Genomic DNA, 107288 nt, shown 5'->3' with positions numbered 1-107288 from the left:
GATTCCCATCTGTCCGCAAGAGAAATAGGGTTAACAAAACCTTAACGCACTTTGATGCAACAAATTGTTCGCGCCTTTTATTCAACGTTTCCAAAGTTTTAGCCTGGTATAAATTCCCGCCCAAAATCTCTTTCCCTCACAATCTGTTCTCAAATATCCAAGACGCCGACAGGCCGTCTCTCCAACTTGCGCCACCGTGTAGGAAACGACAGAGAATCGCGAGGTACAAATTTGTACGTGGACAGCTTGGTCCCGTCCCGCTTTTTTCTCCCGCAAATCAATCAGCGAGGAGAACGTCGCAATGCTTCAGTCGCATTCCCGCCTTGTGCGCAAGCTTCAAGAAGCACTAGGCGATCGCCTTTGTATCGCCCTCGACGACCCTGGTGTTGTGGAAATCATGCTCAACCCGGACGGCAAAGTGTTCATCGAGAGGCTGGGCCACGGAATCGCTCCGGCCGGTGAAATGGGGGCGGCAGCTGCCGAAACCATTATTGGCTCCGTCGCTCATGCCTTGCATTCAGAAGCCGACGATGAGCGTCCCATCATCTCCGGAGAACTGCCAATCGGGGGCCATCGATTTGAGGGGCTTTTACCTCCAGTTGTCGCGTCGCCAACCTTCACAATACGGCGACGAGCTTCTCGGCTTATTCCCCTCGACGACTATGTCGCTGAGAAGGTGATGACCGAAGCACAAGCAGCTGTGATCCGCAGCGCAATCGCGAACCGCCTCAACATCGTGATCGCCGGGGGAACGGGCTCAGGCAAAACGACCCTCGCCAATGCAGTGATCGCCGAAATCATAGCGTCAGCACCGGACGACCGCATGGTCATTCTTGAAGATACTGCGGAAATCCGGTGTGCGGCAGAAAATGCAGTGTGCCTACATACCAGTGACACGATCGATATGGCGCGGCTGCTGAAGAGCACCATGCGCCTCCGTCCTGACCGCATCATCGTTGGCGAAGTCCGCGATGGCGCCGCACTGACGCTGTTGAAGGCCTGGAATACCGGCCATCCCGGTGGCGTCACCACCGTCCACTCCAATACCGCCATGTCTGCCTTGCGTCGTCTCGAGCAGCTGACTGCCGAGGTCAGTCAGCAGCCGATGCAGGCTGTGATCGGGGAGGCCGTTGATCTTGTTATCTCGATCGAGCGCGCGGGGAGGGGGAGACGGGTACGAGAGGTCATCAACGTCGAAGGCTTCAGCGGTAGCCGGTACCAGACCGAACATTACGCTCAAATTGATGAGGACATTCATGCTGCATAATCGCTTTTTTCGCCTCGGGCTACTCGCTGCAATATTTTGCGCAGCGTTTGCAGCGCCCGCCCTTGCCAGTTCCGGTGGAAGTCTTCCCTGGGAGGGACCGCTTGAACAGATCCAGGAATCCATCACTGGGCCAGTCGCAGGAGCAATTGCCCTTGCCGCCATGGCGATCGCCGGCGGAATGCTGATCTTCGGCGGCGAGCTCAACGATTTCGCGCGACGCCTCGTCTACATCGTACTGGTCGCCGGTATCCTGCTGGGGGCGACGACGATTGTCGGACTGTTCGGTGCGACCGGCGCGTCGATCGGCATCACTGCCACAAGTTTGCCAGGGACCGTTTCCCATCCGATGTCCGTTGCAAGATGGGAGGGGGCCAATGGGTGAGCCGCATTCCGCTCTCCAACGCAATCGCATTCACCGCGCTCTTTCACGGCCGAACCTTTTGATGGGGGCAGACCGGGAGCTCCTGCTTGTCACAGGGCTGGTGGCAATCATCCTGATCTTCGTCGTGCTCACCCTGTATTCAGCGCTGTTTGGCATCGCCATCTGGTTCGTGATCGTCGGCGCGCTGCGCATGATGGCAAAATCCGATCCCCTCATGCGTCACGTCTACGTGCGGCATTTGCGCTACCGGCACCACTACCTGCCCACGTCTTCGCCGTGGCGGCGTTTCTAAAGGTTCAATGATGGTCGCTTTGCGTTCCCTTCGTCCGTCCGCACCGTCATTCGCCGATCTCGTGCCCTATGCCGGACTGGTCGATAACGGGATCATTCTTCTCAAGGACGGAAGTCTCATGGCGGGATGGTATTTTGCCGGCCCTGACTCCGAGAGCGCCACGGATTTCGAGCGCAACGAGCTGTCCCGTCAAATCAATACGATCCTTTCACGGCTAGGTTCCGGCTGGATGATCCAGGTCGAGGCCGTGCGCATCCCGACGACTGACTATCCTTCTGCGGAACGCAGTCATTTCCCCGATGCTGTCACTCGCATGATCGATGATGAGCGGCGCAAGCACTTCGAACAAGAGCGCGGGCATTTCGAGAGCCGGCATGCGCTCGTCCTGACACATCGCCCTCCTGAGCGCCGGCGCTCTGGCGTCACGCGGTACATCTACTCGGACACCGAGAGCCGGACGGCTACCTATGCCGATACAGTGCTCGACAGTTTCAGGCGCTCCACCCGAGAGATCGAGCAGTACCTCGGCAACGTCATCTCCATTGAGCGTATGCGGACGCGTGAGGTGCCGGAACGCGGTGGCACCCGCATTGCCCGTTATGATGAGCTGTTCCAGTTCATCAGATTCTGCATCACCGGTGAAAACCACCCAGTCCGTCTACCTGAAATTCCAATGTATTTGGATTGGCTGGCCACCGCGGAGCTAGAGCACGGCCTTACCCCGAAGATCGAAAACCGGTTCCTCAGCGTGATAGCGATCGACGGTTTGCCGGCCGAGAGCTGGCCAGGCATCCTCAACAGCCTCGATCTCCTGCCGCTCACTTATCGCTGGTCGTCGCGCTTCATCTTTCTGGACGCTGAGGAAGCCAAACAGCGGTTGGAGCGCACGCGCAAGAAATGGCAGCAAAAAGTGCGGCCGTTTTTCGACCAACTTTTCCAGACGCACAGCCGATCCGTTGACCAGGACGCAATGGCCATGGTCGCGGAGACTGAAGACGCGATCGCCGAGGCATCTTCGCAGCTGGTCGCCTATGGCTACTACACGCCGGTGATCATTCTATTCGACGAAAGCAGAGAGAATCTTGCCGATAAAGCCGAGTCCGTTCGAAGGTTGATCCAGGCTGAAGGATTTGGCGCGCGGATCGAGACGTTGAATGCGACGGACGCATTCCTCGGGAGCTTGCCAGGCAACTGGTACTGCAACATCCGGGAACCTCTGATAAACACCCGCAATCTCGCAGACCTGATCCCCCTCAATTCCGTCTGGTCGGGCAGTCTACTTGCGCCCTGCCCATTCTATCCACCCGACGCGCCGCCACTGACGCAGGTGGCTTCCGGATCGTCACCCTTCCGACTGAACCTTCACGTGGATGATGTCGGGCATACGCTGATTTTCGGACCAACCGGTTCCGGCAAGTCAACGCTTCTCGCGCTCATCGCAGCGCAATTTCGCCGGTATGAGGGTGCGCAGGTTTTCGCCTTCGACAAAGGCAACTCCATCCTTCCTCTGACGCTGGCCGTGGATGGCAATCACTACGAAATCGGCGGCGAGGCAGGGGAGGGGGCTAGGCTTGCCTTTTGCCCTCTCTCCGACCTCTCGACCGATACCGACCGCGCCTGGGCCTCCGAATGGATCGAAACACTCGTCTCCCTGCAGGGTGTCACGGTCACCCCGGACCACCGAAACGCCATATCTCGGCAGATCGGCTTGATGGCGGGGGCGCCAGGCCGGTCGCTGTCGGATTTTGTGAGCGGCGTGCAGATGCGGGAGATCAAGGACGCGTTGCACCACTATACTGTTGACGGTCCCATGGGCCAGCTTCTCGACGCTGAACGGGATTCGCTAACCCTCGGTCTGTTCCAGTGCTTCGAGATCGAGCAACTGATGAATATGGGCGAGCGAAATCTCGTACCCGTGCTAACCTATCTGTTTCGCCGGATCGAAAAACGGCTCACGGGGGCACCAAGTCTCATCATTCTCGATGAGGCGTGGCTGATGCTCGGCCATCCTGTCTTTCGCCACAAGATCCGCGAGTGGCTGAAGGTGCTGCGAAAGGCGAACTGCGCTGTCGTTCTCGCCACCCAGTCAATTTCGGACGCAGAGCGTTCGGGCATCATCGATGTCCTGAAGGAATCCTGCCCAACCAAGATATGCTTACCAAACGGGGCGGCTCGGGAATCCGGGACACGAGAATTTTATGAGCGTATCGGCTTCAATCCTCGCCAGATTGAAATCGTCGCAACCGCCATTCCAAAGCGTGAATATTACGTGACGTCGCCTGATGGACGACGGCTCTTTGATATGGGGCTCGGGCCACTCACGCTGTCCTTCGTCGGCGCTTCTGGCAAAGCCGACCTCGCCCGCATCCGGGAACTTCTCTCAACCTACGGCAAAGACTGGCCGACCCAATGGCTCATTGAAAGAGGGATCAATCGCTATGCTTGACCATATCCTATCGCTCAGAAGCAAATCCGCGACGGCTGTCGTGGCAGCTTTTGCAGTCTGCGCTTCGGCACCAGCATTTGCCGGCTCAGCGACGGGCGCTGCAACCGAGTGGACACAGCTTGCCAACAATGCACAGCTCGTCGACCTCCTTAAAAGCTCCGGCCTGCAAGTCGACAATCAGCTGACACAGATCAGCCAGTTGGCCGAGCAGATCCAAAACCAGCTGAACATCTACGAAAACATGCTGCAAAATACCGCGCAGCTGCCCGATCACATCTGGGGCCAAGTCGAAAACGACCTCAACCGGCTGCGGGATATCGTCGACCAAGGACAGAGCATCTCTTTCTCGATGGGGAGCGCAGATGATGTGCTGAAGCAGCGCTTTCAATCCTATGCTGATCTTCAGACTGCCGCCGCCAACGGGACGGACCTATCCTCGAACTATGCCCGTTGGTCAGACACCAACCGCGACACCATCGCCAGCACGCTCAAGGCTGCGAGCCTGACGGCTGACCAGTTCGACAGCGAGGAGGATACGATGGGCTCCCTCAGAAACATGTCGGAATCTGCCGATGGCCAAATGAAAGCTCTCCAGGTCGGCCACGAAATTGCGGCGCAGCAGGTTGCGCAAATGCAGAAGCTGCGTGGTCTCGTATCCCAGCAGATGACGATGATGGGGACGTGGCTGCAAAGCGAGCAAACCGACAAGGATCTGGCACAGGCCCGACGGGAAAAGTTCTTCAACGCCGACACCAGTGGCGTCCCCGAAGGTCAGAAGATGGAGCCACGCTGGTGAGCCGCGCGGTTATCATCGCTATCGCGCTTTTGGTAGCAGTTGCATCCGTATCCGCAGCAACGGTGTTCATCATGAAATCCGACGAGCGGTCAGCATCCAAAATGGGTGAGAAGTTTTTCGGTGTGAAAAAGGACCTACCCCCGATCGAAAAGGGCCAGGAAATGCGTCCAAGATGGTGAGGGCACGGATCGAGTTGATGCTTTTCGCAACAGGACTTGCATGCCTTATGCTGGCCGGCCCAGCGTTTGCACAGCAGGGCCAAGTCCTCACGGAACTTGAAAATCAGGTTTCTTCCGCTGCCAAGGGCTGGGAAACAACGATCATGGATGCGGCAAGGTCTCTGTTCTGGATCCTCGCCGGAATAGAGGTGGGGATTGCCGCGGTGTGGCTCGCCATTCAGTCGGCATCCCTCGACAGCTGGTTCGCAGAGCTTGTGCGGAGGATCATGTTCATCGGCTTTTTTGCCTTTGTTTTGACCCAGGGACCGACGTTTGCCGAAGCTGTTGTCGATAGTCTCTATCAGATTGGGGCCGGCAGTGGGTCAGCTTCGCCCGCGGAGGTTTTCGATGCGGGTATCCGTGTCGCTTCGCAGATGTCGGAACAGGCTAAGTTCGGTGTCTTCGAGGATAATGCCCTTGCGATCGCAGCCGTTCTCGCCATGGGTATTGTTGTGATCTGCTTTTCGCTGGTGGCGGCGATTTTCGTGGCTGTGATGGTCGAGATGTATGTCGGCCTACTCGCGGGAATGATTATGCTCGGCCTTGGTGGATCCTCGTTCACAAAGGACTTTGCTGTCCGATATCTCGTTTATGCTTTCGGCGTTGGCATGAAGCTCATGGCGTTGGTCATGATCGCAAAGATCGGCTCCAATGTCCTCTTGGGACTTGCTCAGGCCCCTACCGCCGAGACCGACCAGTTCATCACGACACTTGCGATCGCCGGCATCTCGGTCGTTGTGTTTATCATCGCGATGTATGTTCCAAACATTATGCAGGGCGTCGTTCAGGGGGCGTCTGTTTCCGGCGGGATGGAAGCCATTCAGCACGGTGGGCAGGCGGCGTCGTTCGCGACCGGCGGAGCCTTCCTGGCCGCAGGTGCGGCTGGAGCAGGATTTGCTGCAGGGCAAGCAGCGCGGGCTGCCGGATCATCCTTTGGAGGAGCGGCTATTCGCGGAGTGGGTGCAGGCCTTGGCTCGGCCGGGCAGGCCGCAGGATCCGCAGCCAAGGAGAAGGCGATCGGGTCGCCCGGTGCCTATGCCGGCTCCATCCTTGGCCTGGCGAACGCGAAGCTCGACCAGGCTCGTGGCAAGGGAGCCTCGCCCGGTCAACCGCCGGAACGACAAGACAAACCGTAATTTCAAGACAGGGATAACAATATGGCAGCGCAACGCGCCCCGGAGAACCCGTACCTTGCCGCGAGGCAGGAATGGTCGGAACGATACGGCTCTTACGTCAAGGCGGCTTCGGCATGGCGGACGGTCGGAATCTTAAGCCTGGGTATGGCGGTGATCGGTTTTGGCTATTCGCTGTATCTCAGCACGCAAGTCAAACTCGTGCCGTACATCGTCGAGGTCGACAAGCTCGGAAACACCGTCTCCGCCGGGTTTCCGCAGCAGATCGAATATGCCGATGCACGCGTCATCCGTGCCACGCTCGGAGGCTTTGTCACGAGCTTCCGCTCCATTACGCCCGACGCCGTCGTCCAGAAGCAATACATCGACCGGACATATGCGCTTCTCAGGACAAGCGATCCATCGACCCAGAAGATCAATGCCTGGTTCCGGGGCAACTCGCCGTTCGAGAGGGCCGTGAATGCGACCGTCGCCATCGAGGTGAACAACATCGTCGCGCTGTCGAACCAGACCTATCAGATCGACTGGACCGAATATGAGCGTGATCGCAAGGGCAAGGAAATCGCGACACGCCGATTTCGCGGCATAGCCACGGTGGCGATCACCCCACCCCAGGACGAGGCGACGATCCGTCTCAATCCCATCGGCCTCTATGTCAAGGACTTCGACTGGACCGCGCAACTGTAAGGGCAGGGGACTTCAATGAATACAAGGATAAACAGGACAGCGCTATGCTGCATGACGGCGCTTGCATTTTGGTCCATGGCGACGACATCGGGCTTTGCCCAGAGCCTGACGACGAATGAGGCGAAAGGAACCACCCTCTCCAACAAATGGCGTGGGCAGCGGGGACTGGTTACAACGGGCGCCGACGGAAAAGTCATCTTCCTGTTCGGTGAGACGCAGCCTTCTGTCGTCTGCTCACCTTTACAGGTCTGCGACATCGAGCTTCAGGGTGGGGAGATTGTCCGCGACGTTCTTGTCGGCGACACGGTACGCTGGAAGGTCGAGCCGGCCACATCCGGTGCTGCGGGCGGACAGGCAATTCACCTGATCGTCAAACCGTCTGAGGCCGGGCTGGTCACATCGATGGTCGTGACGACGTCGAGGCGCACGTATCACATTCAGCTCAAATCGCATCCAAGCCAGTACATGGCCCGCGTTGGTTTCGAGTATCCGGAAGAGGCCGCGACGAGATTGTCCGACATCAACGCTCGAATTCAGACGATGACCAATTCCGACGGCGGCGTACCGCCAGAGCAACTTGCCTTCGCCTATTCGCTGAGCGGCAGCGCGCCCTGGAAGCCGAAGCGCGTCTATTCGGATGGGCAGAAGACCTACATACAGTTTCCGCGAACGCTCTCCGGTCAGGATGCGCCGGTCCTCTTCGTGGTCTCTGGCGGGCAAAACCGGATCGTAAACTACCGGATGAAAAACGACATGATGATTGTCGATTACAACATCGACAAGGCTGTCCTTGTTTCGGGCGTCGGCTGGCGTCAGCAGAAAATCACCATCCGGCGGGGAGGCTGATCGATGCGCCTTTGCCTTCTTCTATTTGTTGCTGGCGTTCTTCTCTCTGGTTGCCAGACCGGAACAGACGCGATCACGACGAGCGCCGCGCCTTCGACTGTAACAGGCCCCGTGGCAAGCGCTATCGCCGGCGACATGGCTGGACGTTACGCCGAGCAGGCAGGGTCAACCGCCACGCCGATCAGGCTTCACAACGACACATCGGATTTCGCGACCGCGCTCGAGGCCGCGTTGAAGGGGTGGGGTTTCACTGTCGTGACGGATGACAAGGCGCGCTCATTGAAAGACACCGCCAAGCCGATCGAGCTGGCATATTCGTTGATCGACGTTGACGGACAGGTGCTGGCAAGACTTTCCAGCGAGACACTCGAGCTTGGGCGAGCCTATTCGGTGTCATCAGGTGGCGCCACGCCGGCAAGCCCGCTTTCATTGATGAAGCGAAACTGAGGAGAGACAGATATGGTCCAGTCGCTCCAGCTCGGCAATCCGAGCAGCGCCTCGCAGGAAAAGGGCATGAAACGGCTTAATCGCCTGCCGGTGTTCTTTGGCATCGGTATCGCAGTCGTCGTCGCCTGTGTCCTTGTCTACGGCATATCATCCCGGGGACTGGGGTTCGGCGACAGAATTCCGGATGAAGCAGGCTCGAACGTCCCGGCCTCGACCTTCGCTGATCAGATGAAGCGCGGGGTGAAAGACGGCATCATCGGGGATCGTGAAGAGCAGCCTGTATTCCAGCCCACACCCGCAACCCAAACAATTGTAGATGCCAAGCCGATTGAAGAGGAGCAGATAAAGCAGCAGGCACGGGAAGAGCGCCGACCGCAAATGGATTCGGAAGAAGAATGGTTGGCCCGACTTCGACGCGAGCAGCGCGAGCAAGTCCTTCGTGAACAGCAACGACAGCGGATGGCCAGCCTTCAGGCCCGTGCCACTGCGTTTGACTCGCCGCTGAAGGTCAAAATCTCGGAGCTGGGAAATATCTCCAACAACACCAGAACAACAGACCGGCAGCCGGCCACCAATAACGGTGCCTCCGATCTCTATGCCGCGGCCATGAAATCAGGTTTGGTGGGGCAGAATGTTGATCCAAATGGGCAGATTGCGAAAGAAGATTTCTTCAACGCCGACATCAAGGATCTCGGCTACCTGCCGAACCAGGTTGTACCTCAGCAGTCACGCTATGAACTGAAGCGCGGCTCCGTCATCCCCGCGACCATGATTACCGGCATCATGTCCGATTTGCCGGGCCGGATTACAGCGCAGGTGAGCCAGCACATCTACGACAGCGCCACAGGACATTTTCTTCTCATTCCGCAGGGTACCAAGTTACTCGGACGCTATGACAGCAAGGTCTCGTTTGGCCAAAGCCGCGTTCTGGTGGTCTGGACGGATGTCATCTTCCCGAACGGCTCGACACTGCAGATCGGCGGCATGGCTGGAACGGACTCGCAGGGCTATGGCGGCTTCTCGGACAAGGTCAACAATCACTATTTTCGAACCTTTGGGTCGGCGGCGCTTGTTGCACTTATAGGTACCGGCATCGATATGGCGGTTCCGGAGAGTTCGACCCTCGCCACACAGGATACGGCTTCAGACGCGGCGCGTAGAAACTTTGCCGAGACCTTCGGCCGCGTCGCGGAGCAGACGATTTCCAAGAACTTGAATGTTCAGCCCACCATCCAAATCCGGCCGGGCTACAAGTTCAACGTTCTCGTAGACCAAGATATTGTCTTTCCCGGCAATTATGGCGGTTGAGGCACACGTTGTCGCAACCGCCCTTTGGACAACTCCTGGATCAGGCCGATACGCGCACGGTCTCGCTGTCCGCAATTTTGCGCGGCCGATATCCTGCATAAAGGGGTGTCGCGACACCAAGCGCCTGCTGCATGCGCGTGCGAACTTCCTCTGAAACTTCGAAAACACCGCAGCAAACCGGAGAGCGACCATAGCCGTCTGCGCGGCCAACCTCTTCAACCGCGAGCCCCGCCCGACGATAGACGCGCGCCAGCTGCGGCTCGTAGTTCGAGACCAGCGTCTCGATACCGTGCGACAATCCGCATTCGCACAATGCCAGCAACAGCATGCCGAAAGCCTTGCCCGTTTCCAGGCTCGGAAAGTCCTCGGAGAGTGTTTCCTCATCGAGGCACATTCGTGTCCCCTCATAGATACCGGGTGCGATCAGGCTGGCACCCGCAAACGTGTCGCGAAAGACGTCGTAAAGAAGCGTCGGGCCGGTGGTGGGCATCAGCCGCAGCGTTCCATAAAGGCGATCCGCGCGATCATTGCACCACATCAGGTAAGCCGGCCGTAGAGCATCGTACTCGTCATGCTCGCAATCATCGTCGATTGTCACGGCCCAACCGAGTTGATCGTGAAAGACGCGTTTGCGAAGGCGAAATGCCTGATCCATGAGAGGCTTATAACGGGTGTACTGATGCGCCTGAACCAGAATGAACAAGGTTTATCTCCAGCTGTTGATCTTGGCTGGAAGATGCCGCCTCACGGGGAAGCCAGATATTCCCGCATATGCTCAAGCCCATATGCGGGTATTGCTCAGAGGTATCCGGGCGATCGGCTCATATCGCGATCACACGTAGCTTAAGGGCAAGAGTGGCCGCCGCCGAGATGGTGGCGCAACCAAGTTTCGTCCTGGCCGATTTGATGTAGCTGCGGGTCGTGTGATGGGAAAGGCCGAGAATAAGCGCGATATCCTTGTAATCCTTGCCGAGCGCGCTCCAGTAGAGGCACTCACGTTCCCGCGGACTCAAGACCGGGATCGGATCGCTCGCGCCATGTAGCTCGAACACTGCCATCTGGTGGACGAGATCCGCGAGATCGACCCATTCACTCCGATGAGCATCGACCAGATCCTCCCAGTCTTCGGCGGAGGCGTTCGAATTCAAAGAGAGGATGGCCCGTCGACCTGCTTTATCCGATATCGGGATGGAAAAACCAAAGCGGCCGATCCCATGGCGTATTGCGTCTTCCAGAAACATCAGCATCTCGGGCGCGACTTCGAGTTCTCGCCAATCGAATGGCACCTGGCGCAGAAAGCCCTCGCGCGCGACAGGATCGATGGTGACATAGCCCTTCAACAGATAGGTGGATACCCACGCATCCGGGTAGGTTGTCCGCACGAACGGGGCGTCAAAATCACCAACCACCGTCGAAGCGAGATGGTAGGTTATGAAGTCGACGCGGTAAGCGGATTGTATCAAATGGAGCGCTTCGGTCACCGAGCCCGTCTTTGCAAGGCGCTCCTTGACGTCGGAAAAATCGGCGAGAGATCCTGTCAATATAAGTTTCCAGCACTGCGGACTGACAATCCACCGCAGAGATCGAATGATCAGCCAAACGAGTTCGGCAGTGATGCGGAACTTCAACGGATTGTGCTGTAGCCTGATTGCTTTCATGGTTCAAACGCAACCTCTCGACGTGGAGAGGCGTAGCGACGCGGAGGTTGATATAGTTCGACTACTGAACGATCCCCGCGTTTCATTTTGGACACCAAAGCGACAACGACGCAGTCTCCTTCTTCAATCGCTGGCCGCGAGCCGACCTCGCACGTCAGCAAATCTGCGGTGGCACGGACTGGGTTAGGTCGCTATAAGCGCTGGTGAGGTAGTACGCGCTGCCTCCGGGCTTAGTAACCCGACGCATGCCGGTTTGGCGTCCGCCGTTAGGGCGCCGAATTCCTCGACCTATGGTCGGGGAGCCGTGGACGTATGTCCAGGTTCCTCGGAACTAAAGGTCCATGGGCCGACGCATGCTCGGTTACTAACTCCCCGATCGCCAGGGGTCAGGAACTATGCGGGGGCGCACCGCGCATTCCTGTTTTGGGAGTTGAACATGGACGCCGACGACCGATTGAATGGAGAGGCAGTCGATCTGAAGCCGCTGGTAGGCCTCTTGCATGGGCTTCCGTCACCGCTCGTCGAACGTCTCACGATCGATGCAATCCGCGAACATCGCGAACTGTTGGAGCGGGCAGAAAATCTGTTCAATGAACTGCCGGCTGACGTTAAAGCCGGTAAGGAGCTTGTTGGCGATACCCATATTGCCTATCTCGAGGCAACCATCAGGATGCACGCGCAAATGTCGGTGCTGACCACCCTGCTGCACATTCTAGGCTATACGCCCAAGGCCTGACAACGCCACATCAGCCTAAATCAGGCCGCGTCGGATAGCCAAAGCCACCAACTGCGCATGATTGGCCAGATTGTAGCGCGTTCTGACATCGTCAATCGCAGAGCGGACGCCAGCATACTTTGCCTGCTCCAGTTCAGCGATCACCTCGACGGTTTTGCCAAGCGACAGCCAGCGAATGTAGTTCACCTGCTTCGGCGTCAGGACGATCTTTTCCTCGATGGAGGGCGTGACCCGCAAGTGCTCAAGACGGGCATGAAGTTGAGCGACCGCTGATGCAGCCATAATGGCATCAATCTCCATATCACTGGCAAGAGAAGACTTCGCCGATGCAAATGTCAGCATGGACATCGCACCGTTGGCAGTGGCGACCGGGATGGAAACGCCCGAGCGAATGTTGAAATCAGCGGCTTTCGAAAAGAAGTTTTTCTGCTCTTTTGACAGCGAGCTCTTGTCGGCTTCGCCGGACCAGGCGAAAGCGCGCCTTATCAGCTGGGCCTGCCGCATGACCGGATCGATGAACCGGTAGTCCAGCGTGTCATAGATTCTCTGCCAGTCGATATCGTAGTTGGAGACCGCATAGGTCTGCCCCGGACGAATGTTGACGAAGGCATAGCCCACAAAATCGAACCGATCAGCAAGATTGGCCAGTGCACCCTTCACCATGGACTGATCGTTTCCGATCACAGTGATATCCAGCAGTTTCTCGACCCAGTTTGTCATCCATACTCTCCCTGTAAATCGCACCCGTTGCGCGGTGACGAAATGCGTCGGCAGTCAAAGGGACCGCGACGCGCGCGAACAGTGACCTGGTAAAGAATGAAGCATATTCAATCGCATAAGTTGACCATCACGGAATGGTTTTCTAAATCGTTTTCTCGGAATTGCAAACCACGGATTTTGCTTACTCGCGGAAAACGTGTCAGCTCACAATTGGCCAAGCGATCTAGGTTTCATGGCCTGAGCAGAAATCTGTCATTGTTTCGCGAAATGCTTTACATGGAAGGACCCATTTAGAGCGAACCCATGTTGCAGCTTACCCACGACACCGAACAGCTTGCCCGCGAAATTGCGGCCCGTGTCGGGCGCAGACCGGACGATATCATACGCGCTGCCCTCGAACGTGAAGCTCAGGCCCTCGGGGTTTTCGGCGACCTGCCTGTGAGACATCGCATGACCGTCGAACAGATGACAGCGATCGGAGAAAAGGTTTCTGCCCTACCGCTGCTTGATACATCGTCCCCGAAAGAAATCCTCGACGACCTGCATCAACCATGATTGCCGTCGATCACTCCGCAGTCGTCCACGTAGCCGCAATCAGGACACAGAGGATCAGGAGCACTACGGCTTTACCAACTTGACGAACTTAACCAACCTTGCCATATATAGCTCTCCGAACGGAGGGTGAGTGATGGCATCTCTGAAGTCCAAAACCAGCATACGTGACGGTGCAAGCGGGCGCGAAAAACCGGGCGCTGAATCCATGGCTTTTTTCCTGACCACAGGCGCCGCCCCGCTGGCGAAGGGGAGAGCCGCCTTCAAGATCAAGATCCCTGACAATGCATCAAAAGCCCTGACCGGCAATCCAAATCGCGTCAAGGCGCTCCTCCAGGAATACGGTCAGGCGATCGCAAAAAGCCGTTCTGCTGGCCACCCGGTCAGCTTCCGTGTCGATGTCGATTCCGAAGGTGAGATGGTTGTCACTCCCGTTGAGGCGGTGGAAATGACAACGGTGCCTGTCGTAGAGGAAAACGATGCGCTGGATCCGGAATTGGAGCAGGCGTTGGTGGCCGCACGGGCGCGGGGACGCATAAAGGCTGCTGAGGTGCTCAGCGGCACTGACATGCTGAATGCCGACGAATTCGCCAAGTTGCTTGGCACGACAAGGGTAACGGTGAATTCAAAGCGCCAGACCGGACTGGTATTGGGGCTGGATGGCGCGAAACGCGGCTTTCGCTTCCCGGATTGGCAGATCGATGCCGATGGCAAGCCGTTTGCAGCGCTTGCAACGCTCCACGAGCGACTGGGCGGAGCCTGGGCGGTTTACCGGTTCCTGGTCCAGCCCCACGGAGAGCTGGACGGACTGACAGGTCGCGAGGCATTGGAGCGGGGACGGACCGAGCAAGCGCTCGAGGTCGTCGAGAGCATTGGTCGAGATTTCCGCTGAATGGCACGTACTCTGCCGCCTCCCGGCTTTGCAAATGCAAGCCTTCACCTGCATACGGTCGCAGCCGGACTTCGGTTCGGTCGCATCTATCTGGGCACCTACCCTGATCCACTGGGCTTCGGTAAAACGCCGAGCCGTTTCAGCGATCCACGCCGGCGCAAATTCGCTAACCGGTTCGGGGTGCTCTATTTGGGCGATACGGTGAAGGTGTGCTTTCTCGAAGCCGTCTTGCGCGATCAACGCGATGGGGTCCTCGGCGACCTGCCGATAGCTGAATCCGAATTGTACGACCGCAATTTCGCAGAGATCGAGGTCATCAATCCGCTGATGATGGTCGATCTTCGAGACGACGGGCCGATCAAGATGGGTGTGCCGACGGATGTCGCGAAGGGCTCAAAGCAATCCCTCGCACGGAAGTGGGCGGTCGCCTTCAATGAACACGACAGCCAGGTGGACGGCATCATCTACCCGTCTCGGCTCAACGGCCACACCAACCTTGCAGTGTTCGATCGAGCTATTGGAAAACTGAAGGCGGTCCGCACGACGAAGCTGATCCGCGCGCCGGGTCTGGCTGATATACTCAACGACCTCAATGTCGCAATTGTCGAACCTGATCCCTGATATTTTACCTGTCGTCGAAGTCGGATACAGCACTACTTCTGCCCACCGATCCGGGACAAATCGACCCGAATTCCCGCAGTCCCAACCTCTCCTTCGTTTGAGGGCTCCACTTCGCTCTGGGAGGCGGTGGCATCAGCAGGTTTGTCTGCGGCATCCGGAGAAACTTCCTTCCGATCGACGATCGTTCCACCTGGATCCTCCGCCTGAAACACGCTTTGCCCCTCGAACTGGCCAGTGTTCCAAGCGTAAACGGCATCTTCGAAGATCTGTGGAAGCACCTCTTTGCTCGTTGGGTTGCCATACCATTTAGCAACGATGCGCATGATCTTGGAAAACATCCTCGTCCCCATGCGAAGATTTTCGCAAGGCTCAATCAGATCTGGTTTCAGCTCGGACGCGTCCTTCACGCCGACACCCGCCGGGAACTGTGTAAGGCCCACACGCACGACGGCTTGCCCGACATACTGGCGTATGATCTCCATAGCCTCGTCGGGCGTCTTCGGTTTTGGTACGAGGATGAGCCGTCCACCGGCTTTCACCGTGACGGCCAGCGGATCGCCAGGACCGACAGCGGCTACGAACTGCTCGACGATGGCGGGTTTCAGGGAGGGATCGGCGCATTCCGCGATAAAGGCAGCATCCATGACGAAGGCTCCAAAGTTCAGGTATTGAAGGAAATCTCAAGGGGGACGCCAAACAGGGCGGACCAGGCTTTGGCGCTCGCGCGCTGGATGGCGACGATGTTGCCACCCGTCGTCCACCAGCCATTGCCGATCAAAACGATCGCGTCGGGTCGGTGTAGCATCGACTGGAGAATGGGCCACAGTACGAGCTGCTCGTAGCAGATAAGAGGCGCGATCTTTCGGCCCGCGACCTCGACGACGGGATTGGCGAAGAGACTGGCGCGGGCGCCGCCAGTCTCTCCTATCCATCGCTCCCATGGACGCCACATCGAAACCGGCACAGGCATGCGCTCGCGATAGAGGACACGTCCGCCACCCCCATCAATAGCCACCATCACATTGTCGTAGCCATTCGCATTAATCACAGCCGCACCGGCAACTACCGTCACACTGACCCCTTGCAATCCTTCCCGCCAGAGACGTTCAAGGGTTGGCGTCCAGAAGCCCAGCGCGCTTTCAGGCAGAACCACCACGGCTGCGCCAGATCCCGCAACCTCCTGAACGAGTGCGATCAGGTTGCGTTGACGTTGTAGTGAGCTGTCGCGGCCAAGGCTCGCACCCATTTCAAGGTCGACACCACGCCACCCCACCGGTAGAATCTGATTTGTCCCCGATGCGGCGGACCAAAGCCATAGACCTGACAGAGCAATGGCGATAGCCGGCCCGATCCGGGTTACGAGACCGATCAGGACGGCTGTCAAAGCGAGCAGCCCCCACCATCCCCATCCCGGAAACAGAATTCCCGCCGCCGTCAACGGATGCGCCCAGCCTGTGATCCCGAGCGGAGGCAGACCGGTGAGAGCCAAGATGAGGAGATATCGCACCGCTTTTACCAAGCCCGACCGTGCTGTCCAGAATACCGCATGGACAGCAACGAAAGAGGATGCCGCCGCGACCCAGAAGCTGAGGCCGACCCAGAGATCCGCAGCAAAGAACTGTGCGACGCCCGACGGCAATCCTCGCGACGCCGCCAGGAAATAGCCGGCCGCGACGACGGCCGCTGCGATCCGCGTTGATGAAAGGGCCCACAGAAGCGGGAAGAGGGTTGCCGCAGGGAGCAGGGACACCTGCCCGCTCCAGCCAACCGCCCCGACCACCACGGCAAGCGAAACGAGAACGGCAATTATCATGACCTCACGGCGCATAGGTCAACACCTCTTGTGCTAGACCGAGTACGCCGGACTGAGGCACCGGCCCGAAATACCGGGAGTCCCATGAGCCGATAAAGCCGGAATGCAAATACACCTCTCCGGGCCGCACCATCCTGCTTTGATCGTGCCGAAGAGATCGCCCCTGTGCATCCTTCTCTGCGATGCGGGATCCGCGGATTGGCACGCCATCAACTGCGATGTGATCGCTGACGTCCACGCGCTGTCGCGCCACCGCGATGACAGTCTTTATCAACGGTCCGAAACCACCGGGGCAAAGTCCCCGCCGGAGATATCCGCGCTGTCGCGCCTCGCGCATAGCGGGATTGTCAGGCGGGCAGACGAAAACTGTTTCGCCGGGCAAGACGGAGCGGGTGAGCGGAACGATGCGCCACAGGCCGAGCGGCTCACTCGGCGTCGTGTTGATGCGCAGACCACCACTCCAACCGGCAGCAAAGAGGACGCCAAACATGCCGGCGGCCACAGATATCGTGACGCAGGCGCGGCGTCGTTGACGAGGCATCGTCCAACCTTCACGCATCATCATAATCATTTGAGGGAGAGCCCCTTGGTCTGGGTTTGCCGCGCTTTTTCAGCCTGCTTCAATGCCAGCGTGGTGCGCTCGTGCGCGGCGAGCTGCTGCACAGTGCGCATGCTGTTCCAGGCCGACTGAACTTCGCTTTTCTGCGAGGGGTTCATCCCGGCCGTCAGTTTGTGGAAGGTCTCGCCGTTTGCATCTTTCGCCGACAGCGGGAGCAGGCTGCGTTCTCCGAAGCGCTCAGACACAGCCTTGGCGAAGCCTTCGAGCTCGGCTTTCACGTTTCTGTCGGCCAGCGTATATTCGAGGCCGGCAGGAAGATCGTTGCGATCGATCGCATCGCGGATCCTCTCCAGCGTCTGCCTGGCCGATGGAGAGAGGGCAGGGATGTCGACGGAGACCTTGAGACGGATCGCCCGCTCTTGCGCTTCATGCTTGCGCTCTGCCTCGGCCCGCGCCGTCACATATCGCTCGAGGTTTCGCGCCAAGGCAGGCGCGTTGACAAGTGCGGTGTCGCGCGCCGCCTTCTCGTTCGCTCCGGCGAAGATGCCGGTCTTGCCCTTGAGCGCTCCAAACTTTTCCGGCTCAGCTGCGATCTTTGCAAGCGTTGTCTGCGCTCTTGCCGGATCTTTCAGCATGGCATCGACATTGACCGCCTTGAACGCGGTCTCCGGCTCGGCGAAGACCTGGGTAAAGCGTGTCGTGACCTCCTGCCATTGCTTCTTCAAACCGGGATCGGCAGTCAGACGATCCTCAACGGCCTGGTCGATCGATTTCGGGAACGTCGTGATGCCTAATACCATTGGCTTTGCCTCCATGAAGGGTTTCGGGGTCACATGGGGATTCGGGCGCTTGAGACCGAGCTGTGCGCCGATCGTCGCCAGGCGGGCGGTGAGATTGACGAGCTTCTGTTTCTGGCGAACGGTCCAGTCGAGGCGGTCGCGAACGAGGGTGCGCGCTACATTGACCAGATGCAGACCCCGCGCGTCGGCGAAGCGAAGGGCCGCGCGATAGAAGGCGCCCTTCTCGTAATCGAGCGTCGTTTCCTTGGAGTTCTTGCGCGATAGAAGCTCGGCAAGGCCACCCCCCTTGGCGAAGGACCGCGAGCCATAATAGACGCCGAGATCCTCGCGATGACGGGTCATCGCCACATAGGTCAGGTGCCGGTCGAGGGACAGCGAGGCCAGAACTTTGACCCTGTCGACGGTCGCGCCCTGGCTCTTATGGATCGTCGTCGCGTAACCATGATCGACGTTGTTGTAGAACCGCTGCTCTACGCTGATCGTCCGCCGGCGCTCGCCCTCGCCAATCTCGGCAACGATACGCCCCGGGGCGGCTTCCACGACCTTGGCCAGCATGCCGTTCTTGACGCCAAGCGAGCTTTCATTTTTGAGGAAGACGATCTGGTCGCCAGCGGCAAAATGACGGATACCGTCTTCCGTCTTGAAGGCGTAACCGTCATCGACAAGGCCGCGCTCGACCAGCTTGGCGCGCGCCAGGGTATTGAGCATCCGCACGTCGCGGCGAAGGTGTGCGAGGATCAGCGAGGAATGGGCCGGATCGTACTCGCGGTTCCAATCGGAAATAAGGTTTTCGACAGCTTGTGACTTCAAGGTCGATCCCATCATCCGACCGTTTGCGCTGTAGGACTCGACAGCCTTGGCGATGTTGCCGCGGGCGAGATCGAGCGACGCGTCGCGCATCCATTGCTCGCGCTGGCGATAGATGGTTTCGAGTTCGGCGTAGCCGATACGATCGGTGATTGCCCGAAACGCAGCACCGGCCTCAATCGGCTGCAACTGTTCGGGATCACCGACGAGAACGAGCTTTGCCCCGCGCACCGTTGCCTCTTCAACAAGCTGCGCCATTTGTTTGGAGGAGACCATGCCGGCTTCGTCGAGGACCATAACGGTCTTGTCATCGAGATGGTCGCGACCTTGGGCCCAGCGCAGTTCCCAGGACGACAATGTGCGGGAAAGAATACCCGCTTCCTTTTCCAATCCTTCGGCCGCCTTACCCGCCAGAGCGGCACCAACGACACGATAACCGGCCGCTTCCCAAGCCTCGCGCGCCGCCTTCATCATTGTTGTCTTGCCGGCGCCGGCGCGCCCGATCACGGCTGCAATGCGTGCCGGCCCCTCGACATGCTCGATCGCCGCTTTCTGCTCATCCGACAGCCGTGTGTGCCGGTCAAACGTCGACCTAAGCACTGGCTCGCGGACGCCATGGGAACTGCGCCCGGACAGCCATATGGACCGGTTTGCCATCTCAGCCTCAAGGCGGATCATCTCGCGTGTCGTGTAGCGGGCAGGCGTCCTGACACCGGAGGTAAAGTCTATCCGCTCGCGGTCGAGACGCAGCACTTCCAGATGCTGCATGATCCGCGCCATCAGGCTTTGGAAGAGAGCCGCATCGTCGACATAGCGATGGAGGACCTTCGCCACGTCCTGGTTGTCGAAGACGCTCTTCTCCCGAGTGATGAGATCGAGCACGATACCGGGATTGCGCTGGATGCGCCGGACATTCTCCGCGCGCCGCTCCTCCTGCAATTCGATCCGCTCGAGCTTCCGTAACCCGGCTGTCGCCAGCCCGTTTTCTGTTTGCGATTTTCGCTCGATGGCGGTGGCACCGACCCCGATATGAATGGTCGGTGTCAGGTCGATGCCCTGCTTTTCGAAGGATCGGCCATCGATGCGGATATCCAGCCCGGCAAGCACCAGATGCCGGTTCTGCACAGCAAACCATCCATCACGAAAGGAATTGAAGCCCTCGGTGCCACCCGCCCAGAGTTCATAGATGATTTTGCCAGTGTCATTGCGAATGGGCTGGCCGTCTGGTCCAAGAACAGCAACCTTCTTAGCACCGAACCCGTCCCCGCTCAGAGGCCGCAATGTCGTCATCAGGTGGACATGCGGGTTGCCGGGTGCATCGTGATAGACCCAGTCCGCGACCATACCCTTCGACGTGATATGCTCGGCAACGAAGTCTCGCATCATCGCGATGTTCTGCTCGGAGGATAGCTCGATCGGCAGCGCGATGGTGACGTCCTTGGCAAGCTGGGCGTCGACCCGCTTCTCGAACACCTCGACCTTGTTCCAGAACGCTTCTGAGGCTCCCGAGACCGATCGATCGGCGATCATGGCGCGCAGCCAGTTTGGCGCATCGGCAGGGATCACGAACTCCTCGTGCAGAAGACCCTGCTTCCTGGTGTAGTCGATTGTGCGTGCTTCCCGCTCATACTCCATCCTGGCGCAGTGCCGGTAGGCCGCAGACAGCACGGCGCTGCGCCCAGAGCCACGGGCGACGATGTTGACTGAGAAATGCGGGACGGCCACGGGCGGATCGCTCCTTCTTGCGAACGAAATCAACTGGTTGATCGCAAGAGGTTGCCCCGCCAGGGGGCAAAAGCAGAACGTCGCGTCAGCGACGTATAATTGCGCCCTTGGATCCGCTCTTGTCGAGCGGCGGGATCATTCGCCAAATGCTGACGCTTTGGCGAGGTACAAATTTGTACCTGTCCTGCCGGGGAAAAATCGGGGACTCTCTGCCATCATTCCACGGATATCACTGGAGATTGCATCCCGATGAAGAAGCCAACGTCGAAAATCCGCGAAGAACTTGCCCGCTTGCAGGAACAGCTGAAGCAGGCAGAAACGCGTGACGCCGAACGCATCGGCCGCATTGCGCTGAAGGCCGGACTTGGAGAGATCGAAGTCGACGACGCCGACCTTCAGGCAGCTTTCGAGGACGTTGCAAAGCGGTTTCGCGGAACGAAAGCCGGATCGAACGGAAAAGAAAAGGGTGCCGCTGGAGCGACCGGAACATCGTCGGCCACGTCGCTCAGCGCTGGCGCGGCTACGAGCCAGGCTGGCGAGGCTTGAGCGGATGCAGCGGCTGACCACAGCAGAGGCCAGAAAGAAGGACGCTCGCGAGAAGATCGAGTTGGGCGGCCTGATCGTCAAAGCCGGGTTGCGCTATGAGAAACGCGCGCTTCTGTTGGGTGTGCTGATCGAAGCGCAAAAGAAAATCAAGGGCGATGAGGCGGAGCGATCCCGTCTGACCGCAATCGGCGCGGAGGCATTCGGCAATGACAGCGAATAAGATCCTGCTCGCCGTTGTTCCGCCGCTGGCGATGATCGCCATCGCACTGATGTTGCCGGGGATCGAACAGTGGCTCGCGACGTTCGGAAAAACGGCGGAGGCGAAATTGACGCTCGGCCGAATCGGCCTAGCGTTGCCCTATGTGGCGAGTGCTGCGATCGGGCTGATCTTTCTCCTCAGTGCCCAGGGATCGGTCAACATCAAGACCGCAGGGTGTGGCGTAGCTGCCGGATCGGGCACCGTTATTGCCCTCGCCATCGTTCGGGAAGGAATACGGCTTTCGCAATTTGCCGGACAGGTGCCTGCGGCCAGGTCGATCCTGTCCTATATCGATCCGGCAACGATGACAGGAGCTGCGGCAGCTCTGTTCTCGGGCATGTTCGCGCTTCGCGTTGCGGTGATCGGCAACGCCGCGTTCTCGCGTTCCGAGCCGAAACGTATCCGGGGTAAACGCGCGCTGCATGGCGAGGCGGAATGGATGAAACTGCCGGAGGCAGGGAAGCTGTTCGCAGAGGACGGCGGCATCGTCATCGGCGAGCGATATCGTGTCGATCGCGACAGCACGGCGGCACTCTCGTTTCGGACCGATATGCCTGAGACATGGGGCGCCGGGGGAAAGTCACCGCTGCTCTGCTTCGACGGTTCGTTCGGATCGTCACATGGCATCGTGTTCGCCGGCTCCGGCGGTTTCAAGACAACGTCGGTCACGATTCCCACGGCGCTGAAATGGGGCGGCACGTTAATCGTACTTGATCCATCCAATGAGGTGGCGCCGATGGTCAAGGCGCACCGGAGCGAAGCCGGCCGTGATGTGATCGTGCTTGACCCGAAGGATCCGGATATCGGGTTCAATGCCCTCGACTGGATCGGTCAGCATGGCGGGACGAAAGAAGAGGATATCGCCGCGGTCGCCTCGTGGATCATGAGCGAGAGCGGCCGCGCCAGCGGCGTACGGGACGATTTCTTTCGGGCATCCGGCTTGCAGCTGCTGACGGCGATCATCGCCGATGTCTGCCTCTCGGGTCATACGGAAAAAAAGGATCAAACGCTGCGGACAGTGCGCATGAACCTCTCGGAACCGGAGCCGAAGCTGCGGGCGCGGCTGCAGGAAATCTACGACAACTCCGAGTCCGATTTCGTAAAGGAGAACGTGGCAGCGTTCGTGAACATGACGCCCGAAACCTTCTCCGGCGTCTATGCCAATGCGATCAAAGAAACCCATTGGCTGAGCTATCCGAACTATGCCGGTCTCGTGTCCGGTTCGACCTTTTCGACCGATGACATCGCATCGGGAAAGACCGACGTGTTCGTCGCCCTGGATCTTAAAACGCTGGAGACCCATGGTGGTCTGGCAAGGGTGATCATCGGCTCATTCCTGAACGCCCTCTATAATCGTGACGGGGCGATGCCGGGACGCGCTCTGTTCCTTCTCGACGAGGTCGCTCGCCTGGGTTTCATGAGGATCCTTGAGACGGCACGCGATGCCGGCCGCAAGTACGGGATCACGCTTCTGATGATCTATCAGTCGATCGGTCAGATGCGCGAAACCTATGGCGGACTCGACGCCACCAGCAAGTGGTTCGAAAGCGCGAGCTGGATCAGTTTCTCAGCGATCAACGATCCGGAGACCGCGGACTATATCTCCCGGCGTTGTGGAACAACGACAGTCGAGATCGATCAGGTCAGCCGGAGTTTTCAGGCGAGGGGTTCGTCACGAACCCGATCAAAGCAACTTGCCAGCCGACCATTGATCCAGCCGCACGAAGTCCTGCGCATGCGTGCCGATGAGCAGATTGTGTTCACCGGGGGAAATGCGCCGCTTCGATGCGGTCGCGCGATGTGGTTCCGGCGAGCCGACATGAAGTCCTGCGTTGGCGATAACCGCTTCCAGGGAAAACGTGGACCATTGGAAATCAGGGTCTGAGGGAGAACCCAGATCCGGAGATCGGGCGATGAGATATTGGGAAGCCTGCGAGGCACAGGTCACGGCAGAAGAGGCCATCGAAGAATGCCGCGTCCATCATATTGAGGCCATCGTTCGCGAAAGCGATAGCGCTTTGGTGGATGTCACGTCACGACCGGTGATGTCATCGCTCATCCAGACGAGCAAGCCGACTATCGTGGCGCCGAGATTCTCGGTTACCTGGGATACTGATCAATGGCGGTCTGCTATCGCGAGAGGATCGTTACCGGGATCGGCGAAGACCACAGTTGGGCTTCGTTCGCTTCAGCGAATAGAGCCGTACGCCAAAGGCGGACCGCCCGGTGCTCCTTCTGTCCATACTTCACAAAACTGAATCGCTCCGCGACCATCGATTCACAACTGTCGTTGGACGCATGGGCCCGATTGCGCGATCCTCTCACCATGATCGCCCAGCCCTATCACCTCTATATCGAACGCTCGGATGCTGAGAAGAATATGGCGCGCTTCTATGCCATGTCGATCGAACCGACCCTCTTCGGAGAGGCATGTCTTATGCGGCGCTGGGGACGCATCGGAACCAGAGGCCAGATGAAGGTTCATCACTTCGAGCGAGAAGAGGAGGCGGTGGAGCTCTTTCTGGAACTCATTTCTCAGAAGCGAGCAAGAGGATACAGTCCCGCAGTCCGTGAAGAACGCGGAAGCCGCTCCTACCTACACAAAAAATCTGCAACGTTGTGAAACGATATTCCGGCCAGAATTGGTGACGCTCGTGGCGTCGCCGGACGGCACTATCTGGATCGGCTGACCTCGGCAAAAGACTTGCGGCGTGAGATGAACTCCTTGAGGAGTGGCAGGAAGAATGCCTTGCTGAAGCGACCGATCGGCGGTTCAGGTTCGAGATAGAACGACCGTCCGACAATGTCGCTGTTGAACTCATCGAGGATGATCCAAAGGCGCAAATCGACATCAAGCCCGGCGCGGCGCTTTTCGATTGCTGGTATCTCCGCCGCGAACCGGCTTCGCTCCGGCTGCTTCGTCGTGATGGGAAAGAACAGCACGAGGTCACCACCCGCTCGAGGGATCCGGACGCCGACGGCTACCGGTCGATCTTTGCGTCCCTCTGTTTCGCCCTTTCCGGCTTCACGGCTCCAGAGATAGGGATAACGGATGACCGTCGCTGTCTGGATCTCGTCATATCCACTCATCGGTTTGTCTCATCGCTGTCGGCGTAAGCGTCGACAGCACTCTCAAACTCGGCGAGTAATGCGTCGGGCATGGTCTCAAGCGTGCCTGCAGCACGCATATCGGACTGGCGCATCAGCCGTTCATAATCCTCGATGTTCAGCAGCACCAGTCGCGGTTTGTTGCGCTGAGTGATGGTAACTGGATGGCGCAAGGCCTCGGCTATAATGTCGCCTGACTTCCGCGAGAGGTCACTCGTGGTGTAGGAACCGGTGCTGCTGGTCATTTGAGCGTCTCCTCGCAGTAAAATCACAGTGAATTGGATAGATAGTTCGGTTGGCGACAAAATACAGCAAATACAGCATTGATGTAAATGCTGAATATGGTGACCGCATCTGGCGGCGACAGTTTTTCGGATATCGGTGACCTCGCTCGGCAAGAACGCCATGGCGCGTCCAACTCCTTTCGACACCGCAAACCGCCAGCCTGGCTGTCGTTATATGCCGCCCTCAGAAGGGCGGCTCGGCGTCGACAAGGCCGTGCTGTTCGGCCATGGCAACGATCATCTCGGCCTCGGCCAGCTCGAGTTCGGCCGCAATCTCTCGGCGCTCATCAGCGTCAAAAGCGTTCTTGAGTTCGGCGCGTTATCCTCAATCTGGATTTCGAGTTCGTAAGTCATCTTCGTCTCCTTGACGTTTGTGAAAGATGACCGACGGGTCCGAGAGGGGATGGCGGGGTCAGGGATCGCGCCAGCGACCGGCAGGGCCGGGGAGTGGGGGAGCCGATTTGCGCAAGCTGCCCTTCGGGCGGGTGTAGCAAATTGGGGGAACCGCTCATCCTTGGGGCCGCGATGCCTGCTTGGTACGATCGCTTATTCTGAGCAGCTTCCCCCGCTATCCGTATGCCACCAAGAAAGCCGGACCTGGCTCGATGCCGGGTCCGGTTTTGACTTCTCGGCAGAGGAGAAGGCTCCGCCGGTGGCGGAGCCCCGTGATGTCAATCAGTCACGGTTCGGGCGGGACCAGATGAGCTGGAGGCCATCCTCGCCTTCGACCTCGGCGAGCGTTGCGTAGATCGGAGCCGGGAAGCTCGGATCGTCGAGCTTGACCGAGAGGTAGTCGCGGCCCTGCTCGGAGGTCTTCTGCCACGCGGCACCTAGCTCGACGTTTTGCGGTGCACCGCAAAACGTCGATTATGCTGAGACGGTGATTATGCGGAGTGCCGGTCGCTGAAGGCTGGATTCCCGGCGGTTGTAAGGGATTTTGCTCCGCATAATCCCGGTGGGATTGAAGGTAGCGCCCCGCTTTGAGCGGAGCGCCGTGGTTCTGGTCAGCGAGACCAGATGAGCTTGTGCTCGCCCTTGTCGCCCTGGACGAGGGAGGCGTAGACGGGCGCCGTGAAGGACGGATCGTCGAGCTTGAGCGAGAGGTATTCGGCGCCCGTTTCGCGGGCGGTCCGGCTCCAGCCTGCTCCGAACTCGACACCCGTTGCTGTGACCCGGAAGTCCGGGGCGCGATCGTTGTCGCGGTCGCAGGGCTTGATGGATGCCTTGACGTTGAGGGTGAGGGTCTTGATGGTCCCTGCATAGGTGCCGGTTTCGTCGCGGGTGAAGGTGCCGATCTGAGCCATTGTCGTATCTCCTGAGGTTGTTCGAAGCCGCCCGATGCGGCCTCGATGGCGGTCGAGAGGCGACGGATTGGACGGACTGCATCCGCAGGACCGCAGCATCAGCGAAGGACGGCGGCAGCCGAGCTTGTTGGCTCGCGAGGAATGACCGCTTGCGGTCAGGGGAAGAAGGTCGGCGGAGCCGTTGCAGGCCAGGGCCGGTCCGGTGCCAGACCAGCCCCAAAGAGAGGCCGTATGGGGGGCTTTCGCGCCGTCAGCAGAATGACGTGATTGATCGGCGCCGTCTCATCCGCATGATTAGCCGCCGCCTGGGCCATCATCCCTCCCGTCGACCCGGCCGCCATCTCCCTGGCGCACGAGACAAGCTGCGCCCGACATGGGATTACCGCCATGCCGAGCGCGATATCAGATGAAGCGGATCAGACCGTACCGGTGGGGGACTCCGCTCTGGGGCTCACCCGTTCTGACTACGTCGATATTTCCAAATCAGAAAGCAACGATGCGATCAGTGCATCCGGAGCCTTAAACCGGCCCCGCCTCAGTTCTGGCGGAACAACCGCCTCGACAGCTTCCAATTTTTCGGACGGGTCCATGCGGAGGTAAACCTCCGTCGTGCGGATATCTGCGTGGCCGAGCCAGAGGGCGACCTTGCGGATGTCGTGGGTCGCCTGCAGCATGACGACTGCGCAGCCGTGCCGAAGCTGATGAGGTGAGACGCGACGGTCGCGAAGCGATACGCAGCTCCCGGCTGCTTTGACGACATACTTGTCGAGGACATACTCGAAGCCGGCACGGGTCATCGGGTCGCCCTGAGCATTGACGAAGAGCTCCGGCACACGGACCTCGCCCCGGACACTTAACCAAGCGCGAATGTCGCGCGCAGTGTCTTTCCAGAGCGGCAGGCAGCGTTCCTTGCGGCCCTTTCCCAGAACTGTCACGCTCGCGCCGTGGCGAAGCGACAGATTTGCCGTCAAAACTCCGATCAATTCTGACACTCGCAAGCCTCCGGCGAAGCAGAGATGCATCATCGCCCGATCACGGATGCCAGATCTCGTCGTAAGGTCGGGTCCGTTAAGAATCGCTCGGACCTCTTCCATTGTCAGATGGCGAATGAGCTTCTGATCGTGGCGTTTGGTCGGGATCGCATGGACCCGCCCGATCTGCTCCAGTGCGGACGGCACCTTGTGCTCGAGGTAGCGCATGAACGCCTTGATGGCGGCGAGCCGCACATTGCGCGTCGATGCGCTGTTGCCGCGATCTTGTTCAATGTGCGCGAGGAAAGCCACGATCATCGGTGCATCGAGGTCTTCGATCCTGAGCAAAGACGGGCGAGTGCCGAGCCGTTTTGCTGCGAAGTTGAACAGCAGCTTGAAGCTGAACGCGTATGTCTCGCAGCTTTGTGGGCTGTAACCTCGCTGTCGAGGCATGTAGTCTCGCAGGAAGCCGGTGATAAGAGGGGCGAGCTTCGTCATGCGGCATTCTCCCCGACCAAAGCCTCTGCCGCCGCGGCGATGTCGGCCATCATTTCCGGCGTCGCCTGAAGATACCAGTATGTATTGTGGATACTGACATGACCCAGGTACGTCGACAGGGCGACGAAGTGCCTGGCAACTGCGCTGCGATCGGCGCCGCATTGTTCCAGCACCCGGGTTGCGAACGTATGACGAAGGTCATGGATGCGTGGCGGTTGACCTCGCTCCGGGGCAATACCCGCTCGTCGCAGCAGGGAGCGGAACGTACAATTGACGGTCGTCGGGTAGAGCTGTCGGTGCTGGACGGATGGGAAGAGCCAATCGCTCTCGCCAGCGCGTTGGCGCCGGATCTCAAGATAGCCTTGGAGCGCTTCGATGACGGTGGCGTGCAGCGGCACTAGGCGGCTCTTGCGGAACTTTGTTTCCCGAATGTGCAAAACGCCATCGGGCAAGATGTCATCGAGCCTGAGTGCAAGAGCTTCGGAGATGCGAAGTCCAGTGGCCGCGATCAGACCGAAGAGCGTGACATAGAGTTCGCGACGCAGCGGATTGGGCTTTTGGAGCCTGAGATTGCCGGCAGTATCGAGGATCCGGGCGATCTCGTCCTTTGTGTAGATGTAGGGCACCGGTCGATTGGTGGCCCGCTTGATATCCGCAGGCGGGATCTCGTGACGCGGATCTTCCGCATGAAGAAAGCGGGCAAACCCGATCAGGTTCGTCAGGCGATGCGCCATGGAGTTCGGCGTTTTAGCAGCCGTCGGCAACCATGTGAGAACCGTTGCAGCCCGAACGTGGCTCTCGCCCCGCTCGGATGCAAAGCGCGCGAACGCCAGAAGATGCCGTTCGGCCTTGATCAGCTTATAACCGAGCGCTCGACGTAGACTAAGATAGCGACTGACGTCAGCGCTCAGCATGGCAACCTCCCGCCCCAAGGCTGCGCGATTTCCGACAGCAGGCCGATGTCCACCTTAGCGTACAGCGCCGTCGTTGATGGAGAACGGTGGCGCAACACGGCCCCGACTCCGGCAAGGCTTGCGCCGTTACGCAGCATCGCCGTCGCTGCCGAGTGACGCAACACATGTGCACCGCGATGGATGCTTTCAATTCCTGCTCTGTCGAGCGCGCGACGCACGATGCACTTCACGGCAATGCGGCTCAGTGGTCTGATTGGCGCGATATCCGTCAGGAACACTCGCGTCGTCGCAATGCGCGGCCTTGCCCGTTCAATATAGGCCAATATAGCGTCGCCAACCTCCTGGGGCAGCGGCAGCCATTCCTCGCGCCGGACCTTACCGATAAGTGCTATTCGGCCATTCCTCCAGTCAATGTCATCGAAGCTGAGAGTGCTGACTTCGCTTGCCCTGAGGCCCAATCGAGCCAGCAAGAGCATGACAGCGCGATCGCGTAACCGGCTTTCGCCGTCACATGTGGCAAGGAGGCGGTCGATGTCACTTTGCGCAAGAAAGCGCGGCGTCGTCACCAATTGCCAACTTGCGAAGTTCGGAACCGCGTGCTCCCGACCAGCGGGACATTTTCCCATCGCGACGAGATATTTTAGGTAGGCGCGCGTGGCGACGGTAATACTCTGTGCCCAATGGCGTCCGTGCGGCTTGGCGGACTCGAGCACGAACATGCGGATTGCTGAAGCTGTATAAGCAGCTGGATCTGCACCCAAGGACATCATAAATTTCACGAGGACGGCTTGATAGGTATCAAGAGTGGAAGCCTTGACACCGCGTTGTTCTCGCATCCACCGACGGAAAGTAGCCAATTCAGGCCAGGTTTCGTCCAATGAGGGGCGTTGCTCCGGCGGCAGGATGTCCAGCTCGCGAAGGTATTCGACGAACAGCTTGGCAGCACCCTGTGGCGCACGGGCAGTTCTGTTGCCGTGGAACACTGATGCAGAAGCGCTCAAGCCCGCGGTAAGTGTGTCGACGTCGTGGCCGGCGGCACGTACCCAATCGCCCCACAATGCCAGAAGGCGCACCACCTCCGTTATCGTCGCGGCCGAGTAATTCCGCTGGACAAGCCAGTGCTTGAAGCCGTCGACATGTGGTTGCAGCCAATTGATGCGAACATTGACGCTGCGGCGATGTCTGTACTTTCGCTTTGTCACGCTATTTTCCTCGATTTGATCGTTGGTGCCGGTGAAGTCCGGCGTGTCGAACAAATCGGAGGTTTCAAATCCATTCCAGCGCTAGGCGAGCGACATTCCCGTTCCTTAAACTCCCCGAGAGCCAACAAGGCAAAGGTTGGCATGTTGTCTGCGCCAGGGAGATGGCGGCCGGGTCGACGGGAGGGATGATGGCCCAGGCGGCGGCTAATCATGCGGATGAGACGGCGCCGATCAATCACGTCATTCTGCTGACGGCGCGAAAGCCCCCCATACGGCCTCTCTTTGGGGCTGGTCTGGCACCGGACCGGCCCTGGCCTGCAACGGCTCCGCCGACCTTCTTCCCCTGACCGCAAGCGGTCATTCCTCGCGAGCCAACAAGCTCGGCTGCCGCCGTCCTTCGCTGATGCTGCGGTCCTGCGGATGCAGTCCGTCCAATCCGTCGCCTCTCGACCGCCATCGAGGCCGCATCGGGCGGCTTCGAACAACCTCAGGAGATACGACAATGGCTCAGATCGGCACCTTCACCCGCGACGAAACCGGCACCTATGCAGGGACCATCAAGACCCTCACCCTCAACGTCAAGGCATCCATCAAGCCCTGCGACCGCGACAACGATCGCGCCCCGGACTTCCGGGTCACAGCAACGGGTGTCGAGTTCGGAGCAGGCTGGAGCCGGACCGCCCGCGAAACGGGCGCCGAATACCTCTCGCTCAAGCTCGACGATCCGTCCTTCACGGCGCCCGTCTACGCCTCCCTCGTCCAGGGCGACAAGGGCGAGCACAAGCTCATCTGGTCTCGCTGACCAGAACCACGGCGCTCCGCTCAAAGCGGGGCGCCCTCATTCGATCACATAGCCCAGCGCGCGATAACCCAATCGTCGCTTTGCGGCCATCCGGGCCAGCACCGGAACGGTGCTGTCGACATAATCGACGACCAGGACGTCCCGCTTGCCATCATGCTGGCGATGCAGACGGCCGACATACTGCGCCAGAGTTCCCTTCCAGGCGATCGGCATGGTCAGGAACAACGTGTCGAGCCGGGCGTCATCGAAGCCTTCCCCGATATAGCGCCCTATCGCAAGTATCAGACGCTCATCATCGTCTGCGACATTCAACGCCGTGTTGGCTTGCTTGCGATCCTTCGCCGACATGCCACCGCGCAGCACCACCAGATTTTTCACGAACGGCGAGAACTTCTGCTGCAGATAATCGAGGTGATCCTTCCGCTCCGTAAGAAGGATGGGCGAACGTTTTGCCTCGAGGGATTTCAGCACGTCATCGAATATCAGGTCATTTCGGCCTTGGTCCTGCGCAAGGGCCGCATAGATCGCTGGCATTGACGGGCGCTCTGCCGAGACGAGCGACGCTGGCAACTCAAACTTCGTCGAACGGTCGCGGGCACGGTGGCGAATGCCACGCTCGGCAGCTTGAACTCTCGCATCGACCCGATGGCGAACGGGCCCGCATTGCATGAAGATAATCGGATGATGTCCGTCTTTTCGGGCGACCGTCGCTGACAGCCCGACGACATATCGCGCCTTCGATCTGCGAGCGACAAGTTCAAAACTTGCAGCGGACAGATGGTGGCACTCGTCGACAATCAGATGACCGTAATTGCCGACGATGTCATCGACCTCGCCATTCCTAACCAGGCTTTGGATCAGCGCTACATCAATGATCCCTGTCGGCTTCCTTTTCCCGCCACCGATAGTGCCGATCTGCTTTGGGTCGATGCTCAAGAAGGAACTCAGACGCTCAACCCACTGGGTGAGAAGCTCCCTGCGGTGAACAAGAACAAGCGTGTTGCGGCTTCGATGTGCAATGAGTGCAGCTGCGACAACTGTTTTGCCGAAGGCGGTCGTGGCGGCGAGCACGCCGTTATCGTCGACGACAAGAGCATCAAAGGCCCGCGATTGTGGCCGTCGCAGTTCCCCTAGGAACGAGACGCCGACGGGTAGCGCGTCTCCGTCCTCGCGGTGATCCTCCAGAATGGCCGTCGTGCCATGGCTCTTAATGAGCTCAATTGCTTCGTCGAAGCAGCCTCGTGGCAGCGCGACATGGCGTGGATGAAGCTCGGCACAGGAGATGATCCGCGGCTTGCCGAATGTCGGCAATCGCATTGCTTGCGCACGATAGAATTCCGGGTTCTGGAATGCTGCCAGGCGCACGAACTGCGCAATCAGCGCGGACGGAAGCTCGGTCCTATCAATGTAAACCTGATCAGCGATCACGACCTTGATGCTTTGCGGGATCGCAGCCTCAATTCGCCGCGGCTCGCTACGACGTGACGGCAACATCTTCCACGGCTCATCGGCATGTTCGTCATCGACTGGCATACGGACGCCCAAGACCCGCCCCGACAATTCGGCTTCGTCGGCAATCCTGAAGACTTCGTCCGCCGATAACCTGGGCAAAGACGACAGGTATGCCCACTGGTCATCGTAAGGTCGTAGGTCGCCATCGACAAAAACGCTGTTGCCATTTTCACGGGCTTTCCTTTGCAGAGGAAGCGCGATCAGATTGCCGAAGCCGCCAAGTGGCATCGTGTCCTGGTTGGGGAAGAAACGGTCGTAAGACGTGAAGCCGATCTCAGGACGGTTTTCCATCGTCTCCGTTATTAGCGCGGCACCAAGTTGTCGTGCGATCTTTGCGGGAACGGGTTCGGAGAAGAATATCCAGACATGGCCACCGTTTCCAGACCTCGACCGTTCGAGGGCAGCGGAAATTCCTTTTGCACGGCAAGTGGCCAGCAGAGCTCTGGTGTCGTCTACCCAGCTTTCCTTGTCGAAGTCAGCAGCAAGGAACCAGCATGTCTCGTCCTGCAGCAATGGATATACGCCGGCAACAAAGTCACTTGAACGGGCATCTCCGCCACGAAGGTGCTTTTCGATGATATCCTCGGAATATGGGATGAACGCCTGATGCGGGCAGTCCCCACATTTCACCTTCGGCTTGCCGCAGATTCCTTTCGCCCACTCATTAGAACAGGCCGGTGAATAGCCGGAGCGTCCGTCCTTCTTGTTGTTCCAGCCAACCGGAAAGACGTCGGGACGTCCGGCAAACAGCTGCCGGAACAACTGCACCTTTTCCACTGACGGTGAGCTGTTTGTCACAGGAGCATCTGCGAAGACCGGCTTATCTGCGTGGGCCTGGCTATCGGAAATCAGCTGCTGCTTAAATGCTTCCAGCTCACGCTCAAGCGCCATCTGCTCGTCACTCAGTTCGGCTAACCGCCGTCGAATGCGAGCAATGTTCTCCCAAGCATCATTCTTTTCCGCCAACTTTGCAGCTTTCGCCTAACTGATCGTGGGTATCAGCATAGGCCAAACGCGTCCCTATTTTAAGACGCACTATCCATCACCGCCTCCGGGATTATGCGGAGCAGGATCCGCCGAAATCATCGGCAAATACAGCCTTCAGCGACCGGCACTCCGCATAATCACCGTCTAAGCATAATCGACGCTGCCGGCGTAGACGCGGAACTGCGGGCCCTTGTCGGAGGGGTTTTCGACCCGGGCGATGCGGGCCTTGACGTTAAGGGCGAGCGTGCGGATGGAGCCGGTGAAGCCGTTTTCGGTGGAGGTGAATGTGCCGATGGTTGCCATTGTCGTATTCCTTTTCTCATGTTCGGGCCACGCCCATCGCGGCCTCGATGGCTGTCGCAAAGACCGGTGACGATCGGACCGCACCCAATAGGGCCGTAATGCAATGAAGGGCGGCAAGTCGCAAATTTGTTAGTCGGAGAGGAGGAGCCTAGCTGGGGTCCCCACTCGACTTGTCGAGTGGGGTAGGTTGGCTCCGGGGTAAGAAATTTGCGGAATGCCGTTGCGGGAAGACGATCGAGGCGCAGCCGGTCTCCGGTCAGACATGCCTCATCGAGCCCGCAGATGGGTTGCCGGAAACTCTAGCGTGAAGGGATATGGCAATGGTGTTCCGCCGCTCTCGCCTGGGCACGAATGGCATCTTGCGCCATCCCCCGCTTCGACCGTCGTTGCTGATTCAGTCGGGACACAAGTTCGTGCAAACATTGGCTCGCTTGCCCGATCTCCCAGTGAGATATCGTTGCATTCGCGAATCGCAGCCCGGAGGATCAATGCGCCAGCAGACCAAGCCGTTCATCGTCGAACGTAGACCGACCCGCAAACCCAAACCCGACGCTCAAAAACCGTCAATCTGGGGAAGGCTGGATGCTGACATCGCACAAGGTCTGAAGGACCAACGGAACATGGAACAGGGGGCCGCCACTGGTGGTGACGACCGCGCCTGAGCGTCAGGCGGCAGCCTTCACATCCGCTTCCGGCTGCAAGGAATGCAGGAAACTCACGGCGCGCTGCGCATGGGCTGCCGCCTGGAAGATCGCCCGCTTGTCGTTGGCCAGCACCGATAGCCACGACTGAAGATAGGACGCATGATCCGGCCGCGGCTCGAGCTCCGGCGCGATGCCGAGATCGGCGCAGAGAAAGCAGCTCCCGAGCTCGGCAATGAGTTCTTCGCGCGCGCGCTCCGTCCGGTCCTTCGCATAGCGCGATAGATCTCGTCCGACGCGATGTTCCGCCGCCGTCCAATGGGTCGCCTCATGGCTGAGGACAGCCGCGTGGCCGGCAGCATCGCGAAACGCTTCGAAGGGCGGCATCTGGATAAAGTCCATGACCGGTGAATAATAGGCCTGATTGCCACCGTGCCGGATCACGGCGCCGGTGTTGCGGAAGAAGAGATCGGCGCGCTCTATTCGCTCGACAGGATCCCGGATCTTGGCCGGCGGGGCATGATAGGTGTCGGGCAAACCGTCGATCTGCTCGATATTGAACACAGAATATGCCTTCAGGAACGGAATTTCCCGATCAACATCATTGCCGTTTCCGTCGGCTACCGACTTTGTGAAGCGGCTGGCAAAGACGACGGTCGAGCCCGTTTCGCCTTTCCGCACGGCCCCACCCAGCTCGAGCGCCTGTTTGAAGGTCATCCACATCGAGGAGGAGAAGCCCCGCGATACCTGCTCCGACCACAGGAGCAGCACGTTCATGCCGGAATAGGGCAGGCCGTTGTGGCGCATCGGTCGGCTGATGCGACTATGCGTGTTGGCGGCGCTCCATGGTTTCATCCAGGGGCGCACGCCCTGTTCGAGATCTTCAACGATCCGATCAGTGATCCGCGTGTAGATATCCGCACGGTCCGATTCCGATTTCTTTGTCATGAGTTCTTCTCCTTTTCCCAGGACCGCGCCTGTCGCGGTCCGTCACGGAGGTCCGAAGTCAGGGGCCGATGGCGCGGCCATGCACCGGAACGGCCGTAACAGCGTGGAGGACGGCAAAGCCGTTGCATGGGCGCCCGGCTCCTGCAGGACCGCCGAGCGGGACGGGCCGCAATAGGCGCGTCTTCAGCCTTTCTTCTCGAGATGGAAAAGGCCGGCGCCCACGAGCGCCAGCCTCGGAACATGAAGAAAGAGCGGGGTGCGACCCCGCCAATGTGTTATACGAAAGCGGCCAACTGAGCTTCGGCCGCTTTGCGGTCGAGCGATGCGCCCGGATTTTCGACCGGCCGGTCGAAAGGTTTCCAGGTCTCGCCGATGACCTGTTCGTAAGCCGCGACGGCGCCCTCGGCTGCCATGCGCAGCGCGTGCGATTGGACACCCATGTCGGCCGCGAACTCCCGCTTGCGCTGGGCAGCGCTGTCATAGCCGACCGGACCATCGAGATCCTCGTCGCGGGCATCGTTGGACGCCTTGGCCGTTGCGTCGCGCGCCTCTGTGACGGCGCGGGAGTAGAATTGCCCGGCGCCATGCGCGGATCCGACAAAGGCCCCGACGATGCGCTGGAGGTGGATCTGCATCGCCTTCTCGCCGAGGCCTTCGGACAGGCTTTCGGCGGTCTCGACGATCAGCCGCTCGTGAAGGCTGCGGATGCCATCGCTGTCGACGACTGCCGTGCCGAAGCTTGTCGCGATCTTGGACGCCTGGGTGGCGTCGGGGCAGGAGAGGCGGACCATTTCGAGGGTTGCGCCCTTACGGAGTTGCGACGACCTGGCGTTGGAGCGGTTGGGGGTAGAGGGCTTGGCCATGTCTGTTCCTTCCTTGGTTGCGAAGCGGTTCCGGCCCGTGCCGGTCTGCCCTTCGATGCGGACGACCAGGAACCGGCAAGGGACGGGCGGCTTCACAGGTTCGATCCGGCTGAGCCAGCAGGGCAGGGTTGCGGGCCAGCAGGTCTTGACCTGAGCAGACCTCGCGAGCCTGCCCTCGCGCAGAGAGGCTGGATCGGCCGCCCCGCGGCGCGACAGCGGCCTTGAAACGACCGGCCGCCGGTTCAGACCGCAGCGAACAAGAAGGGCAGTCCGGCACGGGTCCGATATCAATCCCAAGGCAAGCGATAGACATGGCCAAGCCCCCAATGACGATGACGTCGAAGCCGGGTAAGGACATCGCCTGGTCCTTTCGCCTCGGGTCTTCCTATATCGCCGGATGCCGCACAGGCTCGCAGTCGCGATGCTGGAACGCCCCGATGACTTGCTCCTGCATCGCCAGCGTGCAGACGAGCGTGTCGAGTTCGCCCCAGCGCTCGAAGGCAAAGCGGTCCGCAAGCTCATGGTAGTGGGGACGGGGACTGGACCGGCGCCGCACGCGGCTCCGGACCTTCACCGTGGTCGCCTGTCTTCCGGCGCGCGCCGCAATCTGACGGGTCAGACAATCGAGATGCCGCTGGGTCTCGCGCCGGGCGCCGATTGCTTTCGCCAGCGGCCTCAAGAGGCGGATGTCGATCATGACCCATCCCCCCGGTTTCGCCAGCCAATGAAGGAGGAGGGGCCATCATATTCAGGGTGGCGAGCGAGATCGATGACGAAGCCGAACCGCCCCCGCCCCGCATATTCGTCGCTTGCCACCAGAAAACGGCGTTCTTCACCACCGCGGATATGGCCTCCGCCGATCTTCGCCACGACCTCCGTCATGCCGGGGCGCTGATCGGACAAGATTGCCGACATAGCGATGTAGTCCGCCGCATGGCGTTGACCGAACGCCCGGCGATCCCTGGCCCAGCTCTCACCCTCGGCAAGCGGGCAACCGCGGATCGTCTCCCAGACGTCGGGCCAGGTATTGCGGAAGGTCTTTTCTGCCATCGACCGCTCGTAGGCGGTGAACAGGTCCGGGAAACTGATCGCGACGATCGCCCATTCGCAGTCTTCCTCGTACCAGGGCATATCCTTCCGCAGCAGCGGATGGACCTTGGCATTGCGCTCTGTCGACAGATGGAAGCCGCCATGCCCTGATGTCATGTGGGCGACGACGCCCACTGCGTACACGACCGCCATCTGCGATCCGCCCCATGGTGTGCTTACCGACATGCGGGTTTGCGCGCGGTGCAGCTTGGCCACATCGCGTTTGTGATCAGCAGTCTCGGCAACGCGCGCCCGGAACTCGGCCTCATCGGCAACCCGGCCGTCATGCCCGATGAATTCTGCCCGCGTCAGATCGGCGAGTGGCCGACGGATCGCACCGGCGCTTGCAACAAAAGCAAAGCCGCTGGGTGATGTGACCATGGCAAGGACCAGGTCACCGATGCGGGCCAGGGGCAGGCCGTCTGCGCTGGTGGCAAACTCCACCCCCGAAAGATCGGGGGTGGAGTTTGCAATGTTCGACTGGAGGGCGGCGGTCATGCTGCATCCCTCAGATCGACATCTTCATCATAATCATCATGACCGGGCAAATCCGCATCCTGCGGCTCGCCACCGACCGCATCGTCGGTATCGTGTTCTGGCTGATCTACTGATAGGTCATCGAGATCGCTGTCGCCGTGATTTTGGGACCCCGCGTCAATGACATCCGTGGCGGCGCCTGCCCGGATCCAGTCCAGCAGTTCGTCAGCCGGCGGCGCGAAGCGGGCCGACGCATGCACGAAGTGCTTAGTTGCGAAATGCTCGACGAGCGCTGTACGCGTCTCGCGGACCTTCGGGCGCGGCTGGACCGATGCCTCAGCGCAAGAGGCTTCCAGTGCCTGCCGCGACAGGCACATGAGGAATTCTTCAGAGCCCATGTTTGGCAGGAACGCGTCGGCGCCGATCGCCTCGCCGGCGATGCGCGCGACCATGCCGCTGTTCGACATTCCCCGCCTGCACGAGAGGACGTCGATCAGCACCGAGCGGGCGGCGACCCGAAGCGTGTCCTGATCGAAGGCGAGCTTGCCATGCTCGTCAAACAGTCCGACGGCATGACGCGAGAAGCGCTTGCCGCCGTAGAAGGTGCCATCTGCGCCGGAGTCGATGCGGACATTCTGGCCGGCGAACGCCAGGACCATCAGCGCCACCAGCATATCATCCTCGATCGGCGCGCGACCGAGCGCATCGTGCAGGGCATCAGTGCGGAAATCGCCGATCATGTCGTGGCCCTTCTGCGTGACGTCGGGCCGGGCTTTCGGCGTGGCGACTGCGTCGGTGTCATCGCCGCCAGTGACCGATCCGTCGCCAACAGCACCCTTCGGCTTCGCCGCCTCGGGCATGCGGTAGTGCACCGTCTGGACCTTGCCGTCACGATCGAGGTAGAGCGCCGTAAGGTCGGACTTGGACGGCTTGCCGTAAACTTGGGATCCCTTCTTCGGCAGTTCCGGCTGGCCCCAGCTGTTGACCTCGACGATCGCGCCGCGCTTCGGCAGGTTGCTCGTCATCCATTCGTGCTGGGCGCCAAGAAAACCTTCGACATTGGTGGTGTAGCGACCGTCCTCGTCGGCCGGTGCGAAGAGATCCTCCACCCATTCGATGCCGTAGGCCTGAGCCAGATCGTCACCGAAGCTCGCGTCCCTGGCATACATGCGCTTTTTCGTCAGCGCATTGGCGATCTGCCACCAGGCAGCGGTGTCACCCTTCTTGGGGCGGTTAGCCTTCCAGACCTCCTTCTGGTCGACCTGGCCCGCCGCCGCGATCACCCGCAACTGCTGCTCGGACGGCATGTCACCCAGCGCCATCTGCTCCAGCATAGCTGGCAGCACATTGGCAAGCAGGCGCAGCTTACGGATCTGGCGGACAGGAAGAGCGAGAGCGACGGCGATCGCTTCCTCGGTCCAGCCGAGAGCAACAAGGCGTTCAATACCTCGCCATTGGTCTACCGGATTGAGCGCTTCACGGACGCTGTTCTCGACCATGGAACGCATCGCGCCATTGTCGTTGGCTGCATCAACGACGAGTATTTCGATTTCTTCGAGACCGGCCGCGATGGCGAGACGCACCCGACGATGCCCGGCGTCAATGATATAACCATTTCCGCCATCCGTTTCCGGAGCGACCACCGGCGGCTGAACGATGCCGACGGCCTTGATCGTCGCCAGCATCAGCGCATCGGCCTGCGGCGACGACTTCGACTGGCGCATTCGGTCGGGGTTTTCCTTCAAAGCGCGCGGGTCAACCTTGATGATCTGCATGGGATTTGTCCTTGTCTAGAGGGTTCCGGACCGGCGCCATGCCAGCCCTTCCTGTCTTCATTTTTCTCGAAGACACCTCCCGGACCGCCGAACGGCCGGACTGACGCAACTGCGGCCGAGCATCCCTGCTGCGAAGGACGAGCGGGGCTGACAGCCCTGCGAAGAACGAGTAGCCGGGATGGCGCAGGCGGCGGTTGAGCGCACGCGTCGGCAGGAGGACCGATCTGCGACCGGTTCTTTCCCTCCTCCTTCTGTTCCATTTTTCCATTAGAAGAGCGGTCCACGTACGCCGAGGCGCGAACGACATGAAAAACCTCGACCGGAAACCGAAACGCAAAAGGGCGCTCGACCCGCGAGGGGAGCGCCCTTTTTCTGATCCCGGACGACATCAAAAGCCACAGCGATTGCGGCGGCAGGACATCATCTGAACGGGAAGTGATGCTCAGATATTGTTGATGGCAGGAAAATTCAAGTCGCGACCGTGAACACTCGCTGATAAATGTCGCCGTCGTCCAAGAGTGCCAGTCGAGGAAAGATGCATACAGATCCTGCAACCCGGAGGGCCATCGCACAACGCGCCATCGATCGCGCGAGGTCCCGTGGTACGCCGATCGACGAGGACCCAATCTTTATGGCTCTGCTGGATGCATGGATCAGTGGCGACATCGACATGTGTACGATGCGCGAGCGCTATCTCGACAGTTTTTCTCGCAAGGAAGAACAGCACCGTGGTCGTCAGCCTGGCCAGAATGAGATATCTCTGGATGATAATGTGCAAGAAAAAAGGGCCGACGGAGTAACCCGCGGCCCATAAAGTGTGGAGATCTTTGACCTCCAGAGGGGAACAGCTGCGGCGGCGGAACTGGGAGGAGACCGCCATATGCATCAGCTGTAGGCTTTATGCCTGATTTTTGACCAATCGGAAAACATTTATCGTGCAATGCAGCTATGCGGCCAGTGCGTTGGTCTCATTGCCGAGGTCAGCCGCCAGCTGCGTTTCGATGTCACGTAGTTCACGCCTTTTCCGTTTCAGGTCGTCAGCGAACGCAAACGCTCCTCCGTCTCGCGAACGGTATGAGGCCAGCCGGCACTCGGCCTCTTCCAACCGCCGGCGATACTGAAGCTGTTCCTGCTCGAAGCCGTCGAGTCCGTGCTCCAGCCGTGAGATGGCGCCGAGCGGAGTCACCGTGATCGCCAGGTCGATCTCGTAATCGGCTCCGGTGCGTTGGAGCAGCGTCTCGTAGCGATAGCTGCCACCCTTGCCGAACCTCTCACCCTCATAGACGAGATCGAAGCCGCCGATCGTGGCAAGATGCACATCGCCCTCATGCTGAAGCTGTAGAAGCGTGAGGATTTCCTTCATCAGCGCGCGACCGGCCTCCTTGCGCTCGGCATGTTCTTTACCGAGCACCGTCATAGTGAAGGCATCGCCTGTGGTCGACTGTAGCCGCGCGATGTCCTGGCCGATTTCCTCAATCCGCCGGGTCGAGAGCTCGATTTCGCGCTCTGCATCACGCATCTGCCGGCGAACGGCGTATTGATCGTCCTCGTGGGCGGCCCGCAGCCGTTCGAGCCGTGCGATATCGGCTTCCAGGCCTGCCTTCTGCATCAACCGTTCATCGCCGGATGCGATCGCCTTCGCCATGGCGAACTGGTTGGCCGCCCCTTCACCAACATCCTCCAGTCGCCTGATCGAGGTGTCGCCAGACAGGGCCGCGGCAATGAACCGGGCTTTGCGCTCATTGTTCTGCCACATGCTGGCATCCAACGAGCCTTCCGTCGCATAGGCGAAGATATCGACCTCGTCGTGCTGGTTGCCCTGGCGAACGATCCGGCCTTCCCGTTGCTCGATCTGCGACGGCAGCCAAGGCACATCCAGGTGATGGAGCGCCTTCAACCGAAGCTGGGCGTTGACGCCCGTGCCCATAGTTTCCGACGAGCCGATCAGGAAACGAACCTTGCCGGCCCTGACATCGCCGAACAGTCGCTGCTTGGCCTCGGTCTTCTTGAAGTCCTGCATGAAGGCGATTTGCGGGGCGGGCACGCCGAGCCGGACCAGCTCGTCGCGGATAAAACGATAGGCCGAGAAGCCGCGGGACTTCTCGACATTGATCGTGCCGAGATCGGAGAAGATCATCTGCGCAGCCCCTGGTAGATCGAAGTCTTTGCCGTCGGGGCGTCGATAGATCGCCTCGCCGGTATCCTTCCAGATCCCGTAGGCATTGCGGACGAGCAGATTGAGCTTGTTGTTCTCCTCGTTGTCGGTCGCCGGCATGACGAAGCGCAGGTCGATCGCCGCATGGCGCCCATCAGTGATGACGGACAACAGAATGTCGTCGCCCGACTTGGCGGGCCCCTCGCGCTGCTCGATCGCCTTGATCCTGCTGCCGAGGGTCTGCTGATAGGTCTTGAACAGCGCCGTCGGCTTGGCCGTCATGATCTGCCGCCGGCCGGTCGAGATGTTGGGCACCTTCACGTATTGCCGCAGGTCATTCGGCATCACCACATCGGCAAACGAGCGGAACATGGCGATCAGCTCGGGCACGTTGACGAAGGAAGCAAAGCGGCTGACCGGCTTGTATTTTCCCGATGGCTGGATTTCGAGTTCGGTGGTCGTGTCGCCGAAGCAGGAGGCCCAGGCGTCGAACTCGTGCAATCCGCGCTCAGAAAGTGCCGCATGACCGAGCAGGCGCTGGATGGAGAACATCTCGCCAAGCGTATTGGTGATCGGCGTGCCGGAGGCAAGCACGAGCGCGCGGCCTGGGTTCCGAGTCTCGATGTAGCGCGATTTGACATAGAGATCCCAAGCGCGCTGCGAGCCATTCGGATCGATGCCCTTCAGCGTCGACATATTGGTGGCGAAGGAGAGCTTGCGGAATTCCTGCGCCTCGTCGACGACGATCTGATCGACGCCGATCTCGGAGATGGTCAGAAGGTCGTCCTTGCGGGTCGCCAAGCCTTCGAGCCGCTCCTGAAGACCTTCCTTCAGCCGCTCGAGGCGCTTGCGCGAAACGCGGTCCTCGCTGTCGACCTTGGCCATCAGGTCTTCGTAGAGCTGCAACTCGTCCTGGATCATCTCCTGTTCGAAGGCAGAGGGTACCGCGATGAAGCGGAACGCCGAATGCGTGATGATGATCGCATCCCACGTTGCAGTCGCCGCACGCGACAGAAACCGGGCGCGCTTGTCCTTGGTGAAATTGGTCTCGTCAGCGACGAGAATGCGGGCATTCGGATAGAGGCTTAAGAACTCGCGCGCCGCCTGCGCCAGGCAATGGCCAGGCACGACCAGCATGGCCTTGGCGATCAGTCCAAGCCGGCGCTGCTCCATGATGGCCGCCGCCATCGTCATCGTCTTGCCGGCGCCGACGGCGTGAGCGAGATAGGTCGAGCCATCGGCAATGATCCGCCAGATGCCGCGTTTCTGGTGCCCATAAAGAACAAAGGCGCCAGAGGCGCCGGGAAGTTTCAGATGAGAGCCGTCGAATATGCGCGGCGCGATGTTGTTGAAACGGTCATTGTAGTCGCGGGCCAGCCGGTCGGTTCGATCCGGATCGGTCCAGACCCAGTCCTGGAATGCCTGCTTGATCCTTTGGAGCTTGTCGCGCGCGGCTTCGGTATCGACAACATTGAGCACCCGGCGTTCGCCATCGGCATCCTTGAAGACGTCGAAAATCTGCGGGACTCGACTGTTGAGCGCATCGGCAAGCAGCTCGCCGGCATGCCGGCGGCTGGTGCCCCATTCGGATGTGCCAGCGGCGCTATAGCCGAGCTGACGAGCCTCGACTGTCCATGAACCAAGCTCCGGCATATGATGGATGCGGATATCTGCGTCCATCTTTTGCCTGACGAAGGCGACGACATCGGCGGCCGGGATCCAAGGTGCGCCGAGACGGGCGGTAATGTCGGAGGGGCGCAAGTCTGCCGGCTGAACGACTGCCAAGGCGCGCACGTTGCGCTCATACGTCGGATCGAGCTCGGCTGCGGCCTGCGCGGCAGCGAGCTTTGTGCGGACGGCCCCTGAGAGATATCCGTCTGCCGTCTTCCACGATCCATCGGCCGGATCACGGAAGATGGCGTCACCCAGTTCGTCGACCACAGCCACAGGATCGCTGTGCAGCAGCTCAGCGACATGGTCGATATCGACGTGGCCTCGTTCATTCAGAACGACGGCGAGCGCATCTGCAGGAGACGTGATCGTCGGCGCCGCGGGCGGAGCAATCACGCGTTCGGAAAAAATCGCACCGGGCTTCGCGGTGTCGGTCTCCAGATCGTAATCTTCGATTGAGGCCACAAGCCAGCAATCCGGGTCGTCGCGGAAGGGAGCCAGGTTCGGCTGGCGGTGGGTCTCCTTGACCTCACCGGTCCCGGCATCTTCCTGGATCAAGACTGTTGTGTGGTTGATCGGCCCGAAATCGCGCACAAAGCTCGACCAGGCGATGCGCAATCGCACCTGGAGATCGCGCCATGGCCGATCGGTTTCCTGCGCCTTCAGGACCTCGCGCACTGCATCGCGGATCGGGATCAGCTTTGAGACGATCCGGACGTACTTTTCCGGGACCCCATCGCCTGAGCGCCCCTTACGGACGGTGACCGGCACGGTGGATCCGTCGAGCATCTGCATCAGACCCTTTGACCGGTCGAGGAAGAAGCTGCCCTCGCGAACAGTCCCGCACTTCGGCTGCAGATCGACGATTTCGCCGAGTTCTTCCTCCAGATCAATATCGATCGGTGTCGGTTCGCCGTCATAGAGATCGGCCGGCAGAAGCTCGATGGCAGTGGCAATGGCGGCTTCGAGATCCTCTCCATCGCGTGGGCGGCATGTGTAGGTCTCGCCGAACGGGCCGGAGGTCAGGGCGTGTGTGCCGAGCACGAGGTCCGGATGCCGACCAAACCAGCGATTGACCCTGATGGCGCCTTCGTCGTCGGTGGCCGGCGTGATCTCATCGACATCGAGCCACAGCTGATTTCCCTCCGGCTCTCCGGGCTTGCGCTTGCGGAAGAAGAGGATGTCGACGACGACGTCCGTGCCGGCGTCGCGACGGAAGCTGCCCTCGGGCAGGCGGATTGCTGCGATCAGGTCGGCGGATTTCGCAATATGCTCCCGTGCCGTGGTATCGGCCTTGTCCATGGTGCCATGCGATGTGACGAAGGCGGCGAGCGCGCCGGGCTTCAGCAGGTCAATCGACCGGGCGATGAAATAGTCGTGCAAACGAAGGCCAAGCGATCGGTAAACGCGGTCCGAGCGGACGGTGCGATCAGAGAAGGGCGGATTGCCGATGGCGAGATCGTAGATCGGAGCCAGATCCGTACGGGCAAAGTCGCCATTTATGATCCGCGCCTTCGGCTGAAGCAGGCGGGCGATGCGAGCGGTGACCGGATCGAGCTCGATCCCGGTAACATAGGCGGCGTCACGATAGGGCTCTGGCATCAGGGCAGGGAAGAGCCCCGTGCCGATGCCAGGTTCCAGCACCCGGCCGCCGCGCCAGCCCAGTTTTTGGACCCCAGCCCAAATTGCCCTGATGATGAATTCCGGCGTGAAATGCGCATACTGGGTGCAGCGGGCAAGCGACGCGTAGTCGCACTCGGAAACCGAGGTCTCCAGCAAAGAACCAATATCGTCCCAGCCCTGGCGGAAATCGACCTCGCCCGGCCGACGGAACATGCCATTGGCCAGTTCGCCGGCGCCGAAGCCGGTGAAACGGATCAACTGCGCCTGTTCTTTTGGCGTCGCCGGCCGGTCCTGCTTGGCAATGCCGTCGGCGATGAGGATCGCGGCGACATTGGCGCGGGCGCGATCTTTCCAGGAGGACGCCAGCTTGCGGTCGCCGTCCAGATAGAAGTTTGCCCGAAGCCTTGCGCGCCGGACGGGCGTGGTAGCGACGGGGACGGCAGGAGCAGGTGCTGGCGGCAGGGGATCCGGATCGTCATCATTGGCGGCATTAGACGAAAACCCGCCGAACGCTGTCACACCAAGTCCGAGGCCGGCGACAAGCACATTCGAGCCGAACATGTCGAGCGTGAAGGGATCGTTGCTCATGGGAAAGCTCCTTGAAATGAGGGCGAGCGCCATCGCTCGGCCACGGAGAAGGCCGCTTAGGGCGCGAAATTTGCGAATGATGATCTGGCTCAGGCGGCCAGGGCTGAGGGGAAGTGGCGTAGATGCACCGGCAGCTTGGCCGCGATCTCGTCGTCAGACAGGGTGTCGAGCAACTTCAGGAACGTGCCTTCACTGCCACCGTAGAGCATCACCGTGCGATGTCCTTGCATCTGCTTCGGCCAGCGGTCGCCGGCATAGCCACGATAGTCGTCGGTCGTCGTGCTCCAGATGTGCTCAAGCCGTTCTTCGCGGCTCATCGCCCGGACTGGTCGGGTTTCGCGGTCAACGATTGCGGTCCGCATCGCCTCCACAGAGTTCGGGTCCGAGAGGTCGCAGTAGGTGTGAAAGTAACGGACCGCTTCGTCGATCCGGATCGCGTAAAATACCGAGGTCACCGACCCGGTCATGAACTCACGCATCGCAAAGATCGGCCCGCGCATCCAGAGCGGCGGCAGGATATCGAGCATATAGGAGTAGGAGGTTTCATCGATCTCGAACCATTCGCCGGCATAGACGGCAGACTGGTCGCCATCAAAGCGGTCCGGGCGCATCGCGTGCCTGTCGAACATCCGGAACATGTCGGCGCGCTTGGCCGCTCCTTGAAAGATTTTGCGGGGAGGGGCTATAGAGGTCATCAGCTTGATCCTTTTCGGGGTTTTGGACCGAAGGCAGCACAAGTCGTTTCAACCTTGCCATTCTCTTCAGTCCTTCATGACCCCTTCCACGCTGCCGGCCTCGTGTCCGGCCGGGTCAAGGGCCGGCGCATGCCGGGCGAAGCCTCCCTTGATGCGGCCGGCGCGCATGCGGCAGGCCCCGTTATTCCCTGCGGTTTTCCTTTCCCGTTTTTCACTTTCCCTGTTTTGGAGAACCTCGTTCCAATCCTCCGCCGGCGGACGGAGCCGCTGCCAGTCGCAGCCGGACGCCTCGGCGAGCGCGCGCAGTCGCTCGGCGTACACATCACCCTGAGAATTGGCATCGGTCGCGGCCACCAGTGTCAGTCCCGGCCGCACAGCAAGTTCGGCAAGCGCCGCGTCTGTCGCCGGAGACCACCCGCCGCCAGTGCTGAGATAGAGAGTTTGCTCGCGCGAGCCCTCGAGCGCTGCGAGGCTCATCGCGTCGATCGCGGCCTCGGTAACGCAGAGACGAGAGGCATCGCTTGGTCCAAAACGGAAAAGAACCTTAGAGCCCCCGGTGGCGAAGCCACGCCAGTCGGTACCGCGCTCTTCCCAGCCGACGACGCGTCCCTCGCTATCGACATGGGCCGCCCACATACTGCCGAAGGGCCCTTCCCGAAGGACACCCGCTCGAATGGCCTGCCGGGCGATGGCCGTCGGGATCCAGCGCTCCCAGCACAGATAGCGCCAGGCACCGGATCCGGGCGAAGGCGAGCGCCGGCTGCGCCAACGGTCGCCAATGTCTTTTACTGGCACTGAAGACCGCGAGGACTTCCATTCCGACCGGGAGAGTTGATACCCGACAATTGACGCGACCGCTTCCGTTGCGGACGGGAATGAAATTCCTTCCAGGAACATGGCAAGTCCAAAGACATCGCCTTTCTCATCGCTGAGCGGATCGAACCAGCCGCGTCCGTCATGCGTGACAATGACGATGTTGCCGCCACGCCGGTATTTGACGGCGCGTCGCGTGCTTTCCTTAATATCGATGTCGTAACCGGCCTGCTCCAGTACGGCTTCGCAACTCACCTTGGCGCGCAGCGCCTCCAACTCTTCTCTCTTCATTGTTTTCCGATCACTTGTCGATCGCCCTTCTTTTCCAATCCGCATACCTGCGGCCATCCTCGTTTCCGCCGCGAAGAATGGAGGGGGCAAGGGCGCGGCAATCAAGGTGCAGATTTGCACCGGCCGCGGCGGAGCTTCCCTTGCGGCCGACAGGTCGCCAGCGGCAGGGACATGCGGGTCTCAATGAGACCCGCGGGGGAAATATTCGTGCTTATGCTCACCTCCGCATAAGCATGAATATGCGCCGTGGTGACTTATGGTCACCTCATGCTCAAACGCCCTGCCTGGCAGGGCATTTCCGCTTTTCAACTGCACATAATCGGCTCGCTGAGCCGCGCTCCTCAGCGTCGGGCAGAGAAACGGAGGCAACCTGGCAATTGCAACTCTGAACAGAACAGGAGAACGCAATTGCCGACCCCACTACACCTCCGTCTTCGAACCGAAGACCCCGGAAACATTTTGTCGCCGCTCGCCCGGATGGTCCAAGACCATTGTGAGCGCCGTGATTATGAGGCCGCGCGCCGGCGCCAGTACACCGCCGTCGTGCTCCACTTTGGCTATTGGCTGGCCGACCGTGATGTCGCCATGGACAGTTTTAGCACCGATCACATTGAGGCGTTCCTTGCTGAGCACCAGAACGGCTGCTCCTGCTTCTGGAAGATGCGCACGGGGGTGAAGGCGATGCGATACGCTTTGAACCTTGCGGTGAAAATGAGGGCGCTGCGCCTGATCCCACCCACGAACCTATCGGCGATTGATCGCGAAGTCCTGGCATTCGACGCCATGGTCGCCGAAGTTTGGGGTTTGTCCGAGGCTTCACGCCGCAAGCATAGCAATATCGTCCGGCGCCTTCTCGTTGGAAGTGTAAGAGACGGCCGTGTCGATATGGCCGACCTGACCCCCTTGCACATCCGACAGTTTGTGCTCGGCGGGAACAGATGGAAGCCTGCCACCATTCGTAGCTATGCGGGCTCGGTCAGATGCTATCTACGATATCGAACGCTGGTGGGCGATGACGTTCGTCGCTTGAAGAGAGCCATACCAGCGCCGGCGATGAGAAGCCCGACCAAACTTCAAACAGGCTTCAGCCCTGCGGAGCTGGAGCAATTGTTGGAGGTCTCGGCGGAAATCGGCCAAACCCGAAAAAGAGTTCATGCCATCGTAAGGTGTTTGGCCGACCTGGGAATGCGGTCAATCGAGATAACTCGCCTGACGCTCGATGACATCGACTGGGAGAAAGGGCTGATCCAGGTGCCCTCCACCAAGTCACGCCGGTCCGATCCTATGCCGCTCCCATTCGCGACCGGTGAAGCGATCGCCGACTATATCGTCCACGAGAGGCAAGCCACGCAACACAGGGAAGTCTTCGTCCGGCATGTAGCGCCTATCGGAGAGCCGATCACCCCGCGCGCGGTGCAGCGATCGGTGTATGCGGTTTACGAGCGGTTGGGCTGGGACTGTACCAGAATCCATATCTTCCGCCACACGATTGCGAGCCGCCTGGTCAACGGCGCCGTGCCGATGAAGCAGGTTGCGGACGTGATGCGGCACAGGAGCGTGGTGACAACGGCGGGCTATGCTCGCGTGGATCAAAACAGGCTGGCGGCCGTGGCCCTGCCGTGGCCGGGAGCGCGGGCATGACTGGATCAACAACGATGCTGTCTCGCGCCGAGACCTACCTTGCTTACCGCTGAAACCTTGGCTTCAAGCTGAAAACTGCGGGGAGGCAGATCATCTCCTTTGCCCGGTATGCCGACGACAGAGGACACGAAGGCACCCTCTCTCCCGATATCGCGCTCCGCTGGGCAAAGGCCAACGCGACTATTGCCGACCCCTTCACCTGGGCAAAACGCCTGGAGGTGTTGAGGCCATTCGCCACCTTTCTCGCGGCAGAGTACGGCGAAACCACTTTCCCAGCCACCAACCCCTTCGGTCGCACGAAACGTCGGCTTGCCCCGCATATCTTTACTATCGAAGAGATCACGGCCATCATCGCCGAGGCGCATCATATTCGCCGTGTTCAGGCCGCCGGGACGCTCATGATGCCCGCCCTGGTCGGGCTGCTGGCTGCGACCGGCCTGCGGATATCAGAAGCGCTCAGTCTCCAGCTCCGCGATCTGGATCTTGAAGCGGCGCAGATTTTAGTCCGGGAAGCGAAATATGGACGTCAGCGCCTTGTCGCCCTCCACCCGACCTCGGTTGCCGCGCTCGAAAATTTTCTTGATCGACGAAACGCGATATTCCCATCCAGCCCGACCGATCCGGTCTTCTTGAGCGAACTGTCCGGCAAGATGCTGACCTACATGAACGCCTGATATGCCTGGTTCCGGATTACCCAGAGATTGGGGATCCGGCCGCGCGGTGGCCATCCGTTAGTGCGCATCCATGACCTTCGCCACAGCTTCATATGTCGCCGGCTTATCCTCTGGCAGCAGAGTGGAGCCGAGATCGATGCCGCGATGATGATGTTGTCCACTTATGTCGGGCACGTCAATTTACGCGATACCTATTGGTATATCGAGAGTGTGCCCGAGCTCATGGCGATTGCCGGCAGTCGCTTCGAAGATGCGGCTATCGTCGGAGGCGACCTCGATGACTGACACCGCGCCTTCCTTTCCAACCCTGCTGCAGCGTTTCTTCGTGGATCATCTGCGCCAGCAACGAGCGGTGAGCCCCTGCACGGTCGCGGCCTATCGGGATACGTTCAAGCTACTGCTGGCCTTCGCGGAGAAGCGGATCGGGAAATCCCCGACCGACGTGACCTTGCCCGACCTCAACGCCGACCTAATCCTGGCCTTCTTGGACCACCTTGAGCGTGAACGGGCCAATAGCGTCAGGAGCAGAAACGCCCGCCTCTCCGCCATCCGCGTATTCCTCAAATATGCCGCACACGAGGATCTAACCGCCTTGGCGGTGATTGAGCGCAGCCTCGCCGTCCCGCAGAAGCGGCACGATAAGCCTGTGCTCGGCTATCTCACCCGGCCCGAAGTTCACGCGATCATCAATGCACCTCATCCAAAAACCTGGGCCGGCCGCCGGGACCGAGCGCTGTTCGCGTTCCTCTACAACACCGGCGCACGCGTGTCCGAGGCCATCAACCTTCAGGTCGGCAGTGTCATTCTGGAGACTGCACCGGTCGTTCACCTGCATGGGAAGGGACGGAAGCGCCGAAGCGTGCCGCTCTGGAATGAAACCGCAAGAACCCTAAAGCGATGGATACAGGATCTCCGTGATTGTCGGCCGGACGCGTATCTCTTTCCCAATAGTTCAGGCGGTCGGCTATCCCGCTCCAGCGTAAGGCAACGCCTCGACCTCGCCGTCGATACTGCCGGCCGGGACATTCCATCGGTCAAGGCGAAACCGATATCGCCACATACCTTCCGGCATACGACCGCAATGCACCTGCTGCAGTCCGGCGTCGACCTTACTGTGATCGCGCTTTGGCTCGGGCACGAGGACACAAGCACAACGCATATCTATATGGAGGCCGATCTTGCAATGAAGGAGGAGGCACTCAGCCGGCTTCAGCCGGTCACCGCAACTGGCGTACGCTATCGGCCGCCTGACAAGCTTATGCACTTCCTGCAATCGCTCTGATTATGTGCTGCTTGTCTGCCGGCAGCCGCCCGCTCATCCGGGCAGCTGCTCGTGGGCTGAGCATAATCTAGAACGGCGCATATTCATGCACGATCTCAAGATCGTCTTCGTCATCGAGTTCGTCGGACGGAAGGACGCCGAATTCGTCGCCGGATTTGAACAGGGTGACGGGAACCATGAGAATGCGGGAAAGCGAAAATGCGTGGCTTTGGGCGAGTGCAAGATCCTGTGCCATGTGAGAAACCTCCGTCCGGAGCGGGCCAATCCCGCTCGATGGCTCCTCAAAGGACCGGGGACGGTCGCGATCACCGCGAAGCCGAAGGCGCAAGCGGCGGCAGCTTGCTAGCCGACCCCGATAGTGGGTTGATCGACGGAGATCCGGACATGGTCCAGGACGCCATCCATAAAGAGCGGGATTGGTTTGCTTCGGCGGGAATTGAGGTATCCGGCACAGATCGTTCACGGAAGCCAGCTCAGCATTTGTTGCCGAGCACCTGTCTGACCAGCCCACCAGTCAGCGACGGCCGGCTTTCTCCTGATCGGACAAGGCCTTGAGAACAGCGAAGTCCATCTCAGCGCGTGGCTCTATCCGGGCTATCTCGCTGGCGACTTTCGACCAGTGCCAGAACTCGTCGAGATCACCACTGGACCGGCTATGCAACGCACGGCGCTGTGCTTCGTAGTAGGAGCCGGCTGGATCCGAACTTGCGAGAAGCCTGGCATCAGCCTGCCATCGCCGCCCTATTGCCCGGCGATGTGCGAGCCATCGTGTGAGGAAGTGGATCATCAATCTCTCGAGACCGGTGGCGATATAGGCAAGTTACCACAAACTCGATGGAGAGGCATTAATATATTGATATTCCAACATCTTAGAGAAAATCAGATAATCGTTATTATGGAACAAAGCCGCTATGCTCTTTTGCGGAAGGTGTGTATATTCGCAAGTTTTAGGATGCGGACTCATTAGCTGAGGCGATCCATGTCCTCGTTGCGGCAAGTTTGAGGGCGGCCATGTAATTGTCTGCACGCCGGTCGTATCGTGTCGCAACGCCGCGCATCTGCTTGATACGGTTGAAGAAGCGTTCCACGAGGTTGCGCTGACGGTAGACCCAGCGGCTGAAGCTGAATGTCTGCTTTCGGTTGGCCTTTGCAGGGATGTTCGCCCAGCATTTGCGTTGTTTGGCAAAGTTACGAATTGCGTCGGTGTCATATGCCTTTTCGGCGAGGATCGTCGCGCCGGGCCGTAGGTCGCTCAACAGCTTTTCAGCCATTGGTGCATCGGCGGCTTGGCCGGCGGTGAGTTCCAGCCGAACCGGTCTGCCATCTGCATCGACAAGAGCATGGATTTTTGTCGTCAGGCCGCCGCGCGAACGTCCCATGCAAGGATCGGCAGAGCCCCCTTTTTAGCGTTGGCACCATGCTGGTGAACACGAACACAGGAACTGTCTATCATCACTATGTCTCCATCGTAACGCTTTGAAACGGCGTCTAGAAGACGATCCCAGACGCCTGCCTTACGCCAGCGGGAGAACCGATTATAAAGCGTCGTGCGCGGGCCATAACGCTCCGGCACATCTCGCCAGGACGAACCAGTCCTGAAACGCCACAGGATGCCATTGATCACTCGGCCATCATCGACACGACGTTCAACTCCACGGCTATTGGTCGGCAGGAGTGGTGCGATGATGTCCCATTCTTCGTCGCTCAATTCGTGACGGCGCATGGCAATCTCCTTTTACGGAAATTGAATCACACACCGTCAATAAGATGAACCCAATTTATGGGGACACTGCCTAGTAGGAATATATAGTATGCAAGTGGTCTGCGGATGACAGCGGCGGTCGATGGAGTTGTTATCGGCCGCCGTCGTCCTTCACGGCTTGGCCGGCAATCTTTCGGTTGTCCAAGCGGCGATGTAGTCGAACAGGTTCTTCTGGGAGTTCGCATAGGCATTTTCAGGCCCGCACAGCTTGCAGGGCGCAAAGCCGTGGTTTGCTCCTTCGATGTAAATCAGATCCCGATCCTTGGCGACAGAATGCTCGTAGATCTCTTCGGAGTCGCGGATAAACAGATATCCCGTCATTCCGGCGACTAGGGTCGGGACCGTTATTTTCTCCACGGCGCAGATCGTGGAATTGTTGGAAGAACAATGATCGATACCGTCGAGCGAATTGGTCGAGCGAACCGCTTGCGTCGTCAGGAAGGACGTCAGCGTCAGTTGCTTTGTGCCCTTACCGAAGGAATTTGTCGTCTGCTTGGCGTCGAGTTCCGGCGGGCTGACGGACGTGACAATTTCCTTGACGATGGAAGCGTCGTTTTTGATCAGCTTCTGCGGTGCCCGCGTCTGTCTGAGGGCGATCGCGGTGTCCATGCTATGCAATTGCGATGCACCACCCGGGCCGGCTCCCGGATTTCCGCCATGAGGAATGAAGAAGGCTTCATCATCCGGGTAAGGTCCTTTGCCTTCCTGAATTTTTCGTCTCTCCGCCAATGCCTTGTCGATGAGCGCGTTCATGCGCAGCGACTGTGCCTGATAATACCGTGTCTGGAAATCCTTTGGATAGTGGGAGGATCCCGATGGATTATACCCGTTCTCAGTTGCATATGGATCGAGTTTTGCGTCGAATTTCCCGGGTGTTTCGTCCATGACGGAGCCATTGAGGCTTCGCAGCAGAATGACCGGTACGCCAGGATGGGCGTCGGCCAGAACGATCGCATCCGCCTTGGGAAGGCCGGCCAGATCGTCTCTGCAGGGCACAAGCTTCTTCGGATCCTGACAGAAGGACAGGCCTGCTTCGGCCACCGCCTGATAGAAGCTGAGCGTCGGCCCCCCTCCGCTATGGCCCAGCAGCACGACATAGCGAATACCCGGCTGCTTGCGCAGGAACTCCACCCCAGCCTTGACGTCCAGGGCGATCCGGTCCCAATCGACCACCATCTCGTTGTTGTTGAAGCGGGTATTCATGCAAAGCGCCGCGAACCCGCGCTTCGGCATTTCAGCGCATGTCGGATGGGTCAGATAGTTTGCAGTCCTGTGGATCGCCAAAAAGGCAACCGTCGCCTTGCCGTCTGCCGGCATGTGAAAAATACCGGACGCGGCGCCAAAGCTGACATATTCCGGCGGCGGCGCCGCGAGCGCCAGGTTTGCCGAAAGGCACGCCACGCCGGCGCAAATCAGCGCATAGATGGTTTTCTTCAAAGTCGAACTCCTCCCTCATATGATAGTGATGGTCAAATTTCGCCCCGTATTCCGGGCGATGTTATGCAACGATCCGCAAAAGCTCCCTCGCCATGCGGGCATCCTTATCCTCATTGGCACCGATGGATGTGCCGATCCCGAGATAGCGCTCTGCTATATCTGCAGATCCGGCGAGCGCGGCCGCCGCGCCCTCCATGACCATCTGCCCGTTTTCGATGACATAGCCGCGGTCGGCGATCGAAAGCGCCTGTCGGGCATTCTGCTCGGCCAGCAGAATGGTGATGCCTTCGCCGCGCAGACGCTGGATCAGCTGAAAAATCTCGTTGACCAAAAGCGGCGCCACTCCGAGCGACGGTTCATCGAGGATCAGCAGCCGCGGCCGCGACATCAGTCCACGTGCGATCGCCAGCATCTGCTGCTGGCCGCCGGAAAAATTCCCTGCCACATCGCCGAGGCGATCTTTCAGCACCGGAAAGAACATGCAGACGAATGCCAGCTGGCTCTCGATATCCATCGACAGTCGCGACGGCACACTGTAGGCGCCGAGCCGCAGATTTTCGAGGACCGTCATGCCGCCGAAAATCTGTCTGCCTTCGGGAACATGCGCAATACCGAGCCGGAGCCGGTCCGATGCTGAAAGGCCCTTGACCGACTTTCCATCGAAAATCACTTCGCCCTGCATGGGCGTCAGGATTCCCGACACGAGTTTGGCAATCGTGCTTTTACCGGCACCGTTGGATCCGACCAAGGTTGCGATCTCACCGGCATCCAGGGACAGAGTAATCTTGTTCAGCACACTCGCGCCGGTATAGCCCGCGGAAACGCCTTTCAACTCAAGCAGCGGCATTCTGCTCCCTCCCCAGATATGCTTCGATGACCTGCGGGTTTCTCTGAACCTCCGCGGCCGAACCAGCGGCGATGACCCTGCCGGCGTCGAGAACGACCACGTGATCGGCGACATTCATGACCAGTGACATATTGTGTTCCACCACCAGGATCGAGATTCCGGCAGCGCGGATCGCTCTCAGAAGGGCGGCCAGTTCCTCGGTTTCCGTGTCGTTGAGACCTGCGGCCGGCTCGTCGAGACAGAGAAGCCGGGGGCTGCCCATCACGGCGCGGACGACTTCCAGCAACTTCTGGGCACCCATAGGCAAGTCCACGGCATGCGCATCCTTGAAGCGCTCGAGGCCGACGATTTTCAGCATCGCCAATGCCTGGGACCGGATCCTCATCTCTTCGCGCCGGCTTTCCGGGCTCCACAGCATCTGGCCAAAATCACTGCTTTTAATCAGGCGATGGCGACCGACCATGACGTTTTCCAGAACAGTCAGACCCGGAAAGACACGTGCCGACTGGAATGTCCTGATCAGGCCGAGATTGGCGATGTCCATGGGGCTCCAACCGGCAATCTGCTTTCCAAAAAATGCAACGGTTCCTTCGTCGGGCGGGAAAATGTTGGTGATCAGATTGAAAACCGTCGTTTTCCCTGCACCGTTGGGTCCGATGAGCGCCGTGATGGAATTCTCCTGTACGGAGAAATTCACGCCGTCGGTCGCCTTCAGCCCGCCGAACTTTTTCGATAGACCGTCCACTCGCAGGATATCCGTGCCGTTCGGCTGTTTTAGATCCTGGCTCATTGAGCACCTCCTTCCGCCAGTCCCTGGCTGTTCGCGACGGTTTTCGGGGTCGACACGCGGCTCATCGCGTGCGCGATAACGCCGTACATGCCGCGCGGCAGATAGAGGAAACAGAGGATCAGCAGCGCCCCGCTGAAGAAGGTCTTGTACATCGCCAGCGGCTGGAAGATCGTCGGCAGCATTGTCAAAAGCACGCTTCCGAACACAGGGCCGACAAGCGTCCCTTCGCCGCCGATGACGAGCATCGAGACCAGTTCCAGCGAGCGTGCCGTCCCCACCATTTCAGGAGCGAGGAAGTTGAAGGAGTAAGCCAGAAGACTGCCGGAGATCGATGCGAGAGCGGCGCTGATCATGAAGACGGCCAGCTTGTAGCGGACAATGTTGATACCGAGCGCGCTGGCCGCCATCTGGTCAGACCGTATCGACTGCAGGGCGCGGCCGAAACTCGTGCGTAACGCACCGAAGAGGCAGAAAAGCACCACGACATCGACCGCGACAACCAGGAAGTACATGGACATCGGCGTATCGAAATACAGGGGACCGACCGAGAAGGACGGGATCCCGACCATCCCCGACGGTCCACCGGTGATGTCGATGAAACCGATGGCGCAGGAATCGATGAGCAGTCCGAATGCCAATGTCGCCAGTGCCAGATAGAGACCACGCAGCCGCAATGTCACGATCGACAGCACCAGGGCGGACAGAAGCGACAACATGACGCCCGCCGCAATACCGAAGACAGGCTCTATCCCGTAATTGATCGAGAGATACCCGGCCGTATAACCGCCGATCGCCATGAAACCGGCCTGGCCAAGGCTCACCTGTCCCGTATAACCCATCAGCAGATCCAGGCCGATCAAGGCAAGGAAAATGATCGCGGCAATGGTCAGGCTCGAGATATACGCAGCCGGAATGACCAGCGGGACGACAACGGCGATGACGATGCCGACTGCGGCGGCGATCCAGGCGGTTTGCGGCGCGAGCCTCGTGAGGTGACCCCAGACTCGCGGTTCCTCGCGAACGTCTTGCCGGCGGGTAATCTTGGACGGGATAAGACCGGTCGGCGCATAGATGAGGATAAACAGCAGCAGGATCAGTGCGATGGCGTTGCTGAACAGTGACGAAACGTAGGCCGTTGCAAACTGGGTGACCAGTCCGAGAAAGAGACCTCCGACGATCGCGCCGGGGAAGGACGAGATACCGCCGATGACCACCGCGATGAAGCCGGATATGGTGAAAAGCTGTCCGGTATTGAATTGCAGCGTAGTCGTCGGAGCGACGACCACGCCGGCCACCGCCGCAATCAGTGTCGCCAGCGTGAAGCTGAGCAGCGTCATGCGCTTGACGTTGATACCCATCAGCGCGGCGGCGGATGGGTTTTCCGAACAGGCGCGCAGGGCCTTGCCGACCTTCGTCCGGGAGATCACGAACCAGACCGCCAGGAAGATGACAATTGCCGTGCCAATGATCCAGAACGTTTGCGTCGTGATCCTCAATCCGCCGATTTCGAGCGGCTGCTCGCCAGAGAATGCGGGAACAGAATAGGGCTGGCTTCCCCAAACGATGAGCGAGAAGCCTTCGATCAGCGTCAGGATGCCGACCGTCAGCATCAAAACGTTTGCATTGGAAAGCTTCTTCAACGCGGGTACGAAGGTGAACCATCCGATCGCCAGTCCTACGACCGTCGTTCCTCCCACCGCGCACAGAAGCGCGATGGGAAGGGGAAGGCCTAGTCGCTGGCTGAATGTGTAACCGGCGAGCGCCGCGAGAACTGCAAACCCGCCCTGCGACAGGTTTACGACCCCCGTCACGCGGTAGATCAACGAAAATCCGAGGGCGATCAACGCATAGATTGCGCCCAGCAGAACGCCGCCTACGAAAATCTGTAGGACTTCAGCCATGGTGGACTCCGAGTTTCGACTGGTATTACTTGAGCGGAGTTCCGCCTACGTCACTGACGGGAACCCAGGTCCCACCGGCGGTGTCCCACCGGGTTATGACGACATTGGATTTGTCCAGGCCGCGCTGGGGATCCCGCTTGAAATCGTAGACGCCGTTGATGCCTCCGAAATCCTGAAGGTTGTTCAGGTAGTTGCGGAGAGCATCGGCATCCGCCTTCGCCGGCATTGCCTTCAAGGCGCTGACGACGAGAAGTGCCGGGTCCCAGGCAAACGTCGAAGGCCCGTCGGGTTTCACGTTCGCCGATTCGAATGCCTTGTAAAAGGCTGCCTTTGCCGCCGCGACCTTCGGAGAAGCGTCGCCCTTTTCAGACTTCAGCCAATGGGGAGCGGGGATATATAATTCCTTCGGCAGAAACGAGGAATATTGCTCCATCTGCGCGTAGGTCATGTTACCGTCGGTAGTTCCTACCGGAACGTCAAAACCCGCATCGCGGATCGCCTTGAAAATCGTCCCGATCGGTGCGCCTGTGGACCATGCGATCACTGCGTCGGGATTGGCGCCCTTGATCCTTTGAACCAGTGCGCTGGCGCTGACTTCTGTCGGGTTGAATTGCGCTTCGGCAACGATCTTGATGTCGGACAGATCGCCCTTGCCCACGGATGCGGTAATATTCTTGTAAGCGTCCTGCCCGGTTGCGTCCGTGGAGGTTATCAGCCCGATATTCTTCCAGCCCCGGTCGCGGAAATATTTGAGCAGTCCTTCCGCCAGGCCCTTGGTGGAGACACTCGAACTGAAGACGAACTCTCCCGGCTTGGGATTCATCGACGGGGAAAGACAGTACAGAACCGGGCCGCTTCGAACCAGCGGACCCATGGCGTTGCAGAGGCCAGACACGGCCGAGCCGATAATGACCGGCGGAGCCCCAGCCTTGATGCTATTGACCAGCTGCACCGCGATCTGAGGGCTGGATTGGTCGTCGTGGAAGACGAACTTGATCTGTTTGCCATGCACTGTTTCGGTGGCTGCAGCCTTTTCGTAAAGTTGCAGGGCCTGTTGTTCGGCCTTGCCGAGAAAGGCACCGCCTCCGGTAAGCGGCAGGACCACATTGATGTCGAGTGTCTCCGCCTGTGCGATGTGCGCACCCACAGATACGGACATGGCTAGCGTTGCAAAGATAGTCTTAACCAGACCCAAAACCAAAACCTCCCTTAAATCGCGATCAATTTTTTCACGGGCATTTCGCTCCTCTGCGAATGCGTGGGTAAATTCTTAGATATCTTAGGATTTGTCAAGGATCAATTTCTGCCGGCCATATCGACAGAGAAGTTCAAAATAGCCGCGATCTTTTCCTGCTACGGACCTAGTAAATGCCCCAATTTTTTAGGTTTCGGCACAACCTTGGCGTATCGTTTGATATCTAATTATCTATGGTTGATGCCTGTCTTCGCGTGATTGCTATCGACACATGCTCATGTGATAGTGAGGACAAATGGAGTTTCTTAGGTATGAAAGCTGATACGGCTCAAAACGCCGATCTCGTCGCCGGCTCGGAAGAGCAAGTCGCCCTGCCGTTCGCCGCAAGCTTAGGTTACCAGGTGCGCCTGACTCACAGGCTTATCCAGAAATATCTTCAGCAGCGGATCGAGCCATACGGCGTATCGCTGGGAATGTGGTATTTTCTTCGAGCCCTATGGAACGAAGATGGATTAACGCAAAAACAGTTGTCGCTGATCGTTGGAACCATGGAGCCGACAACTCTTTCCGCGATCAAGGCGATGGAGCAGAACGGATTGGTCAACCGCAGTCGCAACAGCGAGGACAAGCGCAAGATCAACATTTTTCTTACCGAGCGCGGCCATAAACTGAAGCATGAGCTGATGCCCATCGCAAAAGAGGTCGTTGGTGCGGCAGCTTCCGGGTTCACCGAAAGGGAGATCCAAATGTTGATGCAATTCCTTGGTGCCATCCAGGCCAATATGACGACGAAGATTCAGCCTGAAGTCGCCACCTAACGTTCTTCGTTTCCTAAGTGAAGACGAGTTGCCAAACGCCGAATCCTGCCGGATTTCATGGCTACGCGGCACTGCCGTTCTAAATTTTTGCAGAAAAAGCCCCACCTACCCCTGTTCTTATCCCCAGAACTAACTTAGCTTTCTAAACATTGACCTGAAGTGGCTAAAAGGGCCAGCGAAAGCGTCAGAACCTTCCCCTGTAGAGAACCAATCAATGTCAATTGCAGCCGCCTCCAGTTCCGCAAGAGTGAATGCCAGATGTAGCGGCTTTCTGATGGTCAGGGCATGACCGGAGAGATTCTGGCGTTCATCTCTGCGTTATGTTTTGCGTTGGGCAGTATTGCGATTGTCAACTCGTCGAGGAAAAACGACAACGGTCTCCTTCTGTCCGTTGTTCTGACCGGCGGTTTCGCGCTCATTGCCTGGGCGTTTCTTGGGCGGCCGTTTTTCTCGGCCGACATTCAGGAGCATTTCTGGCCGGCGATTGCCTGGTTCGCCGCAGCCGGCATATTTTCGACGGTATGGGGGCGCACCACGCTCTACAGGTCGGTCCAATTGGCCGGCGTGGTCCGGGCGACGACAATCCGGCGGCTGACGCCATTCTTCTCCGCTCTCTTTGCGTGGCTTGTCCTGGCGGAAAGCCTGTCAGTCCCCGCCATGCTCGGAATGGCTGCGCTGGGCGCGAGTTTCGTCATGCTCTATTTCGACAATCGTAAGCTGAGCGCCGATTCCATCTCGAAAGAAGATCTGTCCCGAGGCTGCATGCTGGCTCTTCTGTGCGCGATGACCTATGCGGTCAGCTATGTCGTTCGCCGGAGCGGCCTTTCTCTCATGCCGGACCCCTATCTCGGTGCATTTGCCGGGTCGTTAGCTGCATTAGTTTACTATCTCGTCGGGATGACGGGGCTCGTCGGGATGGTGGGGCGCGCGGGGGGAGAGCGCAGGCGCTTTTCGTTCCGTTCCCTCGACAGACCCCAGCTTGCCGCCGCCTCGCTGATTTCCCTGGGCCAGGTCATTCAGTTCGTGGCCCTGAGCCATACGACGGTCGCACGGGTCGCCGTGGTCAACTCGATAGAAATATTCCTGTCGACCTATCTCGCGGTGTTCATCTTCAAAACGGAAAAGTTTCCGTCGATGCTTGCCGTGTTGGCAACGGCACTGGCCACTGTTGGGCTGGTCGTCGTGGCCGCAGGATGAGGAGTTTCGGGACTGGATCCCGCGCCGACGCCCGCCTGTCTGCCGGGTGCGCTTGGAGCAGCTGGCGCGCCGGATCCAGCCTGAGGGATGAACGCGCAGCTTTCCGATCCCGGTCAATCTGGAGATATCATGGTTACGGCCCCCCAACGTCTTAATATCGGGCATTTGGCCTTCGCCATCCTGCCGCCGCTCTTCTGGGCGGGCAATTTCTTTCTTGCTCGCGCTTTCCGCGATGATATTCCGCCCTTCCAGATGTCGTTCTGGCGGTGGCTGATAGCCTTTTTTCTGCTCCTGCCTTTCGTGTTGCCGAAACTGCGCCAGAATCGCGATCGGCTCAGGCGAGAATGGCTTTGGCTTTCTGCCCTGGGCATCGTCGGCGTTACAGCGTTCAATTGCTTCATCTACGTTGCACTGCATCACACGACGGTGGTCAATGCCGCGCTGATAAACTCGCTCATGCCGGTCATGACGCTTGTTTTTGCTTATATTTTCCTGCGCGTGCGGATCGCTGGGCTGCAAGTCCTCGGCGTCGCGCTGGCACTGACCGGGGCCGTCGTCATTATAGCGCGTGGCAATGTCCACATACTTTCCGCCCTGGCGCCCCAGTATGGCGACATTCTCGTCTTTCTCGGCATGAGCGCATGGGCCCTCTATACCGTGCTGATCCGCTGGAAGCCGACTGCACTCGATCCGCTGGTCTTTCTGTTGACGACAATAGGTTTCGGGGTTCTAGGCCATATGCCCATTGCCGTCTGGGAGGCGGCCGTCGTCGGCACCATGACGGTGAGTGCCGGAAGCCTTCTTGCACTGGTCTATTTCGCCATCTTCCCCTCGCTGCTGGCCTACATATTCTGGAACCGGGCCGTCAGGAGTATCGGGCCGGCACGGGCGTCTCTGTTCATGTATCTGATGCCATTGTTTGCAGCCGGGCTCGCGATCATATTCCTCAACGAAAGCCTTCAAGCATACCATGTCTTCGGCATGGCGATCATCGTCGCCGGCTTGACGATGTCCATGCGCGCTTCAGCGCCGGCGCCGGCTAAAGGCCTGCCTGATCGACAACCGCAACGCGGCTGACACGACGGTTCGGGCCATACAATGCGAGCTGGAACTGCCGGGCCAGCCGACAGCGTCGGCCCTCAATCATGACATCGCACGAATCATGAAGCCCGCGCCGTCCTTCGACGACGCGGGCTTCAATTGGACAAGACGCGAAGCGCCGTTATGCGTCCCTACTCTGCCGCGAGCGGCTGATCGGGGTCTACCAGCGTGCGCCAATCCACGGATTTCGGATAGACGCCTTCACGCGAAGCGATCAGCGCCTGCGGAAGCCGGGGGGCATCCGTGCCGATCGCGCTGCCGCCGGCTGCAACTTGGCGGGCCGCGTCCACCATCAGTCGCCGGAATTCGACGATTGCGAGATCTGATGCGCCGAGGACGTCGTTCGTCCGATCGACGATCGGGCCCATGCCGACCCACATCGCAATATCCTGGTTGGGAATACCCTTGATGCCGGTGAAGTTACCGAGTTTCATGGCCTGCCGGTCCTGCAGAAAATTGTTTTCCCGGGTCCGATGGGTTTCCCACCTGTCATTGAGGTGGATGCCTTTCTGGGCATGGTTGAACTTCCGCCAGTCCTCGGTGCTCGGGCAGTCCGTGCCGCCCCAGGCTATGAAGTGAAACGCTGTCGTGACGTCGTCAATCGGCACGATGACGCTGGCGACGTTATACGAGCTGTTCGGCGGGATCAGGGAGTAATACGGCGCCACGAATTCAGTGATGCGCAAATAGTTGTGGGTATCAGCACCCTTGATGGGACGGCGGATGGCTGCATAGTGAAAGCCGTAGCTGGTCGTCTGGGTCTGCATTTTCGGCGACTTGTCGGTCGACGGCCGATACCATGACTTGTCGTCTGCCGCCGCGCCTTCGACACGGGCTGGCACCATGTCCGACGAGTGAAGGCTGGAAGAGTGGGCGCTGTCGATCTGGCCCTCGTGGATTTGAGCCCAGTTGCACGGGATCCTGATTTTCAGGATCGAAACCTGTGTACTTTCCGTCGGCGCGAATGCAGGGGGATCGAATTCCGGAACCTGCTCCTTGTCGCCGAACCAGGCCCAGACGAATCCGCCCCATTCCTTGACGGGGTAGGAGCGATGCTTGACCTTGTTCATCAACGGGCTGCCTTCCGGCTCGGAGGACATCGCGACCACGTTGCCGTCCACGTCCATCTTCCAGCCATGATAGAGGCAACGCAGGCCGCATTCCTCGTTGCGCCCGTACAGAAGCGAGGCGCGGCGGTGAGGACATAATTCGTCAAGCAGGCCAAGCCTGCCGTCGGTGTCGCGGAAGGCGACATATCGCTCGCCAAGGACTTCGACCAGCAACGGCGTACCATCGCGCTCGGCAACTTCCTCGATCAGACACACGGGGGTCCAGTGCTGACGCATCAGCTTTCCCATCGGCTTGTCCGCAGATACCTGCGTCAGAACATCGTTTTCTTCGGGAGTAAGCACGGCTACGGTCCTCCAAGTTAGCTTTCTAAGGAAATTATCACTGCATGAGCCATCTCGTCTAGACCTTGACAAAAAATAATTAGGCATCTAAGTAAACCTCCGTGGCCGCCGGGTCGGCGTGACAGGGATGCAAGAATGACTGAAGATGCAAACGCGCGTGCTATGAAAGTGATTGGCCGCCGCGATCTCACCCCTTACATTACCGAATTTTCGCTCGTTTCGACGGATGGGGCTCCGCTGGAGACCTATGGGCCGGGGGCTCACGTCACGGTCGAAACCCCCTCGGGCGCGATGCGTCGCTATTCGCTCGTCGGCGACGGCCTAAACCCGGAACGCTATCTGATTGCCGTGAAACGTGAACGTGAATCGCGTGGCGGCTCATCATCGATGCATGAGCAGGCGCAGGTCGGCACGACCATTATGGTTCGGCCGCCGGAGAACAACTTTACCCTGAAGTCCGCTGCGAAATATCTGTTGATCGCCGGAGGCATCGGCGTGACGCCGATTTATTCCATGGCGTCTCGCCTGGCGGCGGAGGGCAAGGATTTCGATATCATATACTGTTCGCGGAACGCACAGGAGGCTGCCTATCTCCCGGAGATGAAGGAGGCTTTCGGTCGTCGGCTTAAGATCCATCACGATGACGGCGATCCGGCCAAGGCCTACGATTTCTGGGACCACTTTGTCGATATAAAGAACATGCACGTATATTGCTGCGGGCCAAAGCCGCTGATGGACGAGATTGTGTCGATCTCCGGCCACTGGCCCGAAGGCCGTGTGAATTTCGAGGACTTCAAGCCCGTGGAGGTGGTTCGCGTCGACGACGTCGCCTTCGACGTTGAACTTGCAAAGTCGGGGAAAACGGTGTCCGTCCCAGCGGACAAATCCATCCTTGAAGCGGTTCGCGAGAGCGGTATCAAGACGACGAGTTCCTGTGAGAGCGGGACCTGCGGCTCGTGCAAGTGTCGCCTTCTTGCAGGAGACCCCGATCATCGGGACATGGTTCTGATGGACGACGAGAAAGACGATTTCATCATGATATGCGTCTCGCGCGCGAGGACCGGAGGCTTGGTCCTTGACCTTTGACGAGGCTGCTGCATCACCTGTGCGCATCGGCGTCGCAGGCTTGGGAAGGGCGTTCGTCCTGAGCCGGACAGCCTTTGTCGAAGACCCGCGGGTTCGACTTGTCGCAGCCGCCGAACCGCGGGAGGTATCGCGACAGGCTTTCCTCCGGGAATTCGGAGGCAGGGCTTACGAAACGATAGACGACCTCTGTGCCGATCCAGAGGTCGAGTTGGTCTATATTTCGACGCCGCACGAAATACATTTCGACCATGTTTGCAAGGCGGCTGCGGCCGGCAAGCACGTGCTGGTCGAAAAGCCGCTTGCCATCTCGCTGTCCGACGGCATTCGCATGACGGATGCCTGCGCCGCGGCCGGCGTACACCTTCTTGTCGGCCCCAGCCATAGTTTCGATACGCCGGTGCAAATGGCGCGCGCAATCATCCTCAGCGGAGAATTCGGCCGCGTTCGGCTCATCAACGCCTTGAATTACACGGATTTCCTCTATCGCCCACGCCGCCCGGAAGAGCTTGACACCGCCCGCGGCGGCGGTGTCGTCTTTTCACAAGGTGTGCATCAGGTCGATATCATCCGCCTGCTCGCTGGCGGCCTGGCTCGGCAAGTTTGCGCCTATACAGGAAACTGGGATTCGGAACGGCCGACGGAAGGCGCCTATGTTGCCCAGATTGCGTTCGATGGATGCATCGCGTCGATGACTTATTCCGGATACGGCTTCTTCGACAGCGACGAATGGATGGACGGCTTCGGCGAGCTGGGCGCCCGTAAGGACATGCAGGCTTACGGGAATGCCCGTCGCGCCCTCAAGGCACGCGGCGCTGCGAGCGAGATGGACCTCAAGGCGGCCCGTACCTACGGTTTGCCCGACAAGCCTTCAAGCCCTGAAACATACGAGCATTTCGGCCCGATCATCGTATCCCTGGAGAAAGCCGATCTGCGGCTGACCCCGGAGGGACTGCATGTATATGCAGAAGATCGGAGGGAATTCCGGCCGGCGCCACCCTTCCGGTTTTCCCGGTCCGAAATGACCGCTGCGATCCATTCCGCAGTCCGGTTGGGACGCCCGCCCGCACAGAGTGGCCGCTGGGGACTGGCAAGTCTGGAAGTATGCCATGCGATATTGAAATCGGCTGCGTACAACGCACCCGTAAGACTGGAACATCAAGTGGGAGCGAATGACCATGTCTGACCTGAATTTGTCCCTGGCTATGGGGAATTACGACCGCACCCGTCCGATCTATGACGGGCTCGTCAAGATCGACGGCGTCGATCCGACCTGCATGCTGCTGTCGCCGGAGGAGATGTTCTTCCGAGCCTTCCGGCATGCTGCGTTCGACATCAGCGAACTCTCGCTTTCGTCCTACTCGATCTCGGTGGCTCGCGGGGCCTCGCAATACATCGCCATCCCGGTCTTTCTGTCGAGAGCCTTCCGTCACACTTCGATGTATATCCGCAAGGACCGCGGCATCGACAGTCCGGCAGCGCTGCGCGGCCGCAGAATTGGCATTGCGGAATACCAGCTGTCGGCCAATGTCTGGTTCCGTGGTATCCTGCAGGATGAATACGGCGTGCATCCCTCGGAGATAGTCTGGGTGCGCGGCGGCATGGATACGCCCGGCCGCCCGGAGAAGATCAAGGTCGATCTGCCGTCTGATATCAGGGTTGTCGATGCGCCGGAAGGCGACACGCTGAATGCGATGCTGGAGAGAGGCGATATCGACGGCTTCGTCGGCCCTCGCTCGCCGCGCTGCTTCGATCAGGGCAATCCTGCGATCGGAAGGCTTTTCCCCGACACGATCGCTGAAGCGGAAACCTATTTCCGTAAGACCAGGATATTCCCGATCATGCATGTTCTCGGCCTGCGGCGGTCGCTGGCCGAGACGCATCCCTGGCTTCCCGGCGCCCTGCTCAAGGCGTTCAACCGTGCCAAGTCGCTTGCCGAGGAAGCGCTGATGGATACATCTGCAACCAAGGTGACCATGCCCTTCGTGGAAGACAGCCTCAGCCGCGCCCGCGCTTTGATGGGACCGGACATCTGGAGCTACGGCCTGCAGCCCAACCGGCACGTGCTGGATACCTTCCTGCGCTATCATTACGATCAGGGCCTGTCGCCGCGTCTTGTCTCGGCCGATGAGCTTTTCCATCCCGCAACGACCGAAGCCTATAGCCTCTAGGGCACAGGCATCATAACCGAGACGAGGAAAACCAGATGCAATTCAGCCCTGGCGACGTGGTCGAGATTTCCACCCCCGAAGGCCTGGCCTATGTACAGGTCACCCATACGCATGTCGCCTATCCCGAGGTCGTGCGTATCCTGCCTGGCATCTATAAAGATCGCCCCGCGCTTGCCGTCCTGTCCTCCGCAAAGACAAGAAGCGTGGTGATGATGCCATTGGGTGGTGCGCTGCAACACGGAAAGATCGAAGGTGCCAGGATCGGGACGGCGGAAATTCCGGCTCCGGACAAGAAGTTTCCCACCTTCAAGATGCCGATCCGCGGCAAAAAGGGAGAGATCGTTTACTGGTGGCTGTGGGAAGGCGAGGGTTTGACCTATACGCTGGAGGACGATCCGCGTCTTCAGAACGCCTCTCAGCGCGAAGTGCCGACACTGCAGGACTTCCTGTCTATGCTCGGTTGATGGTTGAGCCGAGAGCGAGTCCTGTCGGTCCCCGATTGTCCTCGGGTGCCGCCCACTGCTGACCGCTTCCTGAGCGCGAATGCCCTCGAAGCATAGCACCGTCGCGTGTCTGCGACCGCCGTGCTGAAGCGGAACAATCCGCTGGCCGGCCTCACCTACCCCTCGAACAAACTCGTCGCCCAATTTGTCAACAGGTCAGCTGCCCGCTCCTGAAGATCGAATTGACCGCCGAGGAAATGGTTGGCGCCTGCAATGATTTCGAACCGGCCTCGCCCCGCTGCTGCATCGACATAACGTCGCACGGCGTTGTCACGTTGTTCGTGGCTTAACGGTTGACGGATAACCGGACGTGATGAGCACGCCGACCATCAGCTACAAGAACCACCGTTTCCCACCGCAGATCATCGCCCATGCGGTCTGGCTGTATTTCCGGTTCCCGTTAAGCCTGCGGCTGGTGGAAGAAATGCTGCTGGAGCGCGGCATTGTCGTGTCCTACGAAACGATCCGGCGCTGGGGCCGGAAATTCGGTGCGGCCTACGCAAAGCGACTGCGCAGAAAGGCGCCGTCGCGAGAGGATATCTGGCATCTGGACGAAGTGGTCGTAACGATCGGCGGGCGAAAGCATTGGCTTTGGCGAGCCGTCGACCAGGACGGATATGTTCTCGACGAGATCGTGCAGACCCGTCGAGACACCAAGGCTGCCAAGCGATTGCTGATCAGGCTGCTGAAGAAGCAAGGCCTCGCGCCAAAGAGGATTGTCACCGATAAACTGCGTTCATACGGGGCGGCAAAGCGAGATGTGATGCCGGCCATTGAACATAGATCACACAAGGGCCTTAACAACCGTGCGGAAAATTCCCATCTGCCGCTGCGAAAACGAGAACGAGTGATGCAGGGCTTCCGATCCGTCGGCAGTCTGCAACAATTTGTCCCCGTGTTTTCAGCGGTTAGAAATCATTTCGTCCCGCCGCATCAAAAACACTCCGCCCTCGCCACCCACATTCATCGGATCCGCGTCATGGCGCACTGGAAGGCCGTGACCGGCGCAACTGCCTGAGTTTAACTGAAAGCGCTTCGTCCGGCCTCAGTCGAACAACGTGACAACGCCCTCTTCTCGTCACTGACCCATGCTCGATCAGCGCTCTTAAACTGGCGCATCGATTACAACAATCATGGACCATTCTGGACTTGGCTGGAGGACACCTGCCGAGGGCATCGTAAAGTTAACTTCAGCGAAGCAAAAGCGGGACGCCCGCCACGTGCACTGCTCATGCGCGAGCGATCTTCGCCCATAGGTTCATCGCCGCTTTGCGCAGTTCGCGATGATGGCTGGAGGGAATGTCGTGGCGCGGGATGTGGAAGAGGTTGGCAATCGGATCATGGATGGAAACGAAGAGTTGCAGATGTCGCTTTGACTTGAAGCGCTTCATGATCCGCTCTCGCCGTCGGATCGGCTGGTGGGAATTCTCCGCCGATTGTTCAGGCCTTTATGGGAGCGGTGCTCGACACCGGGCATGATTTCCTGCTTTGCGGCGCCATAGGAGCGAAGCTTGTCGGTGATCATCACGCGCGGCGATCGTCCCTGGCCTTTCAAAAGCTTGCGCATCAGGCGCTTGGCCGCCTTGGCGTCGCGGCGGCTTTGCACCAGAACCTCCAGGACAAAACCGTCCTGATCCACGGCGCGCCATAGCCAATGCTTCTTGCCCCGGATCGAAATAACGACCTCATCGAGATGCCATTTATCGCCGAGTCGGCCGCGCGAACGTTGACGGATTTGGTTGGTGAAAGTTCGTCCGAATTTCTCTGCCCACAGCCGGATCGTTTGATGCGAGACAATGATGCCACGAGCGGCCAGCATGTCTTCGACCATCCGCAGGCTCAGGGGAAAACGGAAATAGAGCCACACCGCGTGGGCAATGATTTCAGCGGGAAAGCGGTGGCGACGGTAGAGCGGATCACGGTCTGTCATGCCTCTTCATCGCCTATCAAGCCCCAAGTTCCGTTAACTTTACGATGCCCTGGAGACTCTTCCAGCAGCCAGTGAGAGCCTCCTTGCAGTTCGACGAAGCGATAGGAAGCGTTGACATGCGCGCTTGTCGCTTCCGCCGCGGCCCGGCCAAGCGCCTGATCGTTGCTTCCCCAGATAAATACGGTGGGCACGTTAATCCTGCCGATGCGGATGTGAAGATCGAGTGCCCGGTACCAGCTCAGTCCAGCCGTCAGCACGCCGGGCTGTGACAAGCGGGATACGTAATCATCGAGACGCGGTTTCGGCAGCTTGTCCTTGAATACTCGCTTCAGCGCGCTGGCGCCGCGTCGCAAGAGCAGCCATTCCGCGACATGGAAGGGAAGCCGAAAAACAGTGATATAGCGTGAGCGCCGCTTTTGATCCCTGTCGGTCCGGCGGGCCTCCAGCAGTGCATCGACATGCGGTGTCGAAACGATCGATAGCGACTGAAGCCGATCCGGATATCTGGCTGCAAGGCTCCAGGCGACGATACCGCCCCAGTCATGACCGGCCAGATGAAACCGCTCCAGACCAAGAGCGATTGCGATTGCGAGCACGTCGGCGACAAGGTCATCCACCGCGTAATCGCGTACTGTTTCGGGCCGCGCACCTGCCGAATAGCCGCGTTGATCGATGGCGATCGCGCGATAGCCGGCTTTTGCCAGCGCCACTGCCACTTCCGCCCAGCTGTCGGCGAATTGCGGGAAGCCATGAAGGAGAAGGACAGTTTCCCCTTCTTTCGGCCCGCACGCCAGGCCCGAGAACACCATTCCGCGAGCAGCCAGGGTGAATTCCTCGATATCCATCCAGGGTGCGGCCTGATTGCCGATATCCGTCATTGCGCAGAGGCATCTGCCGGCTGCCTTTTCCATCCGGCATCAGCGATCCACTTGAGCGCTGAAAGACTTGGCATGAACAGATATTCGCCGCCCTTCATGACGTTGAAGGTCTGAACGCCGTCGACCCGCTTACGAACCGGAGTCTGCGGAATGGTGAACTGGCCATCTTCTTCGTGCAATCCCACGATCGGATCTCGCTCTTCCCCGAGATCGACAAAGTTACCCCGGTTGATCCATTCCTGCTGCATGAACTCGATCGTGTCATAGGCCCGCGCGCTGATGAAGATGAAGAAAATTCCCCGGTCAGCCTTGCCGTCATCTTGCGGCGTGACATCCTCTGAATAGACCGGACCAAACGTCGATGATCTGCGAATGATGCGATGGATGTTGACGTCGGTCAGCAGGGTCAGTTCGGAGTCGCGCGGATTGAGCCGGCGCATGTGACAGCCAAGGGGTACGACGCGTCCCTTCGGATCATCCTTGAAATTGAAGTCATTGTTGCGTTGTGGATCATTGCCGAGATGCGGATCGTCGTGATCCGGCGACAGAATGAGCGGGGCGCCAGATCGCCAGCGACCGAACATTTTGGCAGCAAGGAGCTCGCGTTTCTCTTCAGTCTCACCATGGGCCTTGAGGAACGCATTAAAGCATCCGACGCGGCTCTGGAACTTGCGCAGGACAACGAAGGTGCCGTTCCTGCCGAGCACCGCAGGCTGCGGCATGGCCAGTTCCTGGCCGTTTTCGCTTTCATAACCAAGAATGAACTCCCCAGCTTTGATCGGCCGCTCCTCGCCGGGAAGCGGATCAATCCCGCTGCCTTCGACGGCCGGCTGCGAGATCGAATCCCGAAACCCGAACGGATTTTTAGCACCATCAGGTGCCCCGAAGCGATGCTCACCGAGGAGCGTGACGCCGCTGCTTCTGTCGAGTTCTGCCCGCGCCGTCGCCAGCGCCTTGTCGAGTGCCGCGTCGTCGACGGCATATATAGTCAACGCCAGATGACAGTTTCCGGGTTTGAACACGTCCTCCCACTGCTCAGGCGCATTTGGACCGAAGTCGCGAAGCTGTTCACGCCTGGCCGCCATACCCTGCTGAAACGGCAAGGGAAAGGTGTTGAGTTGAGCGTCCGGAACGCCGAGTGCCTTCAGACCTTCAAAGCTCAGTGCCGCGCCGATCCAGAAATCGAGATTGTCGGTCCAGTTGTCTGCCGAGGCAATGTGAGGCGCAAGGCGACCAAGAAGATCCCTTGCACCCTCGGGCTCATCGAAGTGGAGCATGGCGTGGATGCCGACATAAGGCTCGGGGCGGCTTCTGAGGATCAGTGCCTGGATGTCATCCAGCTCGAGAGAGACGCTGTCGCGTCGAAACCGTTGCCTGATCGATTGGAGAAGGTTCATACTCAGCCCACCTTGTCTAGGAATTCATTGACGGCATGCTCCATTCGTTGCAGCCGCCGCACATCGACCACGGTGACCTGCGGATTGGCAACGAACCATCCGGCCGCGGTAATCTGATGTTCGGCGATAAAGTCCTTGACCTTGGGGCTTGCGATGCCAGGCCAGCCCTCGACGGAGGCGAAGAGCAGATCCATCAGATCCGGGATTTTGGTGGCGAAGTCGTTGATATAGGTATCCCAGTCGCCATCATAGGCGGTGGCGAAGAGGATGCGCGTGTCATTGTCAAAGAAGACGAAACGCATGTTGTGCAGCGTGCCAACCTTCTGAGCGCCGTCGAAATTGCCATTCACCAGATTGAAAATGCGCCGAAGCCGGTCGGCGCCACCGGGCTTAAGATCGGCGATGGCCGTCAGCTCGGAGACATTGCCGGATTGGGCTCCGACCCGACCGGCGGAGCCTGCGGTACCCTTGAGATCGGGATTGTGCTTTGTGACCATCTGCTCAAGCGCAAGCTTGGCGAGTTGCGGGGCGTCCCCGACCACCTCCTCGATCCTGCGCCGAATGGCTTGCAAACGCGTCTCGTCGATCTGTGGGGTGTCGTCTGTGTCGGCCATGCTGGCCTCCTTTCCATGACATTCATGAATTGTCTGGCGATGAGGAATTATTCAATCCGGAATTTCGTCGATCGATGTCGGCTCTAAACGGGGCTGCGCGTTCAGCGCGTGACGGCGTGCCGCCGACCGCTTGTATGCGGCAATGCGGATACGCATGATCGATCCAAGCGGTTGATGATCCTTGATCCCGTGCCAGGGATTGAAGGATAAGACATCGTCACCATAGACCCGGCGGGCAGGGGAGTACGCCTCCTGAGCGGGAATGCGGAGCGTTGCAATGGGCTGTTGCGGAGACAATTCCTCGCGCCACAGCACGGCGGCATCTTCGACGGGCATATGGTCTAAACTGCGACAGAGCTGGGCGCGCAGTTCGTATTCCGCGGCCTGTTGTCTGAAGTGATCGACGACGAGATCGCGCATCGTACCGTCCTCGATATCACCGACGTCCTGACCGGTCAGATTGCGAACGTTTTCCGACAAAGGCGCGGCGCTGATCTTGGCGATGTAATCGCCAAACCGGATCGCGGCCATCGAATGATAGGTCTCGCCAAGCAAGTGGGCATTATCGCGCGCCAACCCCTTCAAGGTCGCACCTGGCTCGATGCCGACCGCTTCCACGGCCGTCTCCACGCCTCGCGCGACACCAGCCATGGCCCGCTGGAGGAACGCCGGGTTCTCCGCGTTCTTCTCCAGGAGACCGACAAGCTGGCGGTACTTCTTGATCGTGCCAAAGCTCAAAACCGGGATGTTGACGAGCAGAAAGTCCTGGTTGTGCCCGGCATCGTCGGCCAGCAACCGATCGCCATCGACGCCGATGACTTTGATCGCCATGCCACGTGGTGCCGGGATGGTGTCGGAGTGAATGTCGCCAGGTGCGGAGGACAGGCGAATGATCACGGAGTAAGTGGCCGGTCGCGCAAACAATCCCTGGCACAGATGGTCAGGAAGTTCCGGCACAACCAATTCACCCTTGAGAAAACCATGACTTTTGGCATGCGCGTCGCGGACGGCATGGCGGTGGCGCTCGAATGCCTTGCGGTTCGATTCAGCCATTATGTCGAGGATTTCAGCAGTGAGGGCATCCTCATCATCTGCTCGAATTTCGACATCTGCATGATAGGGAACGTACTCGCTCAAATGATCGCCTCAAATCTATCTTGAAACCATATCGACTTTGCTCGGGTTGAGATATCGCTTGATATCTGAAATAAGAATGCCTTACCTTCAGAAATGTTCCAGCACGGCTTGCTTTGTGGAGACAAAATGCCGACGAGCAGAAAAGAAACCCAGCGTCAGACACGCGAGAAGCTCTTGGAAGCCGCCCATGCATCGATTGTGCAGGAAGGCGTCGCGTCGTTCTCGATCCGTAGCATCTGCGCGGCCGCCGGGCGCACGCAAGGTGCTTTCTATTCGAATTTTTCGAGCAAGGACGATCTCCTCGTCGATCTGATGGAGATTCATATCCTTGAGGAAGTTTCGCTTTTGCGACGGATTGTGCACGAGGCAGCCAGCGACACCATTGAAGAAACGCTACGCGTTCTGGCCGAGCGACTTGCGTATATCGCCGCCGAGCCCGAATGGTCGCTTCTGTCGATCGAATTGCAGCTCCATGCCCGCCGGGACGAGGCGTTTGCCAAACGCCATAATGCCACGAAGGCGACCTGCTATCGGGTGATTTGCGAACTCATCGAGGATCTCGTTGAGAACTATGATCTACTTCCAACTTTGCCTCCCTTGCAAATCGGCATCGGCCTTTATGCTCTCTGGTCGGGTATGGCCATGCAGGGCGACGTGGCCCAGGCCATGCCACGAGAACAGATGCTGCTGGCCTTCTTCCGGGCGATGACAGGCCTGCATACGATGCAGCACGGATCAGACCACATCGCTGAAGCAGAAAAGTGAGCGCCAGGAACGGTGCCCGGTACATTACACGGATTTAATCCAATGGAGAGTTCGATGGCGAGCGTTGGTGCGCGTGCGTTCAGTTTTTCCAGAACACGTTGGGGTGCTTCCTCCCACCGCTACGTTCGGGACAAAAGACCGAGGGCGCTGGTCGTCGAACGTCAATCCGAATATGCAATCGACTACGATCTGATGTTCAATAAATTCGGCTTTCGGTCACTCTTCACCACGATCCCGGGGGAGGCGGGCAGGGCAGTGTCAGAGGATGAGGATATAGCCGTTGCGCTGATCGACGCCGACACTGTCGACCTTCGTCGTTGCCTCACCGTTCTCCAACGCATGCGCCCGCTGAAACTGATTGTCGTCGCCGGACCCGACGCCGAAATCGACGAAGAATATCCGTGCGACGTGCGGTTGGTTCGAAAGCCCTTGGTAATCCGGGAGCTCGAAAAAGAGGTGGCATATTTATAGTTCAAAGGGCGTTGTCACGTTGTTCGACTGAGGCCGGACGAAGCGCTTTCAGTTAAACTCAGGCAGTTGCGCCGGTCACGGCCTTCCAGTGCGCCATGACGCGGATCCGATGAATGTGGGTGGCGAGGGCGGAGTGTTTTTGATGCGGCGGGACGAAATGATTTCTAACCGCTGAAAACACGGGGACAAATTGTTGCAGACTGCCGACGGATCGGAAGCCCTGCATCACTCGTTCTCGTTTTCGCAGCGGCAGATGGGAATTTTCCGCACGGTTGTTAAGGCCCTTGTGTGATCTATGTTCAATGGCCGGCATCACATCTCGCTTTGCCGCCCCGTATGAACGCAGTTTATCGGTGACAATCCTCTTTGGCGCGAGGCCTTGCTTCTTCAGCAGCCTGATCAGCAATCGCTTGGCAGCCTTGGTGTCTCGACGGGTCTGCACGATCTCGTCGAGAACATATCCGTCCTGGTCGACGGCTCGCCAAAGCCAATGCTTTCGCCCGCCGATCGTCACGACCACTTCGTCCAGATGCCAGATATCCTCTCGCGACGGCGTCTTTCTGCGCAGTCGCTTTGCGTAGGCCGCACCGAATTTCCGGCCCCAGCGCCGGATCGTTTCGTAGGACACGACAATGCCGCGCTCCAGCAGCATTTCTTCCATCAGCCGCAGGCTTAACGGGAACCGGAAATACAGCCAGACGGCATGGGCGATGATATGCGGTGGGAAACGGTGGTTCTTGTAGCTTATGGTCGGCGTGCTCATCACGTCCGGTTATCCGTCAACCGTTAAGCCACGAACAACGTGACAACGCCCTGCAAGTTCCTGTTTAGCAACAGGAATAGGTAATTTTCGCCATCAAGACGCGGCCCGTAGTTCCGACTGGACAAGTGACACCCACATGGTCGCAGCAAGCGGAAGAACGGCGTCGTTGAAATCATACTTGGAAGAGTGGAGGCCGGGATTTTCTCCTGACGAACGACCAGCTCCAAGCCAGAAGTAGCAGCCAGGCTGTTCTTGAAGCATGAACGCGAAGTCTTCAGCCGCCATGCTGGGGAGGGCATCGACGATGGTCAGGCCTGGCAATGTTGCTGCAACCTCTTTCACGACAGCAGCTTGGTGGGCATCATTGATAGTGGCCGGATATCGGATAAAGTAATCGACAGCAGCGTGGCACCCAAGACCCTCAGCGATCGAAGCGGAGACCTGCTTGACCCGCTGCTGGATGCGCTCTCCGATCTCCTCGTCAAACCAACGAGTAGTGCCTCGAAGGACGACTTCTTCCGGGATTACGTTCCAAGCGTCGCCACCATGTATTTGTGTGACAGAAACCACCGCAGATTCGAGCGGTGAAACATTCCGGCTGGAGATGGTCTGAAGCGCAGAAACGATCTGTGAAGCGGCAACCACGGGATCAGCGCCTTCGTGTGGCATCGCGCCGTGGGCTCCCCTACCCCTAACGACGATCTCAAAGGTCGCGAATGCTGCCATCATCTGATCGGGTCGAGCGACGATTGAACCCAAGGGCAAAGCTGGCCAATTATGCATCCCAAAGACTGCGTCCACCTTGTAGTCTTTGAAAAGACCATCCTCAATCATCGCGCGGGCTCCGCCCTCATTTTCCTCAGCTGGCTGGAATATGAATGTAACGGTACCGTCGAACTCAATGCCTCGCAGGGCACGGGCCGCTGCGAGTGCTGACGCGACGTGTCCGTCGTGCCCACAGGCATGCATGATGCCGGGCTTCTTCGAGGCGTAAGGAAGCGAAGTGCTCTCCACGATCGGTAGGGCATCCATGTCAGCCCGAATACCTATCGAGCGGTTCGACGAGCCTTTTCTAAGGGTTCCGACAACGCCAGTCTTTCCATAACCCGACGCGATTTCGTACCCCCATTCGAAGAGCTTCGACGAAATGAAGGCGGACGTCTGTTTCTCGTCGAACCCAAGCTCAGGGTTTTCGTGCAGATGTTGACGCCAGCGGATTGCTTCTTCAACATGATCGTTTGAAAGCGTGTACCCCATCCTCAGCTCCTTGTTATAGTCAGTATCAGCACTTAGCGATCACGGTGCCAGCTGGGCAAGCAAACGAGTAGGGAAACAGTGACCTTGGTGCGGCTGGGGCGGAGAACGACCCTTTGTCCGGCATCAGCAAGGGATAGTCCCTTGGGTCGAGGGCCATCGGAACCTTCATCCCGAAGTTCAAGAGATGGCGCCCCCGGATCGAAAGATTTCTGCCTCCAACCTCAGCCGTACCCCCATGTTGAGCGGCGACTACGCATCTCGTGTAAGGCCTCGTGGATTCTCTTATAGCATGGCCGAGCGAAAAACTGTGGGCGAGGCACCAGCTCCTCCTGATCATCGACGATATGGCGGATCAGGGCCACACAGCAAGTGACATAGGTTCAAGGTTTGTCACATCGGGTGACAGCATTGCTCCAAAGCCCGGGACGGAAAGTGAGCCAATATGAGCGTCACCTCGGCTCAGACGCAGGCGCACGCGGCCATCCTGCCGGTGGTAGAGATCGGGATGTGCCGTAAGGAAAGCTTCGGCCTCGGCCTGAGGGCGATTATCGAATCCGTCGATGAAATGATGTGCGTTCTTTTCGACATGCGGCAGTCCGAGCCAGCTGACCAGTGCGAGGTCTTGCTGCAGCGAGATGCCGGGCTCGCAGGTGAGGTCTTCGGCGGATAGAAAATAGCGGCCAGGTTCCTGTTGGTTCCATACCTGCGCGCGCCCGGCGTTCAGGATGGATTTGTAAAGACCCTTGCAGACCTTTGACGAGACACCTGTGTAACCAAGCGACCGGGCATGCGGAAAAGCGTCAAGCGTACCATCGGATTCATTAATGATAACTGGAATGCAAGCGGCAAGGGCGCTGATCGGCTGCTCCAGGGTGCGGTCTCGGCGGATCGGCTGTTCGAGGCACAGGATTGTTCGGGCGAAACGGTGCAGGGCGGGATCGGCGCTGAGGTGAGCGAAGAAGGCCGCGATACTATCGCCATCCTCAAACTGCTCGTTGCCGTCAAGCGTGACGCGATAATCGATCCCGCTTGCGTCCAGAAGTGCAGTGATCCGGCGTATGCGATCGAGATCGACCTCAGGATCGCCGCCAATCTTGATCTTGTAATACCGGCAGCCATAGGTGGCGATGACTTCTGAGAGCGTCTCAGGCAGGCCATCATTGACCCCGCTTTCCTGATCGGCCGCAACCAGCGGGTCGACAAGGCCGACAGTGTGGCGGATTGCGATGGATGATGCGGGGCGCAGCGAAGCAAGGAAGGCATCAATATCAAAGCCTGCAAGCTCGGGTGTCAGGACGCCAATGCGAATACCGGCAAGATTGGCCGACATGGCATCGGCAAAGCTCATGGCCTCGACGCGGCAGAGGGCATCGAAGACGGCGCGGTCGAGCATGGCCATGCCAAAACTGGCGATCAGCGGATTAAGGGCTTCGGCTGTGCAAGCGGTAACCAGCGGCGTGTAATTTTCTTCGAACAACCCGTAAGCTGTTTGCGGACCGGAGGCGCGATAGGCCTCAGCTGCAAGCTCGATAGAGCGGCGCAACTGGTGGTGATTTTGATTGTCCGTCAGCCCCAGGTTCTTGTCAAACCACTTGGCACTCAGCGCTTCTGCCGACCAGCCGATAGCTTCGCGTCCGTCCTCAAGCCTGATACGGGCCGAAACAATAGCTTGACGACCACCGGTTGCAGTCTTGACGCCAAAGCGAAAAGGGATACGCAGCCGATAAGGCCGTTCGAAACAGGTGACATCAAGAATGTTCAGCCGCGGCGCGATCATGCCGGGACGAATTTCGGGTCATTGGCACCCTGACGACCGGTGAATATGTCGTAAATTTTCAGCGACAACGCCCCGAACTCGGCGGTGGCGCGGCTTTCAACCGTGCGCGGTCGCGGCATTTCGATATCGAGGATCGTATCAATCCGCCCCGGACGCGGTGACATGATCACTACGCGGTCGGAAAGAAACACCGCTTCAGGGATCGAATGAGTTACAAAAAGCACCGTCTTACGGGTGTCGGATTTTCTGAAGTCCTGCGAGACAGCGTTCCCGCAGCCGTGCTGGCGACCCGCCAGCTTTCCTCCATCTGCCCATCATCGGCGACGATCATGAAGCTTATCAGGCCGCCGACCTAACCACGGACCACAACCATGACCGATAAGACCTACAACGTGCTCTTCCTCTGCACGGGCAATTCCGCTCGTTCTATTCTCGCCGAATCCATCCTCAACAAGGAAGGTGGCGGACGATTCAAAGCCTTCTCCGCCGGCAGCCAGCCCAAGGGCGAAGTCAATCCACATGCCCTGAAGGAGCTGGAAGCGTTGGGCTATCCATCGACGGGCTTCTCGTCGAAGAGCTGGGATGTGTTCGCGGAGCCCGGCGCGCCGCAGATCGATTTCATCTTCACCGTCTGCGACAGCGCCGCCGGCGAAGCCTGTCCCGTCTGGATCGGCCATCCGATGACCGCCCATTGGGGTGTCGAAGACCCTGCCGCCGTCACGGGATCGGACGTCGAGATCCAGCGTGCCTTCGCACAGGCCGCGCGTTTCCTCAAGGACCGGATTGCCGCGTTCGTCAGCCTGCCGCTGGCATCCATCGATCACATGGCTCTGGAGACGAAGCTTCGCCAGATCGGTGCTATGGAAGGTTCGACATCGCCGCAGTGGAAGTCCGCCTGATGTCCACGTTCGAGCGCTATCTGACCATCTGGGTATTCCTGTGCATCGTCGCCGGTGTCGCCCTCGGCCATCTCATGCCCGGCCTCTTTCAGATCATCGGCGCGGCCGAGGTCGCCAAGGTGAACATTCCCGTCGCGATCCTGATCTGGCTGATGATCATTCCGATGCTGCTCAAGATCGATTTCCGGTCTCTGGCGCAGGTCGGCACGTACTGGCGCGGTATCGGCGTGACCTTGTTCATCAACTGGGCCGTCAAGCCGTTCTCCATGGCACTGCTCGGATGGCTTTTCATCGGTTGGCTGTTCCGCCCATACCTGCCTGCCGACCAGATCGACTCCTATATCGCAGGGCTGATCATTCTCGCCGCGGCTCCCTGCACCGCTATGGTGTTCGTCTGGAGCAACCTGACGCGCGGGGAGCCATTGTTCACGCTGTCTCAGGTCGCGTTGAACGATGCCATCATGGTCGTCGCCTTTGCTCCGATCGTAGGCTTGCTGCTCGGCCTCTCCGCGATCACCGTGCCTTGGGATACGCTCGTTCTTTCCGTCGCCCTCTATATCGTCGTGCCCGTCATTATCGCGCAGGTCATCCGCCGCCGCCTCACGGTTGGCGGTACGACGCAGGCACTGGATGGCGTGCTGGCAAGGTTGCAGCCGATCTCACTGGTGGCGCTGCTTGCGACGCTGGTTCTGCTCTTCGCCTTTCAGGGCGAGCAGATCATCGCTCAGCCCGCCGTCATCGGCTTGCTCGCCGTGCCGATCCTGATCCAAGTCTATCTGAACTCCGGGCTTGCTTATCTGCTCAACCGGATGACCGGCGAACGGCATTGCGTTGCCGGGCCATCGGCTCTGATCGGCGCCAGCAATTTCTTCGAGCTTGCGGTTGCTGCCGCCATCAGCCTGTTCGGCTTCCAGTCCGGCGCAGCACTCGCCACCGTCGTTGGCGTGCTCATCGAGGTTCCGGTCATGCTCTCGGTCGTCTGGATCGTGAACCGCTCGAAGGACTGGTACGAGGCCGCCCCCGCCGTCTCCAGAACCACCGTTACCGAAAGGCACTGACCATGGACGCGACCATCTATCACAACCCCGCCTGCGGGACGTCCCGCAACACGCTAGCGCTGATCCGCGCTGCCGGCATCGAACCTGCTGTCATTGAGTATCTGCTGAATCCGCCGACGCGCGAGCAGCTTGCGACGATGATCGCGGACGCTGGCTTGAACGTTCGGGAAGCCATTCGCGAGAAAGGCACGCCTTATGCCGAACTCGGTCTGGACAACCCAGACCTGACTGACGAGCAGTTGCTTGACGCGATGATCGCAACGCCGATCCTGATCAATCGCCCCTTCGTCGTGACACCGCTCGGCACCCGGCTCGCCCGTCCGTCCGAGGCGGTGCTCGACATCCTGCCCGACACCTTCAGGGGATCGTTCTTCAAGGAGGACGGTGAACAGATCCTCGACCAGGAAGGAAAGCGCATTGCCTGACACTTTCCCAGCACTGCAGGACGATCACCTATATTCGACAGATCTCGATGCCCTGCGTCCGGCGTTCTCAACGCATAAGCCGCGCATCCTGATCCTCTACGGCTCGCTGCGTGAGGTGTCGTATAGCCGCCTGCTCGCATTCGAGGTCCGCCGGCTGCTCGAACGCCTTGGATGCGAGATTCGTATCTTTGACCCGAAGGGCCTGCCGCTCCCTGACGAAGCGCCGGCGAGCCACCCGAAGGTGCAAGAATTGCGCGATCTTTCGCAATGGTCGGAAGGGCAGGTCTGGGTGAGCCCGGAACGCCACGGCGCGATGACCGGGATAATGAAGTCCCAGATCGACTGGATTCCACTCTCGGTCGGATCGGTCCGGCCGACGCAGGGCAAAACGCTTGCCGTTATGGAGGTGTCTGGCGGTAGCCAGTCCTTCAATGCAGTGAACCAGATGCGCATTCTCGGCCGCTGGATGCGGATGATCACCATCCCGAACCAATCCTCGGTCGCCAAAGCCTATCAGGAGTTCGACGCCGATGGCCGGATGAAGCCCTCGTCCTACTACGACCGGGTGGTGGATGTCTGTGAGGAGCTGGTGAAGTTCACCATCCTCACGCGCGACGCCTCCGCCTACCTCACCGACCGCTACAGCGAGCGGAAAGAGCAAACGGCCGAGCTTGAGAAGCGCGTGTCGTTGCGGTCAATTTGATGGGCTCGCGGTGGCGACAGCGTCCGTTTGACCGCTGTCGCCACCGTGAAAAGGCTCCGAACCCAAATGGGGCAGATGGCTGCTCCGATGACGAGCAGACGCGCGAAGCACGGCATATGCCCCGAGTCCCTCCCGGGTTCATGTTCCTAGTGCATCGGCGTAGGCCCCTTTCTTCAACTCAGGCGGCAAGATGTTGATCAAAGAAATTGGTCATCTTGTCGAACGGGATTACATCCAGCTTGTCATAGAGATCGGTGTGATTGGCGCCGGGAATGATCATCAGTTCCTTCGGCTCTGCCGCGTTCGCAAAGGCCGTCTCGCTGAAATAGCGCGAATGGGCCTTTTCGCCGTGGATCAACAGCATCGGACGCGGGGAAATCTCCCCGATGTAGCTCAGGATCGGCATGTTCATGAAGGACAACGGGGTCGTGAGCGTCCAGGAGCCGTTCGAGTTGATCGCCCGCGGATGGAAGCCGCGCGGCGTCTTGTAGTAGTCGGCGTATTCCACGACGAATTGCGGCTCGCCGCCCTTCAGCTCAAGGGAAACCGGACCATAGGCGGGCGTGCCCTTTTCCGCATCTTCCCAGCGCTGCCGGCTCAACTGTTCCAGCGTCTGCGCGCGTTGCTCCGCGGTCGTGCTGTCGTTGTAGCCTTTCGACATGACGCGGGTCATGTCGTACATGGTGCTGGCGACGACGGCCTTGACGCGCTTGTCGGAAGCTGCGGCATTCAATGCCATGCCGCCCCAGCCGCAAATGCCGATGATGCCGATCCGCTCACGGTCGACGGAAGGCTGCAGGCCGAGATAGTCGACGGCGGCGCTGAAATCCTCGGTGTTGATGTCCGGAGAAGCGACGTTGCGGGGCTCGCCGCCGCTTTCACCGGTAAAGGATGGATCAAAGGCCAGCGTGACAAAACCGCGCTCGGCCATGGTCTGCGCGTAAAGACCGGAGGATTGTTCCTTGACCGCGCCGAACGGGCCGCTGACGGCAATCGCCGCAAGCCGCTTTTCGGCACGGTCCTTCGGCAGATAGAGATCGCCCGTCAGGGTGATGCCGTACCGATTCTTGAACGTGACCTTCTGATGGTCGATCTTTTCGCTTTTGGGAAAAACCTTGTCCCATTCTTCTGACATGGTCTGAGCCTCTGTGTTGGAGATATTGAAAAGTGACGCCGCACTGAGCGCGGCCATGCCGGCGCCGGTCAGCTTCAGGACTTCGCGGCGACGAAGGGATGAACCGGACGCGTGCCCTGCCCCGGCTCCGGGTTTGTCGTGCTTTTGCATACCTGTTTCCTTTCTTCCGCCGAATATGGGCCACGCGGAAAAGGCGCACTAGATGGTCGATGTTGCTTGCAGTTATGAGGGGAGATCATCAATCGGGCCGAGATGGAGAGCCACCAGCGCGAGCACTGTCCTTGCGCTGAACGGTGACCCAAGCATCAGATAATGGGCAGCCCCCCGTCCAATTGTTTCATGAGGGATGTTCATGAAACTTATTCGACAAACGCGCCTAATCCGGTCCGCGCCAGACCCTACATTGACGGGGCCAGAACATGAGCCACGCAGACTTGGAAGGATCTGACATGAAGCGCCTCGCCGCAATTCTGATAACCGCCGGCCTCACGACGGGGCCTGCACTTGCCCAGGAAAGGACATCGATAATGGCGGACGACATTCAACGGGTTGCCCCAGCGCTTGGGGCCTACACACAGGACGGTTTGTTCGCAAAGGTGTGGCAAGGCGCCGATCTCTCCGCCCGCGACCGCGCGCTCGTCACTGTAGCGATCCTGATCACCCGCAACCAGACGGGCGAACTGGAAGATTATATCGCCCGCGCGCTCGATGCCGGCGTCACGCCGGCGGAAATGTCCGAAGCGATCACGCATCTTGCCTTCTATGCCGGCTGGGGCAATGCGATGGCCGCGGTCGAGGCGGCGGCGGATGTCTATGAGGAGCGTGGTGTCGGCGCTGATGCGTTGCCGCCCGTCAAGCCGGAACCCTTGCCGCTCGACGAGGAAGCGGAAAATGCGCGGCAGACGCAGGTGCAGGGGAATTTCGGAAGCGTCTCGCAGGGCGTCGTCGATAATACCGAAAACTTCCTGTTCCGCGACCTGTGGCTGCGTCCGGATCTCAAGCCGCGCGACCGCAGCCTGATCACCGTTGTCGCGTTGATCGCATCAGGGCAGGTCGCGCAGATGCCCTATCACCTCAATCGCGCGATGGACAATGGCCTGACCAGGGAAGAGGTGGGCGGCGTGCTTGCCCATGCGGCCTTCTATACCGGCTGGCCCAATGTGTTCACGGCGCTGCCCGTGGCGAAAGAGGTTCTCGAGAAACGCTCCAACTGATCAGGAACGAGAGCGACCTGCCCGAACGGCGTTCGGGCAGGTCGATCGTTAATTATGCTCGCGCATTTGCCGGGTCGTGAACACAAAATCGTTTGCCGCCTGCGACTGATGACAGGACGCGCAGCGCGAGCCGTCCTCGCTCCCGTTCGGTGACCTGTCCGGGGCGAATTCGCGGAAAAGCCACGCGCCGGCCTCGGAAACCGAGGTCCATTGCGCGCGTTTTTCCATGATGATGTACCGGTGGAGTTCATCGCCGCGATAATCTTCCATCATGATGACAGTGCCGTCGGGAAATGTCCGCCCCTCGCGCGCTGCGGCGACGGCTTCCGGCGAGGTGAAGATCTCCTCGCGAATATTGCCGCGGGTGACGGTCGCATAATGCACGCCGTCACGATATGCCTCGGGGAACGACACCTCCTCGTTGGCGGATTGGGCAAAAGCAAGGGTGGCGAGAACGAGCACCCCGCTTACGCCGAGTCCCGTGACGGTACGCAATCGCATGTCATTCTCCTGTTCTGTGATAGATCAGGAAAGAATGGGCGGTTTTGCGCAAGGCTTGTAGCGGGCCAAACCTGCATGCACTTATGAAGGCACTTCATCAGTCACGCGCGCTCACTCGCGATGACGCAGGGCGTCGACGATGAGCGAGAAGGCGGGCGAAGACTGCCGCCGGTGCGGATAATAGAGGAAGTAGCCGGGAAACGGCGGGCTCCACTCCTCCAGCACGGTCTGTAGCCGCCCGGATTTGACGTGGGCGGCCGTCATGCTCTCCGGGACATAGGCGATCCCGAAACCTTCCACGGCTGCCTGAACGCAAGGATAGATCGTGTTGAACGTGACCTGCCCTTCCACCCGCACACGAAGCTCGCGGCCGTCCTGCTCGAACTCCCAGGCGTAGAGCCCGCCAGGGGTGGACAGGCGCAGATTGATGCAACGATGCCTGGTGAGATCCTGCGGGGTCTCGGGAACGCCGTGCTTCCTAAAATAGGATGGCGCGCCGACCGCGACCATCCGGAAATCGGGTCCGATTTTGACGGCGATCATCCCTTCGGATACCTGCTCGCCCAGCCGCACGCCTGCGTCGATCTTCTCCCCGATGATGTCGGTCAGTGCATAGTCGGTGATGAGTTCGACGGAGATATCGGGGTTTTTGCGCAGAAGCGGCCTCAGCCTCGGCCAGAGAACCGTCTCGGCGGCATAATCGGTCGTGGTGATGCGAAACTGGCCGGCCGGTGTGTCGCGCAATTCGACGATGGAGGCGAGCTCGTCTTCCAGTTCCACGAAATGCGGCGCCATCCGTTTCATGATGCGCTCGCCCGCCTCGGTTGGAACAACCTTGCGGGTCGTGCGGTTCAGGAGCCGGACACCGAGCCGGTCTTCCAGAGCCTTGACCGAATGGCTGAGCGCGGATTGCGAGACGCCGATCTGCGCCGCCGCGCGCGTGAAGCTGCCTTCTCGTGCGACCACCACGAAGCCCATGAGGTCATCGATGTTCTCTTTCAGCATTGATGAGCCACCTTCATAATACCTGGCATATTACATAGGATAATCGAGGCCCACCGAACAGGGTATTCTTGGAAAATCGACATGAGGCGGAAGGAGATCATGAGATGAGGCTAGGGATTCTGGGCTCCGGCCTGATGGGCGGAAAACTGGGAACGCTATGGGCGAAAGCCGGCCATGAGGTGACGTTCAGTTATGCGCGCAGCCAGAGCAAGCTCGATCGACTTGCGCGGGAGGCGGGAGCGAAGGCCGGTACTGTTGCCAAAGCGGTCGAGGGAGCCGACGCCGTGCTCCTGGCCGTTCACTGGTCGCGTATCTCCGACGTTCTGGAACAGGCGGGCGAACTGGACGGCAAGATCGTGCTGAACTGCTGCGTGCCGCTCGATGAGCAAAACCGTGATCTCGTGGTCGGCGTCACCACCTCGGGTGCCGAGGAACTTGCGCGCCTGCGCCCGCGTGCGCGCTGGGTCTCGGCGTTCAACACCAGCCCAAGCGAAGCCTTCTTCGACGTCTTTGCTGGAAGAGACAGGGAACCGCGGCCGCAACTCCTCTATTATGGCGACGATAACGGAGCGAAGCGGGCAGCAGCCGGCCTGATCGAGGATATCGGCTATGAGCCGCTGGACGTCGGGCCGCTGCGCACCGGGCGTTTCGCGGAGCCGTTCGCGATGGTCACGGCCGAGCTTGCCTATTCGCAGCCGGGCGGGGCGAAGTTGACCTACCGCTTCAGCAGGTTTCGTTAGAATTCATGAGTCTTGCTCATAAGAGACAGTACGTGAAGAAGGCTAATCCAACATTCCCGCGAGCGCTATCTTACCGACAAGATTGAAAGTCCCCTGGAAAGGAAACAACGATGAAGATCACGAAAGCAGGCTCCACGCCTTCGACCAAAGGCCCCGAGGACTGGTTCACCGGAACTGTTCGTATCGATCCCCTGTTCAACGCCGAAGCGCCGGGCCGGGCCGGTGCGGGCGCCGTCACCTTCGAACCCGGTGCGCGTACCGCCTGGCATACGCATCCGGCAGGTCAGGCCCTGATCGTCGTATCCGGCTTTGGCCGTGTCCAGCGCGAGGGCGGTCCCGTTGAGGAGATCCGGGCCGGCGACGTCGTCTGGTTCCCCGCAGGAGAAAAGCATTGGCATGGCGCGGCCCCGGATGTGGCGATGACGCATATCGCGATCACGGAAACCGTCGACGGCAGCAACGTCACCTGGATGGAGAAGGTGAGCGACGCCGACTACGGCGTCTGATCGCTCCCTCAAATCTGGAGAGACGGCCGGCGCATCCCTTTCGCCGGCCGAAACTTTTTCGCGAATTCAAACAAGCGAGACAGGCATTGCCATGCGCCCGAATATCATCTGCCATATGATCTCGTCCATCGACGGGCGACTTCTCACCGAACGCTGGAACGCGCCGAACGGCGAACCTGCGACCGGCCTGATCCACCGCGTCTACGAAGAGGCGGCCGGGCGACTGGGCGGTCAGGGATGGATGGTCGGACGTAGGACGATGGCTCACTACATCGAAGATCAGCGCAAGCCGCAACTTCTCGAACAGCCGCTGAAGCGGCCCGCTTTCAAGGGTTCGCCGGCCGGCCGCAAGCTCGCCGTGGTTCTCGATCCGTCCGGAAAGCTGCTGCATGCCGGCGACGACCTCGACGGCGATCATGTCGTCTCGATCGTCTCGGAGCGTGTGGAAGAAGCCTATCTGGAGTCGTTGCGCCGGAACGGCGTGTCCTATCTCTTGTCCGGTTCCGACGGATCGGGCCTTTCAGACGCCGTGGCGGCGCTGGGCGAGATGTTCGACGTGAAGACCATCCTTCTCCAGGGCGGCGGGACGATCAATGGCGCGTTCCTGGCGGCCGGATTGATCGACGAGTTCAGCACCCTGATCTTTCCCTCGGTCGACGGCATGGCGGGTATCGCCTCCATCGTCGATTATCACGGCAGCCGAACCACACAGCCGTCTTCCGATTTCCGCTTCCAGTTGGCCGGCAACGAAACGCTCGAGGCCGGCACGGTCTGGCTGCGTCACAAGGTTCTTCGCAGACATGTCGCATAGTTCATCACCGGCCACGGCCTCCGCCGGGCAGACGGCGACCCTGTCCATCGTGGCCTTCGCGACGATGCTCGCGCTCGTCGTCTTCACCGTGCCGCTAACCACACTGGCCGACATCACCCGCTCGTTGTCGGCCGGTCCCAACGCCCAGGCCTGGATCCTGAGCGGCATGCCGGTCGGGGCCGCCGTCGGGCTTCTCGGGTTCGGAGCGCTCGGAGACAATTACGGCCGGCGCAGGATTTTTCTCTCAGGCCTCCTGATCACGGCGGGTTCGTCCCTCGTGGCGGCCCTGGCGCCGACATCGATCCTGCTGATTGTCGCGCGCATCGTCCAGGGCATCGGAAGCGCAGCCATCATGGCCTGCGGTCTGGGTCTCATCGGCCAGGTTTTCGCGGAAAGCCTGGCGCGCGCCCGCGCCGCGGCCATATGGGCGTCGGCGCTCGGCGCCGGGGTCGCGGTCGGCCCGGTCCTGGCGGCCCTTCTGCTGCCCGTCGGCGGCTGGCATGCGTCGCACTGGCTGATCGCCGCGATTTCCGCGGGCCTCTACCTCATGGCACGGGGCGTTCTTCCTCAGGACAGCGGGCAAACGCGCGGCAGCGTCGACGGGGCGGGGTCGCTGGTGATGGCGGCGGCGATCCTGTGCTTTCTCGCCGCGTTGACCGAAAGCCGCTTCGGCCTGCAACCGCATGTGCTGGCGCTGTTTGCAGGCAGCGCCGTCCTCGTCGTCGCCTTCATCCTTGTCGAAGGCCGCTCGGCCAATCCCGTGCTGCGACTCAGCCTGTTCAGACGTCCCGATTTCGTCGGCGCCACGGCCGGCGCCTTCGCCTCGGGCGCGGGTGTTCTTGCCATCATGACGATGATCCCTCTGATCATGGAACAGGGGTTTGGCATTTCGCCGTTCCGGGCGGCGGTCATCTTGATGGCGTGGTCGGCGACGACGGCGGTCGCAGCGCTTGGCGCCCGCCTGATCCCGGAGGACATCTCGCCACGCATGCTTCTCGTCACCGGCATGGTCGGCTGCGCGGCCGGGCAGGCCGCAACGCTGCTGGCGACGCCGGAGCGCGGTTTCGCCTGGGTGCTGCCAGGCCTGCTCATTGCCGGGATTGCGAACGGCATCCTGAATGCCGCCCTCGGCCATCAGGCGGTACAGAGCGTTCCGGCCGAGCGCACGGCGATGGGAAGCGCCGCCAACAATACCGCCCGTTATCTCGGCTCCGCCGTCGGCATCTCGCTGGCGACGATCATTATCACCCATGGCGCCGAAAGCGGCGTGGCGGGCCTCCTTTCCGGATGGAGGATCGCCGTCCTCGTCTCGGTGGGCTTCTCGATCGCAGGCGCCGCAATCGCCGCTGTCATGCGGCCGCTTAATTTATGAACACAACTCATGAGTTCTAGTAGCTTGCCCCGGCTAATCTTTTGACTGCCCGTACGTGATATTGACGACAGCGATGGCGCGACAGGCATTCGCCGGCGCCGACACCACGAGTATCGGTACAACGCGAGAGGTGGCGCCGGAATGCGACTTCACTGCAGAAAGACGGCTTTGAACTGCATTGCGGCCATCGGTGCAATGCTCGCCTTTACCCCCGGCGCAATGCTCTCCGCTCACGCGCAAGGGGGCTCAAAGGGCACATCGGAGGACGGAAGTATGAAGATACGTATCATCATAGAGGGGCAAGCCCTTTCGGCGACCCTCGACGACAGCACGGCGGCGAAAGACTTCGCATCGCTGCTGCCGCTCGATCTGACTCTCTCGGACTATGCCTCGACCGAGAAGGTCAGCGACCTGCCGCGTCGCCTTTCGACCGACGGCGCCCCCCGCAGCTACAAGCCTTCGGCAGGCGACATCACCTATTACGCGCCCTGGGGCAATCTCGCGATCTTCTATCGCGGCTTCAGCGACTCGGCCGGCCTCGTGCGGCTTGGTGCATTCGATGACGGCGTCGAAGCGCTACGACGCGATCAGCCGTTCAAGGCCCGCTTTGAAGTCGCCGAGTGAAGACCCCGATCAGAAGCGCAATTCAACCATATGTTTGCAGGCGCTTCGCGCCCGATGGAGAAAAACATGAGTGAAAACATCGAAGGAAAAGTCGTCGTCATCACCGGCGCAAGCTCGGGGCTCGGCGCGGAAACCGCCCGCCATCTCGTCAAGGCCGGCGCCAGGGTTGTTCTTGGCGCCCGCCGTCTCGACCGGCTCGAAGCGCTCGCCAGCGAACTCGATCTCGATACGCAGGCTATCGTCGAGACGGACGTGACCGACTGCCGTCAGGTCAAGGCGCTGGTCGAGCGCGCGGTCGAATTGCATGGCCGGATCGACGTCCTCGTCAACAATGCCGGCCTGATGCCGAGCTCGATGCTCGACAAACTGAAGATCGACGAGTGGGATCGGATGATCGACGTGAACATAAAGGGCGTTCTCTACGGCATCGCGGCGGCGCTTCCCCATATGCAGAAGCAGAAGTCCGGGCACATCATCAATGTGTCGTCTGTCGCCGGTCACAAGGTCGGCCCCGGCGGTGCGGTCTACGCCGGAACAAAGTGGGCCGTTCGGGCCATCTCCGAAGGGCTGCGGCAGGAAGTGAAAGCCTACAATATCCGCACGACGATCGTCTCCCCGGGCGCGGTAGCGACCGAACTGACCGACACGATCACCGACCAGGATGTCGCAGCCGGCATGAAGCAGGTTTACGAGGCGGCTATCCCGGCAAGCTCGTTTGCCCGCATCGTCGCCTTCGCGATCAGCCAGCCCGAGGACGTCGATATCAACGAAGTCCTCTTCCGTCCGACCAGCCAGGCCTATTGAGCCGGATGCCGCACCTGCGGGTCGCCTCGATTTCGAAAAACGGGAGCACTGGAACATGCCGCACATTGTCATAAAGGCCATGGCGGGCCGCAGCGAAGAGCAGAAGAAGCGCCTGGCCCAGGCCATTGCGCGTGACGTCGTCGATATCCTCGAATGCGACGAGGCTTCGGTCTCGGTCGCTTTCGAGGACGTGGCATCCGGCCGATGGAAAGACGAGGTCTACCTGCCCGACATTCAGGGGCATCGGGACAGGCTTTACAAGAAACCCGGATACGAGATGTAGGGAGCTCTCGGCTGGCCGTTTCGTCGGCCAGCCCGCGCGAGAGACAATGGAAAACACTCCGAAGAAATTCATCGATACCAGCATGGCCAGCGACGGCACTGCGCGCAAGACGTGTCGGTTCATCGGCATGGCGCTGATATCTCTCGCGCTGTCCAACTCGGCGCCCATGATCGCCGAGGCGCAGGATGCCGCCACGCCGATCCTCGGCCGTAGTGAAAGCGCATGGACATCGACCGTCGTCGCCGAAGGGCTGGATTACCCTTGGGACATCGTGCTGGGCGGCGAACGCCTGATCCTGACCGAGAAGGCGGGTTCCGTCGTCACGGTCGCTGGCGGCGAACTTCAACGGCACACGCTCGAAACGTCACACCCGCTTCGCACCGAGGGCGGTGCGGGACTGCTCGGGATCGCCCTGGCGCCGGATTTCGCATCGAGCGGCAGGGCCTTCTTCTACTACTCCTACGTTGCCTCTTCAGGCCCCGCGAACCGCGTCGTGTCGGCCGTTTTTGATGGCGGCGCATGGCGCGAAACCGGCATTCTGATCGACGGCATTCCCGGCCACCGCCTCTATAACGGCGGCCGGATCGCGATCGGGCCCGACGGCCACCTCTATGTGACAACAGGATGGACAGAGAACTACGATCTGCCCCAGGACCCCGACAGCATGGCCGGCAAGATTCTGCGGGTGACGCTGGACGGTGCGGTGCCCGCGGACAATCCGTTTCCCGGCTCGAAGGTCTATTCTTATGGCCATCGCAATCCCCAGGGGCTGGCTTGGAGCCCCGCGGGCGAGCTGTTCGTCTCCGAGCATGGCCAGTCCGCGCTCGACGAAATCAACCGCGTCGAACCCGGCGGCAATTACGGCTGGCCCGAGATTCAGGGGGACGAGACGCGGGATGGCATGAAGGCGCCCTTCGCCCATTCCGGTCGCTCGACCTGGGCGCAGTCCGGCATCGCCTTCGCTGGCGAGGAACTGCTTGTGGCCGCCCTCCAGGGAAAAGGCCTCTATGTCCTTGACGGCGCAAATCGCAGCCTCAAACCCGTGTTCGAGACCGGCGAACGCTACAGGCAGGTGCTGCCCGTCGGAAGCGATCTCTTTGTCATCACCACCAATCGCTCGCCGCGCGGACAAGGCGCGTCCAATGACAGCCTGATCAGGCTGTCGCCCGCCGGCTGAGCGGTTCGATATCCGAAATTGCAAGGATGCTGACGTGAGTCCTTGGAACAACGACCTTTTGCAACGGATCGCCGGGAGCGACGATCTCCATATCGCTCCGCTGCGCGACGACCTCGTGACCTTCGGGACGCCGACCTGGATCTGGTCGGTGGTCGTGGACGGCGATCTCTATGTGCGTGCCTATAACGGGCGGAATTCCCGTTGGTATCGCTCGGCGATGGAAAACAAGAAAGGGCGGATCAAGGCGGCCGGCGAAACGATCGACGTTTCATTCGAGCCGGTCGAGGGGGCCGTCAACGATCTTGTCGATGCGGCCTATCGGTCCAAATACGGCACGAGCCGGTATCTCGCTGCGATGATCGGAGACCGGGCGCGCGCCGCCACCGTCAGGGTCACGCCGACAGTCTTGTAGCTTTGCGAAGGCAGGGAACAATCGATCAAATCCGGATGTTCCAGAAACCAGGCTCATAAGTGTAATCGGAACTGCCTGGCTAGTGGGCGCCCGGTCGATCTGATGAACTGAGACCGTCAAAAGATGTTTCGATCAAGCACCCGAAAGGATTCTCTATGTCGGAAGAATACATTGGCAAACGTCACTCCGCAGATAAGAGCCGCCGCAATCTTCTCAAGGCCGGCGCCGTCCTGGCTGCGGCAATGCCGATCGCGGCAGGCATGGCTGGCAGCGCCGCCGCGCAGGAAGCCTCTGCCGCGACCGGGCAGAGCATCCAGATCACATCTAACCGCTCGACGCCCTCCGTGATCGGCGATCCGGCGCAATTCTCCGGCCATGCGGTGATCGATCCGCTCTTCCCGGCCAACGAGTTCACCGGAGCAACCGGCGGGCTGGTGACGTTCGCGCCGGGCGCGCGCACCGCCTGGCATACGCATCCGGCCGGCCAGATGCTGATCGTGACCGAGGGAAAGGGTTGGGTCCAGGAAGAAGGTGCTGAAAAGCGCGAAATCAAACCCGGCGATGTCGTCTGGATACCCGTGGGTGTCAATCACTGGCATGGCGCCACCGATACGTCGGGCATGGCGCACATCGCGATTTCCTACATGCGCGACGGCAGCAACGTGACCTGGGGCGAACTCGTCACGGACGACGAGTTCGCGAAATAACGCTCGCCGCACCGCCGAGACGCCAAAGGAAGCTTCGCGGCACTCTGCATCGGCGAAGCGCTGACAGACTTCCGTCTCATCCATAGCCGCAAAGTTCCAGACTTTGCGGCTTTCTCATTCAGGCGCCGCGAAATCCGGGCCTGGCGACGGAAGAGACATCCACGCCAACCGGCAAAGCGCTCAACTACGCGACGTCCGGTAGGCCGCCGATCAACTTGTCCAGCGTCACGGGATAGTCGCGCACGCGAACGCCGGTCGCGTCGTAAATGGCGTTGGCGATCGCAGCGGCCACGCCGCAAAGACCGAGTTCGCCGACCCCCTGCGCCTTCATCGGCGACGACATCGGATCCGTCTCGTCCATGAAGATCACCTCCTGATGCGGAATATCGGCATGGACCGGAACTTCGTAGCCGGCGAGATCATGGTTGACGAAAAAGCCGCGGCGGGTATCGACAACCAGTTCTTCCGACAGCGCGGCGCCCGCTCCCATCGTCATCGCGCCGATCACCTGGCTGCGGGCGGTGATCGGATTGAGAATCCGGCCGGCCGCACACACCGCCAGCATTCGGCGGATGCGGGTCTCTGCCGTCGCCCTGTCGACGCCGACCTCGACAAAATGCGCGCCGAATGTCGATTGCTGGTGCGTTTCGGAGAGCTTGCCCCATTCAATCTTGTCCTCGACCGTGATCCCGTCGGGACCGGCTGCCTCCGACAGTGGAACCGAGCGGCTGCCGGAGCGCACTTCGCCATTTTCGAAGCTGACGTCCTGCGTGTTGAGGCCGAGCTTCTTCGCCACCGCCTCGCGTAATTTGACACAGGCGGCATAGACGCCCGATGTCGAACAGTTGCCGCCGAACTGGCCGCCGGAGCCGGAGGATACGGGGAAGTGGGAATCGCCGAGATGAACGGCCACCTTGTCGAGGGGAAGGCCCAGCATTTCAGCGGCGGTCTGGGCGATAATCGTATAGCTGCCCGTGCCGATGTCGGTCATGTCCGTTTCGACGGTGACGACCCCCATCCTTGTCGAGCCGCACCCGCGCTCCGGACGGAACCAGCAGATTGTCGCGGAAGGCGGCAGCCATCCCCTGCCCGATCAGCCAGCTGCCATCGCGCCGCGCGCCCGGCGTGCCGCGCCCCTTCCAGCCGAACCGCTCAGCGCCGAGCTTGAGGCCGCCGAAAAGATCGCGATGCGATAACCGGCGCTCCGGATTTTCGGGATCGACCTGGGTGTCGTTGAGAATGCGGAACTCAACCGGATCCATGTCGAGTTTTTCCGCCATTTCGTCCATGGCGATTTCGAGCGCCATCAAGCCGGGCGCTTCCCCCGGCGCGCGCATCGAATTGCCTTCGGGGATATCGAGCGGAGGCGTCGCCTTAACCGGCTGGTGCGGATCGAGGCAATAGTCTATCGGCATGACTGACGATGCGTCCGCCCGATACAAACGCCACCGCTTTCCAGCCGAGATCATCGCGCATGCGGTATGGCTCTATTACCGGTTCCCGCTGAGCCTGCGCGATATCGAAGACCTGCTTGCCGAGCGCGGCATTGCCGTCTCGTTTCAGACCGTCTCAGAATGGACGACTAAGTTTGGCCTGAAATTCGCCCACCAACTCAAGCGGCGGTCGATCGGCAACTTCGCAGACAAATGGCATCTTGATGAGATGGTCGTATCGATCAAGGGCAAGAAATACTGGCTGTGGCGCGCCGTCGATGCCAACGGCTACGTTCTCGATGCTCTGCTGCAAAGCCGCAGAAACAAGGGAGCCGCTCTTCGGCTGATGCGCAAATTGTTGAAGAGCGAAGGTGTTGCGCCGCGCGTGATGGTGACAGACAAGCTGCGTTCTTATTCCGCCGCAAAGCGAGAGATCATGCTGGGGATCGAACACCGTTCGCACAAAGGGCTCAACAACCTCGCAGAAAATTCTCACCTTCCCGTTCGACGACGCGAGCGACGCATGATGCGGTTCAAGTCGACAGGTCAATGCCAACGTTTCGTCTCAACCCACGGCCAAATTGCCAATCTTTTCCAACTTCATCGAAAACACCTAAATGCCGCTGATCATCGCCAACTCCGCGCACTCGCCAGCGCCACCTGGCGTGAGATCGCGTTGCCGATCCAAGCCTGAAATTCAGGACAAAGAAATGATTGCGTCCTACGTCAGGTTAAGGCGACGCCACCCGCTGGCAGGCCCGGGTGCCGCGCATTCGGCGCCGGAGATGTTGCAGGCGATCTCGATATAGGCCGGCTTCCTCTCGCGCAGCGCGGTGCGGATCGCATGGTCGATCAGTGCCGGCGCCTCGTCGGCCGAGACGATGGAGACGGCGGCGCAGGTGAGCTTCCGTGCGATTTCGAGCTGATAGAGGAAATCCTGCGTGCCCAGCGTATGATGCAGCAGGTGCCCGGAGGCGTAGTCGTTGCTGTTCGGCGCGCCGGAGATGAGGATGACGGGCAGGTTTTCTGCATAGGCGCCGCCGATGGCGTTGAGCGCGGAAAGCGCGCCGACGCTATAGGTGACGACGGCGGCGGCCGCGCCGTTGGCGCGGGCGTAGCCTTCTGCGCTGAAGCCGCAGTTGAGCTCATTGGAGCAATAGACCTGCCTCAGATCCTTGTTCGTCAGAAGCTGGTCGAGCAGAACGAGATTGTAGTCGCCTGCAACCGCGAAATGATGCTTCAGTCCTATTTGGGAAAGACGGGCGGCGAGATAGGTTCCGACAGTGTATTTCACGGGAAACTCCATGTGTCTGTGACAAGAAAGATGAGTTTCCTTAGCAACCGTCTCGGATCGATACCTTATTCCGGATCAAAAAATGCGATTTTTCTTGAAACTGGTGGATTTCGGTAACGGAAGATTTCACCGTTCCGGAAATATTCGGAAGGCGGCGAGAGCCTGTTCGACGAGATGAAGATGCTCGACTGTGGACCGCCATTCCGGAGGGGCGGGCTCATCGACGAGGGGCAGGTCCTCCCCATCCGGCAGGCGTTCCTGCATGTTCTGGCCGTTGCTGATCTCGGCGCAGCGTCCGGCCACCCGTTCGACATGCGCCAGCAGGCCGTCTGGAACGGGCGTTGCGCCTTTTCGCAGGGCATCCGCCACCGACTCGCCGAAAAGCAGGGCCGAGGCGTAAAGGCGGATCGCGTGCCGGTCGTATCGCGCCGCGATCTCGTCGACCTGGCGTGCGACGAGGCGGCCGCGCAGCGACCACCGGGCGGAATTGCGCGCGGTGACGATGCCGGAACCGAGCGCGATGACGCTGTCATGGGCGCCCGACAGGCTATGCAGCGCGGCTTCACCCTTCTTCGGATCTCGCTCGCGCAAGGCTTCCGCGCATCTCGTAAAACCCGCGGCGAGGTTGCTCAGGAGGTCGCGGGCCGCGGCATCGACCATGCGGACGGGATCGGGCGTCAGCACGACCTGGCTGAAGAACAGGCCGACGGCGGCGCCGGTGGCGACGTCGAGCATGCGCACGGAGCCGGCATTGGCAGGCCCGAATGCGAGGACCAGGATCGCCGACACGCCCGCCTGGATGGGGACCACGGCGGAGAGCCCGTAGGTGGACGCCACGATGATTGCGATAAAGGCGGCGAGGCCGAGCCTGAAAAGCGGCACGCCGTCCGGCAGGAAGAGCGCCAGTTCGCCGACGACGATGCCGGTCGCGACGCCGATCAACAGCCCGATCGCCTGCCTGCCGTGGCTGGGCAGGCTGGGCGAAAGGCAGACGATCGCGCTGATCGCTGCGAAGAGGGGCTGCGGGTGCCCGAAAAGGTGCACGGCGAGCTCCCATGACAACACGGCTGCGACGGCGCAGGCAAGCGCATCGCGCCATGCCGCGGACAACCGCTCGGCAACCGTCAGCGAAAGGCTCTTCAAAACGATCTGCATTCCTGTTCCGTCCGCTTTCCCATGCATGCAGGGCTTGCCTGCCGTTCGACACGTTATCGGCGCCCGCCGACCTCATCAATGTGGTGCAGCATGTCGGCGGGGTCCTCATAGACGCGGAAGGCGCCGGACTGGCGCAGTTCGTCGAGCCCGTAGCCGCCGCTCAGCAGCCCGACGCCGAGCGCCCGGCAGCGAACCGCCGCCAGCATGTCCCAGACGCTGTCGCCGATGACCACCGCCGTCTCGATGGGTGCGCCGAGCCGTTCCGCCGCGGCCAAGAAGAGGTCGGGATCGGGCTTGCGTATTTGACCTGGTCGCGGGTGACGACAGGTATCCGCTGCGGGTCCACCCCGAGGGCCGCAAGGTTGACGGCGGCCGTCTCCATCCGCCCGCTCGTGGCGATCGCCCAGGAAATGCCGGCGTCCGTCAGCCAGGCGAGAAGCTCGCGCGCGCCGGGAAGCGGGCGGACACGGCCGGCCTGCCGCTGGTAGGCGGCCGCATGGCCCTGCCGCAGCCTTTCCACCCGCTCGGCGCTGATCTCCAGTCCGGTCTCGCGCAGGAGCTGGTTCGTGAACAGGCCGCCGCTCATGCCGATCTTGCGGTGGATGCGCCAGACGGACAGGTCGATGTCTTCCGCGTCGAGCGCGTCCTTCCAGGCGAGCACATGTTGGTAGACGCTGTCGACGAGCGTACCATCGAGATCGAAAAGAAAAACCGGCTTGATGCGCATGCTGTTTCTCCTGGTCGGACGAGTATGGCAGGTCAGATATGGCGCAGGATCTGGGCGAGGACAGGGGCGACGAGGATATTCATCAGCCCGACGAGCACCATGACGAGACCGGCGATCGAGCCTTCCTCCCTGCCGATCATGTGGGCCTTCGCGGTTCCCGCCCCATGCGCCCCGACCCCCAGGAGCGCGCCGCGCGCAAGCGCCGAGCGCAGCGGGAGCCATGCCAGGACGATATCGCCGAGCGCCGCGCCGAGGACGCCTGTCAGCACCACGAAGATCGCCGTCAGTTGCGGAATGCCGCCGATCTCGCCGGAAACCTCCATGGCGAAGGGCGTGCTGATCGAGCGCGGCAGCAGGCTGAGCCTGATCGCGCCGTCGAGGCCGACCACGGTTGCAAGGCCCCAGCCGGAGAGCACAGCGGTGGCCGTTCCGGCCAGCATGCCGGCGGCAAGCACCGGCCACTCCCGGCGGATGAGCGCGCGGTGCTCGTAGATCGGCACGGCGAATGCGACCATGGCCGGGCCGAGCAGGGCGACGAGCCACCCCGTGCCGCGGATGTAGTCCCGGTAGCTGGCGTGGAGCGAAAGGACCGCGATGACAAGAAGGACGGGCGTCACCGCCAGCGGCATCAGCCACCAACGCGGCCAGCGGCGGTGGAGGCGCTTGGCCGCGAGATAAAGGCCGATGGTGGCCAGGGACCAGAACAGGCCGCTAAACAGGCCCTGGGCGAGCGGATCATTCCACGACGTGATCGGCAGGGTCATTGCCTCGACCTCCATCTCCAGCAGAAATCGACGGTCAGCGCCGTCACGGCCATCACCGCAAGCGTTCCCACGAGGATCACGACGAGGATCTTCAGCCCGAGCAGGCCGAGGAATTCGGGATGGTCGATCACCGCCAGCACCGCCGGAACGAAGAAAAGCAGCATGTCGGCAAGGAACCATTGTGCGCCGCGCCGCATGCTGAAGACGCTGATGCGGTGGCTGGCCAGCAGCGCAAGCACGATCGCCATTCCGATGATGCCGCCGGGCAGCGGCAGGCCGACCAGCCGGGCCAGCGCTTCTCCGGCGAGCCAGAACGCAAGCAGGAAGCCCACCTGGAGCAGGCGGCTCGAATGGATGTGGCGACGGAATGAGACGGCGAACCTGCGAATGAACATGATCGTTCTCCTGAGGGAAATATATGTTGCGTCGCAGCATGATGGAAATGAATTGATTGAATAGATTATATTCTGATATGGAATTCTGATGGAAATCCGAACGCTCCGTGCCTTCGTCGAAGTCGTGCGCCAGGGGGGCTTCTCGCAGGCCGCCAAGACGATCTTCTCCACGCAATCGACCGTCAGCAAGGCGGTCAGGCAGCTTGAGGACGAGATCGGAACGCGGCTGCTCGACCGCATCGGCCATCGCAGCACGCTGACCGTCGCGGGAGAGGTCGTCTATCGCCGCGCGGTGAGAATCCTGGCGGAACGCGAAAGCCTGATGGCGGAACTCGACGACCTGCGCGGCCTCAAGCGCGGGACGCTGCGCCTCGGCCTTCCGCCGATCGGAAGCAGCACTCTGTTTGCGCCCCTGTTCGCCATCTATCGCAACCGCCATCCGTCGATCGACATCCGCCTTGCCGAACATGGCAGCGACCGGCTGGAGGAAATCCTGCATGTGGGCGAGATCGACCTCGCCGCCTCGCTTCTTCCTGTATCGGACGAGTTCGAATGGCAGGAGGTCCGCCGCGAGCCGCTGGTGGCCCTCCTGCAGACGGACCACGCGCTCGCAGCAAAGGCCTCCATCACCCTTGCGGAGCTGAAGGACCAGCCGTTTTTGCTGTTCGAGAGCGGCTTCGCGCTGAACAGGATCATCGTCGACGCCTGCCGGCGGGCGGGCGTCGAGCCCTCCGTCGCCGCGCGCAGCAGCCAGATCGATTTCATCGTAGAGCTGGCCGCCGCGGGTCTCGGCATAGCCTTCCTGCCGCGCATGATCGCCGAGCAGCGCAGCCACCCCGCCGTCCGCCACGTCACGCTCGTCGATCCCGGGACCGAATGGCATATCGCGATGATCTGGCGGCGCGGCGCCTATCTGTCGCATGCCGCGAAGGCCTGGCTGGCGCTGACGCGGGAATTTCATTCCGGCGATTGAGGGCAGCAACCTTTGCCTGCCGGTTCATTCTCGAAGGCGGCGATATATGCAAGTGGACTTTGCGATATCCGGAAACTATCAAATCACGACATGGATCTTTCAGTCGGGGGTTGACGTGGAGCTCAGGCATCTTCGGTATTTCGTCGCGGTCGCCGAGGAACGCCATTTCGGCCGGGCGGCCGAAAGGGTCGGTATCGGCCAGCCGCCGTTGAGCCAGCAGATCCAGGGGTGGCGTCGCCTTAACCTGACGTAGGACGCAATCATTTCTTTGTCCTGAATTTCAGGCTTGGATCGGCAACGCGATCTCACGCCAGGTGGCGCTGGCGAGTGCGCGGAGTTGGCGATGATCAGCGGCATTCAGGTGTTTTCGATGAAGTTGGAAAAGATTGGCAATTTGGCCGTGGGTTGAGACGAAACGTTGGCATTGACCTGTCGACTTGAACCGCATCATGCGTCGCTCGCGTCGTCGAACGGGAAGGTGAGAATTTTCTGCGAGGTTGTTGAGCCCTTTGTGCGAACGGTGTTCGATCCCCAGCATGATCTCTCGCTTTGCGGCGGAATAAGAACGCAGCTTGTCTGTCACCATCACGCGCGGCGCAACACCTTCGCTCTTCAACAATTTGCGCATCAGCCGAAGAGCGGCTCCCTTGTTTCTGCGGCTTTGCAGCAGAGCATCGAGAACGTAGCCGTTGGCATCGACGGCGCGCCACAGCCAGTATTTCTTGCCCTTGATCGATACGACCATCTCATCAAGATGCCATTTGTCTGCGAAGTTGCCGATCGACCGCCGCTTGAGTTGGTGGGCGAATTTCAGGCCAAACTTAGTCGTCCATTCTGAGACGGTCTGAAACGAGACGGCAATGCCGCGCTCGGCAAGCAGGTCTTCGATATCGCGCAGGCTCAGCGGGAACCGGTAATAGAGCCATACCGCATGCGCGATGATCTCGGCTGGAAAGCGGTGGCGTTTGTATCGGGCGGACGCATCGTCAGTCATGCCGATAGACTATTGCCTCGATCCGCACCAGCCGGTTAAGGCGACGCCTCCCCTCATGGGCATCGGAGACGACGAGCTTGACGCCACGCAGACCCCGCCTGGTCAGCTTTCGAAGAAACTCGGTCCAGATCGCCTCGGCCTCGGATGTGCCGATCTCCATACCGAGCACCTCGCGTCGACCGTCGGTGTTGACGCCGACGGCGATGATGACGGCAACGGAGACGATGCGCCCGCCGCGCCGGACCTTGAGGTAGGTCGCATCGATCCAAAGGTAGGGCCATTCCCCTTCGATGGGCCTGTCGAGAAAGGCCTTCACCTTCTCGTCGATCTCCTCGCAGAGCCGGGATACCTGGCTCTTGGAGATGCCCGACATGCCCATGGCCTTAACGAGGTCATCGACGGATCGGGTCGAGACGCCTTGGATATAGGCCTCTTGGATCACCGCCGTCAGGGCCTTCTCTGCCATGCGGCGTGGTTCGAGAAAGCTCGGGAAATAGCTGCCTGTGCGAAGCTTTGGAATGCGCAGCTCGACGGTGCCCGCCCGTGTCTCCCAGTCCCGGTCGCGATAGCCGTTGCGCTGGGCAAGTCGGAAGCCATTCTTCTCGCCATAACCCGCGCCCGTCTTTGTGCCGACCTCCAGCGCCATCAGCTTCTCGGCAGCGAAGCCGATCATCTCGCGCAGCAAATCGGCGTCGGCGCTCTTCTCAACGAGTGAGCGCAGGTTCATCATGTCGTCGGTCATCGGTGGTGTCCCTCAGGTTGGTCATAAGCAACCCGACCCTACCGGAAATCACCGATGGCTATGAAATCCAGCTACACCACTCCATGGGACACGATCTGGCACCGATCGTCTGCGCCTCTTCCGTGTCAACCGTCGTGATCTCTGCGGTTTTCCGCAGCGAGCGGATACCGTCGGCCCACAACGCCCAATCCGGCGACTGTGCGGCGATGCGCCGGCGGGTGCGCAGCACGTCGCGGGCGATGCGCTCGTCGAGACGGGTCAGCACGATCCCGGCGTCGAAAGTAGGCCGCAGCAAGTTAGAAATGCCGATTTTCGAAGGATCGTAAGTCATTGAAATCATGGTAAACGAACCGTTAAACGGACGCTATTTCTCATTTACCGTCCGTCACTGAGTACGATCCTATGTCTGCGATCTAGCCTCCGATAAGTACCTCTTATCGGAGGTGATTGATTTCAGGCCGCAAATCAGTAAAACTGGGCGCAGGGACGGTCACAAAGGACCCATCTTGCTTGATATTACAGATCAAAGACGCGGCCGGCCAAAGTTCGCGACCGCAGCCAAGCCGCTACTCGCTGCGGGCCGTGGCGCGATGGCGCTGGCCGCGCGCCAGTTCGACAAAGCGGCGCTTGATCTCGTTGAACAATGCCGGTGGCAAAGGGCCAAGGTAGCCTGTTTCGCTGTCAACGGGCCGGACATCCGGTCCCGGCCAGACAAACCGGTTGCTTTCCGTCAGGATAATCCAGGATCGTTCGTCGTCCAGTCCGAGACGCTGTTTTGTCGCCGGCGGGATTTCGATCGCGTCACTAGGATCAGAGGGCGGCGAGTGCGTGATCGGCAGGACACGGACTGCGGGCGTGCCATCGTCCAGGGTCGCAACAATCGCCAACACCAGCGCCGGGCGGTCCTTGTCGCCCTCCTCCCGGCCTTCGAGATGCTGCCAATGCCAGAGATAGGAATAACGAAAAACCCAACCGACTTTTGGTTCAGTCGGCAGCATGTTTGCCCGTCAGCAGTTCGGCGTTTAGATGATCGAGACCCGACTCCATCTGAGACGCTTCAATGGCGGCAAGTTCATCGTCACTCATCGCCGTGGTGAGATCTACGCGACGGTCGCGTCTGGCCAGACGCAGATAGTCCTCATAGGCGATCAGAACCGTGCGCGGCCGGCCGTTCTTGGTGATAATCACCGGCTCGCGAACTGCGGCATCCTGATAGGCGCCAAAATTCTTGGAAACGGCTGCTGCTGTCACAGTCGAGGTCATGGCATAACTCCTTTATTCCGGAATATACGGGCTTTCCGCAACTTTTGCAAACGTACGATTAGCATTGGACATGTACCATGACGAAAAAGACCTTGTCGGTATCGTCGGTCACCCAGAATGTTTTAAACCGCGCCGAAAAGCTCGACAACATCGCGGCGGTGCTGCCGATCGACCGACGTGACAAGCTTGCCGAAATCCTGACCGACCAGGACGTCGAGACCCTGCGTCATCTGGTCAACGAAGGTATGGGTGAGAATACGCTGCGGGCGTTGACCTCCGATCTCGGCTATCTCGAAGCCTGGTCGCATGCCGCGACTGGCACCGCCCTTCCTTGGCCGGGGCCTGAGGCGCTGCTCCTCAAGTTTGTCGCCCATCACCTCTGGGACCCAGCGAGGCGCGAAACCGATCCGGACCATGGCATGCCAGCTGAGGTTGACCAGGCCCTTCGAGATGGCGGCTTTCTCAGATCAACCGGGCCGCACGCGCCCGATACCGTGCGCCGTCGTCTGGCCAACTGGTCGACACTGACTAAGTGGCGCGGTTTCGACGGCGCTTTCGCCTCCCCTGCCCTTAAGTCCGCGATCCGGCTCGCCGTTCGTGCCGTGCCACGCCAACGCCGCCGCAAGAGCGCCAAGGCGGTCACCGGCGACATCATGGCAAAAATGCTGGCCACTTGTGCAGGCGAAAGCCTTCGTGACATCCGCGATCGGGCTATCCTGATGGTTGGCTTTGCGTCGGGTGGGCGCCGTCGCAGCGAGATTGCCGGGTTGCGCAGGGAACAGTTGACGGCTGAGCGGCCGATCGCCGTTGAGGGCGGTGCTCCCCTGCCCTCGCTGTCAATCCATCTCGGCCGCACGAAGACCAGCAGCGGCGACAGCGATGAAGTTGTCTACCTGACCGGCCGGCCGGTTGATGCCCTGAACGCCTGGCTTGTTGCCGCCAAGATTGAAAGTGGCAGTGTGTTTCGGGCGATTGATCGCTGGGGAAATGTCTCCCGTCGGGCGCTCGATCCGAAGGCGATCAACGATATTGTCAAAAAGCGGGCGACTATGGCCCGGCTGGAGGCGGGGGAGTTTTCCGCGCATGGGTTGCGGTCGGGCTATCTGACCGAAGCCGCAAACCGAGGCATTCCTTTGCCGGAGGCGATGGAGCAGTCGCGCCACCGATCGGTACAGCAGGCGTCAAGCTACTACAACAACGCGACCCGTCGGAGCGGCCGGGCTACGCGATTATTATAAGGGCGCCGTCGTCCTCCGCACAGCCATGACAGCATGTTCACTGAAACTGTATTTCCGTGGCATTGGCGAAACGAGCTGGTAAACGAAGGTCATGCTCAAGGCGCATTTCGTCGCGCTGTTTCCCAAAGCAACGCTGAAGCTTCTATCTACTCTACCGCGCGGCGGAAAGAACGACCAATGCTGCCACTTTCGAAATACGTTCGGCTATTTCAGTTGCAAACTCCTGTTTTGACTCCTGATCTGGACCGCGCAGGCGATTAAGAAACCTTAGCTGCAACAGGGGGTTAGTTTGTTGTCAGCTGCCTACAATCGACGGCTTCCGAAAGCTCCTGGGATCGGGGACATCACGCACTTATAGCCCCGCCAGAGTTCACTTTCAAAAGCGCCATTATCATCGGGCCGAGCGAAAACTCACCGCGGCGAGTTCTGGAGGTGAGATCGCGGAGATAGCCACCAGCCGAATTGATGTGCCCAGCTCGCTCAAGTATCGCTGCCATCGCGACGGCCGCATTCTCGGCGCCCATTGCCTCGCAAGCGTCCTGATACGCTGAAGCGCTTACTCCCAAGGTCGACCGAACCACGACTGCGGCGGACATCAAGTCCCTCCAACTCTGGACCTGGCCTTCGGGCGCATAGGCCGCAATTTCAGGGCACGCTCGCATCACCAAACCAATAGGGAAACTCTTTAGCGGCTCCGCCGGTCGGTCTGACTTTAACATCGGTTTCTCGCCCTGCTCTTTTTCTGAGCTAGGTTCAAATTCATTTATAGATTCGGTATTTGAATTCTGTATGTGCTGACGGATTTCGTTATCATTGGTAGCGGTTTTTTGTGAAAAGACGTTGCTTTCCAATACGCTGAGTACACCTTCGCGCAATAGTTCTAGTTCGTCCAGGATCGATTCAAGGGCCTCAATAGACTTGGCGGTCCGAAGCCTTGCTACGGCCCCTATGTAGATTGTCTCCATCGTCGTCCAGTCGCCAGACGCACCATCTTCAACAGCAGCCGTGATAAGCTTACGCACGTCCCTGCGCGCGATAGTCGTCCGCTCCTTAACTACCTTGAAGCGTCGTGCCTCCTCGGCCACCCGCTGCGCCATGAGAGCAAGTTCTTCCGCCCTCGCAAGCAATGGGGCAAGACTGAACCCATATGCTGTCTCCACCTCGCCGTCCTTGCCACGTCTCACGTAGCGTTTACCATTGGGGCTGTCGTTACGATTTATCAGTCCGGCACCCACCAATACAGCCAAGTTCTCTCTCAGAGTCGTGCCCGCGATGCCGTTCGCTCGTGCGCTCAGTTGAGCATTAGACGGAAAGACAACAAGGTTCGCATCTTCGCTGAGGTCCGTCTCTGGATAAAACGACAGGAGAGCGTTGAGCACAGCAAGCGCCCTATCGCGCAGGCCAAGTAGCGCGCGTGCTTCGCAGGCGTCGCGGTATACTTTCCATTTGTCCGCAACTTTCCCCTTACGGATGTCCGCTGTCTGGAGTTGGGTCCTGACCAAGGCAAGCGTCATCGGCCGCCGCCCGAATGGCGTCGTTACACTTCCACTTCGCATTTTTCTTTCACCTTTCGATCGGCAAAAGGAATCAGCTCACCAAATCGGTGCCAAAGACTATTGACTGGGATTCATGGAAATGCGATTCTCAGGCTGCTTAGACCAATGAGAGAGGCTTCCACGACGGCAACGTTTGGGGGCCTTTTTCTTTTGCGGTTTCTTCCTTTTCTAACCTTCGGATCCGGGCTCGGTCTGCCGGAATTTCTCGTAAAGATCAGGAATTCGATCCATCACGAACTTGGCAAACGCCTCGTCCCGATCTCTATCAATCTCAATTTTACAAACCCTGCCGGAGACCGCGAGGGTAGCGATCTTAGTACCCTCGGCAGACTTTACGGAAAGTACCGGCGTCTTTTCCGCGCTCGGTCTATCGATCGCCTTTATCGCGCGAAGAACCGCGATAAAGCGATCATCCGAAGTCTTATGACCAAAAGACTTGTCAGTTGTAGCCTTACGCGCTTTGCTTTCCGCTCCTGCATTTTTCAGACCGTCAGCAAGCTCCTGCCACCGCGGACGACCTATCTTCGGAGCCCGGCCGATCGCTTCGGCCAGCCAACCTGGAACTGCGCGGCCTACGTTGATGAGCTTGGATGCTTCCTGCCGATCAACCGACAGCGCGGTTTGAATGAGAGTCCTCTCAAACCCGCCTTCCTCGAGTTTCAGCGCGAACATTGAACGCTCTATAAAGGTAAGATCTTCACGAGCTGAATTTTCAATGCCTTGTGCGACAACAAGGCGATCGTCACTAAGTTCGCGCACGTAAGCCTTGACCTTAAGACCAAGCTCAGTGGCAGCTCGTACGCGACGATGGCCATAAGAAATCTGGTAACGGCCAATCTCAGTGGGATGAGCCCGTACCAGAATTGGTATTTCTTGCCCGTGCTCAAGGAAAGAGGCTTTGAGAGCTTCGACAGCCGAAGCATCCTGATCCGCAAAACGATCGGCGAAAGGGGATGGGTCGATAAGAGACGGATCGAGGTCAATCGGAAGAGCGCCGTCAGCAACTTTTTGCTTGAGTTCTTCGTAGTCCCTCTCAACTTCCGAAAAAGTGTCCTTCAACGACCGAACCGCTCCTGACGCTACGCGCTGCATTGGTTGACGTGTGTCCGCGGTCGGCGCCTCATCAGGCCCTGCGGCAAAGAGATTGCGAACTGACTGAGTTCGTTTGCTCATCTATCATTTCCCCAATCAGAACGTTTAACTACTAGCCCCGACGACATCACGTCGTCAGCTGACAACAAGTTAAGCGATTGATTCTTTTGAGAGCGGAGCACCATCATCGACCCCACACTTCATTGATTAGGCCGACAGCTTCGTGATTCACGGCACTAATGGATTCCATCGCGCGATCATAGGTCGATCGACCGACCGCACCACGCGACAACTCGTAAAGAGATTGCTTGGTCAAACCGGCATTGGCAATTGCGGTCGATTTCCATGCTGCCGCAGCCATCACATCGGTACCGAATACATCCCGAAGTAAACCGACGATTTCCTGTTCAGGTACATCTCGGGGATCATGGCGGGTCACAAGGAACCTCAGAAAATCATAGTCGAGCTTACCTCCCGCCTCTTCGATTACGGAGACAAGATCGGACGTCATTAGGAGAAATTGGCTCATGGAAGCTACGTCCACCATTTGTGGGTGGACGGTGACAATCATTCCTGTCGCTGCATTCAGAGCACCCATGGTGAGGAAGCCAAGCTGAGGAGGGCAATCAACAACTACAATGTCGTACTCGTCTTTGACCTGATCAATGGCGCTTGCAACACGCCTGAAAAACAAATCTTCTGGCCGTCCTCGGTTCTGAAGCATAAATCGCGGGGTCTGATGCTCAAACTCCATCAGCTCCAGATTGCCGGGAACTATGCTGATGCCAGTGAAGTAGGTCTTGCGGATCACATCTTTCATCGCCACACGCTGGTCATCATACCGGATGGCGCCGTATATCGTGGTATTCTCCGCAACATCGAATTCGGGCTGATAACCAAACATCGCGGAGAGCGAGGCCTGGGGATCAAGATCTATGGCAAGGACTCGATAACCCTGGAGCGCCAGACCCTGCGCAAGATATAGAGATGTCGTCGTCTTGGCCGAGCCACCCTTAAAATTGGCGACAGTGATGATTTGAAGTTTTTCACCCTCCCGGCGACGGGGCCAGAAACGCGCCGCTTCCTTAGGACGTGCCTCGGCGAGGTACTGGCGCAAGCCATTGATTTGTTCAAGTGTATAGGAGCGTCGGCCACCGGTCCCAATATCAGGTGCCGGGCCGAGGCCATCTAGGGAGAGTTGGCGCAGGTAGCCATCCGAAACACCAACGATCTCGGCTACCTCCCCAGAGGTGAACGACCGAAGCGACTTCTGCGCGGTCGGGGGAAAGGCGCGCTCACCGACCGCACGGAGTCTCGCGGATAGAGCTTCCGCGCGCTGCGTAATATGTGCGGACGTTGCTGCCCTACTGATGTGCCTGTCGATCACGTTCACTTTAGCCTCAGGTTCAAGACGGTTTATCAGCGTCAGACGCGCTATTACCGTCTGAAGATAGCGCAC

The 107288-nt window shown here is 59.7% G+C and carries 104 protein-coding genes and 11 pseudogenes; 57 read left to right on the top strand and 58 right to left on the bottom strand.

From position 1 onward, the window contains the following. Positions 1 to 301: 301 nt before the first annotated feature. Genes trbB through trbI form a run of 11 tightly spaced genes read left to right on the top strand, consistent with a single transcriptional unit; the run spans position 302 to position 9822 of the window. Complete coding sequence (gene trbB / locus ACSQ8R_RS32840) at positions 302 to 1267, top strand: P-type conjugative transfer ATPase TrbB (protein WP_046797673.1); 966 nt, start codon at positions 302 to 304, stop codon at positions 1265 to 1267. Further along, complete coding sequence (locus ACSQ8R_RS32835; protein WP_046797672.1) at positions 1257 to 1649, top strand: TrbC/VirB2 family protein; 393 nt, start codon at positions 1257 to 1259, stop codon at positions 1647 to 1649. The genes trbB and ACSQ8R_RS32835 overlap by 11 nt, the downstream gene beginning before the upstream one ends. Further along, a complete protein-coding gene (locus tag ACSQ8R_RS32830; protein ID WP_015647762.1) occupies positions 1642 to 1941 on the top strand; it encodes a conjugal transfer protein TrbD in 300 nt (99 codons plus the stop codon). The genes ACSQ8R_RS32835 and ACSQ8R_RS32830 overlap by 8 nt, the downstream gene beginning before the upstream one ends. Positions 1942 to 1951: 10 nt before the next feature. Beyond that, the gene (locus ACSQ8R_RS32825; RefSeq protein WP_046797687.1) at positions 1952 to 4387 is read left to right on the top strand and encodes a conjugal transfer protein TrbE; all 2436 of its coding nucleotides are present in this window, start codon (positions 1952 to 1954) and stop codon (positions 4385 to 4387) included. Then, positions 4380 to 5183 (top strand): P-type conjugative transfer protein TrbJ, encoded by an 804-nt coding sequence (gene trbJ, locus ACSQ8R_RS32820; protein ID WP_082179059.1) that lies wholly within the window; start codon positions 4380 to 4382, stop codon positions 5181 to 5183. Before ACSQ8R_RS32825 ends, trbJ begins: the two co-directional genes overlap by 8 nt. Continuing rightward, positions 5180 to 5362, top strand: a complete 183-nt coding sequence (trbK, locus tag ACSQ8R_RS32815; RefSeq protein ID WP_046797671.1) for an entry exclusion protein TrbK — start codon at positions 5180 to 5182, stop codon at positions 5360 to 5362. Before trbJ ends, trbK begins: the two co-directional genes overlap by 4 nt. A 17-nt stretch (positions 5363 to 5379) precedes the next feature. Next, complete coding sequence (gene trbL, locus ACSQ8R_RS32810) at positions 5380 to 6537, top strand: P-type conjugative transfer protein TrbL (protein ID WP_245282237.1); 1158 nt, start codon at positions 5380 to 5382, stop codon at positions 6535 to 6537. A gap of 21 nt (positions 6538 to 6558) precedes the next feature. After that, positions 6559 to 7221 (top strand): conjugal transfer protein TrbF, encoded by a 663-nt coding sequence (locus ACSQ8R_RS32805; protein WP_046797669.1) that lies wholly within the window; start codon positions 6559 to 6561, stop codon positions 7219 to 7221. Between the two features lie 15 nt (positions 7222 to 7236). Then, positions 7237 to 8067 carry a P-type conjugative transfer protein TrbG gene (gene trbG / locus ACSQ8R_RS32800; RefSeq protein WP_046797668.1) on the top strand — a complete coding sequence of 277 codons (831 nt, stop codon included), beginning with the start codon at positions 7237 to 7239 and terminating at the stop codon, positions 8065 to 8067. Between the two features lie 3 nt (positions 8068 to 8070). After that, positions 8071 to 8514 carry a conjugal transfer protein TrbH gene (gene trbH, locus ACSQ8R_RS32795; RefSeq protein ID WP_046797667.1) on the top strand — a complete coding sequence of 148 codons (444 nt, stop codon included), beginning with the start codon at positions 8071 to 8073 and terminating at the stop codon, positions 8512 to 8514. A 12-nt stretch (positions 8515 to 8526) separates the two neighbouring features. Next, a complete protein-coding gene (gene trbI, locus ACSQ8R_RS32790) occupies positions 8527 to 9822 on the top strand; it encodes an IncP-type conjugal transfer protein TrbI (RefSeq protein ID WP_046797666.1) in 1296 nt (431 codons plus the stop codon). Positions 9823 to 9862: 40 nt separating this feature from the next. On the opposite strand, the gene ACSQ8R_RS32785 is transcribed toward trbI, so the two are convergent. Both ACSQ8R_RS32785 and ACSQ8R_RS32780 read right to left on the bottom strand, forming a co-directional pair. Further along, on the bottom strand, positions 9863 to 10525 hold the full coding sequence (locus ACSQ8R_RS32785) for an acyl-homoserine-lactone synthase (protein ID WP_046797665.1): 663 nt from the start codon (positions 10523 to 10525) through the stop codon (positions 9863 to 9865). Between the two features lie 118 nt (positions 10526 to 10643). Further along, positions 10644 to 11366, bottom strand: coding sequence for a helix-turn-helix transcriptional regulator (locus ACSQ8R_RS32780; protein ID WP_024897940.1), 723 nt, complete (start codon positions 11364 to 11366; stop codon positions 10644 to 10646). 550 nt (positions 11367 to 11916) lie between these two features. Between ACSQ8R_RS32780 and ACSQ8R_RS32775 the strand changes: the two genes are divergently transcribed. Further along, a complete protein-coding gene (locus ACSQ8R_RS32775) occupies positions 11917 to 12216 on the top strand; it encodes a transcriptional repressor TraM (RefSeq protein ID WP_024897939.1) in 300 nt (99 codons plus the stop codon). Between the two features lie 15 nt (positions 12217 to 12231). Here ACSQ8R_RS32775 and traR read toward each other — a convergent pair whose 3' ends face one another. After that, complete coding sequence (gene traR / locus ACSQ8R_RS32770; protein WP_046797664.1) at positions 12232 to 12936, bottom strand: autoinducer-binding transcriptional regulator TraR; 705 nt, start codon at positions 12934 to 12936, stop codon at positions 12232 to 12234. A 303-nt stretch (positions 12937 to 13239) separates the two neighbouring features. Between traR and ACSQ8R_RS32765 the strand changes: the two genes are divergently transcribed. The 3 genes from ACSQ8R_RS32765 (at position 13240) to ACSQ8R_RS32755 (ending at position 15001) form a co-directional block, all read left to right on the top strand. Next, entirely contained in the window at positions 13240 to 13491 is a 252-nt protein-coding gene (locus ACSQ8R_RS32765; RefSeq protein ID WP_035227100.1) for a type II toxin-antitoxin system VapB family antitoxin, read from the top strand. Positions 13492 to 13624: 133 nt separating this feature from the next. Beyond that, positions 13625 to 14380, top strand: a complete 756-nt coding sequence (locus ACSQ8R_RS32760) for a hypothetical protein (RefSeq protein ID WP_035227102.1) — start codon at positions 13625 to 13627, stop codon at positions 14378 to 14380. Beyond that, a complete protein-coding gene (locus tag ACSQ8R_RS32755) occupies positions 14381 to 15001 on the top strand; it encodes an RES family NAD+ phosphorylase (RefSeq protein ID WP_046797663.1) in 621 nt (206 codons plus the stop codon). A gap of 32 nt (positions 15002 to 15033) precedes the next feature. Here ACSQ8R_RS32755 and ACSQ8R_RS32750 read toward each other — a convergent pair whose 3' ends face one another. The 4 genes from ACSQ8R_RS32750 to traA are packed head-to-tail and all read right to left on the bottom strand — an operon-like array spanning position 15034 to position 20705. Further along, a complete protein-coding gene (locus ACSQ8R_RS32750) occupies positions 15034 to 15645 on the bottom strand; it encodes a TraH family protein (protein WP_046797662.1) in 612 nt (203 codons plus the stop codon). Positions 15646 to 15662: 17 nt separating this feature from the next. Further along, entirely contained in the window at positions 15663 to 16829 is a 1167-nt protein-coding gene (locus tag ACSQ8R_RS32745) for a conjugal transfer protein TraB (protein WP_046797661.1), read from the bottom strand. Continuing rightward, positions 16819 to 17385 carry a conjugative transfer signal peptidase TraF gene (gene traF, locus ACSQ8R_RS32740; RefSeq protein ID WP_082179058.1) on the bottom strand — a complete coding sequence of 189 codons (567 nt, stop codon included), beginning with the start codon at positions 17383 to 17385 and terminating at the stop codon, positions 16819 to 16821. Before traF ends, ACSQ8R_RS32745 begins: the two co-directional genes overlap by 11 nt. Next, a complete protein-coding gene (gene traA / locus ACSQ8R_RS32735) occupies positions 17382 to 20705 on the bottom strand; it encodes a Ti-type conjugative transfer relaxase TraA (protein WP_046797660.1) in 3324 nt (1107 codons plus the stop codon). The genes traF and traA overlap by 4 nt, the downstream gene beginning before the upstream one ends. A 249-nt stretch (positions 20706 to 20954) precedes the next feature. Here traA and traC point away from each other — a divergent pair, with 249 nt between their 5' ends. The 4 genes from traC to ACSQ8R_RS32715 all read left to right on the top strand — a co-directional run bounded on the left by traC (position 20955) and on the right by ACSQ8R_RS32715 (position 24133). Further along, positions 20955 to 21251 carry a conjugal transfer protein TraC gene (traC, locus tag ACSQ8R_RS32730; RefSeq protein WP_046797659.1) on the top strand — a complete coding sequence of 99 codons (297 nt, stop codon included), beginning with the start codon at positions 20955 to 20957 and terminating at the stop codon, positions 21249 to 21251. Positions 21252 to 21255: 4 nt separating this feature from the next. Continuing rightward, positions 21256 to 21471, top strand: a complete 216-nt coding sequence (gene traD / locus ACSQ8R_RS32725) for a type IV conjugative transfer system coupling protein TraD (protein ID WP_046797658.1) — start codon at positions 21256 to 21258, stop codon at positions 21469 to 21471. After that, positions 21458 to 23395 (top strand): Ti-type conjugative transfer system protein TraG, encoded by a 1938-nt coding sequence (gene traG, locus ACSQ8R_RS32720; RefSeq protein WP_046797657.1) that lies wholly within the window; start codon positions 21458 to 21460, stop codon positions 23393 to 23395. Before traD ends, traG begins: the two co-directional genes overlap by 14 nt. Before the next feature lie 234 nt (positions 23396 to 23629). After that, complete coding sequence (locus ACSQ8R_RS32715) at positions 23630 to 24133, top strand: WGR domain-containing protein (protein WP_245282236.1); 504 nt, start codon at positions 23630 to 23632, stop codon at positions 24131 to 24133. Between the two features lie 50 nt (positions 24134 to 24183). Here ACSQ8R_RS32715 and ACSQ8R_RS32710 read toward each other — a convergent pair whose 3' ends face one another. Together ACSQ8R_RS32710 and ACSQ8R_RS32705 are read right to left on the bottom strand one after the other, a co-directional pair. Continuing rightward, positions 24184 to 24600 (bottom strand): hypothetical protein, encoded by a 417-nt coding sequence (locus ACSQ8R_RS32710; RefSeq protein WP_024897925.1) that lies wholly within the window; start codon positions 24598 to 24600, stop codon positions 24184 to 24186. Continuing rightward, positions 24597 to 24863: a type II toxin-antitoxin system prevent-host-death family antitoxin gene (locus tag ACSQ8R_RS32705; RefSeq protein ID WP_024897924.1), complete on the bottom strand. Its 267-nt coding sequence runs from the start codon at positions 24861 to 24863 to the stop codon at positions 24597 to 24599. The genes ACSQ8R_RS32710 and ACSQ8R_RS32705 overlap by 4 nt, the downstream gene beginning before the upstream one ends. Before the next feature lie 136 nt (positions 24864 to 24999). On the opposite strand from ACSQ8R_RS32705, the gene ACSQ8R_RS32700 reads away from it, so the two are divergent. Beyond that, positions 25000 to 25251, top strand: coding sequence for a hypothetical protein (locus tag ACSQ8R_RS32700; RefSeq protein ID WP_046797655.1), 252 nt, complete (start codon positions 25000 to 25002; stop codon positions 25249 to 25251). A gap of 326 nt (positions 25252 to 25577) precedes the next feature. On the opposite strand, the pseudogene ACSQ8R_RS32695 reads toward ACSQ8R_RS32700, so the two are convergent. The 5 genes and pseudogenes from ACSQ8R_RS32695 to ACSQ8R_RS32675 all read right to left on the bottom strand — a co-directional run. Next, a pseudogene (locus tag ACSQ8R_RS32695) lies at positions 25578 to 25745 on the bottom strand (DUF736 domain-containing protein); the annotation flags it as partial. A 161-nt stretch (positions 25746 to 25906) separates the two neighbouring features. Next, positions 25907 to 26206 (bottom strand): DUF736 domain-containing protein, encoded by a 300-nt coding sequence (locus ACSQ8R_RS32690; RefSeq protein WP_046797789.1) that lies wholly within the window; start codon positions 26204 to 26206, stop codon positions 25907 to 25909. Positions 26207 to 26670: 464 nt separating this feature from the next. After that, positions 26671 to 27675, bottom strand: a complete 1005-nt coding sequence (locus ACSQ8R_RS32685) for a tyrosine-type recombinase/integrase (RefSeq protein WP_046797782.1) — start codon at positions 27673 to 27675, stop codon at positions 26671 to 26673. Continuing rightward, the gene (locus ACSQ8R_RS32680) at positions 27672 to 28589 is read right to left on the bottom strand and encodes a tyrosine-type recombinase/integrase (RefSeq protein ID WP_046797783.1); all 918 of its coding nucleotides are present in this window, start codon (positions 28587 to 28589) and stop codon (positions 27672 to 27674) included. Before ACSQ8R_RS32680 ends, ACSQ8R_RS32685 begins: the two co-directional genes overlap by 4 nt. Continuing rightward, entirely contained in the window at positions 28583 to 29845 is a 1263-nt protein-coding gene (locus ACSQ8R_RS32675) for a tyrosine-type recombinase/integrase (protein WP_245282252.1), read from the bottom strand. The genes ACSQ8R_RS32680 and ACSQ8R_RS32675 overlap by 7 nt, the downstream gene beginning before the upstream one ends. A 448-nt stretch (positions 29846 to 30293) precedes the next feature. Here ACSQ8R_RS32675 and ACSQ8R_RS32670 point away from each other — a divergent pair, with 448 nt between their 5' ends. Next, a complete protein-coding gene (locus tag ACSQ8R_RS32670; protein WP_046797789.1) occupies positions 30294 to 30593 on the top strand; it encodes a DUF736 domain-containing protein in 300 nt (99 codons plus the stop codon). Positions 30594 to 30629: 36 nt separating this feature from the next. Here ACSQ8R_RS32670 and ACSQ8R_RS32665 read toward each other — a convergent pair whose 3' ends face one another. Together ACSQ8R_RS32665 and ACSQ8R_RS32660 are read right to left on the bottom strand one after the other, a co-directional pair. Then, positions 30630 to 33071: a TOTE conflict system archaeo-eukaryotic primase domain-containing protein gene (locus ACSQ8R_RS32665; RefSeq protein WP_046797627.1), complete on the bottom strand. Its 2442-nt coding sequence runs from the start codon at positions 33069 to 33071 to the stop codon at positions 30630 to 30632. A gap of 174 nt (positions 33072 to 33245) precedes the next feature. Beyond that, positions 33246 to 33395 (bottom strand): annotated as a pseudogene (locus ACSQ8R_RS32660) (DUF736 family protein); the annotation flags it as partial. A 488-nt stretch (positions 33396 to 33883) separates the two neighbouring features. Here ACSQ8R_RS32660 and ACSQ8R_RS32655 point away from each other — a divergent pair. Beyond that, complete coding sequence (locus ACSQ8R_RS32655; protein ID WP_170253620.1) at positions 33884 to 34057, top strand: hypothetical protein; 174 nt, start codon at positions 33884 to 33886, stop codon at positions 34055 to 34057. Between the two features lie 3 nt (positions 34058 to 34060). Here the strand turns inward: ACSQ8R_RS32655 and ACSQ8R_RS32650 are convergent, their stop codons facing one another. The 5 genes from ACSQ8R_RS32650 to ACSQ8R_RS32630 all read right to left on the bottom strand — a co-directional run bounded on the left by ACSQ8R_RS32650 (position 34061) and on the right by ACSQ8R_RS32630 (position 39188). Further along, on the bottom strand, positions 34061 to 34984 hold the full coding sequence (locus ACSQ8R_RS32650) for an ArdC family protein (RefSeq protein WP_046797628.1): 924 nt from the start codon (positions 34982 to 34984) through the stop codon (positions 34061 to 34063). 275 nt (positions 34985 to 35259) lie between these two features. After that, entirely contained in the window at positions 35260 to 35847 is a 588-nt protein-coding gene (locus ACSQ8R_RS32645; protein ID WP_046797649.1) for a hypothetical protein, read from the bottom strand. Between the two features lie 385 nt (positions 35848 to 36232). Further along, positions 36233 to 36544: a hypothetical protein gene (locus ACSQ8R_RS32640; RefSeq protein WP_046797629.1), complete on the bottom strand. Its 312-nt coding sequence runs from the start codon at positions 36542 to 36544 to the stop codon at positions 36233 to 36235. Continuing rightward, positions 36541 to 37434, bottom strand: a complete 894-nt coding sequence (locus tag ACSQ8R_RS32635) for a DUF7007 domain-containing protein (protein WP_046797630.1) — start codon at positions 37432 to 37434, stop codon at positions 36541 to 36543. The genes ACSQ8R_RS32640 and ACSQ8R_RS32635 overlap by 4 nt, the downstream gene beginning before the upstream one ends. Beyond that, complete coding sequence (locus ACSQ8R_RS32630; protein WP_046797631.1) at positions 37431 to 39188, bottom strand: ParB/RepB/Spo0J family partition protein; 1758 nt, start codon at positions 39186 to 39188, stop codon at positions 37431 to 37433. Before ACSQ8R_RS32630 ends, ACSQ8R_RS32635 begins: the two co-directional genes overlap by 4 nt. Positions 39189 to 39819: 631 nt before the next feature. Between ACSQ8R_RS32630 and ACSQ8R_RS32625 the strand changes: the two genes are divergently transcribed. Then, complete coding sequence (locus tag ACSQ8R_RS32625; protein ID WP_170986376.1) at positions 39820 to 40002, top strand: hypothetical protein; 183 nt, start codon at positions 39820 to 39822, stop codon at positions 40000 to 40002. A gap of 132 nt (positions 40003 to 40134) precedes the next feature. Here the strand turns inward: ACSQ8R_RS32625 and ACSQ8R_RS32620 are convergent, their stop codons facing one another. From ACSQ8R_RS32620 to ACSQ8R_RS32610, 3 genes are all read right to left on the bottom strand, one after another. After that, a complete protein-coding gene (locus ACSQ8R_RS32620; RefSeq protein WP_046797633.1) occupies positions 40135 to 45225 on the bottom strand; it encodes a DEAD/DEAH box helicase family protein in 5091 nt (1696 codons plus the stop codon). Positions 45226 to 45314: 89 nt separating this feature from the next. Continuing rightward, positions 45315 to 45920, bottom strand: coding sequence for a DUF1419 domain-containing protein (locus tag ACSQ8R_RS32615; protein ID WP_046797634.1), 606 nt, complete (start codon positions 45918 to 45920; stop codon positions 45315 to 45317). 66 nt (positions 45921 to 45986) lie between these two features. Next, positions 45987 to 47081, bottom strand: coding sequence for a DUF3991 and toprim domain-containing protein (locus tag ACSQ8R_RS32610; RefSeq protein ID WP_245282234.1), 1095 nt, complete (start codon positions 47079 to 47081; stop codon positions 45987 to 45989). Between the two features lie 402 nt (positions 47082 to 47483). Between ACSQ8R_RS32610 and ACSQ8R_RS32605 the strand changes: the two genes are divergently transcribed. The 4 genes from ACSQ8R_RS32605 (at position 47484) to ACSQ8R_RS32590 (ending at position 50621) form a co-directional block, all read left to right on the top strand. Beyond that, positions 47484 to 48665, top strand: a complete 1182-nt coding sequence (locus ACSQ8R_RS32605; RefSeq protein WP_170986378.1) for a tyrosine-type recombinase/integrase — start codon at positions 47484 to 47486, stop codon at positions 48663 to 48665. Between the two features lie 221 nt (positions 48666 to 48886). Then, the gene (locus ACSQ8R_RS32600; RefSeq protein ID WP_052760556.1) at positions 48887 to 49339 is read left to right on the top strand and encodes a tyrosine-type recombinase/integrase; all 453 of its coding nucleotides are present in this window, start codon (positions 48887 to 48889) and stop codon (positions 49337 to 49339) included. 60 nt (positions 49340 to 49399) lie between these two features. Beyond that, complete coding sequence (locus ACSQ8R_RS32595) at positions 49400 to 49624, top strand: hypothetical protein (protein ID WP_156316096.1); 225 nt, start codon at positions 49400 to 49402, stop codon at positions 49622 to 49624. Then, positions 49617 to 50621, top strand: coding sequence for a tyrosine-type recombinase/integrase (locus ACSQ8R_RS32590; RefSeq protein ID WP_046797637.1), 1005 nt, complete (start codon positions 49617 to 49619; stop codon positions 50619 to 50621). The genes ACSQ8R_RS32595 and ACSQ8R_RS32590 overlap by 8 nt, the downstream gene beginning before the upstream one ends. Before the next feature lie 67 nt (positions 50622 to 50688). On the opposite strand, the gene ACSQ8R_RS32585 is transcribed toward ACSQ8R_RS32590, so the two are convergent. From ACSQ8R_RS32585 to ACSQ8R_RS32555, 7 genes are all read right to left on the bottom strand, one after another. Then, positions 50689 to 50856, bottom strand: coding sequence for a hypothetical protein (locus ACSQ8R_RS32585; RefSeq protein ID WP_035227145.1), 168 nt, complete (start codon positions 50854 to 50856; stop codon positions 50689 to 50691). A gap of 712 nt (positions 50857 to 51568) precedes the next feature. Then, positions 51569 to 52350 (bottom strand): IS5 family transposase gene (locus ACSQ8R_RS32580; protein WP_225340024.1). Its coding sequence is split into 2 segments (ribosomal slippage): positions 51569 to 52018 and positions 52021 to 52350, totalling 780 coding nucleotides; the frame shifts between segments, so codons are not numbered across the junction. Between the two features lie 144 nt (positions 52351 to 52494). Next, positions 52495 to 53559, bottom strand: a complete 1065-nt coding sequence (locus ACSQ8R_RS32575; RefSeq protein ID WP_436257458.1) for a hypothetical protein — start codon at positions 53557 to 53559, stop codon at positions 52495 to 52497. A gap of 322 nt (positions 53560 to 53881) precedes the next feature. Continuing rightward, a complete protein-coding gene (locus ACSQ8R_RS32570) occupies positions 53882 to 54667 on the bottom strand; it encodes an ABC transporter ATP-binding protein (protein WP_170986361.1) in 786 nt (261 codons plus the stop codon). Next, positions 54654 to 55457, bottom strand: a complete 804-nt coding sequence (locus ACSQ8R_RS32565) for an ABC transporter ATP-binding protein (protein WP_046797641.1) — start codon at positions 55455 to 55457, stop codon at positions 54654 to 54656. Before ACSQ8R_RS32565 ends, ACSQ8R_RS32570 begins: the two co-directional genes overlap by 14 nt. Next, on the bottom strand, positions 55454 to 57358 hold the full coding sequence (locus ACSQ8R_RS32560) for an ABC transporter permease (RefSeq protein WP_046797642.1): 1905 nt from the start codon (positions 57356 to 57358) through the stop codon (positions 55454 to 55456). The genes ACSQ8R_RS32565 and ACSQ8R_RS32560 overlap by 4 nt, the downstream gene beginning before the upstream one ends. 25 nt (positions 57359 to 57383) lie before the next feature. After that, the gene (locus ACSQ8R_RS32555) at positions 57384 to 58517 is read right to left on the bottom strand and encodes an ABC transporter substrate-binding protein (RefSeq protein ID WP_046797643.1); all 1134 of its coding nucleotides are present in this window, start codon (positions 58515 to 58517) and stop codon (positions 57384 to 57386) included. A 347-nt stretch (positions 58518 to 58864) separates the two neighbouring features. Here ACSQ8R_RS32555 and ACSQ8R_RS32550 point away from each other — a divergent pair, with 347 nt between their 5' ends. From ACSQ8R_RS32550 to ACSQ8R_RS32540, 3 genes are all read left to right on the top strand, one after another. Continuing rightward, positions 58865 to 59371 carry a MarR family winged helix-turn-helix transcriptional regulator gene (locus ACSQ8R_RS32550; protein WP_052760558.1) on the top strand — a complete coding sequence of 169 codons (507 nt, stop codon included), beginning with the start codon at positions 58865 to 58867 and terminating at the stop codon, positions 59369 to 59371. 285 nt (positions 59372 to 59656) lie between these two features. Next, positions 59657 to 60568, top strand: coding sequence for a DMT family transporter (locus tag ACSQ8R_RS32545; protein WP_082118567.1), 912 nt, complete (start codon positions 59657 to 59659; stop codon positions 60566 to 60568). Between the two features lie 129 nt (positions 60569 to 60697). Then, positions 60698 to 61645 (top strand): DMT family transporter, encoded by a 948-nt coding sequence (locus tag ACSQ8R_RS32540; RefSeq protein ID WP_046797652.1) that lies wholly within the window; start codon positions 60698 to 60700, stop codon positions 61643 to 61645. 155 nt (positions 61646 to 61800) lie between these two features. On the opposite strand, the gene ACSQ8R_RS32535 is transcribed toward ACSQ8R_RS32540, so the two are convergent. Beyond that, positions 61801 to 63081, bottom strand: coding sequence for a Rieske 2Fe-2S domain-containing protein (locus ACSQ8R_RS32535; protein ID WP_046797645.1), 1281 nt, complete (start codon positions 63079 to 63081; stop codon positions 61801 to 61803). 135 nt (positions 63082 to 63216) lie between these two features. On the opposite strand from ACSQ8R_RS32535, the gene ACSQ8R_RS32530 reads away from it, so the two are divergent. The 6 genes and pseudogenes from ACSQ8R_RS32530 to ACSQ8R_RS32505 form a co-directional block, all read left to right on the top strand. Next, on the top strand, positions 63217 to 64167 hold the full coding sequence (locus tag ACSQ8R_RS32530; RefSeq protein WP_046797646.1) for a PDR/VanB family oxidoreductase: 951 nt from the start codon (positions 63217 to 63219) through the stop codon (positions 64165 to 64167). Further along, complete coding sequence (locus ACSQ8R_RS32525; protein WP_137326838.1) at positions 64157 to 65350, top strand: Gfo/Idh/MocA family protein; 1194 nt, start codon at positions 64157 to 64159, stop codon at positions 65348 to 65350. Before ACSQ8R_RS32530 ends, ACSQ8R_RS32525 begins: the two co-directional genes overlap by 11 nt. After that, on the top strand, positions 65343 to 66335 hold the full coding sequence (locus ACSQ8R_RS32520; RefSeq protein WP_170986360.1) for an ABC transporter substrate-binding protein: 993 nt from the start codon (positions 65343 to 65345) through the stop codon (positions 66333 to 66335). The genes ACSQ8R_RS32525 and ACSQ8R_RS32520 overlap by 8 nt, the downstream gene beginning before the upstream one ends. Positions 66336 to 66370: 35 nt before the next feature. Then, on the top strand, positions 66371 to 66799 hold the full coding sequence (locus ACSQ8R_RS32515) for a hypothetical protein (RefSeq protein ID WP_046797647.1): 429 nt from the start codon (positions 66371 to 66373) through the stop codon (positions 66797 to 66799). A gap of 339 nt (positions 66800 to 67138) precedes the next feature. Then, a pseudogene (locus ACSQ8R_RS32510) lies at positions 67139 to 67856 on the top strand (IS6 family transposase). 42 nt (positions 67857 to 67898) lie between these two features. Continuing rightward, positions 67899 to 68010: pseudogene (locus tag ACSQ8R_RS32505) on the top strand (integrase core domain-containing protein); the annotation flags it as partial. Positions 68011 to 68067: 57 nt separating this feature from the next. Here the strand turns inward: ACSQ8R_RS32505 and ACSQ8R_RS32500 are convergent. The 5 genes and pseudogenes from ACSQ8R_RS32500 to ACSQ8R_RS32480 form a co-directional block, all read right to left on the bottom strand. Further along, positions 68068 to 68768 (bottom strand): annotated as a pseudogene (locus ACSQ8R_RS32500) (IS6 family transposase). Then, positions 68765 to 69646, bottom strand: a complete 882-nt coding sequence (locus ACSQ8R_RS32495) for an alpha/beta fold hydrolase (RefSeq protein WP_197082564.1) — start codon at positions 69644 to 69646, stop codon at positions 68765 to 68767. The pseudogene ACSQ8R_RS32500 and the gene ACSQ8R_RS32495 overlap by 4 nt, the downstream one beginning before the upstream one ends. Further along, positions 69643 to 71043, bottom strand: coding sequence for a Dyp-type peroxidase (locus tag ACSQ8R_RS32490; RefSeq protein ID WP_037094933.1), 1401 nt, complete (start codon positions 71041 to 71043; stop codon positions 69643 to 69645). The genes ACSQ8R_RS32495 and ACSQ8R_RS32490 overlap by 4 nt, the downstream gene beginning before the upstream one ends. Before the next feature lie 2 nt (positions 71044 to 71045). Next, positions 71046 to 71657 carry a hypothetical protein gene (locus ACSQ8R_RS32485; protein ID WP_046797775.1) on the bottom strand — a complete coding sequence of 204 codons (612 nt, stop codon included), beginning with the start codon at positions 71655 to 71657 and terminating at the stop codon, positions 71046 to 71048. A gap of 51 nt (positions 71658 to 71708) precedes the next feature. Beyond that, positions 71709 to 72794, bottom strand: coding sequence for a catalase family protein (locus tag ACSQ8R_RS32480; protein WP_052821441.1), 1086 nt, complete (start codon positions 72792 to 72794; stop codon positions 71709 to 71711). A 126-nt stretch (positions 72795 to 72920) separates the two neighbouring features. Between ACSQ8R_RS32480 and ACSQ8R_RS32475 the strand changes: the two genes are divergently transcribed. After that, on the top strand, positions 72921 to 73559 hold the full coding sequence (locus ACSQ8R_RS32475) for a TetR/AcrR family transcriptional regulator (protein ID WP_046797773.1): 639 nt from the start codon (positions 72921 to 72923) through the stop codon (positions 73557 to 73559). A 54-nt stretch (positions 73560 to 73613) separates the two neighbouring features. Next, on the top strand, positions 73614 to 74030 hold the full coding sequence (locus ACSQ8R_RS32470) for a hypothetical protein (RefSeq protein ID WP_046797772.1): 417 nt from the start codon (positions 73614 to 73616) through the stop codon (positions 74028 to 74030). Positions 74031 to 74088: 58 nt separating this feature from the next. Here the strand turns inward: ACSQ8R_RS32470 and ACSQ8R_RS32465 are convergent. The 4 genes and pseudogenes from ACSQ8R_RS32465 to ACSQ8R_RS32450 form a co-directional block, all read right to left on the bottom strand. Next, a pseudogene (locus ACSQ8R_RS32465) lies at positions 74089 to 74806 on the bottom strand (IS6 family transposase). A gap of 80 nt (positions 74807 to 74886) precedes the next feature. Further along, on the bottom strand, positions 74887 to 76050 hold the full coding sequence (locus tag ACSQ8R_RS32460; RefSeq protein WP_046797746.1) for a M20 aminoacylase family protein: 1164 nt from the start codon (positions 76048 to 76050) through the stop codon (positions 74887 to 74889). A 352-nt stretch (positions 76051 to 76402) separates the two neighbouring features. Beyond that, on the bottom strand, positions 76403 to 77827 hold the full coding sequence (locus tag ACSQ8R_RS32455) for a mandelate racemase (protein ID WP_046797745.1): 1425 nt from the start codon (positions 77825 to 77827) through the stop codon (positions 76403 to 76405). Next, positions 77824 to 77991, bottom strand: coding sequence for a hypothetical protein (locus ACSQ8R_RS32450; RefSeq protein WP_245282246.1), 168 nt, complete (start codon positions 77989 to 77991; stop codon positions 77824 to 77826). The genes ACSQ8R_RS32455 and ACSQ8R_RS32450 overlap by 4 nt, the downstream gene beginning before the upstream one ends. Before the next feature lie 207 nt (positions 77992 to 78198). Between ACSQ8R_RS32450 and ACSQ8R_RS32445 the strand changes: the two genes are divergently transcribed. Genes ACSQ8R_RS32445 through arsH form a run of 4 tightly spaced genes read left to right on the top strand, consistent with a single transcriptional unit; the run spans position 78199 to position 80912 of the window. Further along, a complete protein-coding gene (locus ACSQ8R_RS32445) occupies positions 78199 to 78726 on the top strand; it encodes an arsenate reductase ArsC (RefSeq protein WP_046797743.1) in 528 nt (175 codons plus the stop codon). Continuing rightward, complete coding sequence (gene arsB, locus ACSQ8R_RS32440; RefSeq protein WP_046797742.1) at positions 78726 to 79784, top strand: ACR3 family arsenite efflux transporter; 1059 nt, start codon at positions 78726 to 78728, stop codon at positions 79782 to 79784. The genes ACSQ8R_RS32445 and arsB overlap by 1 nt, the downstream gene beginning before the upstream one ends. After that, positions 79781 to 80209: an arsenate reductase (glutaredoxin) gene (gene arsC, locus ACSQ8R_RS32435; RefSeq protein WP_245282248.1), complete on the top strand. Its 429-nt coding sequence runs from the start codon at positions 79781 to 79783 to the stop codon at positions 80207 to 80209. Before arsB ends, arsC begins: the two co-directional genes overlap by 4 nt. Beyond that, positions 80202 to 80912, top strand: coding sequence for an arsenical resistance protein ArsH (gene arsH, locus ACSQ8R_RS32430; RefSeq protein WP_263136276.1), 711 nt, complete (start codon positions 80202 to 80204; stop codon positions 80910 to 80912). Before arsC ends, arsH begins: the two co-directional genes overlap by 8 nt. Positions 80913 to 81090: 178 nt before the next feature. On the opposite strand, the gene ACSQ8R_RS32425 is transcribed toward arsH, so the two are convergent. Further along, complete coding sequence (locus ACSQ8R_RS32425) at positions 81091 to 82197, bottom strand: alpha/beta hydrolase (protein ID WP_046797740.1); 1107 nt, start codon at positions 82195 to 82197, stop codon at positions 81091 to 81093. A 299-nt stretch (positions 82198 to 82496) separates the two neighbouring features. On the opposite strand from ACSQ8R_RS32425, the gene ACSQ8R_RS32420 reads away from it, so the two are divergent. Further along, positions 82497 to 83261, top strand: a complete 765-nt coding sequence (locus ACSQ8R_RS32420) for a carboxymuconolactone decarboxylase family protein (RefSeq protein ID WP_046797739.1) — start codon at positions 82497 to 82499, stop codon at positions 83259 to 83261. Positions 83262 to 83309: 48 nt separating this feature from the next. Here the strand turns inward: ACSQ8R_RS32420 and ACSQ8R_RS32415 are convergent, their stop codons facing one another. Beyond that, entirely contained in the window at positions 83310 to 83762 is a 453-nt protein-coding gene (locus ACSQ8R_RS32415) for a cytochrome P460 family protein (RefSeq protein ID WP_052760564.1), read from the bottom strand. A gap of 111 nt (positions 83763 to 83873) precedes the next feature. After that, positions 83874 to 84767, bottom strand: coding sequence for a LysR family transcriptional regulator (locus ACSQ8R_RS32410; protein ID WP_046797738.1), 894 nt, complete (start codon positions 84765 to 84767; stop codon positions 83874 to 83876). Between the two features lie 104 nt (positions 84768 to 84871). Here ACSQ8R_RS32410 and ACSQ8R_RS32405 point away from each other — a divergent pair, with 104 nt between their 5' ends. The 10 genes from ACSQ8R_RS32405 to ACSQ8R_RS32360 all read left to right on the top strand — a co-directional run bounded on the left by ACSQ8R_RS32405 (position 84872) and on the right by ACSQ8R_RS32360 (position 92203). Further along, complete coding sequence (locus ACSQ8R_RS32405) at positions 84872 to 85507, top strand: NADPH-dependent F420 reductase (protein ID WP_046797737.1); 636 nt, start codon at positions 84872 to 84874, stop codon at positions 85505 to 85507. A 110-nt stretch (positions 85508 to 85617) separates the two neighbouring features. Beyond that, complete coding sequence (locus tag ACSQ8R_RS32400) at positions 85618 to 86013, top strand: (R)-mandelonitrile lyase (RefSeq protein ID WP_046797736.1); 396 nt, start codon at positions 85618 to 85620, stop codon at positions 86011 to 86013. Between the two features lie 91 nt (positions 86014 to 86104). Next, positions 86105 to 86824 (top strand): dihydrofolate reductase family protein, encoded by a 720-nt coding sequence (locus ACSQ8R_RS32395; protein ID WP_052760563.1) that lies wholly within the window; start codon positions 86105 to 86107, stop codon positions 86822 to 86824. Further along, positions 86814 to 88196, top strand: coding sequence for an MFS transporter (locus tag ACSQ8R_RS32390; protein ID WP_046797735.1), 1383 nt, complete (start codon positions 86814 to 86816; stop codon positions 88194 to 88196). The genes ACSQ8R_RS32395 and ACSQ8R_RS32390 overlap by 11 nt, the downstream gene beginning before the upstream one ends. Before the next feature lie 273 nt (positions 88197 to 88469). Beyond that, positions 88470 to 88820, top strand: coding sequence for a cyclophilin-like fold protein (locus ACSQ8R_RS32385; protein ID WP_046797734.1), 351 nt, complete (start codon positions 88470 to 88472; stop codon positions 88818 to 88820). 66 nt (positions 88821 to 88886) lie between these two features. Beyond that, on the top strand, positions 88887 to 89624 hold the full coding sequence (locus tag ACSQ8R_RS32380; protein WP_046797750.1) for an SDR family oxidoreductase: 738 nt from the start codon (positions 88887 to 88889) through the stop codon (positions 89622 to 89624). A 55-nt stretch (positions 89625 to 89679) separates the two neighbouring features. Next, the gene (locus tag ACSQ8R_RS32375) at positions 89680 to 89907 is read left to right on the top strand and encodes a tautomerase family protein (protein ID WP_046797733.1); all 228 of its coding nucleotides are present in this window, start codon (positions 89680 to 89682) and stop codon (positions 89905 to 89907) included. Positions 89908 to 90034: 127 nt separating this feature from the next. Continuing rightward, positions 90035 to 91084: a PQQ-dependent sugar dehydrogenase gene (locus tag ACSQ8R_RS32370; RefSeq protein WP_046797749.1), complete on the top strand. Its 1050-nt coding sequence runs from the start codon at positions 90035 to 90037 to the stop codon at positions 91082 to 91084. Between the two features lie 34 nt (positions 91085 to 91118). Further along, a complete protein-coding gene (locus ACSQ8R_RS32365) occupies positions 91119 to 91496 on the top strand; it encodes a DUF2255 family protein (RefSeq protein WP_046797732.1) in 378 nt (125 codons plus the stop codon). 260 nt (positions 91497 to 91756) lie between these two features. Continuing rightward, positions 91757 to 92203: a (R)-mandelonitrile lyase gene (locus tag ACSQ8R_RS32360; RefSeq protein WP_046797748.1), complete on the top strand. Its 447-nt coding sequence runs from the start codon at positions 91757 to 91759 to the stop codon at positions 92201 to 92203. 184 nt (positions 92204 to 92387) lie between these two features. Here the strand turns inward: ACSQ8R_RS32360 and ACSQ8R_RS32355 are convergent. After that, a pseudogene (locus ACSQ8R_RS32355) lies at positions 92388 to 93564 on the bottom strand (molybdopterin cofactor-binding domain-containing protein); the annotation flags it as partial. Positions 93565 to 93616: 52 nt separating this feature from the next. Here ACSQ8R_RS32355 and ACSQ8R_RS32350 point away from each other — a divergent pair. Next, positions 93617 to 94330, top strand: a complete 714-nt coding sequence (locus ACSQ8R_RS32350; protein ID WP_046797678.1) for an IS6-like element ISRsp9 family transposase — start codon at positions 93617 to 93619, stop codon at positions 94328 to 94330. 27 nt (positions 94331 to 94357) lie between these two features. Here the strand turns inward: ACSQ8R_RS32350 and ACSQ8R_RS32345 are convergent, their stop codons facing one another. The 5 genes and pseudogenes from ACSQ8R_RS32345 to ACSQ8R_RS32325 all read right to left on the bottom strand — a co-directional run bounded on the left by ACSQ8R_RS32345 (position 94358) and on the right by ACSQ8R_RS32325 (position 97971). After that, on the bottom strand, positions 94358 to 94930 hold the full coding sequence (locus tag ACSQ8R_RS32345; RefSeq protein WP_245282238.1) for a thiamine pyrophosphate-binding protein: 573 nt from the start codon (positions 94928 to 94930) through the stop codon (positions 94358 to 94360). A gap of 126 nt (positions 94931 to 95056) precedes the next feature. Continuing rightward, entirely contained in the window at positions 95057 to 96085 is a 1029-nt protein-coding gene (locus tag ACSQ8R_RS32340) for an FUSC family protein (RefSeq protein WP_046797680.1), read from the bottom strand. A 53-nt stretch (positions 96086 to 96138) separates the two neighbouring features. Further along, positions 96139 to 96812 (bottom strand): annotated as a pseudogene (locus ACSQ8R_RS32335) (HAD family hydrolase). Between the two features lie 32 nt (positions 96813 to 96844). After that, the gene (locus tag ACSQ8R_RS32330) at positions 96845 to 97576 is read right to left on the bottom strand and encodes an LrgB family protein (protein WP_046797681.1); all 732 of its coding nucleotides are present in this window, start codon (positions 97574 to 97576) and stop codon (positions 96845 to 96847) included. Further along, the gene (locus ACSQ8R_RS32325) at positions 97573 to 97971 is read right to left on the bottom strand and encodes a CidA/LrgA family protein (RefSeq protein ID WP_046797682.1); all 399 of its coding nucleotides are present in this window, start codon (positions 97969 to 97971) and stop codon (positions 97573 to 97575) included. Before ACSQ8R_RS32325 ends, ACSQ8R_RS32330 begins: the two co-directional genes overlap by 4 nt. A gap of 88 nt (positions 97972 to 98059) precedes the next feature. On the opposite strand from ACSQ8R_RS32325, the gene ACSQ8R_RS32320 reads away from it, so the two are divergent. Beyond that, positions 98060 to 98944: a LysR family transcriptional regulator gene (locus ACSQ8R_RS32320; RefSeq protein ID WP_046797683.1), complete on the top strand. Its 885-nt coding sequence runs from the start codon at positions 98060 to 98062 to the stop codon at positions 98942 to 98944. Between the two features lie 115 nt (positions 98945 to 99059). Continuing rightward, positions 99060 to 99182: pseudogene (locus ACSQ8R_RS32315) on the top strand (LysR family transcriptional regulator); the annotation flags it as partial. A gap of 42 nt (positions 99183 to 99224) precedes the next feature. On the opposite strand, the gene ACSQ8R_RS32310 reads toward ACSQ8R_RS32315, so the two are convergent. The 5 genes and pseudogenes from ACSQ8R_RS32310 to ACSQ8R_RS32290 all read right to left on the bottom strand — a co-directional run bounded on the left by ACSQ8R_RS32310 (position 99225) and on the right by ACSQ8R_RS32290 (position 101943). Beyond that, a complete protein-coding gene (locus ACSQ8R_RS32310; RefSeq protein ID WP_046797678.1) occupies positions 99225 to 99938 on the bottom strand; it encodes an IS6-like element ISRsp9 family transposase in 714 nt (237 codons plus the stop codon). A 49-nt stretch (positions 99939 to 99987) separates the two neighbouring features. Then, positions 99988 to 100680: pseudogene (locus tag ACSQ8R_RS32305) on the bottom strand (IS256 family transposase); the annotation flags it as partial. 100 nt (positions 100681 to 100780) lie between these two features. Next, positions 100781 to 101020, bottom strand: a pseudogene (locus ACSQ8R_RS32300) (RHE_PE00001 family protein); the annotation flags it as partial. 226 nt (positions 101021 to 101246) lie between these two features. Continuing rightward, positions 101247 to 101678: an mRNA interferase PemK gene (locus tag ACSQ8R_RS32295; protein ID WP_046797677.1), complete on the bottom strand. Its 432-nt coding sequence runs from the start codon at positions 101676 to 101678 to the stop codon at positions 101247 to 101249. Further along, a complete protein-coding gene (locus tag ACSQ8R_RS32290) occupies positions 101665 to 101943 on the bottom strand; it encodes a type II toxin-antitoxin system Phd/YefM family antitoxin (protein WP_015647672.1) in 279 nt (92 codons plus the stop codon). The genes ACSQ8R_RS32295 and ACSQ8R_RS32290 overlap by 14 nt, the downstream gene beginning before the upstream one ends. A 77-nt stretch (positions 101944 to 102020) precedes the next feature. Between ACSQ8R_RS32290 and ACSQ8R_RS32285 the strand changes: the two genes are divergently transcribed. Further along, on the top strand, positions 102021 to 103181 hold the full coding sequence (locus ACSQ8R_RS32285) for a site-specific integrase (protein ID WP_046797676.1): 1161 nt from the start codon (positions 102021 to 102023) through the stop codon (positions 103179 to 103181). A 344-nt stretch (positions 103182 to 103525) separates the two neighbouring features. On the opposite strand, the gene repC is transcribed toward ACSQ8R_RS32285, so the two are convergent. From repC to repA, 3 genes are all read right to left on the bottom strand, one after another. After that, positions 103526 to 104737, bottom strand: coding sequence for a plasmid replication protein RepC (gene repC / locus ACSQ8R_RS32280; protein WP_046797675.1), 1212 nt, complete (start codon positions 104735 to 104737; stop codon positions 103526 to 103528). 168 nt (positions 104738 to 104905) lie between these two features. Further along, positions 104906 to 105910, bottom strand: a complete 1005-nt coding sequence (repB, locus tag ACSQ8R_RS32275) for a plasmid partitioning protein RepB (RefSeq protein ID WP_046797674.1) — start codon at positions 105908 to 105910, stop codon at positions 104906 to 104908. A gap of 103 nt (positions 105911 to 106013) precedes the next feature. Continuing rightward, positions 106014 to 107216 carry a plasmid partitioning protein RepA gene (gene repA / locus ACSQ8R_RS32270; protein ID WP_420883540.1) on the bottom strand — a complete coding sequence of 401 codons (1203 nt, stop codon included), beginning with the start codon at positions 107214 to 107216 and terminating at the stop codon, positions 106014 to 106016. Positions 107217 to 107288: the final 72 nt, after the last annotated feature.

The organism is Neorhizobium sp. LjRoot104, assembly GCF_964253725.1.
Classification (GTDB): domain Bacteria; phylum Pseudomonadota; class Alphaproteobacteria; order Rhizobiales; family Rhizobiaceae; genus Neorhizobium.
This window is presented reverse-complemented; position numbering and strand designations above follow the sequence as displayed.

What these genes read in the sequence shown, in the direction of transcription:
- trbB (WP_046797673.1), top strand. Translation starts at nt 302, where the DNA reads ATGCTTCAGTCGCATTCCCGCCTTGTGCGCAAGCTTCAAGAAGCACTA.
- ACSQ8R_RS32835 (WP_046797672.1), top strand. Translation starts at nt 1,257, where the DNA reads ATGCTGCATAATCGCTTTTTTCGCCTCGGGCTACTCGCTGCAATATTT.
- ACSQ8R_RS32830 (WP_015647762.1), top strand. Translation starts at nt 1,642, where the DNA reads ATGGGTGAGCCGCATTCCGCTCTCCAACGCAATCGCATTCACCGCGCT.
- ACSQ8R_RS32825 (WP_046797687.1), top strand. Translation starts at nt 1,952, where the DNA reads ATGGTCGCTTTGCGTTCCCTTCGTCCGTCCGCACCGTCATTCGCCGAT.
- trbJ (WP_082179059.1), top strand. Translation starts at nt 4,380, where the DNA reads ATGCTTGACCATATCCTATCGCTCAGAAGCAAATCCGCGACGGCTGTC.
- trbL (WP_245282237.1), top strand. Translation starts at nt 5,380, where the DNA reads ATGCTTTTCGCAACAGGACTTGCATGCCTTATGCTGGCCGGCCCAGCG.
- ACSQ8R_RS32805 (WP_046797669.1), top strand. Translation starts at nt 6,559, where the DNA reads ATGGCAGCGCAACGCGCCCCGGAGAACCCGTACCTTGCCGCGAGGCAG.
- trbG (WP_046797668.1), top strand. Translation starts at nt 7,237, where the DNA reads ATGAATACAAGGATAAACAGGACAGCGCTATGCTGCATGACGGCGCTT.
- trbH (WP_046797667.1), top strand. Translation starts at nt 8,071, where the DNA reads ATGCGCCTTTGCCTTCTTCTATTTGTTGCTGGCGTTCTTCTCTCTGGT.
- trbI (WP_046797666.1), top strand. Translation starts at nt 8,527, where the DNA reads ATGGTCCAGTCGCTCCAGCTCGGCAATCCGAGCAGCGCCTCGCAGGAA.
- ACSQ8R_RS32775 (WP_024897939.1), top strand. Translation starts at nt 11,917, where the DNA reads ATGGACGCCGACGACCGATTGAATGGAGAGGCAGTCGATCTGAAGCCG.
- traR (WP_046797664.1), bottom strand. Translation starts at nt 12,936, where the DNA reads ATGACAAACTGGGTCGAGAAACTGCTGGATATCACTGTGATCGGAAAC.
- ACSQ8R_RS32765 (WP_035227100.1), top strand. Translation starts at nt 13,240, where the DNA reads ATGTTGCAGCTTACCCACGACACCGAACAGCTTGCCCGCGAAATTGCG.
- ACSQ8R_RS32760 (WP_035227102.1), top strand. Translation starts at nt 13,625, where the DNA reads ATGGCATCTCTGAAGTCCAAAACCAGCATACGTGACGGTGCAAGCGGG.
- ACSQ8R_RS32755 (WP_046797663.1), top strand. Translation starts at nt 14,381, where the DNA reads ATGGCACGTACTCTGCCGCCTCCCGGCTTTGCAAATGCAAGCCTTCAC.
- ACSQ8R_RS32750 (WP_046797662.1), bottom strand. Translation starts at nt 15,645, where the DNA reads ATGGATGCTGCCTTTATCGCGGAATGCGCCGATCCCTCCCTGAAACCC.
- ACSQ8R_RS32745 (WP_046797661.1), bottom strand. Translation starts at nt 16,829, where the DNA reads ATGCGCCGTGAGGTCATGATAATTGCCGTTCTCGTTTCGCTTGCCGTG.
- traF (WP_082179058.1), bottom strand. Translation starts at nt 17,385, where the DNA reads ATGATTATGATGATGCGTGAAGGTTGGACGATGCCTCGTCAACGACGC.
- traC (WP_046797659.1), top strand. Translation starts at nt 20,955, where the DNA reads ATGAAGAAGCCAACGTCGAAAATCCGCGAAGAACTTGCCCGCTTGCAG.
- traD (WP_046797658.1), top strand. Translation starts at nt 21,256, where the DNA reads ATGCAGCGGCTGACCACAGCAGAGGCCAGAAAGAAGGACGCTCGCGAG.
- traG (WP_046797657.1), top strand. Translation starts at nt 21,458, where the DNA reads ATGACAGCGAATAAGATCCTGCTCGCCGTTGTTCCGCCGCTGGCGATG.
- ACSQ8R_RS32715 (WP_245282236.1), top strand. Translation starts at nt 23,630, where the DNA reads ATGGCGGTCTGCTATCGCGAGAGGATCGTTACCGGGATCGGCGAAGAC.
- ACSQ8R_RS32710 (WP_024897925.1), bottom strand. Translation starts at nt 24,600, where the DNA reads ATGAGTGGATATGACGAGATCCAGACAGCGACGGTCATCCGTTATCCC.
- ACSQ8R_RS32705 (WP_024897924.1), bottom strand. Translation starts at nt 24,863, where the DNA reads ATGACCAGCAGCACCGGTTCCTACACCACGAGTGACCTCTCGCGGAAG.
- ACSQ8R_RS32690 (WP_046797789.1), bottom strand. Translation starts at nt 26,206, where the DNA reads ATGGCTCAGATCGGCACCTTCACCCGCGACGAAACCGGCACCTATGCA.
- ACSQ8R_RS32685 (WP_046797782.1), bottom strand. Translation starts at nt 27,675, where the DNA reads ATGACGAAGCTCGCCCCTCTTATCACCGGCTTCCTGCGAGACTACATG.
- ACSQ8R_RS32680 (WP_046797783.1), bottom strand. Translation starts at nt 28,589, where the DNA reads ATGCTGAGCGCTGACGTCAGTCGCTATCTTAGTCTACGTCGAGCGCTC.
- ACSQ8R_RS32670 (WP_046797789.1), top strand. Translation starts at nt 30,294, where the DNA reads ATGGCTCAGATCGGCACCTTCACCCGCGACGAAACCGGCACCTATGCA.
- ACSQ8R_RS32655 (WP_170253620.1), top strand. Translation starts at nt 33,884, where the DNA reads ATGCGCCAGCAGACCAAGCCGTTCATCGTCGAACGTAGACCGACCCGC.
- ACSQ8R_RS32650 (WP_046797628.1), bottom strand. Translation starts at nt 34,984, where the DNA reads ATGACAAAGAAATCGGAATCGGACCGTGCGGATATCTACACGCGGATC.
- ACSQ8R_RS32645 (WP_046797649.1), bottom strand. Translation starts at nt 35,847, where the DNA reads ATGGCCAAGCCCTCTACCCCCAACCGCTCCAACGCCAGGTCGTCGCAA.
- ACSQ8R_RS32640 (WP_046797629.1), bottom strand. Translation starts at nt 36,544, where the DNA reads ATGATCGACATCCGCCTCTTGAGGCCGCTGGCGAAAGCAATCGGCGCC.
- ACSQ8R_RS32635 (WP_046797630.1), bottom strand. Translation starts at nt 37,434, where the DNA reads ATGACCGCCGCCCTCCAGTCGAACATTGCAAACTCCACCCCCGATCTT.
- ACSQ8R_RS32630 (WP_046797631.1), bottom strand. Translation starts at nt 39,188, where the DNA reads ATGCAGATCATCAAGGTTGACCCGCGCGCTTTGAAGGAAAACCCCGAC.
- ACSQ8R_RS32625 (WP_170986376.1), top strand. Translation starts at nt 39,820, where the DNA reads ATGGCTCTGCTGGATGCATGGATCAGTGGCGACATCGACATGTGTACG.
- ACSQ8R_RS32620 (WP_046797633.1), bottom strand. Translation starts at nt 45,225, where the DNA reads ATGAGCAACGATCCCTTCACGCTCGACATGTTCGGCTCGAATGTGCTT.
- ACSQ8R_RS32615 (WP_046797634.1), bottom strand. Translation starts at nt 45,920, where the DNA reads ATGACCTCTATAGCCCCTCCCCGCAAAATCTTTCAAGGAGCGGCCAAG.
- ACSQ8R_RS32610 (WP_245282234.1), bottom strand. Translation starts at nt 47,081, where the DNA reads ATGGCCGCAGGTATGCGGATTGGAAAAGAAGGGCGATCGACAAGTGAT.
- ACSQ8R_RS32590 (WP_046797637.1), top strand. Translation starts at nt 49,617, where the DNA reads ATGACTGACACCGCGCCTTCCTTTCCAACCCTGCTGCAGCGTTTCTTC.
- ACSQ8R_RS32585 (WP_035227145.1), bottom strand. Translation starts at nt 50,856, where the DNA reads ATGGCACAGGATCTTGCACTCGCCCAAAGCCACGCATTTTCGCTTTCC.
- ACSQ8R_RS32575 (WP_436257458.1), bottom strand. Translation starts at nt 53,559, where the DNA reads ATGGTGGTCGATTGGGACCGGATCGCCCTGGACGTCAAGGCTGGGGTG.
- ACSQ8R_RS32570 (WP_170986361.1), bottom strand. Translation starts at nt 54,667, where the DNA reads ATGCCGCTGCTTGAGTTGAAAGGCGTTTCCGCGGGCTATACCGGCGCG.
- ACSQ8R_RS32565 (WP_046797641.1), bottom strand. Translation starts at nt 55,457, where the DNA reads ATGAGCCAGGATCTAAAACAGCCGAACGGCACGGATATCCTGCGAGTG.
- ACSQ8R_RS32560 (WP_046797642.1), bottom strand. Translation starts at nt 57,358, where the DNA reads ATGGCTGAAGTCCTACAGATTTTCGTAGGCGGCGTTCTGCTGGGCGCA.
- ACSQ8R_RS32555 (WP_046797643.1), bottom strand. Translation starts at nt 58,517, where the DNA reads ATGTCCGTATCTGTGGGTGCGCACATCGCACAGGCGGAGACACTCGAC.
- ACSQ8R_RS32550 (WP_052760558.1), top strand. Translation starts at nt 58,865, where the DNA reads ATGAAAGCTGATACGGCTCAAAACGCCGATCTCGTCGCCGGCTCGGAA.
- ACSQ8R_RS32545 (WP_082118567.1), top strand. Translation starts at nt 59,657, where the DNA reads ATGACCGGAGAGATTCTGGCGTTCATCTCTGCGTTATGTTTTGCGTTG.
- ACSQ8R_RS32540 (WP_046797652.1), top strand. Translation starts at nt 60,698, where the DNA reads ATGGTTACGGCCCCCCAACGTCTTAATATCGGGCATTTGGCCTTCGCC.
- ACSQ8R_RS32530 (WP_046797646.1), top strand. Translation starts at nt 63,217, where the DNA reads ATGACTGAAGATGCAAACGCGCGTGCTATGAAAGTGATTGGCCGCCGC.
- ACSQ8R_RS32520 (WP_170986360.1), top strand. Translation starts at nt 65,343, where the DNA reads ATGTCTGACCTGAATTTGTCCCTGGCTATGGGGAATTACGACCGCACC.
- ACSQ8R_RS32515 (WP_046797647.1), top strand. Translation starts at nt 66,371, where the DNA reads ATGCAATTCAGCCCTGGCGACGTGGTCGAGATTTCCACCCCCGAAGGC.
- ACSQ8R_RS32495 (WP_197082564.1), bottom strand. Translation starts at nt 69,646, where the DNA reads ATGACGGATATCGGCAATCAGGCCGCACCCTGGATGGATATCGAGGAA.
- ACSQ8R_RS32490 (WP_037094933.1), bottom strand. Translation starts at nt 71,043, where the DNA reads ATGAACCTTCTCCAATCGATCAGGCAACGGTTTCGACGCGACAGCGTC.
- ACSQ8R_RS32485 (WP_046797775.1), bottom strand. Translation starts at nt 71,657, where the DNA reads ATGGCCGACACAGACGACACCCCACAGATCGACGAGACGCGTTTGCAA.
- ACSQ8R_RS32475 (WP_046797773.1), top strand. Translation starts at nt 72,921, where the DNA reads ATGCCGACGAGCAGAAAAGAAACCCAGCGTCAGACACGCGAGAAGCTC.
- ACSQ8R_RS32470 (WP_046797772.1), top strand. Translation starts at nt 73,614, where the DNA reads ATGGCGAGCGTTGGTGCGCGTGCGTTCAGTTTTTCCAGAACACGTTGG.
- ACSQ8R_RS32460 (WP_046797746.1), bottom strand. Translation starts at nt 76,050, where the DNA reads ATGGGGTACACGCTTTCAAACGATCATGTTGAAGAAGCAATCCGCTGG.
- ACSQ8R_RS32455 (WP_046797745.1), bottom strand. Translation starts at nt 77,827, where the DNA reads ATGATCGCGCCGCGGCTGAACATTCTTGATGTCACCTGTTTCGAACGG.
- ACSQ8R_RS32450 (WP_245282246.1), bottom strand. Translation starts at nt 77,991, where the DNA reads ATGTCACCGCGTCCGGGGCGGATTGATACGATCCTCGATATCGAAATG.
- ACSQ8R_RS32445 (WP_046797743.1), top strand. Translation starts at nt 78,199, where the DNA reads ATGACCGATAAGACCTACAACGTGCTCTTCCTCTGCACGGGCAATTCC.
- arsB (WP_046797742.1), top strand. Translation starts at nt 78,726, where the DNA reads ATGTCCACGTTCGAGCGCTATCTGACCATCTGGGTATTCCTGTGCATC.
- ACSQ8R_RS32425 (WP_046797740.1), bottom strand. Translation starts at nt 82,197, where the DNA reads ATGCAAAAGCACGACAAACCCGGAGCCGGGGCAGGGCACGCGTCCGGT.
- ACSQ8R_RS32420 (WP_046797739.1), top strand. Translation starts at nt 82,497, where the DNA reads ATGAAGCGCCTCGCCGCAATTCTGATAACCGCCGGCCTCACGACGGGG.
- ACSQ8R_RS32415 (WP_052760564.1), bottom strand. Translation starts at nt 83,762, where the DNA reads ATGCGATTGCGTACCGTCACGGGACTCGGCGTAAGCGGGGTGCTCGTT.
- ACSQ8R_RS32410 (WP_046797738.1), bottom strand. Translation starts at nt 84,767, where the DNA reads ATGCTGAAAGAGAACATCGATGACCTCATGGGCTTCGTGGTGGTCGCA.
- ACSQ8R_RS32405 (WP_046797737.1), top strand. Translation starts at nt 84,872, where the DNA reads ATGAGGCTAGGGATTCTGGGCTCCGGCCTGATGGGCGGAAAACTGGGA.
- ACSQ8R_RS32400 (WP_046797736.1), top strand. Translation starts at nt 85,618, where the DNA reads ATGAAGATCACGAAAGCAGGCTCCACGCCTTCGACCAAAGGCCCCGAG.
- ACSQ8R_RS32395 (WP_052760563.1), top strand. Translation starts at nt 86,105, where the DNA reads ATGCGCCCGAATATCATCTGCCATATGATCTCGTCCATCGACGGGCGA.
- ACSQ8R_RS32390 (WP_046797735.1), top strand. Translation starts at nt 86,814, where the DNA reads ATGTCGCATAGTTCATCACCGGCCACGGCCTCCGCCGGGCAGACGGCG.
- ACSQ8R_RS32385 (WP_046797734.1), top strand. Translation starts at nt 88,470, where the DNA reads ATGAAGATACGTATCATCATAGAGGGGCAAGCCCTTTCGGCGACCCTC.
- ACSQ8R_RS32380 (WP_046797750.1), top strand. Translation starts at nt 88,887, where the DNA reads ATGAGTGAAAACATCGAAGGAAAAGTCGTCGTCATCACCGGCGCAAGC.
- ACSQ8R_RS32375 (WP_046797733.1), top strand. Translation starts at nt 89,680, where the DNA reads ATGCCGCACATTGTCATAAAGGCCATGGCGGGCCGCAGCGAAGAGCAG.
- ACSQ8R_RS32370 (WP_046797749.1), top strand. Translation starts at nt 90,035, where the DNA reads ATGGCGCTGATATCTCTCGCGCTGTCCAACTCGGCGCCCATGATCGCC.
- ACSQ8R_RS32360 (WP_046797748.1), top strand. Translation starts at nt 91,757, where the DNA reads ATGGCTGGCAGCGCCGCCGCGCAGGAAGCCTCTGCCGCGACCGGGCAG.
- ACSQ8R_RS32350 (WP_046797678.1), top strand. Translation starts at nt 93,617, where the DNA reads ATGACTGACGATGCGTCCGCCCGATACAAACGCCACCGCTTTCCAGCC.
- ACSQ8R_RS32340 (WP_046797680.1), bottom strand. Translation starts at nt 96,085, where the DNA reads ATGCAGATCGTTTTGAAGAGCCTTTCGCTGACGGTTGCCGAGCGGTTG.
- ACSQ8R_RS32330 (WP_046797681.1), bottom strand. Translation starts at nt 97,576, where the DNA reads ATGACCCTGCCGATCACGTCGTGGAATGATCCGCTCGCCCAGGGCCTG.
- ACSQ8R_RS32325 (WP_046797682.1), bottom strand. Translation starts at nt 97,971, where the DNA reads ATGTTCATTCGCAGGTTCGCCGTCTCATTCCGTCGCCACATCCATTCG.
- ACSQ8R_RS32320 (WP_046797683.1), top strand. Translation starts at nt 98,060, where the DNA reads ATGGAAATCCGAACGCTCCGTGCCTTCGTCGAAGTCGTGCGCCAGGGG.
- ACSQ8R_RS32310 (WP_046797678.1), bottom strand. Translation starts at nt 99,938, where the DNA reads ATGACTGACGATGCGTCCGCCCGATACAAACGCCACCGCTTTCCAGCC.
- ACSQ8R_RS32295 (WP_046797677.1), bottom strand. Translation starts at nt 101,678, where the DNA reads ATGCTGCCGACTGAACCAAAAGTCGGTTGGGTTTTTCGTTATTCCTAT.
- ACSQ8R_RS32290 (WP_015647672.1), bottom strand. Translation starts at nt 101,943, where the DNA reads ATGACCTCGACTGTGACAGCAGCAGCCGTTTCCAAGAATTTTGGCGCC.
- ACSQ8R_RS32285 (WP_046797676.1), top strand. Translation starts at nt 102,021, where the DNA reads ATGACGAAAAAGACCTTGTCGGTATCGTCGGTCACCCAGAATGTTTTA.
- repC (WP_046797675.1), bottom strand. Translation starts at nt 104,737, where the DNA reads ATGCGAAGTGGAAGTGTAACGACGCCATTCGGGCGGCGGCCGATGACG.
- repB (WP_046797674.1), bottom strand. Translation starts at nt 105,910, where the DNA reads ATGAGCAAACGAACTCAGTCAGTTCGCAATCTCTTTGCCGCAGGGCCT.